The sequence below is a fragment of the Streptomyces sp. NPDC051822 genome (assembly GCF_044452745.1).
Taxonomy (GTDB): domain Bacteria; phylum Actinomycetota; class Actinomycetes; order Streptomycetales; family Streptomycetaceae; genus Streptomyces.
Genome location: NZ_JBITBZ010000010.1, coordinates 113,191 through 223,632, shown reverse-complemented (window position 1 = coordinate 223,632; position 110,442 = coordinate 113,191). Strand labels below are relative to the sequence as shown.

The 110,442-nt window shown below is 72.8% G+C and carries 106 protein-coding genes and 8 pseudogenes (2 of these 114 cut by a window edge); 57 read left to right on the top strand and 57 right to left on the bottom strand.

All coding sequences use genetic code 11. The features are described from left to right. The 3 genes from ACIA8N_RS27805 to ACIA8N_RS27795 all read left to right on the top strand — a co-directional run. Nucleotides 1-1,284: the 3' end of a SpoIIE family protein phosphatase gene (locus ACIA8N_RS27805; protein WP_365786674.1), read on the top strand. The gene continues 1,383 nt to the left of window position 1, outside the view; 1,284 of the gene's 2,667 nt are visible here — the last part of the coding sequence; its start codon lies off the left edge, out of view; the stop codon is at nt 1,282-1,284. A 112-nt stretch (nt 1,285-1,396) separates the two neighbouring features. After that, nucleotides 1,397-1,645 (top strand): type B 50S ribosomal protein L31, encoded by a 249-nt coding sequence (locus tag ACIA8N_RS27800; RefSeq protein ID WP_030212369.1) that lies wholly within the window; start codon nt 1,397-1,399, stop codon nt 1,643-1,645. A 135-nt stretch (nt 1,646-1,780) separates the two neighbouring features. Then, complete coding sequence (locus ACIA8N_RS27795; protein WP_365786676.1) at nt 1,781-2,617, top strand: NAD(P)H-binding protein; 837 nt, start codon at nt 1,781-1,783, stop codon at nt 2,615-2,617. Nucleotides 2,618-2,760: 143 nt separating this feature from the next. On the opposite strand, the gene ACIA8N_RS27790 is transcribed toward ACIA8N_RS27795, so the two are convergent. The 3 genes from ACIA8N_RS27790 to ACIA8N_RS27780 all read right to left on the bottom strand — a co-directional run bounded on the left by ACIA8N_RS27790 (nt 2,761) and on the right by ACIA8N_RS27780 (nt 4,247). Continuing rightward, on the bottom strand, nt 2,761-3,258 hold the full coding sequence (locus tag ACIA8N_RS27790) for a peptidylprolyl isomerase (RefSeq protein ID WP_030552335.1): 498 nt from the start codon (nt 3,256-3,258) through the stop codon (nt 2,761-2,763). Nucleotides 3,259-3,385: 127 nt separating this feature from the next. Continuing rightward, nucleotides 3,386-3,604, bottom strand: coding sequence for a hypothetical protein (locus ACIA8N_RS27785; protein ID WP_365786678.1), 219 nt, complete (start codon nt 3,602-3,604; stop codon nt 3,386-3,388). A 7-nt stretch (nt 3,605-3,611) separates the two neighbouring features. Continuing rightward, nucleotides 3,612-4,247, bottom strand: coding sequence for a DUF6629 family protein (locus ACIA8N_RS27780; RefSeq protein WP_365786681.1), 636 nt, complete (start codon nt 4,245-4,247; stop codon nt 3,612-3,614). A gap of 99 nt (nt 4,248-4,346) precedes the next feature. Here ACIA8N_RS27780 and ACIA8N_RS27775 point away from each other — a divergent pair, with 99 nt between their 5' ends. Next, nucleotides 4,347-4,868, top strand: coding sequence for a hypothetical protein (locus ACIA8N_RS27775; RefSeq protein WP_365786683.1), 522 nt, complete (start codon nt 4,347-4,349; stop codon nt 4,866-4,868). Nucleotides 4,869-4,941: 73 nt separating this feature from the next. On the opposite strand, the gene ACIA8N_RS27770 is transcribed toward ACIA8N_RS27775, so the two are convergent. From ACIA8N_RS27770 to ACIA8N_RS27760, 3 genes are all read right to left on the bottom strand, one after another. Then, the gene (locus ACIA8N_RS27770) at nt 4,942-5,436 is read right to left on the bottom strand and encodes an NUDIX hydrolase (RefSeq protein WP_365786685.1); all 495 of its coding nucleotides are present in this window, start codon (nt 5,434-5,436) and stop codon (nt 4,942-4,944) included. A 112-nt stretch (nt 5,437-5,548) separates the two neighbouring features. Next, on the bottom strand, nt 5,549-6,232 hold the full coding sequence (locus tag ACIA8N_RS27765; protein ID WP_365786687.1) for a response regulator transcription factor: 684 nt from the start codon (nt 6,230-6,232) through the stop codon (nt 5,549-5,551). Beyond that, a complete protein-coding gene (locus tag ACIA8N_RS27760; protein ID WP_365786689.1) occupies nt 6,229-7,542 on the bottom strand; it encodes a sensor histidine kinase in 1,314 nt (437 codons plus the stop codon). Before ACIA8N_RS27760 ends, ACIA8N_RS27765 begins: the two co-directional genes overlap by 4 nt. 134 nt (nt 7,543-7,676) lie before the next feature. On the opposite strand from ACIA8N_RS27760, the gene ACIA8N_RS27755 reads away from it, so the two are divergent. Beyond that, entirely contained in the window at nt 7,677-8,585 is a 909-nt protein-coding gene (locus ACIA8N_RS27755; protein WP_365786691.1) for an ATP-binding cassette domain-containing protein, read from the top strand. Continuing rightward, on the top strand, nt 8,582-9,406 hold the full coding sequence (locus ACIA8N_RS27750; RefSeq protein WP_365786693.1) for an ABC transporter permease: 825 nt from the start codon (nt 8,582-8,584) through the stop codon (nt 9,404-9,406). The genes ACIA8N_RS27755 and ACIA8N_RS27750 overlap by 4 nt, the downstream gene beginning before the upstream one ends. A gap of 2 nt (nt 9,407-9,408) precedes the next feature. On the opposite strand, the gene ACIA8N_RS27745 is transcribed toward ACIA8N_RS27750, so the two are convergent. Continuing rightward, on the bottom strand, nt 9,409-10,281 hold the full coding sequence (locus ACIA8N_RS27745; RefSeq protein WP_365786695.1) for a YhjD/YihY/BrkB family envelope integrity protein: 873 nt from the start codon (nt 10,279-10,281) through the stop codon (nt 9,409-9,411). Between the two features lie 118 nt (nt 10,282-10,399). Next, nucleotides 10,400-10,867 carry a helix-turn-helix domain-containing protein gene (locus ACIA8N_RS27740; RefSeq protein ID WP_365786697.1) on the bottom strand — a complete coding sequence of 156 codons (468 nt, stop codon included), beginning with the start codon at nt 10,865-10,867 and terminating at the stop codon, nt 10,400-10,402. 112 nt (nt 10,868-10,979) lie between these two features. Between ACIA8N_RS27740 and ACIA8N_RS27735 the strand changes: the two genes are divergently transcribed. Then, nucleotides 10,980-11,495: a PaaI family thioesterase gene (locus tag ACIA8N_RS27735; RefSeq protein ID WP_365786699.1), complete on the top strand. Its 516-nt coding sequence runs from the start codon at nt 10,980-10,982 to the stop codon at nt 11,493-11,495. A gap of 13 nt (nt 11,496-11,508) precedes the next feature. Here ACIA8N_RS27735 and ACIA8N_RS27730 read toward each other — a convergent pair whose 3' ends face one another. Beyond that, nucleotides 11,509-11,874, bottom strand: coding sequence for a luciferase family protein (locus ACIA8N_RS27730; RefSeq protein WP_365786701.1), 366 nt, complete (start codon nt 11,872-11,874; stop codon nt 11,509-11,511). Nucleotides 11,875-12,010: 136 nt separating this feature from the next. Beyond that, entirely contained in the window at nt 12,011-13,189 is a 1,179-nt protein-coding gene (locus ACIA8N_RS27725; RefSeq protein ID WP_365786703.1) for a PP2C family protein-serine/threonine phosphatase, read from the bottom strand. A 179-nt stretch (nt 13,190-13,368) separates the two neighbouring features. Here ACIA8N_RS27725 and ACIA8N_RS27720 point away from each other — a divergent pair, with 179 nt between their 5' ends. From ACIA8N_RS27720 to ACIA8N_RS27705, 4 genes are all read left to right on the top strand, one after another. Beyond that, the gene (locus ACIA8N_RS27720; protein ID WP_365786705.1) at nt 13,369-14,238 is read left to right on the top strand and encodes a MoxR family ATPase; all 870 of its coding nucleotides are present in this window, start codon (nt 13,369-13,371) and stop codon (nt 14,236-14,238) included. Then, on the top strand, nt 14,235-15,623 hold the full coding sequence (locus tag ACIA8N_RS27715) for a VWA domain-containing protein (RefSeq protein WP_365786707.1): 1,389 nt from the start codon (nt 14,235-14,237) through the stop codon (nt 15,621-15,623). Before ACIA8N_RS27720 ends, ACIA8N_RS27715 begins: the two co-directional genes overlap by 4 nt. Nucleotides 15,624-15,663: 40 nt before the next feature. Beyond that, the gene (locus ACIA8N_RS27710; protein WP_365786709.1) at nt 15,664-15,873 is read left to right on the top strand and encodes a DNA-binding protein; all 210 of its coding nucleotides are present in this window, start codon (nt 15,664-15,666) and stop codon (nt 15,871-15,873) included. A gap of 102 nt (nt 15,874-15,975) precedes the next feature. Beyond that, a complete protein-coding gene (locus ACIA8N_RS27705; RefSeq protein WP_365786711.1) occupies nt 15,976-16,560 on the top strand; it encodes a nucleosidase in 585 nt (194 codons plus the stop codon). 20 nt (nt 16,561-16,580) lie between these two features. Here the strand turns inward: ACIA8N_RS27705 and ACIA8N_RS27700 are convergent, their stop codons facing one another. From ACIA8N_RS27700 to ACIA8N_RS27680, 5 genes are all read right to left on the bottom strand, one after another. Further along, complete coding sequence (locus ACIA8N_RS27700) at nt 16,581-17,753, bottom strand: alpha/beta hydrolase (protein ID WP_365786713.1); 1,173 nt, start codon at nt 17,751-17,753, stop codon at nt 16,581-16,583. A 168-nt stretch (nt 17,754-17,921) separates the two neighbouring features. Next, a complete protein-coding gene (locus tag ACIA8N_RS27695; RefSeq protein WP_365786715.1) occupies nt 17,922-19,832 on the bottom strand; it encodes a CocE/NonD family hydrolase C-terminal non-catalytic domain-containing protein in 1,911 nt (636 codons plus the stop codon). A 140-nt stretch (nt 19,833-19,972) separates the two neighbouring features. Further along, the gene (locus tag ACIA8N_RS27690; RefSeq protein ID WP_365786717.1) at nt 19,973-21,115 is read right to left on the bottom strand and encodes a PP2C family protein-serine/threonine phosphatase; all 1,143 of its coding nucleotides are present in this window, start codon (nt 21,113-21,115) and stop codon (nt 19,973-19,975) included. Between the two features lies 1 nt (nt 21,116). After that, complete coding sequence (locus ACIA8N_RS27685; protein WP_399416807.1) at nt 21,117-22,604, bottom strand: MFS transporter; 1,488 nt, start codon at nt 22,602-22,604, stop codon at nt 21,117-21,119. Then, entirely contained in the window at nt 22,601-23,236 is a 636-nt protein-coding gene (locus ACIA8N_RS27680; RefSeq protein WP_365783873.1) for a TetR/AcrR family transcriptional regulator, read from the bottom strand. Before ACIA8N_RS27680 ends, ACIA8N_RS27685 begins: the two co-directional genes overlap by 4 nt. Nucleotides 23,237-23,533: 297 nt before the next feature. Here ACIA8N_RS27680 and ACIA8N_RS27675 point away from each other — a divergent pair, with 297 nt between their 5' ends. The 5 genes from ACIA8N_RS27675 to ACIA8N_RS27655 all read left to right on the top strand — a co-directional run bounded on the left by ACIA8N_RS27675 (nt 23,534) and on the right by ACIA8N_RS27655 (nt 28,296). Further along, the gene (locus ACIA8N_RS27675) at nt 23,534-24,118 is read left to right on the top strand and encodes a TMEM165/GDT1 family protein (RefSeq protein WP_365783875.1); all 585 of its coding nucleotides are present in this window, start codon (nt 23,534-23,536) and stop codon (nt 24,116-24,118) included. A 115-nt stretch (nt 24,119-24,233) separates the two neighbouring features. Further along, the gene (locus ACIA8N_RS27670) at nt 24,234-24,851 is read left to right on the top strand and encodes a TetR/AcrR family transcriptional regulator (RefSeq protein ID WP_365783877.1); all 618 of its coding nucleotides are present in this window, start codon (nt 24,234-24,236) and stop codon (nt 24,849-24,851) included. Continuing rightward, entirely contained in the window at nt 24,835-26,484 is a 1,650-nt protein-coding gene (locus ACIA8N_RS27665) for an acyl-CoA dehydrogenase family protein (protein ID WP_365783879.1), read from the top strand. The genes ACIA8N_RS27670 and ACIA8N_RS27665 overlap by 17 nt, the downstream gene beginning before the upstream one ends. Nucleotides 26,485-26,605: 121 nt before the next feature. Further along, nucleotides 26,606-27,901 carry an amidohydrolase gene (locus ACIA8N_RS27660; RefSeq protein ID WP_365783881.1) on the top strand — a complete coding sequence of 432 codons (1,296 nt, stop codon included), beginning with the start codon at nt 26,606-26,608 and terminating at the stop codon, nt 27,899-27,901. A gap of 74 nt (nt 27,902-27,975) precedes the next feature. Further along, complete coding sequence (locus ACIA8N_RS27655; RefSeq protein ID WP_365783883.1) at nt 27,976-28,296, top strand: cupin; 321 nt, start codon at nt 27,976-27,978, stop codon at nt 28,294-28,296. Between the two features lie 10 nt (nt 28,297-28,306). Here ACIA8N_RS27655 and ACIA8N_RS27650 read toward each other — a convergent pair whose 3' ends face one another. Beyond that, nucleotides 28,307-28,810, bottom strand: a complete 504-nt coding sequence (locus tag ACIA8N_RS27650) for a tetratricopeptide repeat protein (protein WP_365783885.1) — start codon at nt 28,808-28,810, stop codon at nt 28,307-28,309. 168 nt (nt 28,811-28,978) lie between these two features. Here ACIA8N_RS27650 and ACIA8N_RS27645 point away from each other — a divergent pair, with 168 nt between their 5' ends. Further along, nucleotides 28,979-30,646, top strand: a complete 1,668-nt coding sequence (locus ACIA8N_RS27645) for a PHB depolymerase family esterase (RefSeq protein ID WP_365783887.1) — start codon at nt 28,979-28,981, stop codon at nt 30,644-30,646. Between the two features lie 44 nt (nt 30,647-30,690). Here ACIA8N_RS27645 and ACIA8N_RS27640 read toward each other — a convergent pair. After that, nucleotides 30,691-31,168, bottom strand: a pseudogene (locus tag ACIA8N_RS27640) (cache domain-containing protein); the annotation flags it as partial. Between ACIA8N_RS27640 and ACIA8N_RS27635 the strand changes: the two are divergent. Together ACIA8N_RS27635 and ACIA8N_RS27630 are read left to right on the top strand one after the other, a co-directional pair. Further along, nucleotides 31,167-31,316, top strand: a pseudogene (locus tag ACIA8N_RS27635) (spermidine/putrescine ABC transporter substrate-binding protein); the annotation flags it as partial. The pseudogenes ACIA8N_RS27640 and ACIA8N_RS27635 overlap by 2 nt on opposite strands. Nucleotides 31,317-31,382: 66 nt before the next feature. Beyond that, nucleotides 31,383-31,960, top strand: a pseudogene (locus ACIA8N_RS27630) (ABC transporter permease); the annotation flags it as partial. Between the two features lie 15 nt (nt 31,961-31,975). Here the strand turns inward: ACIA8N_RS27630 and ACIA8N_RS27625 are convergent. From ACIA8N_RS27625 to ACIA8N_RS27615, 3 genes are all read right to left on the bottom strand, one after another. Beyond that, nucleotides 31,976-32,320: a CU044_2847 family protein gene (locus tag ACIA8N_RS27625; RefSeq protein WP_365783889.1), complete on the bottom strand. Its 345-nt coding sequence runs from the start codon at nt 32,318-32,320 to the stop codon at nt 31,976-31,978. 121 nt (nt 32,321-32,441) lie between these two features. Further along, entirely contained in the window at nt 32,442-33,797 is a 1,356-nt protein-coding gene (locus tag ACIA8N_RS27620) for an Ig-like domain-containing protein (RefSeq protein WP_365783891.1), read from the bottom strand. A gap of 135 nt (nt 33,798-33,932) precedes the next feature. Beyond that, nucleotides 33,933-34,418: an SRPBCC family protein gene (locus ACIA8N_RS27615; RefSeq protein WP_365783893.1), complete on the bottom strand. Its 486-nt coding sequence runs from the start codon at nt 34,416-34,418 to the stop codon at nt 33,933-33,935. A 119-nt stretch (nt 34,419-34,537) separates the two neighbouring features. Between ACIA8N_RS27615 and ACIA8N_RS27610 the strand changes: the two genes are divergently transcribed. The 6 genes from ACIA8N_RS27610 to ACIA8N_RS27585 all read left to right on the top strand — a co-directional run bounded on the left by ACIA8N_RS27610 (nt 34,538) and on the right by ACIA8N_RS27585 (nt 39,059). Continuing rightward, the gene (locus ACIA8N_RS27610; protein WP_365783895.1) at nt 34,538-35,182 is read left to right on the top strand and encodes a PadR family transcriptional regulator; all 645 of its coding nucleotides are present in this window, start codon (nt 34,538-34,540) and stop codon (nt 35,180-35,182) included. 103 nt (nt 35,183-35,285) lie between these two features. Then, entirely contained in the window at nt 35,286-35,735 is a 450-nt protein-coding gene (locus ACIA8N_RS27605) for a peroxiredoxin (RefSeq protein ID WP_365783897.1), read from the top strand. 219 nt (nt 35,736-35,954) lie between these two features. Beyond that, nucleotides 35,955-36,353, top strand: a complete 399-nt coding sequence (locus ACIA8N_RS27600; protein WP_365783900.1) for an SHOCT domain-containing protein — start codon at nt 35,955-35,957, stop codon at nt 36,351-36,353. Between the two features lie 37 nt (nt 36,354-36,390). Then, nucleotides 36,391-37,323 carry a hypothetical protein gene (locus ACIA8N_RS27595; RefSeq protein ID WP_365783902.1) on the top strand — a complete coding sequence of 311 codons (933 nt, stop codon included), beginning with the start codon at nt 36,391-36,393 and terminating at the stop codon, nt 37,321-37,323. 36 nt (nt 37,324-37,359) lie between these two features. Beyond that, nucleotides 37,360-37,803, top strand: coding sequence for an Rrf2 family transcriptional regulator (locus ACIA8N_RS27590; protein ID WP_365783905.1), 444 nt, complete (start codon nt 37,360-37,362; stop codon nt 37,801-37,803). Nucleotides 37,804-37,871: 68 nt separating this feature from the next. Then, nucleotides 37,872-39,059, top strand: coding sequence for a globin domain-containing protein (locus ACIA8N_RS27585; RefSeq protein ID WP_365783907.1), 1,188 nt, complete (start codon nt 37,872-37,874; stop codon nt 39,057-39,059). A gap of 74 nt (nt 39,060-39,133) precedes the next feature. On the opposite strand, the gene ACIA8N_RS27580 is transcribed toward ACIA8N_RS27585, so the two are convergent. From ACIA8N_RS27580 to ACIA8N_RS27525, 12 genes are all read right to left on the bottom strand, one after another. Next, nucleotides 39,134-39,505, bottom strand: a complete 372-nt coding sequence (locus ACIA8N_RS27580) for a peptidase inhibitor family I36 protein (protein ID WP_365783909.1) — start codon at nt 39,503-39,505, stop codon at nt 39,134-39,136. Further along, nucleotides 39,502-40,215: a hypothetical protein gene (locus tag ACIA8N_RS27575; protein WP_365783911.1), complete on the bottom strand. Its 714-nt coding sequence runs from the start codon at nt 40,213-40,215 to the stop codon at nt 39,502-39,504. Before ACIA8N_RS27575 ends, ACIA8N_RS27580 begins: the two co-directional genes overlap by 4 nt. 417 nt (nt 40,216-40,632) lie before the next feature. Beyond that, on the bottom strand, nt 40,633-41,418 hold the full coding sequence (locus ACIA8N_RS27570) for a polysaccharide deacetylase family protein (RefSeq protein WP_365783913.1): 786 nt from the start codon (nt 41,416-41,418) through the stop codon (nt 40,633-40,635). A gap of 195 nt (nt 41,419-41,613) precedes the next feature. After that, complete coding sequence (locus ACIA8N_RS27565) at nt 41,614-42,066, bottom strand: hypothetical protein (protein WP_365783915.1); 453 nt, start codon at nt 42,064-42,066, stop codon at nt 41,614-41,616. Nucleotides 42,067-42,119: 53 nt separating this feature from the next. Beyond that, complete coding sequence (locus ACIA8N_RS27560) at nt 42,120-43,667, bottom strand: ATP-dependent DNA ligase (RefSeq protein WP_365783917.1); 1,548 nt, start codon at nt 43,665-43,667, stop codon at nt 42,120-42,122. A gap of 107 nt (nt 43,668-43,774) precedes the next feature. Next, nucleotides 43,775-44,782, bottom strand: coding sequence for a DUF6397 family protein (locus ACIA8N_RS27555; RefSeq protein ID WP_365783919.1), 1,008 nt, complete (start codon nt 44,780-44,782; stop codon nt 43,775-43,777). Between the two features lie 210 nt (nt 44,783-44,992). Further along, complete coding sequence (locus ACIA8N_RS27550) at nt 44,993-45,406, bottom strand: roadblock/LC7 domain-containing protein (protein ID WP_365783921.1); 414 nt, start codon at nt 45,404-45,406, stop codon at nt 44,993-44,995. Nucleotides 45,407-45,609: 203 nt separating this feature from the next. After that, entirely contained in the window at nt 45,610-46,239 is a 630-nt protein-coding gene (locus ACIA8N_RS27545) for an ATP/GTP-binding protein (RefSeq protein WP_365783923.1), read from the bottom strand. Next, on the bottom strand, nt 46,220-46,636 hold the full coding sequence (locus ACIA8N_RS27540; RefSeq protein ID WP_365783925.1) for a DUF742 domain-containing protein: 417 nt from the start codon (nt 46,634-46,636) through the stop codon (nt 46,220-46,222). Before ACIA8N_RS27540 ends, ACIA8N_RS27545 begins: the two co-directional genes overlap by 20 nt. Before the next feature lie 13 nt (nt 46,637-46,649). Beyond that, nucleotides 46,650-47,084: a roadblock/LC7 domain-containing protein gene (locus ACIA8N_RS27535; protein ID WP_365783927.1), complete on the bottom strand. Its 435-nt coding sequence runs from the start codon at nt 47,082-47,084 to the stop codon at nt 46,650-46,652. Continuing rightward, on the bottom strand, nt 47,081-50,239 hold the full coding sequence (locus ACIA8N_RS27530; protein ID WP_365783929.1) for a nitrate- and nitrite sensing domain-containing protein: 3,159 nt from the start codon (nt 50,237-50,239) through the stop codon (nt 47,081-47,083). The genes ACIA8N_RS27535 and ACIA8N_RS27530 overlap by 4 nt, the downstream gene beginning before the upstream one ends. Before the next feature lie 59 nt (nt 50,240-50,298). After that, nucleotides 50,299-51,135: an MHYT domain-containing protein gene (locus ACIA8N_RS27525; RefSeq protein ID WP_365783931.1), complete on the bottom strand. Its 837-nt coding sequence runs from the start codon at nt 51,133-51,135 to the stop codon at nt 50,299-50,301. 151 nt (nt 51,136-51,286) lie between these two features. On the opposite strand from ACIA8N_RS27525, the gene ACIA8N_RS27520 reads away from it, so the two are divergent. The 4 genes from ACIA8N_RS27520 (at nt 51,287) to ACIA8N_RS27505 (ending at nt 55,240) form a co-directional block, all read left to right on the top strand. After that, the gene (locus tag ACIA8N_RS27520; protein ID WP_365783933.1) at nt 51,287-51,949 is read left to right on the top strand and encodes a methyltransferase domain-containing protein; all 663 of its coding nucleotides are present in this window, start codon (nt 51,287-51,289) and stop codon (nt 51,947-51,949) included. A gap of 199 nt (nt 51,950-52,148) precedes the next feature. Continuing rightward, nucleotides 52,149-52,484, top strand: coding sequence for a hypothetical protein (locus tag ACIA8N_RS27515; protein WP_365783935.1), 336 nt, complete (start codon nt 52,149-52,151; stop codon nt 52,482-52,484). A gap of 362 nt (nt 52,485-52,846) precedes the next feature. After that, the gene (locus tag ACIA8N_RS27510; RefSeq protein WP_365783937.1) at nt 52,847-53,710 is read left to right on the top strand and encodes a hypothetical protein; all 864 of its coding nucleotides are present in this window, start codon (nt 52,847-52,849) and stop codon (nt 53,708-53,710) included. 153 nt (nt 53,711-53,863) lie between these two features. Next, nucleotides 53,864-55,240: a tannase/feruloyl esterase family alpha/beta hydrolase gene (locus ACIA8N_RS27505; RefSeq protein WP_365783939.1), complete on the top strand. Its 1,377-nt coding sequence runs from the start codon at nt 53,864-53,866 to the stop codon at nt 55,238-55,240. A gap of 31 nt (nt 55,241-55,271) precedes the next feature. Here ACIA8N_RS27505 and ACIA8N_RS27500 read toward each other — a convergent pair whose 3' ends face one another. Beyond that, complete coding sequence (locus tag ACIA8N_RS27500) at nt 55,272-55,826, bottom strand: MOSC domain-containing protein (protein WP_365783941.1); 555 nt, start codon at nt 55,824-55,826, stop codon at nt 55,272-55,274. 87 nt (nt 55,827-55,913) lie between these two features. Then, on the bottom strand, nt 55,914-57,002 hold the full coding sequence (locus ACIA8N_RS27495) for an acyl-CoA desaturase (RefSeq protein ID WP_365783943.1): 1,089 nt from the start codon (nt 57,000-57,002) through the stop codon (nt 55,914-55,916). Between the two features lie 262 nt (nt 57,003-57,264). Between ACIA8N_RS27495 and ACIA8N_RS27490 the strand changes: the two genes are divergently transcribed. Together ACIA8N_RS27490 and ACIA8N_RS27485 are read left to right on the top strand one after the other, a co-directional pair. Then, nucleotides 57,265-60,273, top strand: coding sequence for an SNF2-related protein (locus tag ACIA8N_RS27490; RefSeq protein ID WP_399416806.1), 3,009 nt, complete (start codon nt 57,265-57,267; stop codon nt 60,271-60,273). Beyond that, complete coding sequence (locus ACIA8N_RS27485; protein WP_365783948.1) at nt 60,270-61,748, top strand: SWF or SNF family helicase; 1,479 nt, start codon at nt 60,270-60,272, stop codon at nt 61,746-61,748. Before ACIA8N_RS27490 ends, ACIA8N_RS27485 begins: the two co-directional genes overlap by 4 nt. On the opposite strand, the gene ACIA8N_RS27480 is transcribed toward ACIA8N_RS27485, so the two are convergent. Together ACIA8N_RS27480 and ACIA8N_RS27475 are read right to left on the bottom strand one after the other, a co-directional pair. Continuing rightward, nucleotides 61,729-62,709 (bottom strand): hypothetical protein, encoded by a 981-nt coding sequence (locus tag ACIA8N_RS27480; RefSeq protein ID WP_365783950.1) that lies wholly within the window; start codon nt 62,707-62,709, stop codon nt 61,729-61,731. The genes ACIA8N_RS27485 and ACIA8N_RS27480 overlap by 20 nt on opposite strands. 134 nt (nt 62,710-62,843) lie before the next feature. Beyond that, nucleotides 62,844-63,698 carry a tetrahydrofolate dehydrogenase/cyclohydrolase catalytic domain-containing protein gene (locus ACIA8N_RS27475; RefSeq protein ID WP_365783951.1) on the bottom strand — a complete coding sequence of 285 codons (855 nt, stop codon included), beginning with the start codon at nt 63,696-63,698 and terminating at the stop codon, nt 62,844-62,846. 228 nt (nt 63,699-63,926) lie between these two features. On the opposite strand from ACIA8N_RS27475, the gene ACIA8N_RS27470 reads away from it, so the two are divergent. Continuing rightward, nucleotides 63,927-65,234, top strand: a complete 1,308-nt coding sequence (locus ACIA8N_RS27470) for a GAF domain-containing protein (protein WP_399416805.1) — start codon at nt 63,927-63,929, stop codon at nt 65,232-65,234. A 43-nt stretch (nt 65,235-65,277) separates the two neighbouring features. Next, on the top strand, nt 65,278-66,801 hold the full coding sequence (locus ACIA8N_RS27465) for an aldehyde dehydrogenase family protein (RefSeq protein ID WP_365783953.1): 1,524 nt from the start codon (nt 65,278-65,280) through the stop codon (nt 66,799-66,801). 244 nt (nt 66,802-67,045) lie between these two features. Here ACIA8N_RS27465 and ACIA8N_RS27460 read toward each other — a convergent pair. Further along, nucleotides 67,046-67,183 (bottom strand): annotated as a pseudogene (locus ACIA8N_RS27460) (ISAzo13 family transposase); the annotation flags it as partial. Beyond that, nucleotides 67,168-67,326, bottom strand: a pseudogene (locus ACIA8N_RS27455) (ISAzo13 family transposase); the annotation flags it as partial. The pseudogenes ACIA8N_RS27460 and ACIA8N_RS27455, both read right to left, overlap by 16 nt. 333 nt (nt 67,327-67,659) lie before the next feature. Between ACIA8N_RS27455 and ACIA8N_RS27450 the strand changes: the two are divergent. Then, nucleotides 67,660-68,004, top strand: coding sequence for a YkvA family protein (locus ACIA8N_RS27450; RefSeq protein WP_365783955.1), 345 nt, complete (start codon nt 67,660-67,662; stop codon nt 68,002-68,004). Nucleotides 68,005-68,016: 12 nt separating this feature from the next. On the opposite strand, the gene ACIA8N_RS27445 is transcribed toward ACIA8N_RS27450, so the two are convergent. The 7 genes from ACIA8N_RS27445 to ACIA8N_RS27415 all read right to left on the bottom strand — a co-directional run bounded on the left by ACIA8N_RS27445 (nt 68,017) and on the right by ACIA8N_RS27415 (nt 74,043). Continuing rightward, nucleotides 68,017-68,823, bottom strand: coding sequence for a phosphatase PAP2 family protein (locus tag ACIA8N_RS27445; protein WP_365783957.1), 807 nt, complete (start codon nt 68,821-68,823; stop codon nt 68,017-68,019). A gap of 48 nt (nt 68,824-68,871) precedes the next feature. Then, complete coding sequence (locus tag ACIA8N_RS27440; RefSeq protein WP_365783959.1) at nt 68,872-69,849, bottom strand: YihY/virulence factor BrkB family protein; 978 nt, start codon at nt 69,847-69,849, stop codon at nt 68,872-68,874. Next, nucleotides 69,815-71,659 (bottom strand): diacylglycerol kinase family protein, encoded by a 1,845-nt coding sequence (locus ACIA8N_RS27435; protein WP_365783961.1) that lies wholly within the window; start codon nt 71,657-71,659, stop codon nt 69,815-69,817. The genes ACIA8N_RS27440 and ACIA8N_RS27435 overlap by 35 nt, the downstream gene beginning before the upstream one ends. A 216-nt stretch (nt 71,660-71,875) precedes the next feature. Beyond that, on the bottom strand, nt 71,876-72,115 hold the full coding sequence (locus tag ACIA8N_RS27430; RefSeq protein WP_365783963.1) for a hypothetical protein: 240 nt from the start codon (nt 72,113-72,115) through the stop codon (nt 71,876-71,878). Between the two features lie 861 nt (nt 72,116-72,976). Further along, nucleotides 72,977-73,201 (bottom strand): hypothetical protein, encoded by a 225-nt coding sequence (locus tag ACIA8N_RS27425; protein ID WP_365783965.1) that lies wholly within the window; start codon nt 73,199-73,201, stop codon nt 72,977-72,979. A gap of 34 nt (nt 73,202-73,235) precedes the next feature. Continuing rightward, entirely contained in the window at nt 73,236-73,739 is a 504-nt protein-coding gene (locus ACIA8N_RS27420) for a hemerythrin domain-containing protein (RefSeq protein ID WP_365783967.1), read from the bottom strand. Nucleotides 73,740-73,800: 61 nt separating this feature from the next. Further along, nucleotides 73,801-74,043 (bottom strand): DUF6479 family protein, encoded by a 243-nt coding sequence (locus ACIA8N_RS27415; RefSeq protein WP_365783969.1) that lies wholly within the window; start codon nt 74,041-74,043, stop codon nt 73,801-73,803. A 298-nt stretch (nt 74,044-74,341) separates the two neighbouring features. On the opposite strand from ACIA8N_RS27415, the gene ACIA8N_RS27410 reads away from it, so the two are divergent. Continuing rightward, nucleotides 74,342-74,677, top strand: a complete 336-nt coding sequence (locus ACIA8N_RS27410; RefSeq protein ID WP_365783971.1) for a cation:proton antiporter — start codon at nt 74,342-74,344, stop codon at nt 74,675-74,677. Between the two features lie 178 nt (nt 74,678-74,855). Here ACIA8N_RS27410 and ACIA8N_RS27405 read toward each other — a convergent pair whose 3' ends face one another. The 5 genes from ACIA8N_RS27405 to ACIA8N_RS27385 all read right to left on the bottom strand — a co-directional run bounded on the left by ACIA8N_RS27405 (nt 74,856) and on the right by ACIA8N_RS27385 (nt 82,109). Then, nucleotides 74,856-75,815: an ABC transporter substrate-binding protein gene (locus ACIA8N_RS27405; RefSeq protein WP_365783973.1), complete on the bottom strand. Its 960-nt coding sequence runs from the start codon at nt 75,813-75,815 to the stop codon at nt 74,856-74,858. Between the two features lies 1 nt (nt 75,816). Next, nucleotides 75,817-77,790, bottom strand: coding sequence for an ABC transporter permease subunit (locus ACIA8N_RS27400; RefSeq protein WP_365783976.1), 1,974 nt, complete (start codon nt 77,788-77,790; stop codon nt 75,817-75,819). Nucleotides 77,791-77,995: 205 nt separating this feature from the next. Next, nucleotides 77,996-79,081, bottom strand: a complete 1,086-nt coding sequence (locus ACIA8N_RS27395) for a glycine betaine/L-proline ABC transporter ATP-binding protein (RefSeq protein WP_365783978.1) — start codon at nt 79,079-79,081, stop codon at nt 77,996-77,998. Further along, complete coding sequence (locus ACIA8N_RS27390; protein ID WP_365783980.1) at nt 79,078-80,604, bottom strand: GMC oxidoreductase; 1,527 nt, start codon at nt 80,602-80,604, stop codon at nt 79,078-79,080. Before ACIA8N_RS27390 ends, ACIA8N_RS27395 begins: the two co-directional genes overlap by 4 nt. Beyond that, nucleotides 80,601-82,109 (bottom strand): aldehyde dehydrogenase family protein, encoded by a 1,509-nt coding sequence (locus ACIA8N_RS27385; RefSeq protein ID WP_365783982.1) that lies wholly within the window; start codon nt 82,107-82,109, stop codon nt 80,601-80,603. The genes ACIA8N_RS27390 and ACIA8N_RS27385 overlap by 4 nt, the downstream gene beginning before the upstream one ends. A gap of 450 nt (nt 82,110-82,559) precedes the next feature. On the opposite strand from ACIA8N_RS27385, the gene ACIA8N_RS27380 reads away from it, so the two are divergent. Next, the gene (locus ACIA8N_RS27380) at nt 82,560-82,781 is read left to right on the top strand and encodes a hypothetical protein (RefSeq protein ID WP_365783984.1); all 222 of its coding nucleotides are present in this window, start codon (nt 82,560-82,562) and stop codon (nt 82,779-82,781) included. A gap of 360 nt (nt 82,782-83,141) precedes the next feature. Here the strand turns inward: ACIA8N_RS27380 and ACIA8N_RS27375 are convergent, their stop codons facing one another. Next, nucleotides 83,142-84,200 carry a hypothetical protein gene (locus tag ACIA8N_RS27375; protein ID WP_365783985.1) on the bottom strand — a complete coding sequence of 353 codons (1,059 nt, stop codon included), beginning with the start codon at nt 84,198-84,200 and terminating at the stop codon, nt 83,142-83,144. 327 nt (nt 84,201-84,527) lie between these two features. Between ACIA8N_RS27375 and ACIA8N_RS27370 the strand changes: the two are divergent. The 4 genes and pseudogenes from ACIA8N_RS27370 to ACIA8N_RS27355 all read left to right on the top strand — a co-directional run. After that, nucleotides 84,528-85,276, top strand: a pseudogene (locus tag ACIA8N_RS27370) (IS110 family transposase); the annotation flags it as partial. 241 nt (nt 85,277-85,517) lie between these two features. Continuing rightward, nucleotides 85,518-86,006: a 2Fe-2S iron-sulfur cluster-binding protein gene (locus tag ACIA8N_RS27365; RefSeq protein ID WP_365784037.1), complete on the top strand. Its 489-nt coding sequence runs from the start codon at nt 85,518-85,520 to the stop codon at nt 86,004-86,006. Further along, nucleotides 86,003-86,986: a xanthine dehydrogenase family protein subunit M gene (locus ACIA8N_RS27360; RefSeq protein WP_365783986.1), complete on the top strand. Its 984-nt coding sequence runs from the start codon at nt 86,003-86,005 to the stop codon at nt 86,984-86,986. The genes ACIA8N_RS27365 and ACIA8N_RS27360 overlap by 4 nt, the downstream gene beginning before the upstream one ends. A 16-nt stretch (nt 86,987-87,002) precedes the next feature. Beyond that, nucleotides 87,003-89,120: a xanthine dehydrogenase family protein molybdopterin-binding subunit gene (locus tag ACIA8N_RS27355; RefSeq protein ID WP_365783988.1), complete on the top strand. Its 2,118-nt coding sequence runs from the start codon at nt 87,003-87,005 to the stop codon at nt 89,118-89,120. Nucleotides 89,121-89,821: 701 nt separating this feature from the next. Here ACIA8N_RS27355 and ACIA8N_RS27350 read toward each other — a convergent pair. The 6 genes and pseudogenes from ACIA8N_RS27350 to ACIA8N_RS27325 form a co-directional block, all read right to left on the bottom strand. Then, the gene (locus tag ACIA8N_RS27350) at nt 89,822-90,088 is read right to left on the bottom strand and encodes a DUF4235 domain-containing protein (RefSeq protein WP_365783990.1); all 267 of its coding nucleotides are present in this window, start codon (nt 90,086-90,088) and stop codon (nt 89,822-89,824) included. Then, entirely contained in the window at nt 90,085-90,573 is a 489-nt protein-coding gene (locus ACIA8N_RS27345; protein ID WP_365783992.1) for a DUF3618 domain-containing protein, read from the bottom strand. Before ACIA8N_RS27345 ends, ACIA8N_RS27350 begins: the two co-directional genes overlap by 4 nt. After that, on the bottom strand, nt 90,570-90,992 hold the full coding sequence (locus ACIA8N_RS27340) for a phage holin family protein (RefSeq protein ID WP_365783994.1): 423 nt from the start codon (nt 90,990-90,992) through the stop codon (nt 90,570-90,572). Before ACIA8N_RS27340 ends, ACIA8N_RS27345 begins: the two co-directional genes overlap by 4 nt. Nucleotides 90,993-91,076: 84 nt before the next feature. Continuing rightward, complete coding sequence (locus ACIA8N_RS27335) at nt 91,077-91,265, bottom strand: hypothetical protein (protein WP_365784043.1); 189 nt, start codon at nt 91,263-91,265, stop codon at nt 91,077-91,079. A 20-nt stretch (nt 91,266-91,285) separates the two neighbouring features. Continuing rightward, nucleotides 91,286-91,459: pseudogene (locus ACIA8N_RS27330) on the bottom strand (phosphatase PAP2 family protein); the annotation flags it as partial. A gap of 121 nt (nt 91,460-91,580) precedes the next feature. After that, nucleotides 91,581-92,627 carry a YihY/virulence factor BrkB family protein gene (locus tag ACIA8N_RS27325; protein ID WP_365784039.1) on the bottom strand — a complete coding sequence of 349 codons (1,047 nt, stop codon included), beginning with the start codon at nt 92,625-92,627 and terminating at the stop codon, nt 91,581-91,583. 369 nt (nt 92,628-92,996) lie between these two features. On the opposite strand from ACIA8N_RS27325, the gene ACIA8N_RS27320 reads away from it, so the two are divergent. The 17 genes and pseudogenes from ACIA8N_RS27320 to ACIA8N_RS27240 form a co-directional block, all read left to right on the top strand. Beyond that, entirely contained in the window at nt 92,997-93,797 is an 801-nt protein-coding gene (locus ACIA8N_RS27320; protein ID WP_365783996.1) for an NAD(P)H-binding protein, read from the top strand. 79 nt (nt 93,798-93,876) lie between these two features. Then, a complete protein-coding gene (locus ACIA8N_RS27315; protein ID WP_365783998.1) occupies nt 93,877-94,695 on the top strand; it encodes an SDR family oxidoreductase in 819 nt (272 codons plus the stop codon). A 168-nt stretch (nt 94,696-94,863) separates the two neighbouring features. Continuing rightward, nucleotides 94,864-96,558 carry a GMC family oxidoreductase gene (locus ACIA8N_RS27310; protein WP_365784000.1) on the top strand — a complete coding sequence of 565 codons (1,695 nt, stop codon included), beginning with the start codon at nt 94,864-94,866 and terminating at the stop codon, nt 96,556-96,558. Further along, nucleotides 96,555-98,102 (top strand): patatin-like phospholipase family protein, encoded by a 1,548-nt coding sequence (locus tag ACIA8N_RS27305; RefSeq protein ID WP_365784002.1) that lies wholly within the window; start codon nt 96,555-96,557, stop codon nt 98,100-98,102. Before ACIA8N_RS27310 ends, ACIA8N_RS27305 begins: the two co-directional genes overlap by 4 nt. A gap of 16 nt (nt 98,103-98,118) precedes the next feature. Next, a complete protein-coding gene (locus ACIA8N_RS27300; protein WP_365784004.1) occupies nt 98,119-100,023 on the top strand; it encodes a hypothetical protein in 1,905 nt (634 codons plus the stop codon). Nucleotides 100,024-100,261: 238 nt separating this feature from the next. Then, nucleotides 100,262-100,888: a 2OG-Fe(II) oxygenase gene (locus ACIA8N_RS27295; protein ID WP_365784006.1), complete on the top strand. Its 627-nt coding sequence runs from the start codon at nt 100,262-100,264 to the stop codon at nt 100,886-100,888. Continuing rightward, nucleotides 100,885-101,625, top strand: a complete 741-nt coding sequence (locus ACIA8N_RS27290; RefSeq protein ID WP_365784008.1) for a hypothetical protein — start codon at nt 100,885-100,887, stop codon at nt 101,623-101,625. Before ACIA8N_RS27295 ends, ACIA8N_RS27290 begins: the two co-directional genes overlap by 4 nt. 59 nt (nt 101,626-101,684) lie before the next feature. Beyond that, a complete protein-coding gene (locus tag ACIA8N_RS27285) occupies nt 101,685-102,542 on the top strand; it encodes a glycosyltransferase (protein WP_365784010.1) in 858 nt (285 codons plus the stop codon). A 163-nt stretch (nt 102,543-102,705) separates the two neighbouring features. After that, a complete protein-coding gene (locus ACIA8N_RS27280) occupies nt 102,706-103,083 on the top strand; it encodes an FKBP-type peptidyl-prolyl cis-trans isomerase (protein WP_365784012.1) in 378 nt (125 codons plus the stop codon). A 25-nt stretch (nt 103,084-103,108) separates the two neighbouring features. Beyond that, on the top strand, nt 103,109-103,960 hold the full coding sequence (locus tag ACIA8N_RS27275; protein WP_365784014.1) for an MFS transporter: 852 nt from the start codon (nt 103,109-103,111) through the stop codon (nt 103,958-103,960). Between the two features lie 118 nt (nt 103,961-104,078). Beyond that, nucleotides 104,079-104,455, top strand: a pseudogene (locus tag ACIA8N_RS27270) (AMP-binding protein); the annotation flags it as partial. Nucleotides 104,456-104,482: 27 nt separating this feature from the next. Further along, nucleotides 104,483-104,926, top strand: coding sequence for an acyl-CoA synthetase (locus ACIA8N_RS27265; RefSeq protein ID WP_399416811.1), 444 nt, complete (start codon nt 104,483-104,485; stop codon nt 104,924-104,926). 304 nt (nt 104,927-105,230) lie between these two features. After that, the gene (locus ACIA8N_RS27260) at nt 105,231-105,380 is read left to right on the top strand and encodes a hypothetical protein (RefSeq protein WP_365784016.1); all 150 of its coding nucleotides are present in this window, start codon (nt 105,231-105,233) and stop codon (nt 105,378-105,380) included. 754 nt (nt 105,381-106,134) lie between these two features. After that, nucleotides 106,135-106,548, top strand: coding sequence for a hypothetical protein (locus tag ACIA8N_RS27255; RefSeq protein WP_365784018.1), 414 nt, complete (start codon nt 106,135-106,137; stop codon nt 106,546-106,548). 18 nt (nt 106,549-106,566) lie between these two features. Then, nucleotides 106,567-108,090: a gluconokinase, GntK/IdnK-type gene (locus ACIA8N_RS27250; RefSeq protein WP_365784020.1), complete on the top strand. Its 1,524-nt coding sequence runs from the start codon at nt 106,567-106,569 to the stop codon at nt 108,088-108,090. A gap of 32 nt (nt 108,091-108,122) precedes the next feature. After that, complete coding sequence (locus ACIA8N_RS27245) at nt 108,123-109,037, top strand: cyclase family protein (RefSeq protein WP_365784041.1); 915 nt, start codon at nt 108,123-108,125, stop codon at nt 109,035-109,037. A gap of 129 nt (nt 109,038-109,166) precedes the next feature. Then, nucleotides 109,167-110,442 carry the 5' portion of a GMC family oxidoreductase gene (locus ACIA8N_RS27240; protein WP_365784023.1) on the top strand. The gene runs 329 nt beyond the window's last position, so only the first 1,276 of its 1,605 coding nucleotides appear in the window; it begins with the start codon at nt 109,167-109,169; the stop codon falls past the right edge of the window.

The window sequence follows — 110,442 nt, the reverse complement described above, 5'->3', positions numbered from 1 at the left end:
GACACGCTCTCCCTGCGCGGTGACCGGATGCCGTCGCCGTACCGGCCCGTCGCCCTGGCCATCGCGCTCTCCGAGGCGGTGACGGCGCGCCAGGTGTCGGCGGTGGTGACGGAGGAGCTGCTTCCGGCGTTCGGCGGGCGCCAGTTGGCCATCTACCTGCTCAGTGACCGGCGCCTGTACCTGGCCTGGGAGACGGGTTTCCCGCCGGGCTTCCTCGAACCCTTCGACGGTGTGGGTCTGGAGGCCCGGGTGCCGGGGGTGGAGACGCTGACGACGGGCAGGCCGCTGTTCTTCGAGTCCATGGAACAGCTGGGCCAGGCCTATCCGGACCTTCCGCTGGACGCGCATTCGGGGGCACGGGCGTTCCTCCCGCTGATCGCCTCGGGCCGGCTGGTGGGCACCTGCATCCTGGGCTTCGACCGGCCGCGCGGATTCAGCGCGGAGGATCGGACCGTGCTCACCGCGCTCGCGGGTCTCATCGCGCAGGCCTTGGAGCGGGCGCGGCGGTACGACTCGGAGTCGGCGGTCGCCCGGGGGCTGCAGGACGCGCTGCTCCCGCACCGGTTGCCGGTGCGGGAGGGGGTGGACACGGTGGGCCGCTATCTGCCGGGTACGGAGGGCATGGACGTGGGCGGCGACTGGTACGACGTGATCGAGGCCGGGCAGGGGCGCCTCGCACTCGTGATCGGCGACGTGCAGGGGCACGGGGTGGCCGCCGCGGCCACGATGGGGCAGCTGCGCAGCGCGGTACGGGCGTTCGCGCTGGGCGGTCACCGGCCACAGGACGTCATGCGCGGGACCAACCGGCTGCTCATCGACCTTGATCCGGGGCAGTTCGCGAGCTGTTGCTACGTACTCCTCGACCCGGACACCGGTGAGATGCGGGCGGTACGGGCCGGGCATCCGCAGCCGCTGCTGCGGCGGCCGGACGGGTCGACCGAGGTGCTGGAGCTGGCGGGCGGGGTGGTGCTCGGGGTCGACGACCGGGCCTCGTATCCGGTGACACGGCTGCGGCTCGCCGCGGGTGCGGTACTCGCGCTCTTCACGGACGGGCTGGTGGAGCGTCCCGGCCGGGACATCGACGAGGGGATCGAGCGGCTGCGCAGGGCTCTCGCCGCGACCGGTTCGCTGCCGCTCACGGAGGCCGCCGACCGGCTGATCCGGGAGGCGCGGCAGGCCACGGCCCGCCCGGACGACATCGCGCTCCTGCTCGCGTCACGCGTGCCAGAGCATGGCCAGGGCCTCTCGGCCCTGTCCGGCGGCTCAGGGCCGGACAGGCCCTGAGCGTCACCCGGTCGGGCCCGTGGCGCTGGTCGGCCGCCGTACGCGCGGGGAGGCTGGGGGTGCCGTGCCGATCAGGCCGGTCCATGTCAGGGCGGTAGCCCGAGGAGGACACGTGCAGCAGGACAAGCAGCCCGAGTACGGCCCGGTGGTCTTCCGCGACCGCACGGCCGGTTACGCCTTTCTGACCCGGTCCACCGCGACCAGCGACCGGACCATCGAGTGGGACGACGGCGAGACGTACCCGGTGATCGACGTCGAGATCTCCTCGGAGAGCCACCCGTTCTACACGGGCAAGGCCCGGACGGTGGACACCGAGGGAAGGATCGCCAAGTTCGAGCGGCGTTTCGGCGAGACCGGCTGAGCGTCCGGGTCCGGTCGCTCGCAGAAGGTCGCCGGTGAAACTGGCCAGAAGATGGCCAGTTCACCTTCCAGGATGAGGTCACGAAGACGGCGGAGCGCACCCGCTCCGCCGAGGACTCCCTGGAGGGGGACTGCTGTGATCGTGGTGACCGGAGCGACCGGAAACGTCGGACGACCGCTGGTGGAGCTGCTGGCCTCGGCCGGTGAGACCGTGACGGCGGTGAGCCGCCGCCCGGCCGCGGTGCTGCCGACGGGGGTGAGGCACCGGCAGGGTGATCTGGCCGATGTGGCGGGCCTCAAGGGGCTCTTCGAGGGCGCGGAGGCGGTGTATCTGCTCGTCGCGGGCCTCGGGGACGAGCTGGACCCGGAGGAGATCGTGGCGGCGGCGGTGGCGGCCGGCGTGCGGCGGATCGCGCTCCAGTCCTCGCAGCTGGTGGGGACGCGGACCGATTCCGTGTCGCACGAGATCCTGCGCGGGTTCGAGACGGCGGTTAGGGGGTCGGGGCTCGACTGGACGGTCCTGCGGCCCGGCGGTTTCGCCTCGAACGCCTTCCTCTGGGCCGAACAGGTGCGTTCCGCCCGTACGGTGGCGGCCCCGTTCGCCGATGTGGCGCTGCCGGTCGTGGACCCGCTGGACATCGCGGAGGTGGCGGCGCGGGCGCTGCGCGACCCGGCGCACACTGGGCGGACGTATGTGCTGACCGGTCCGGTGGCGGTGTCGCCGCGCGAGCAGGTGGCGGCCCTCGCCGGGGCGGTGGGCGATTCCATCGGCTTCGTGGCGCAGAGCGCGGCAGAGGCCCGGTCGCGGCTGGTGCGGTTCCTGCCTGCGGACGCCGTCGACGGGATGCTGTCCGTGATGGGCGCGCCGCGTGCGGAGGAGCGGCGGGTGAGCCCGGATGTGGAGCGCGTCCTCGGCCGGGCGCCGCGCCCGTTCTCCGCGTGGGCGGAGCGCAACGCGCCCGCCTTCAGTTGAGAGGTGGTCACCTTCGGGTGAGGTCGGCGCGCCCGGGAACCGCCGACGGGGCGGGTCGCACGTCACGTGGACGGCGTTCCCCGCCCCGGCCGGGGTGGTCGAGTGAGGGCGCGGGGCGCCCTCCGCTCAGCTCGGGAAGGCGATCAGGCCTTCACGACGCCGGACTCGGAGACCTTGATGGTGGCGCTGGTGGCGCCGGAACGGGAGCCGAGGCCCTCGATCTGCTTGACCAGGTCCTGGCCCTCGACGACCTCGCCGAAGACGACGTGCTTGCCGTCGAGCCAGTCGGTGACGATCGTGGTGATGAAGAACTGCGAGCCGTTGCTGTTCGGGCCGGCGTTGGCCATCGAGAGCAGGAACGGGCGGTCGTGCTTCAGCTTGAAGTTCTCGTCGGCGAACTTCTCGCCGTAGATGCTCTTGCCGCCGGTGCCGTTGCCGCGGGTGAAGTCGCCGCCCTGCAGCATGAACTGCGGGATGACGCGGTGGAACGGGGAGCCGGCGTAGCCGAAGCCGTGCTCACCGGTGCAGAGCTCACGGAAGTTCTGCGCCGTCTTCGGGACGACGTCGTCGAACAGCTTGAACGTGATCCGCCCGGCGGGCTCGTCGTTGATGGTGATGTCGAAGTAAACGTTGTCGCTCATGGGGACATCCTTTCATTAGTCGCACTCGATGCGCGCACGGGCCGCCTCCTCCCGTGTCACGGCATGCCGGTGCCCCGCCGCCCGTCGGGGGCGCGGGGCACTGGTGGTGGCGGTCCGGGACGGTGAGTCAGAGCAGTCCGCCGGCCGCGGGGGGCGCCGGGAGGGTGCCCTCGGCGCCCTGGACGGTGTCCTGGAGGACGGCCCCGACGCCCTGGTCCTCCTGGAGGAGGCCGGTGGCGCCGCCCAGCGGGCTCTCGGCGGCGTTCGCCTGCGGCGGCGGGGTGATGAGGGCGGTGACGACGCCTGCGGCGAGGGAGGCGATGGCGAGCATGCTGCGCTTCTTCATGCCCTGGTCAACTGCTGAGCGGCCCGGGGGTTACGGCCGGCCGGCGCCGGATCCAGACGAGGAGGGTCAGGGAGGCGACGGCGGCCAGGGCGCACCAGGTGGAGAGGAACTCGGTGCTCCATACGAGCGCGCAGACGACTGCTCCGGCCCCGGTGAGGAGGCCCAGGAGCCGGAGGAGCCGGTCACGCGCGAGGAGCAGCGCGCCGACCGTGGCGAGGAGATACAGGGCGAGGAGGAGGGGCGTGTACGGCAGGTCGACGGCGTAGCCGAGGGTGTGGCCGCGCACCTCGGCCGTGACGGGGCGGACGGCGAGGTGGTACGCGAGGAAGCCGGCGGTCGCGGTTCCGGCGGCGAGCGGGGCCAGCAGGCGCGTCCGGTCGGCGGGGCGGGCCGCGGTGAGGACGCCGGCCGGTACCCAGAGCGGCAGCAGGGGCAGGGCGATCACGGCCCAGGCGAGGGTGGCTGATCCGGTCCCGCCGTCGGCGCGCCAGACGGCGGCTTCGACGATCTGGTGGGCGCCGAGCAGCAGAGGCAGGGCGGCGAGCGGTGCGTCCCCCGGGCGGCGTACGGAGGCGAGGGAGGCCACACCGACGGCGGCGATCCCGAGGCCCGCCCAGAGGTCGGCCGTCGCACTCCAGCACATAACGCCCTTTTACCTCATATCAGGTGGAACCATATTGTTTTGGTGGATGTCTCTGCCAATGACACCACTGTCCCCGAAGCAGGAGAAATGGGGGACGTCATGCATCACCGTCACAGCCTCGCGGCCTTCGCCGCGGGAATCCTCTTGACCGCGGGGATCGGCGCCACGATCCCGGCGGGCGCCGCGAACGCCCCGTCCCGCACCTCGTCGGCCCAGGCCACGGCCCTGGTCGTCAACGCCCGCTGGGGCGGCCACGCCACCTTCGACCGGCTGGTCATCGACGTACGGGGCGCCATGCCCCCGGTCACCGTGCATCAGGTCGGCGCGCTGCACTACGACGGCTCGGGACAGAAGGTCCCGCTGGCGGGGAAGTACTTCCTGGAGATCCGGCTATCCCCCGCGGCCGCACACGACGACGCCGGAAGGTCCGTCTACCAGGGACCCCGGCTGCTGAAGACCTATCTGCCCGCGCTCAAGGGAGTCGCGCTGACCGGCGACTTCGAGGGGGTGGTCACCATCGGAGCCGCCTTCGACACCAAGCCCGCCCACAAGACCTTCCGGCTGCACTCCCCGGAGCGCTTCGTAGTCGACATCGCCCACCCGGTGGGCTGCCGGGCCTGACATCCCGGGGGCGGGGCGGGGCCATCCGCACCCGGCGGCCCCGCCTTCTCGTGCTCCCCCGTACGTCAGTTCGTCACGCGCCGGTCTCCAGGTACACCGGGACACCGGTCCTGCGGGCCCGGTCGACGGCCGCGAGGCGGCTGAACTCCGCCGGGTCCATCTCCCGCTCCCACTCCTCCAGGGTCCGCAGGCTGTACTCGCTGTGCTCCTCGGGGTCGAGGACGACGGCGGCGATCTGCTCGTCCGTGAGCTCACCGCCGTCGAAGACGAAGCCGATGTGGTTGGCGGGCCACTCCTCGCCCCGGTCGGTGACGAAGTGCGTGCCGAGGAGCCTCGGTTCGCCGGCGAAGCTCAGGCCGGTCTCCTCGCGGCACTCGCGCACCGCCGTCTCCCAGGGCGTCTCCCCCGGATCCATGTTGCCGCCGGGCCACTGCCACAGCTCGGTGCGGTAGGTGGCACGCAGCTGGAACGGGCGGCCCGCGGTGTCGGTGAAGTAGAGGCAGGCGTACGCCGTCGCTCTCGGCAGGGTCGCGACGTACTCGACGGGCGGCAGCCAGATGTTCGCCATGGGCGGTTCTCTCTCGACGGACCGATGGGTCACCTTCATCCAAGCGGTCCGGGCGCCGCCGCCCGGCCGCTCGGGAGTCGATCACCGGATCGTGTGAGTGCGCGGGTCCCGGTCAGGCCGCGGAGACCAGGCCCGCCTCGTACGCGATGATCACCAGCTGCACCCGGTCGCGGGCGCCCAGTTTGGCCAGGAGCCGGGTCACATAGGTCTTGGCCGTGGCGACGCTGATGTGGAGTGCGGCGGCGACCTCCGTGTTGGAGAGGCCACGCCCGACGAGGGTGAGCACCTCGCGCTCACGGTCGGTGATGCCCTCGGCCCGGCGCCGGGGCGCCGTGGCGGACGCGGTCCTCGGTCGGTCGGTGAACTCCTTGATGAGGCGCCGGGTGACGCTGGGGGCGATGAGGGCGTCGCCGGAGGCCACGACGCGGACGGCGGCCAGGATGTCGTCCAGGCCCATGTCCTTCACCAGGAACCCGGACGCGCCGGCGTGCAGCGCCCCGTACACGTGGTCGTCGTCGTCGAAGGTGGTGAGCACGACCACCCGGGCGCCGCTGGGGCCTTCGGTGATGAGTCGCGTCGCCTCGATGCCGTCGGTACCGGGCATGCGCAGATCCATGACGACGACGTCGGCGCCGCTCTCCTCCACGAGGCGGACGGCCTCGGCGCCGTTCGCCGCCTCGCCCGCGACGACGAGGTCGGGCGTGTCGGCCATGACCATCCGGAGCGCGGTGCGCACCAGGGGCTGGTCGTCGGCGAGGACGACCCGGACGGGGCGGTCGGTGGTGGTCTCGCTCATCGGGTGGTGACTCCTGAGGGAAGGGGAATGCGGGCGGTGACGCGGAAGCCGCCGCCCGGGCGCGGTCCGGCGGCGAAGTCGCCGTGGAGCAGGGTCACGCGCTCGCGCATCCCGGTGAGGCCGTGGCCCGACCCGCCCGCGGCGGGGTTCCGGTCCCGGCCGGGGGCGACGCCCCGGTCCTCGACGGTGACGACGAGGGCCTCGGGGTCCCGCTGGTCGACGGTGACCGTGCAGGAGTCGGCGCCCGAGTGCCGTACGACGTTGGTGACGGACTCCTGGACGACACGGAAGGCGGAGAGGTCGATGTCCGGCGGCAGGGGGCGGGGCGCCCCCACCCGGTGGACGGCGACGCGGACTCCGGCGGACGCGGTGGCCTCCGCGAGCCGGTCGAGCACGGCGAGGCCGGGCAGTTCGGGGAGGCCGGGCAGTTCGGGCAGTTCGGGGAGGCCGGGCAGTTCGGGCAGTTCGGGGAGGCCGGGCGGTTCCGGGAGGCCTGCGCCGTCGGCGGGACGTGCTCCGGGGCGGCCCGGCTCTTCGGTGCGCAGCGCGCCGAGCATCCGGCGCAGCCCCGCCAGGGTCTCGCGGCTCGCCGTCTCGATCTCGCTGAGCGCCTGTCGGACCTGTTCCGGCTGGGTGTCCATGACGCGCCGGGCGGCGCCGGCCTGGAGGGCGACGATGCCGATGGTGTGGGCGACGGTGTCGTGCATCTCCCGGGCGATGCGGAGACGTTCGGCGGTGACCGCCTGCTCGGCGACCTGGGCGCGGCTCCGTTCCGCGTACGTCCGGCTCTGGTGCTCCGACCGGCCGAGGAGCCAGACGACGACGGCGGTGAGGCCCACCGCGAGCGCGCCGGTGGTGCCCACGCTCCAGCCCGCGAGCAGGCGTACCGCCAGGTGGCCGACGAGGACTCCGAGGGCGGCGAGCAGCGCGCGGCCGGCCTCGCGGGGCGGCCGGGCGGCGGCGATGACATACAGGGCGACGTCGACGGCGAGGTACTGGGCGAAGGGGATGGCGGTGACGCCGAGCGGGGTGGAGCCGACGACCGCGGCGGAGAGGAGGAACCACAGGGCGGCGGTCGGACGGCGGGTCAGGAGCAGGGAGCCACGCAGGGCGAGGGCGGTGGCGAGGGCCAGCATCGTGAGGCCGTCCCAACGGAGGAACACCACGCCGCGGAACACGTCCGCCTGCTCCTGGCCGGGCAACCGCACGCGCAGGAGGCCGGTGAAGAGGAGGCCCGCGCTCCAGGCGAGGGCGGCCCATCCTCCCGGAGTGACCTTCTTGAGGAGCTGCGCTGACGGGGTGGCGGACATGCGGTGATCGTAAAGGCCGGGTCTCGCCGGGGTCATCGGACCAGGGTTGTACGACCTGGGGTGACAGGGCCCGGCGCCGATTGTCCGTCCTGGTCCGATGCCCGCCGCCGGGTCGGGGCGGCACGGTGGTGCCCATGATCGAAGCAAGGGAACTCACCAGGCGATACGGCTCCAAGACGGCCGTCGACTCGCTCAGCTTCACGGTCCGGCCGGGCGTCGTGACCGGCTTCCTCGGGCCGAACGGGGCGGGCAAGAGCACGACGCTGCGGATGATCCTCGGGCTGCACACGCCGACGAGCGGCTCCGTCACGGTCGACGGCCGGCGGTTCCGGGACCGGCCGCGCGGCCTGCGGCACGTCGGCGCGCTGCTCGACGCGGGCGACGTACAGGGCGGTCGGACCGCCCGGGCACATCTCGCGGTCCTGGCGCGGAGCAACCGCATCCCCCTCCCCCGGGTCGACGAGGTCCTGGCCGAGGTCGGTCTCGCGGCGGCGGCCGGACGGCGGGTCGGCGGCTACTCCCTCGGCATGCGGCAGCGGCTCGGGATCGCGGGCGCGCTGCTCGGCGACCCGCCCGTGCTCCTGTTCGACGAGCCGCTCAACGGCCTCGATCCGGAGGGGGTGAAGTGGGTGCGGGGACTGTTCCGGCGCCTCGCGGCCGAGGGCCGCACGGTGTTCGTCTCCAGTCATCTGATGAGCGAGATGGAGCACACCGCCGACGAACTCGTCGTCATCGGCCGCGGCACGCTGATCGCGGCGGAGAGCCTCACGGACTTCGCGGCGCGCGGGGCCCGGCTGAGCGTGACCGTCGGCACCGCCGACCGGGCGCTTCTCACGGCGCTGCTGCTCTCGGAGGGCGCGGAGGTCCGGGAGGAGTCCGGTCTGCTGACGGTGACGGGCCTCTCCGCCGCCCGGATCGGCGTACTCGCCCTGGAACACCGGCTGCCGCTCGACCAGCTGACCACGCGTACCGCCTCGTTGGAGGAGGCGTTCATGGAACTGACCGCCGACAGTGTCGAATACCCGGCAGGAGACGCCCGATGACCGCCCTCACCGTGCGGGAGCCCCACGCCCGCTTCCTGGACCTGATCGCGTCGGAGTGGCTGAAGCTGTGGTCGCTGCGCTCGACGGGCTGGTCACTGCTCCTCGGCACCCTGGCCGTGGTCGCCTTCAACCTCGGCACCGCCTGGGACCACTACCGCTACTGGTTCCAGTACGACGCGGAGGGCAGGGTCGGGTTCGTGCGGAACGGGATGGCGCTGGGGGACGCGTTCACGGGGAACGCGTCGATGGTGCTGATCCTGTGCGCCGCCGCGATGGGGGCGGTGGCGGTGGTCGGCGAGTACGGCAGCGGTCTCGTCCGTACGACGTTCGCGGCGGTGCCGGCGCGGGGCTCGCTGATGGCGGCGAAGCTGCTGGTCGTGGCGGGCGTGCAGAGCGGGTTCGGGGCGGTCGTCGCGGGACTCTCGTTCTGGTCGACGCAGGCGGTGCTCGCCGAGCGGGGCGCGGGGCTGCCGCTCACCCACCCCGGGGCGCTGCGGGTCGTCGTGGCGTCCGCGCTGCTCGCTCCGGTCTGCGCGCTGACCGGAGCGGCGCTCGGCGCGCTGCTGCGGCACAGCGCGGTCTCGGTCGTCGGTTCGGTCGTACTGCTCCTGCTGCTGCCGTCGGTCCTCGGCGACCGGCGTCACCTCACCGCGGTCCTCGCCCACGCGACACCGCTGCACGCGTGGCAGCGCCTGGTGGCCGTGGGACCGGTCGAGGGGCCGTACCCGTGGACGGCGGGAGGCGCCTGGCTGGTGTACGCGCTGTGGGCGCTGGGCGCGGCGGCCGTGACGGTACTGGCGGTACGGCGCCGGGACCAGTGACCTCAGGAGGCGCCGCCGACTCCTCTCCGGGCGAGGCGGCGGGCGAGGAGGTGCTCGTGGACGAGGCGACCGACGAGGGCGCCGCCGTACACGACGAAGCCGACGCCGACGAGCCAGGACTGCAGGACGAGGACGGTGCCGAACTGGCCGTACGTCACCGCGTTCGAGGCGATGAGCGGGGAGAACACGAACTGGGAGAAGATCCGCAGCCCCAGCAGGCCGAGCGCGGTGAGGGCGGCCCCGGGAGCGAGGGCGCGCCAGCGGATGCGGCCGCAGAGCAGGAAGCGCTGGGACCACCAGAAGAAGAAGAAAGTGCCGACGAGGTCGACGAGGGCGACGAAGGCGGTCATCACGGCCGGGGAGTCGGCGGGTGCGGGGTTGGCGACGAAGAGGAGGAGGGCGGTGACGAGGACCGCGAGCCAGACGACGTGCCGCCACATGGTGTGCCAGCGGGCGGTGGGGAGGTCCCAGACCCGCTCGTACCCGGTCTGTACGGCGGATCCGAAGGTGACGCCGAACGCGGCGAGGGCGGCGAGACCGAAGGCGGTGGTGCGTTGCAGCGCCTGTCCAGGCTGGCCGAAGAGCCGCTCGACCTCCTCCTGCGAGACCTCGGAGACGCCGAGGCCCTGGACGAGCCAGCGCGCGAAGCCCTGGCCGCTCGCGAGGTCGGCCGCGGCGACGACGATGAGGAGCGGGACGAGGGTGAGCAGGCTGAGCGCCGCGAAGCCCATGGCACGGTGCATCAGTTCCATGGCCCGGCCGCGGTTCCAGGCGAGCCCGAATGGCGAGGCGACGGCGCGGGCGTGGAGGCGCTGGATCCAGTGGCCGTGTTCGGTCGGGGGACCGTCGTGCGGCGGACCGGGTGTGGAGGGCATGTCTCGTGACGTACCCGGCGGGACGGCGGGACACCTCAGGGGTGCGGCCGAACGGGTGCCGGGCGGTCGGAGCGGACCGTCAGAGGGGACGGTCAGAGCGGTCGGGCAGAGCGGTCGGTCAGAGCGGTCGGGCTCCCGGGCCGGGGCGGGCGGTGACGTCACGGGCCGTGAGCGTGGCCCGTTCGTCGCCCTCGCACTGGACGACGACCCGGACGGGGGCTCCGCAGTCGGTGTGCCGGACGTCGAGGACCGGGCCTTCGGGAACCCCGGCGTGGGTGTCGCCCCACTGCTTGAGGGCGAGGAGTACGGGCCACAGGTCGACGCCCTTGGGGGTGAGCCGGTACTCGTACCGGGTCCTGGCACCGGGTTCGCGGTACGGCTCGGCGCGCAGGACCCCGGCCGCGACCAGTTTGCGGAGGCGGTCGGCGAGCACCGCCTCGGAGAGCCCGAGGTGCCTGCGGAACTCGTCGTAGCGGCGGACGCCGTTGAAGGCGTCCCGCACGATCAGCAGGGTCCACTTCTCGCCCACGAGGTCGAGGGTGCGGCGGACCGAGCAGTTCTCCGTGTCCGTCTCCAGCCACTTCATCGTCACACTCTAGCCACCTGACTGCGTCGTTGACAGTCAGCTGACGCGGAAGCTAGCTTCACCACACAGAGCCAGCTGGGAGTCAGCCGGCCGCGGCGGGCGGAGAGTGGTCATGGGGCGGTCACGCACGGTCGAATGGGAGGACGCCGGGGCCACCGCGCGCGCCGCCGCGACGATGGCGGGTCTCGACTTCCTGCGGGAGATGGTGGCCGGGCGCCTGCCCGGTCCGCCGATCGCCGCGCTCCTCGGCTTCGGCCTGGAGGAGGTCGAGGACGGGCGGGCGGTGTTCGTCTTCGAACCGGGCGAGGAGCACTACAACCCCATCGGCAGCGTGCACGGCGGGGTGTTCGCGACCCTGCTCGACTCGGCGGCCGGCTGCGCGGTCCACTCGACGCTCCCCCTGGGCACGGCGTACACCTCGCTCGACCTGTCGACCCGCTTCCTCCGGCCGCTCACCGCCGGCACGGGCAAGGTACGGGCGATCGGCACCGTGCTGTCACGGGGACGCAGGACCGCGCTCGCGGAGGCGGGTCTGTACGACGCGGAGGACCGGCTGCTCGCCCACGCGACCAGCACGTGCATGCTGTTCCCCGTCCCGGCGGCGGGTTCCGGGGGCACGCGCGCGTAGCGCCCGGCTCGGCTCAGCGGATCCCGGAGACCGGGCGGGTGCGGGTGCAGCCGTCCGGGGCCACGTCCGGCACCCCGTTGGCCTGGAGGGCGGCGCTCACGAGGGTGGCGAGCAGGTCGATGTCCGACCCGATGTCGAGCCGGACCGTCACCCAGCCCGAACCGGCCCGGAGCCGGACCGCGGTCGACCCGAGGAGGGCCGGGCGCAGTTTCGCGATCATGGCGCGGGTGAGGTGGACGTCGGCCTCGTGCTCGCCGTGGAAGTGGACGATCTCCTGCGTCGCGGTGCCCAGTCCGAGCTCGGCGCCGCAATGGGCGCGGCCGGGGGTCAGCGAGGGCCAGCTCATCAGACGTTCACTGGCATGCCAGGCCGTGTTCATACGAGGAGCGTGCCGGGCCCCGGGGCCGCGCACAAGCGTCCTGCGGGAAGAATCCCGCTCAGGCGTGAAACACGGCCCTGCCAGGGCTGATGTGACCGTACGTCACGGCGGTCCGTGGGGCGGACGTGACTCGGTGTCACTGTGGTGCGCGGGCGCGGATGCGGGCCGCGAGGACGGCCACGTCGTCCTCGGCCCCGTGCGCGCCGAGGCGTCGGAGGACCTCTTCGACGACCTGGCCGGGACCGGAGTCCGCGGGGAGCCGGAGGGCCGCGAGACGGCCGAGGGACATGTCGATGTCCTCGCCGCGCCGCTCGACGAGGCCGTCGGTGAAGATCAGCAGGGTGTCGCCCGGGGTGAGCGGGCGGGTGGTCGGTTCGTAGCCGCCGACGCCGGTGCCGAGCGGCGGACCCACCGGGAGGTCGACGAGCTCCGCCGAGCCGTCCGCGCCGAACACGACGGGCGGCAGGTGCCCGGCGCTGGCGAAGGTCGCGGCGCCGCGGGCGGGGTCGACCCGGACGAGCAGGCAGGTGGCCGGGCGGCGGGCTTCGTCCTCGGCGACCACGGAGTCGAGGTGGCGCAGCACCCGGTGCGGTGGCAGGTCGGTGGCGGCGACCTCGCGGAGGGCGGTGCGGTAGGCGTTCATGTCGACGGCCGCGTCCAGGCCGTGCCCCATGACGTCGCCGACGACGAGGAGGCTGCGGCCGAAGTGGAGCCGTACCGTCTCGAACCAGTCGCCGCCCACGAGGGCGCGGGGCCCGGCCGGGAGGTAGCCGCCGGCGATCTCCAGGTTGGGGTGCGGGCGGCCCGGCTCGGCGACTAGGGCGCGCTGGAGGTGGAGCGCGGTGTCCTCGGTGGCCGCGAGGCGCCGGGCGTGGGCGAGGTGCCGGGCGGCGAGCCGTGCGGTGTGGCGGAGGAGGGCCGCCTCGTCGCCGGTGAAGGGCTCGCCGCCGGTACGGCTGACGGTGACCGCCCCGAGGGGCGCCTCGTCGTGGACGGCGAGAGGAAGGGAGAGCGTGTGGGCGGCGGTGGGAGCGGGCAGGGGGCGATCGTCAGCGGCGGCTCCGCCGCCCGGCGCGGCGACCGGCTCGGGTCCGGACGTCGTCGGTTCCGCGTGCGCGGCGCGGCGGAGCGGGGCGCCGGGCTCGGTCGCCAGGTCGACGGCCGTGGCGGCGTGCAGGTGGCGGGCGGCGAAGGCCGCCAGTTCGCGGCAGGTGTTCGTCTCGTCGAGCGTGGTGCCTATCTCGCCGATCGCCTGTTCCAGGGCTCGCACCCTGTTCAGGAGGGCCTCGGCCCGTTCCGTGTCCCGTTCCGCCACGACACCTCCACCGCCGCGCGGTCCCCGGGTGGCGTACCCGGTTCCCCCATTGCACCAGCGGGTGGCGACCCGCGCGCGGTACGGACCTCGCACGGGCGGTTGTGCGGCGGTGCCCGATCTGATCAAGTACAGCAGAGGCTACTGGCCAGTACGAGATCTCGCTCCCCGGGGGGACCGCCATGACGACCGGATTCTTCAGCTCCGTCGACGATGTCGCCGAACGGCTCGCCGCGACCGGCTATCTGGCGTCGCCCGCCGTCGCCACCACCGTCTTCCTCGCCGACCGCCTCGGCAAGCCGCTGCTCGTGGAGGGCCCGGCCGGCGTCGGCAAGACGGAGCTCGCCAAGGCCGTGACCGAGGTGACGGGCGCGAGCCTGGTGCGGCTGCAGTGCTACGAGGGCGTCGACGAGTCCCGGGCGCTGTACGAGTGGAACCACGCCAAGCAGCTGCTGCGGATCACGGCCGGGCGGGGCGAGTCCTGGGACGAGACGCGGACGGACATCTTCGGCGAGGAGTTCCTGCTCCCCCGGCCGCTGCTCACCGCGATCCGGTCCGAAGGGCCGACGGTGCTCCTGATCGACGAGACCGACAAGGCCGACGTGGAGGTGGAGGGCCTGCTCCTGGAGGTCCTCGGCGACTTCCAGATCACGGTCCCCGAGCTCGGCACGATCACGGCGACGCGGCGCCCGTTCACCGTCCTCACCTCGAACGCGAGCCGTGAACTCTCCGAGGCGCTGCGCCGCCGCTGCCTCTTCCTGCACATCGGCTTCCCCGAGGAGGAGCTGGAGCGCCGGATCGTCACCCTGAAGGTTCCCGGGCTCGACGCCGCGCTCGCCGCCTCCGTGGTGCGGGTCGTCGGCGCGCTGCGGGCGATGGACCTGCGGAAGGCGCCGTCCGTCTCGGAGACGATCGACTGGGCCGGTACCCTGCTCGCGCTCGGCGCGGACCGACTGGACGAGCGGGTCGTACGGGAGACCCTGGGCGTCCTCCTGAAGCACCAGGAGGACATCGTGAAGGCCGCCGCCAAGCTCGATCTGGACGCGGTGTGAGCACGGCGCAGCCGGCCGGGGCGGGGGCGGTCGCACGGCTCACCGGTCTGGTGGGGGCGCTGCGCGATCACGGGTTCGGGATCGGGACGGGCGAGAGCGTCGACGCGGCGCACGCGCTCGAAGCTGTCGGCTTCACGGACCGGGCGCGGGTACGGGAGGCGCTGGCGGCGACCCTGCTGCACGGGGAGACACAGCGGCCGGTCTTCGACCGGGTCTTCGACCTGTACTTCCCGCTCGGGCACTCCGGACCCGCGGAGCCGCACGGACACACCCCCGCCGATCTGGCCGCGCTGCGCGAGCGGCTCACCCGGGCCCTGACCGCCGGTGACGACGCCGCCCTCGACCTGCTGGCGGCCGAGGCGGTGGGCGGTTTCGGCGGCTACGGCTCCGGACCCGGGTCGGACGGCTGGTCCTCGTACCAGACGCTCTCCCGGCTGCGCCCCGAGACGCTGCTCGCCCGGGTGCGGGAGCGCCACCGGGCGGCGTCCCAGTCGGAGGACGCGGAGTTCACCGACCGGCTCCTCGACGACGAGATCCGGCGGCGGATCGAAGCCTTCCGCGAGCGGGTGCGGACCGAGGCCCGGCGGCGCGTCGCGGAGCGGCAGGGCCGCGACCGGGTCGCACGCCGTGCGGTCGCGGGGACGGCGGACACCGTGGACTTCCTCCTCGCCGGGCGGGCGCAGCTGCACGAGCTGCGGCGGACGGTACGGCCGCTGGCGCGGAAGCTGGCCACCCGGCTCGCGGCCCGGCGGCGCCGGGCGGCACGCGGGGAGATCGATCTGCGGCGGACGCTGCGGCGCTCGCTGTCGACCGGGGGCGTGCCGGTGCGTCCGGTCTTTCGGCGGCGTCCTCCGCGGCGGCCCGAGCTGGTGCTGCTGTGTGACGTGTCCGGGTCGGTGGCCGGTTTCGCGCAGTTCACGATGTTGCTGGTGCAGGCCTTGCACGACCAGTTCAGCCGGGTGCGGGTGTTCGCCTTCGTCAACCGGGTGGACGAGGTGACGGGTCTGATCGCCCGGGGTCCGGCGGACCCGGCGGGTCTCGGCGACCGCATCCTCGCGGAGGCGGAGCTGACCGGGTGGCACGGGCAGAGCGACTACGGGACGGCGCTCGGAGAGTTCGCCGAGCGGTACGCGGAGGCCGTCGGCCCGCGCACGGTGGTCTTCGTCCTCGGGGACGCCCGCACCAACGGCTCTGACCCGAACCTCACGGCCCTTGAGCGGATCGCGGGCCGGGCGCGGCGGGTCCACTGGCTCAACCCCGAGCAGCCCTCGCTGTGGGGCACGGGCGACTCGGTGGCCCCGGCGTACGCCGGTCTCGTCGACATGCGCCCCTGCCGGAACGCCCGCCAGCTGGGGGCGCTGGTCGGCCGTCTGCTTCCGGTCTGACGGCGGGCGGATCCGTACGCCGCCGTGGCACGATCGCTCCATGGCCACCGGATCCGATCGCCCAGAGACCGACTTCCCCCGCGCCGTCGGCGCGCCCGCGACGCGCGCCCTGGCCGCGGCCGGGTACACCCGGCTCGACCAGCTCGCGGGGGTGCCGGCCGCGGAACTGGCCGCCCTGCACGGCGTGGGGCCGAAGGCGCTGCGGGTGCTCGGCGAGGCGCTCGCGGAGCGCGGTCTGTCGCTGGGGTGAGGCCCGTCGCCGACGGGTCGGGGCGTGCCGGCCCGGGGCCCGGGCGTACCGACCCTCGTCCCGGTTGTACGGCGGGCGGGCGCTCGAACTAGCGTGGCCCCCATGGAACTCTTGGGAGACATCTCGGCCGACCGTCCGCTGCTCGTCCTCGCCGTCAAGGAGGAGGCGCAGTTCCTGGACACGGACCTGCCCGTGCTGCTGACCGGCATGGGCAAGGTGAACGCGGCGACCGCGCTCGCGACCGTCCTCGGCCGGGGCCCGCGGCCGGCCGGGATCGTGAACCTGGGGACGGCCGGGGCGCTGCGGCCCGGCTGGACCGGGACGCACGTGGTCGGGACCGTGCTGCAGCACGACCTCGACGGCGAGCTGCTCGCGACGCTGACCGGCGAGACGTACGGGGCTCCGCTCGCGCTGCCGGACGGCGGCGAGGTGGTCCTGGCCACCGGGGACGCGTTCATCTCGGACGAGGCCGCCCGCGCGCGGCTCGCGGAGCGGGCGCCGCTCGTCGACATGGAGGGGTACGCGCTCGCGGCGGCCGCGGAACTCGCCGGGGTGCCCCTGCGCATCGTGAAGCACGTCAGCGACGAGGCCGGTGACGGTGCCGCGCGCACCTGGCGTGAATCGGTCGCCGAGTGCGCGCGGGCGCTTGCCGACTGGGCCGAGGCGAACACCCCGTACCGCTCCTGAGGCGCTTCGGCCCCGGTCGGTCAGGGGTGCTGGAAGTGGACCTCGGGGTTCGCCGCTGACGGGCCGTCGAGCACGGGACGCGGGAGCTTTCGCAGGTGCTGGTCGAAGAAGGCGGCGACGTACGTCCGGGTGACGGCGACGGCCCGGTCGGTGGGCAGCTCGGGTTGCGGCAGGCCGAAGTGGCGTGTGATCACGGGGGCGTCGGAGAAGGTGAAGTGCTCGGATCCGGCCACCGTGATCCAGCGCTTCCATCCGTCGAGGGCGGGCCACGTGCGGTCCCAGGTGGTGTCGGTCCCGCCGGGCAGATGTGTGGCGTCGTGTGTCCCGAGCATCAGGAACGGGCGACCCCGCAGGCCCTCCGCCGGAAGCTCCTCCCAGAAGGCCCCGTCCATGTTGACCCCGGCGTCGACGCGCGGATCGGCCGCCATCGCGGTGGCCGCGCTCGCCCCGCCGATGGAGTGACCCGCCATGCCGATCCGCCCCGCGTCGATCATGTCGGCGTACCGCCGGACCGGGCGGGGGCCGGTGAGCCGGTCCAGGACGTGGCGGACGTCGGCGGCGCGGGTCGTGGTGACCACGCCGGGGTGCACACCGCCCTCGTCGAGGGCGGTGCAGGCGACACAGGTGAGGGTGCGGCCGCCGGGAACGCTGATTCCGTACGACTCGTAGGCATGGTCGACGGAGGCGACGACGTAGCCGCGGGAGGCGAGGTCCTCGGCGAGGTGGGTGAGCGTCCATCGGGAGACCCCGAAGCCCGGCGAGAGAAGCACCAGGGGGTGACGGCCCGGCGCCGGGCGGGCGTCGGTCCTGCTGTGGGTGCGCGTCCGGGCGAGCACGTCACCGGAGACGCCGGGGCCGAGCTGCTCGGCGAGCAGCCGCGCCTCCTCGGCCGTGGCGTACGGGGCGGGGCGTCCTCCGCCGGGGCGCGCGGCCGGGTAGTGGAGGGTGACCATCAGTTGGCGGCCGTCCGCACTCGGGACCCAGGGGTCGGCGCGGGAGCGGTCGACGAGCGGCAGGACGGTCCGGCCGAGGGCGTACGGCCCGGTGGGCGCGGGCAGCACGACCCGGGTGACGGCCGGGACCGCGGCCGTGGCGGGGTCCGCCGTGGCGGGGCCCGCCGTGGCGAGGGTGGCGGGTAACGCGAGGGAACAGGCGAGGAGGGCGGCCGCTGCCGCCCCGCTGAGTCGGTTCATGGGGGCAGGCTAGGCAGGGCGGAGGGAGAGGCGCGTCCTGCTGGGGGCTCATGTCGGGTCAGACCAGCGGCTGACGCGGGGCGGTGTGTCCGCGTCCGGGGCGGCCCGGGACGGGCGGGTGCGCGCCCGAACGAACCGCGCACCCGCCCGCCGTACCGCTTCCGCCGGTCAGCCGAGCGGCAGTTCCAGGAAGGAGGGGTCCCCCTCCGGGGAGCCGATGCCGGTCTGCGTCCAGGTGACCGAGGCGTCTCCGTACAGCGGGTCCTTGCTGTCGACGACGAGCATCAGCCGGTGGCCGGAGGCGATGTCGTACGCCGCCGCCTGGAGCCTCCAGGTGACGGTGGTGTCCTGATCGGGGATCAGGCCGTACACGTTGAGCGGCTCGTGGCTGATGATCCGGGCCGTGTCGTCCTCGGCGACGTCCAGGAGATGGGCGTACAGGCTCGCGGAGGTGGCGGTGGAGCGGACCGTGAGGCGCAGCCGGGGGATGCCGCGGACCCGGCGGCCCGCGGCCTCCTCGCCCTTGGACGGAACCAGCGGTTCGGTCGTCCACGCGACCGCGTGCCGGCGGTCGATCTTGCGGGTGTCGTAGATCTTGGGGTTGCCCGCCCACTCCGCCTGGCCGGTCTTCATGATCGCGTCCATGGCGGTGGCCTCGGTGTCGACGCCGGCGAGGAACGCGCGCCGCCAGCCGGTCTCCTCCGCCCCCGGCGCTCCCCCGGCCGCCGGAAGGAGGCGGCCGTCGGTGCCGCCCGCGCCGTCGCCGGTGAGGCCGAACACCTCGACGCCGCGGGTGACCTCGCTCCAGCCGGGGCTGGTCTCCCGGAAGGCGGGCGTGACGATCCGCTTCTCGCCGGTCGGCTCGCCGGTCACGGGGTCCAGGACCGGTTCCGTCACGTAGGTGAACATCACCTGGTTGCAGACCTGCGGCCAGTCCTCCACCCCGTTGGCTTCACCCTTGAGGTGGTGGTCGAGCCAGGCGTACGCCTCCGCCATCGGGATGTTCACCTCGCCGGGTGTGGCGGGCGGGCCGATGAGCGCGGGGCCCTCGGGCGCGGCGTGGTCGCCGATCCAGAGGTTGAGCCGCTTGGGCACGTCCAGGCCGTTGAACGTCTCCAGGGTCTGGTTGACCGCGAAGAGGCTCTCGTGCCAGGTGTTGGAGAAGAAGGTGGGCGTGCCCTTGCCGTTGGTCAGGTCGAGGTACGACTCGGGGGCGCGCAGCCGGCCCCACGCGACGACGCCGTCCAGGTTCCGGTCGGCCTGGAAGTCGGCGAGGATCCGCTGGTTGTCCTCGTCGAACTTGGTCTCCACCGTCCCGCCGGTGAGGGCGAGGAGCGCCTTGACGGCCGCGAGGTGGCGGGTGTTGTTGTCGTAGAGGCTGGTCGCGAGGTTGCCCCAGGTGCTGAGGGCGACGACGGCGGCGACCCGTTCGTCGTGGGCGGCGACGAGCTGGCTGATGCCGGAACCGTAGGACTCCCCCATGAAGCCGATGACGGTCGTGTCGAAGTGGTCCTCGGCGAAGTCGAGGACGGCGGAGCCGTCGGCCCAGTCGTGGGGCCCGGCGACGTCGACGAAGCCGCTGGAGGTGGACGGCAGGCCGGGGATGCCGAGACCTCGGGGGGTGTAGGCGAGGACGTCGTAGCCCTTGTGAGCGAGGACGAGGTAGGACCAGAGGAACAGGGGCCAGCCGAAGGGCGTCCAGCCGGCCGGGACGACGACGAGGGGGTGCGGGCCCGGGGCGAGCTGCCGGAGGCTGAAGGCGGAGAGCCGGACGTCCGGTGCGGCCCCTTCGATGCGGTGGTACGCGGGGAGGGCCAGGCCTCGTACCTCCTGGACGAACGCGGCGAGTTCGGCGGGGAGCAGCGCCTCGGCGGCATCGGTGTCCACCGGCGTGGCGAGGAGCGCGTTGGCGAGCGTCTGGCCGAGCCTGACGGCGCCGGGGTCCACCGTTCCGTCGGCGGCCCAGAGGCCGCGCCCGGTGATCCGGGAGGTCTCGGCGGCGGTCAGGCCCGCCGTGACGTCCTGGAAGCCGGGGAAGTGTTCCGACGAGCCGGTGGTGAAGGGGTTCTCCTGGGGCACGTGCACCCGTTCCTCTCGACTGGACTGGTGGCTGTCCGCCTGGCGGACGGTCGCAAGCCTCACGTATGCGGGGTTGAGCGAACAGAGCGCACGAACGGCGCACGTGTCGCTCAACCGGTCGGGAACGACACAAGCCGCCCTTAAGTCGATGTTTGAGGACGATCGGGACGGGTCAGTGGGCCTCGGGGGGGGAAGACAACGAGCAGGGCGGCGACGTCGTCGTCGAGGCCGTCCGCGCCGTAGTCGGCGAGGTCCTCGTGCAGGAGCGCCGGCAGTTCCCCGGCCGGTCGCGCCGCCCACCCGCGCAGCCGTGGTTCGAGCGGGTAGAAGGTGCCGGCCCTGTCGCGCGTCTCGCTGACGCCGTCGGTGTAGAGGAGCAGGCGGTCCCCCGGGTGGAAGGGGACCTGCTCGATGCGGTGCCTCGACTCGGCGAGGCCCGCGAGATTGACCGGAAGCGAGGGGTCGGCGAAGTGGACGGGGGCGACGTCGGCGCCGTGCTGGATCAGCGGGGCGGGGTGGCCGCAGCTGAGGAACCGTGCGACGTCCTCGCCGTCGGGGAGCTCCACGAGGACGACGGTGGCGAAGCGTTCGGCGGCGTCGGAGTCGGGGTCCCAGGCGCCGTAGCGGGCGAGCCCCTCTTCGAGCCGGTCGGCGAGTGCGGCCAGACCGGGGGCGTCGTTGACGGCGGCGCGGAAGGAGCCGAGCAGGACGGAGGCCGTCTCGACGGCGCCGAGGCCTTTGCCCTGGACGTCGCCGAGCATGATCCGCACCGCGCCGGGGACCCGTACCGCCTCGTAGAAGTCGCCGCCGATCCTGGCCTTGGCTGCCGCCGCCACGTACAGCAGGTGCAGGTCGAAGCGGCCGAGGCGGGCGGGGAGCGGACGCAGCACGACGCGCTGCACCACCTCGGCGACGGCGGTGAGTTCCCGCAGGTCCCGTTCATAGCGGGTGCGGACCCGGCTGGCCCAGGCCGCCGCGGCGGTGACGGCCGCGATCACGATCTCGCTTTCGAGAAACGCGGACGCGTGCGGCTCGCCGCGGTTGAGGGTGAGCAGGACGCGCGCGGCCATGGCGAGCAGCCCGATGCCGATCGTCCCGCCCACGCTCCAGGTGACGGCGGCGAGCGCGGGTGCGGCGACGAGGAGCCGGTCGAAGCGCTCCCGGTCGGGGGTGAGCACATCCGCGAGGAGCGTCAGGGCCAGGACCAGGAGGGGCAGCGCGCGACCGATGTTGAACTGCGTGCGTGTCGCTGTGCCGGGACGGCCCCGGTGACCGTCGGGCATCTCATGATCGTACGCAGGCCCGGCGTCCGGACCGTGGCGACGTCGGCCCCCGGCGTGTCCTCCTTCGGTCCGCGTCGGAGCCCGGCAGCGCGAGCGCGGCCGGGAGGGCCAGGGCCGCGATCACGGCGAGCGCGGGGAGGGCGGCGCCCTCGACAGGAACGAATCCGCCGCGCGGGACGAGGGCGAGCAGGAGGGTCGCGACGGCGACGCCGAGCGCGGGCCCGATGTTCATCGCGGTCTGCTGGAGGCCGCCGGCGACTCCGGCGTGGGCCTCGGGGGCGCGGTGCACGACGACCGAGGTCGCCGTGACCATCAGGACGACGAACCCGGCGCCGAGCAGGGCGGCGGCGGCTCCGACGGAGACCGCGCCGGCCGTCGCGTCGAGCCGGGCAAGCAGCAGCACGCCGAGGGTGAGCAGGGCGGCGCCCGCGGTCGCCGTACGCCGGGGGCCGAACCGCCGCTGGAGCGGCGGGCAGAGGGGCGCACCGAGCACCATCAGGACGGCGAGCGGCAGAACGCGCAGCGCGCAGTCCAGCGGGTCGAGCCCCTGGACGTCCTGGAGGAAGTACGTCGCCACGAAGAGCGAGCCGAAGAGCGCCGCCGAGGCGGCGAGGAGGACGGCGAGGCCCGCGACGACGGGCACGCTCCGGAGCAGCTCCGGCGGCAGCAGCGGGCGCGCGGCCCGGCGCTCGTGCCGGGCGAGGGCCAGCCCGGCGACGGCGGCCCCGGCGCAGACGAGCACGCCGGCCGCCGCGCCCCCCGGCCGGGCCGCTCCGACGAGCCCGTGGACGAGCAGGCCGAGCGCGACGGCGAGAAGCAGGGCGCCGACGGGGTCGAGTGCGGCGAGGCCGGAGCCGGAGGGCAGGGGCGCGACCGCGGAGTGCGCGGCTCGTCGCGCGGCTGGTTCGGTCGTCGGTCGCGCGGTTCGTTGCGAGGATCGTTCCCCAGTGACGATGGCGAGGAGGCCGATCGCGAGGGTCGGCGGTACGCCCAGGAGGAAGACCGCGCGCCAGCCGTACGCGGAGACCAGCGCGCCGCCGACCAGTGGTCCGGCCGCCGCCGCGAGGCCGATGGCGGCGGTGCGTACGGCGATCGGGGTCCCGAGCCGGTCCGGCGGGAAGGCCGTGCGGAGCATGCCGAGGGTGGCGGGCTGGAGGAGCGCCCCGCACACCCCCTGGAGCACGCGCAGCGCGATCACCGCGCCGATGCCGGGGGCCAGGGCGATGCCGGTGGAGGCGGCGGCGAAGCCGAGGGCGCCGATCGCGAAGACCCGCCGGTGGCCGTAGCGGTCGCCGATCCGGCCGGCGAAGACCAGGAGGCTCGCGACGGCCACGAGATATCCGGTGCTGGTCCACTGGACCTGGTCGATGCCCGCGTGCAGATCGCGCTGGAGGGCGGGCTGGGCGACGGTGAGGACGGTGCCGTCCAGGGCGACGACGGCGGCGCCGACGACGCTGCACGCGAGGACGGGAGCGCGGCGCGCGGTCACGGGGCCGGTTCCAGGGGGCCGAGGTGGGCGTCGAGGGCGGCGGCGAGCAGCGGGGCGGGATCGTCGCCGCCGGTGGCGAGCCGGAGGCTGCCCCAGTGCCACAGCTGGGCGATGCCGTGGAGGTTGGCCCAGAGCGCTCCCGCGACGAGGACGGGGTCGGCGCCCGGGCGGGCGAGGGCGACGAGACCGGTGAGGCGGGCGAAGAGGGGCAGGCTCGTCTCGCGCAGTCCCAGGCGGCCGCTCTCCAACAGGTCGTGGCGGAACATCAGCTCGTACATGCCGCGCCGGGACCCGGCGTAGTCGAGGTAGACGCGGGCGAGGAGCGCGATCCGTTCGCGCGGCGCGGCGGTCTCCGGGTCCTCGGCCGCGACGCGGGCGGCGAGTTCGGCGAAGCCCTGGCGGGCGATGGCCGACAGGAGGTCGAGGTGGGTCGGGAAGTGGCGCCGGGGTGCTCCGTGGGAGACGCCGGCGCGGCGGGCGATCTCGCGCAGGGAGAGCGCCTGGGCTCCTTCGGCGTCCACGAGTTCGACGCCGGCCCGGACGAGACGACCGCGCAGTCCGCCGTCGCTGCTGTCGGCGGCGCCGTCGGGGTCGCTGTGTGCCGCTCGGGATTCTTCGGTCTCATCACGCATAGACACTGTCTACCAGGAGGCCGTAGACAGTGTCTACCTACCCTCGCGCCCTGGTCAGGTACACTGGGGGCAGCGAAGGGGAGTAGCCCCGCAAACCGGTCGTCGACATACTGGAGCCCTCGGGTTCCCGGTGACCGGGTCCGCGTGCGACGCGGACGGGCGAGACCTTCGGCCAGGCATCAACCGCGTCCGCGCCTCCGTGGGCGTGGTCCGTCATGCCGGGCCGAGTGGTCCTCCCGTCGCCCGCCGAGGCGCCGTGCCGAGTCCACGGGCCCGGACCGAGCAGAGAGCCCCGGTATGCACCTCGACCCTTTGGCGATCCTCACCGCCTTCGGGCTGATCTTCCTAGCCGAGCTTCCCGACAAGACGATGTTCGCGTCCCTCGCCATGGGCACGCGCATGCGTCCTCTCTACGTCTGGATCGGCACCTCGACCGCCTTCCTCGCCCATGTCGCCATCGCCGTGGGAGCCGGCAGCCTGCTCGGGCTGCTCCCCGGTTGGTCCGTGAAGCTGGTCTCCGCCCTCCTGTTCGGCTTCGGCGCCTTCATGCTGCTGCGCGGCGGGGGTGACGACGACGAGGCCGACGCGGGCGGCCGGACGGTCACCGGCTTCCTGCCCGTCTTCTCGACCGCCTTCATGGCCGTCTTCATCAGCGAGTGGGGTGACCTCACCCAGATCACCACCGCCAACCTGGCCGCCACGAACGGCACCTGGTCGACGGCGATCGGCTCCCTCGCCGCCCTGATGAGCGTCTCCGCCCTCGCCCTGGTCGCGGGCCGCTTCATCGCCAAGCGCGTACCGCTCAAGACCGTGCAGCGCATCGGCGGGGTCTGCATGGCGGGTCTCGCCGTCTGGTCCCTGACCGAGGTCTTCACCGGCTGACACCGGTCGCCCGTCCCGAACGGCGGACGCCCCCACCCGAGAGGTGGGGGCGTCCGCCGTTCGGGCTCCGTCACCCCTCTTGATGAAGGAGTGAATCGCTGCTTCACTCCTTTGCATGCCCTACCGACGCACCCCGGCCGTCCAGGCCCGGCTCGATGCCCAGCGCGCCTCCGTCGTCGACGCGGCACGGGAGCTGCTCGCCGAACAGGGCTACGCCGGCTGCACGGTGGCGGCCGTCGCGGCCCGCGCCGGCATCGCGACCGGCAGCGTGTACCGCCACTTCCCCAGCAAGGCCGAGCTCTCCGTGGAGCTCTTCAGGGCCGTGGTGGGCCGGGAGGTCGCGGCCGTCTCCGAGGCGGCCGGCCACCCCGGGCACCGTTCGGCCGCCGAGCGGGTCGTCGCCGTCGTCGAGACCTTCGCGCAGCGGGCCCTGAAGTCGCCGCGTCTCGCCTACGCGCTGCTCGCGGAACCGGTCGACCCGGCCGTGGACGCCGAGCGGCTCGTCTTCAGGCGCGCCTTCCGGGACGTGTTCGCCGCACGCGTCGAGGAGGGCGTGCGCTCCGGCGAGCTACCGCCGCAGGACCCGGTCCTGACGGCCTCGGCGCTCGTCGGCGCGGGCGCCGAGGCGCTCGTCGGCCCGCTGGCGGAGGGGTCCGTCGGGCCCGGCACCGTACCCGCACTCGTCACCTTCACCCTGCGAGCACTGGGAGTTCCCGATGCCGACCACACATGAGGTCACCAACCAGGTACCGCCCCTGACCGGTTACGACGTCTCCGCCGACCCCGCCCTGCTGGAGTCGCTGCGCCGGGAGGGCGCCGGCTGGGCCGAGACCGAGGTCCGCGCGCTGGGAGTACGGGCCGGCGGCGCGGAGGCCCAGGAGTGGGGGCGGCTCGCCGAGCGCCACTCCCCCGTCCTGCACACCCACGACCGGTACGGGCACCGGATCGACGAGGTCGAGTTCCACCCGCACTGGCACGCGCTGATGGACGTGGCCGTCCGGCACGGGCTCCACGGCGCGCCCTGGCGCGACGAGCGGCCCGGCGCGCACGTGGCCCGCGCGGCGAAGGTGTTCGTCTGGGGGCAGGCCGACGCGGGGCACCTGTGCCCGGTCTCCATGACGTACGCGGCGGTCCCGGCGCTGCGCGCCCAGCCGGAGCTGGCGGAGGAGTACGAACCACTCCTTGCCTCCTCCTCGTACGACTTCGGTCTGCGGGTGCCGACGGAGAAGCGCGGGATCATCGCCGGGATGTCCATGACCGAGAAGCAGGGCGGTTCCGACGTCCGGGCGAACACCACCAGGGCCGTCCCGGCGGGCGAGCCCGGCCTGTACGCGCTGACCGGTCACAAGTGGTTCACCTCGGCGCCGATGTCGGACGTGTTCCTGACCCTCGCCCAGGCGCCGGGGGGCCTGTCCTGCTTCCTGGTGCCCCGGGTCCTCCCGGACGGCAGCCGCAACGCGATCCGCCTCCAGCGGCTCAAGGACAAGCTGGGCAACAGGTCCAACGCCTCCTCCGAGATCGAGTACGACGGTGCCCTCGGCCGGCTGGTCGGCGAGGAGGGACGCGGGGTCGCCACCATCATCCGGATGGTCAACATGACTCGGCTCGACTGTGCCATCAGCTCGGCGTCCGGCATGCGGCTCGGGCTCGTCCAGGCGGTGCACCACGCCACGCACCGCGAGGCGTTCGGGGCGCGGCTCGTCGACCAGCCGCTGATGCGGAACGTGCTCGCCGACCTGGCCGTGGAGGCGGAGGCGGCCACCGTCGCGGCGCTGCGGCTCGCCGGTGCGGTGGACCGCGCGACGCGCGGCGACGCGGAGGAGGAGCAGCTTCGGCGGCTCGGTCTCGCGGTCACCAAGTACTGGGTGTGCAAGCGGGCGCCCGCGCACGCGGCCGAGGCCCTGGAGTGCCTGGGCGGCAACGGATACGTCGAGGACTCGGGCATGCCGAGGCTCTTCCGGGAGTCCCCGCTGCCCTCGATCTGGGAGGGCTCGGGGAACGTCGCCGCCCTGGACGTGCTGCGGGCCATGGCACGTCAGCCGCAGGCGGTGGAGGCGTACTTCGCGGAGGTCGACCGCGGCGCGGGCGCCGACCGGCGTCTGGACGCGGCGGTCGCGGACCTCCGCAAGGACCTCGCGGGGCTCGGGGACCCGGACGCGGTGGCGTACGGGGCGCGGCGGCTCGTCGAGCGGCTGGCGCTGGTGCTACAGGGATCACTGCTCGTACGGCACGGGCACCCCGCCGTCGCGGACGCGTTCTGCGCCTCGCGCCTCGACGGCGACCGGGGCCTCGCCTTCGGCACGCTGCCGGCGGGCGTGGACACGGCGGCGATCATCGAGCGGAGCGGGCCTGGGGTCGTCGGCTAGGTAATGCCGCTCGGCCGGCTTGAGGGGCGCCTCGCCGAGTGACGGATTCCGGCTCCGGATGCGAGCCTGGGGGAGCACGTGTTCCGTGAGCACGGCTCCGGCCGGGACAAAGGGGAATCCGTTGGGCGGCGAGGCGATCCACGACGAACTGGACCGGCGGGCGGCCGGGGTGGCGGATCAGGTGGTGGCCTGGCGCCGGCATCTGCACCGGCACCCGGAGCTGTCCAACCGCGAGGTGAACACGGCGCGCCTGGTGGCGGACCGGCTGCGGGCCCTTGGTCTCGACGAGGTCCGTACGGGCATCGCCGGGCACGGCGTCGTGGGGGTCCTGCGCGGGGCGGTGGCGGGCGAGCGGGTCGTGGCGCTGCGGGCTGACATGGACGCGCTGCCGGTGAAGGACCTGTGCGGGACGGAGTTCGCGGCCGAGACGGTCGACTCGGACTATCCGGGCGGCCCGTTCCCCGTCTCGCACGCCTGCGGCCACGACTGTCACACGGCGGCGCTGCTCGGGGCGGCGACGGTGCTCGCGGGCGTCCGCGACCGGCTGCCGGGCACGGTGCTCTTCGTCTTCCAGCCGGCAGAGGAGGGCCCTCCGGTGACCGAGGAGGGCGGGGCCCGGGCGATGGTCGAGGCCGGCGCCTTCGCCGACCCCGTGCCCACGATGGCCTTCGGGCTGCACGTGACACCCCATCCCAAGGGCTACGTGGGCTACCGGGTCGGCAACCAGTACGGCGCCTCCACCCTCGTCCGCATCGTCGTCACCGGCAAGCAGACCCACGGCTCCACGCCGTGGGAGGGCGTCGACCCGATGCCCGCGGTGGGCGCGGTCCTCACGGGCATCGGCCAGCTGTACCGGCAGGTCTCGGCCTTCGATCCGATCACGGTCTCGATCGGGCACGTCGAGGACGTCGGCCGCTTCAACATCGTGGGGCAGACGGTGACGCTGTGGGGCACCGTCCGCTGTGCCGTGGAGTCCGACATGGCGCGCGTCAAGGACCACCTGACGAAGCTCGCGGAGCACTCGGCGGCGGCGTACGGGGCGACCGCCGCGGTGGAGTACCTGCAGTCCGTCCCTCCCGTGCACAACAGCGGGCCCTGGGTCGAGGCGGGGCTCCCCACCTTCCGCCGGGTGGTGGGCGAGGAGCGCGTGGTGGAGACGGGCGGGACGCTCGGGTACGACGACGTCTCCGAGTTCGTGAGCAGGTTCGGCGGCCTGTACGTGATGCTCGGCGTCCAGGACGCGACCCTGGACGCGTCCGGGCGGCCGGTGCCCGTGCCGGGCGGCCGCGGTCTGGTGACGAACCACAATCCGCACTTCTACGCGGACGATGACACCCTCGTCACGGGTGTCCGGCTGCACGCGCACGTGGCGTACGACCATCTGGCGGGGGCCCTCGTGCCCCAGGCCGCCCGCTGACCTGTCTTCGAGTTGCGAGCCGGACGCCACACGGGAGGCTGGTGGTATCCGCCCGCGCACCCGCAGGGAGAGACATGCAGCTGGATCTCACCGCCCTCGCCGACGAGCACCTGGCAGCGGCCCGTACGGCGCCGCACGGCCGCAGCGCCCATCTCGTGGTGCACGACGGGGTGCTCCGGCAGACCGTCATCGCCCTGACGTCGGGCACGTCCCTCGACGAGCACAACGCCCCGCCGGCCGCGAGCCTCCAGGTGCTGCGGGGCCGGGTGAACCTGACGGCGGCCGGGTGGGCGGAGGAGCTCGCGCCCGGCACGCTGCGGATGCTCCCCAAGGAGCGGCACGGGCTGAGTGCCCTGGAGGACGCGGTGGTGCTCCTGACGGCGGTGAACGACTGAGGGCCCCGCGTCACTCGGTGGCGTCGAGGTCCTCCGCGTAGTGCTCGATGGCCGGGCGGTACGCGCGTACGGACTCGTCCTCGCTGGTGGCGGCGAGCAGCCGGAGCAGCAGACGTACCGACTCGTGGTGGCGGCCCGTGTTGTACAGGGCCATCGCGAGGAAGGCCCGCAGGGAGCCGTCCTCCGGGAACTCCTCGACGGCGCCGGTCAGGAGGCTGACGGCCTCGTCGTGGCGTCCGAGAACCCGATAGGTGCTGCCGAGCCCGAGGAGCGCCCCGCACCGGTCGTCGGACGTGAGACCGGTGCCCGCGAGGGCACGTTCGTAGTACGGAACGGCCTCCTTCTCCAGGCCGAGGACGTCGTGCGCCCAGGCCGTCTGGTAGGCGACCTCCGCGTCGTCCGGGTGCCGGGCGGCGAGGGCGACGAGCCGCTCGAGGGCCTCCTCCTTACGGCCCTGTTCGCGCAGCGCGACGGCCTCGGCCAGCAGGCCGTTCTTCTCCTCGTGGTGCTCCATGGGGCCATCCTCGCAGTTCGCCGCCGTGACCCGGCGGCGGCTGCCAGGTGACGGGCCGCCATACCGGGCGGGCCTGTTTGTGGCGTCCTCGCCCATGGAGGACGGTCCCGTACCACCCGTAGCGTCCCGGCCGACCCTCCGTCAGGAACGAGCCGCCCGGGAGCCCCCATGCGTTCACCCAGTGCATCCCGTCCATCCCTTCTGCCCCGACCCGCCAGTCCAGTCCGTCGTGCCCGTCCCGCCCGTCTCAGCGGGCCGCGCCGGTTCGCCGCGCTGCTGCTGTGCGCCGCCGCGGCCCTGTTCCCGACCGCGGTCCCGGCCGGGGCCGCCGCTCCCCCGCCCGTGCCGGGCACGCTCCAGGCGTACGACATCGACTCCGTGTTCAGTGCGGGCGTGTCGTCCGGCGGCTACATGGCCACCCAGCTGCACGTGGCGTACTCGGGCACGTTCGAGGGCTCCGCCGTGTTCGCCTCCGGGCCGTACGACTGCGCCCGCGGGCAGCTCGCCACGGCGCTCAACGCCTGTATGGACACGACACAGAGCCTCCAGCTCGCCGCCTTGGAGCAGACGACCCGCGACCGGTCGGCGCAGGGGCAGGTCGACCCGGTGGCCAACCTGGCCGGTGACCCGGTGTACGTCTTCGGCGGCTCGGGCGACTCGACGGTGAAACGGCCCGTGGTGGACGCGCTCGCCGACTACTACGGCCGCTTCGGCGCCCGGGTCCAGTACAACCGGTCGACCGCGGCGGGGCACGCCTGGATCACTCCGCTCGGCCCCAACTCCTGCACCGTGACGCAGAGTCCCTATCTGAACGACTGCGGGATCGACGCGGAGGAAGCGCTCCTCGGCCACCTCTTCGGGTCGGTCACGGCGCCCGGGTCCGGCACGGGCGGCTCGCTGATCCGCTTCGACCAGAACCTGTACGCGCCGGGTGGTTCGGCGGCGGCGCTCTCGATGGGCGGGGAGGGCTTCGCGTACGTGCCGGCGTCCTGCGCCGCGGGGGCGCGCTGCCGGCTGCTCGTGGCACTGCACGGCTGCAAACAGGGGTACGCGTACCAGGGGTTCGGGACGCGGTTCGTCGAGAACGCGTACCTCAACGAGTACGCCGACACGAACGACATGATCGTGCTGTATCCGCAGGCGGCCCCGACCACGACCCTGGAGAACCCGAACGGCTGCTGGAACTGGTGGGGCTACCTCGGTGACACGGCGTACGCGCGGCACGGCGGCAAGCAGATCGAGGCGGTCATGGGCATGGTGCGGGCCCTGGGCGGCGGCACCGGGACGCCGCCGCCCACGTCCGGTCGTACGGTCCTGTCCAGTACGGACGCCCAGGACGGGTACGTGAAGGCGGCGGCGGACGGCTCCGGGGCGGCCGTCGGCACCCTGGAGGACCTGTCCGGGCTCGCGCTCGGCCGGGGCACGGACGGCAAGGTGAACCGGTCCCTCGTCTCCTTCGACACCTCCGGGATCCCGGCCGGCAAGGAGATCACCCGGGCCTGGCTCACCGTCACCCGGTCGAGCGGCTCCGGCGATCCCTGGGCGTCCCCCGCGGGCAACCGGCTCCTGGCGGACCTGCGCACGGGCTGTTTCGGGGGATGCGCGGTGGAGCCCGGTGACTGGTCGGCGGCGGCCTCGGTGGCGGGCGCGGCACGGATCGACGCGTTCTCGTCCGGGAGCGCGGTGTCGACCGGTCTTTCGGCGGAGGCGCTCGCGGCGCTGAACCGGGGCGGGGTGACGCAGTTCAGGCTCGGTTTCGCGTCGGCGCCCGCCGCGACGGCGTACCTGTTCGTGAACCGGGACACGCCGGTGACGCTCACGGTCGAGTACCGGTAGGAGGGATGGGTCGGGGCGGGGCCCGTGACGGGCCCGCCCCGCTCTCAGCTCCCGGCGGTGACCAGGACGAGCGGGGTGCCCGCGCAGGGCAGCAGGCGCAGCCCGTCGGCGTGCCGCCCCGCCGGCGGTCCCGCGAGGACGGCGCCGAAATCGGTCCCCTTCGTGAGGGATCCGACGAGGTGGGCCGGGTCGGTGGAGGCGGCGACCCGGCCGCGCGCGTTGACGAGCCGGGACGGTGCGGGCAGTCGCTGGAGCGCGGGGAGCACGGCCGCCCCCGAAGTGGCGGAGGTAGACGTCGGCGGCGGCCACCCCCACGAAGCGGCCGTCGAGGGTGACCGGCTCGGAGGGCGTGAGGCCGTACTCGTCGGAGCAGAGGTAGTCGACGTATGGCCCGGCGACGGCGCGGCTGCCGGTCTCGCGGGGCAGGGTGTACCAGTCCCAGTGGGTGTAGTCGGAGTACGCGGAGTGCTCGGGGTCCAGGTCGAGCAGGAGCGGCCTGACGGCTCCGCCGGGTCCGCACTGCGCCGTCTTCCACGCCACCGACGAGACGTACTGGAAGCAGGTCCACTTCTCGACGACGCCGATCGAACAGTGCCTCGACGGCCGCGAGGACGCGCGCTGCGTGCCGTACGCCAAGTGGGTCCAGGCCTGGACCGAGATCAAGGGCTGACCCGTCCATGACCACGCTCGCCCCCGGACGCGCGCCCCAGCCGCCCGAACCACCCGGCCCGTCAGGGTCGCCTTCGCGGTGCAGCGGTACGCCTTCTTCGGACGTGAGGCGGTCTCCTTCGCGGTGGTGCTGCCGATCGCACTGCCCGGGATCGTCACCGGCATCGCGCTGAACTCCGCCTTCGGCACGGTCCTCGAACCGCTCGGCGTGGGCCTCGGCATGTTCACCGTGGTCGTGGGCCACGCGACCTTCTGCATCGTGGTGGTCTTCAACAACGTGGTGGCCCGGCTCCGGAGGCTGCCCGGCTCCGGAGGCTGCCCGGCTCCTGCGAGGAGGCGGCGATGGACCTGGGTGCGCACACCTTCCGCACCATCTGCAACATCACCTTCCCGCTGCTGCGGTCGGCGCTCCTCGCGGGCGGACTGCTCGCGTCCGCGCTGTCCTTCGACGAGATCGTGGTGACGACGTTCACAGCGGGCCCCGGTGTGCAGACCCTGCCCGTGTGGATCTTCAACAACATGACCCGGCCTCAGCAGGCCCCGGTCGTCAACGTGGTGGCCGCGGCGCTCGTCCTGCTCTCGGTGGTGCCGATCTACGCCGCTCAGCGCCTGTCCTCGGACACGACGGGCGGCGGGCGGGTGTGACGGTGTCCGTCCCGCTCAGCGGGACCGGTTCTCCCATTCGAGCGTGACGCGCAGGCTCGCGTTCGCGCTCCCCTGGACGACCAGCGCGGTGAGCTTGCCGGCGTCCAGGCCGAGCTGGCAGCCGAACTCGACGGTCGCGCGGTCCGGGGCCGCGCGGTGGAGGGCGTCCCCGATCTGCCCGGCGAAGGAGGCGAGCGCCTCGGTCACCGCGGAGAGGTCGGGCAGGCGCCCGCCGAGCCCTTCAAGCCCATCGAGTCCTTCGAGCCCGTCGAGTCCTTCGAGATCCGGGTCGGGGCCGAGGCGTCGTGCCTCCACGAAGAGGGTCGCGTCCCCGACGTCGACCCGGGTGATGTCCGTCATCGAAGCTCCCGAAGGTCGGTGTGGGGGCGGACAGGTCGTCAGTATCACCGAGCGGCACGGCGCCGGGCCGCGCGCCGCGCCCGGGGTGGCGCGGGCCGCGTGCGGAAGTGTGGGAGCACGCTCAGAGTACGGGCCTCAGGGCGGCCGCGGCGGGGCTCGGGAGGTGTCCGCCGGTGGTGCGCGCGGAGAGAGCGCTTCCGCGCAGCCACTCGGGCCAGCTGAGGTTCCAGTCGCCGAAGCCGTTGCCGAAGGTGGGCATGCGCTCGCCGTACCCCTTGATCACCCGGACGAGGTCCCCCTCGCGGACGGTGCGGAACAGCCAGGCGGCGTCCTCCGTGCTCATGCCGGTGCAGCCGTGGCTGACGTCCGCGCTGCCCTGCGCGTCGAGCGACCAGGGGGCGGCGTGCAGGTACTCGCCGCTCCACGTCACCCGGGTGGCCCAGCGCACCTTCAGGTCGTAGTAGTCGCGGCTGCCGCGGGCGATGCCGATGGAGTCGCCGCGCATGCGGACGAGCGCCTCCTTGCCCAGGACGACCTTGGTGCCGCCCCGCGTGCGGAAGCCGGCCTTGCCGGTGGTGACCGGCAGGGTGCGCAGGACGCGCCCGTCACGGAACACCGTCATCTGGTGGGCGGAGACGTCGGTCACCGCCTCGATCCGGGACCCGGTGGTGAAGGTGAGCGGCCGGGAGCGGCCACCGTGGAGGGCGTCGGTGATCCGTGCCCCTTCGAAGGCGCTGCGGACCCGGACTGTGGTGCGGGCCGGCCAGTAGTCGCGCGGCCGGTAGTGGAGGGTGTCGGAGTCGACCCAGTGCCAGGCACCCTCGACCTGCGGTTCCGTACGCACGACGAGGCCGCGCTCGACGGCCCGGCGGGCCTCGGGGGCGCCTGCCGGCACGGCGTGGCTGAGCTCCGCGGTGACCGGTTGGCCGACGCCGTAGGTGCCGCCACCCTTCTGCCCGAAAGCGACGGTGAGCCGTTCGCCGGCCGGGGCCGCTTCGGTGCGGAAGTCGATGCGGGCGAGGAGGTGCCGCGACCCCTCGGTCCCGGTCCGTTCGACGACGAGGCGGGCGGTGTAGCGGGCTCCCGCCGGGAGCGGCGCCGCGCTGGTCCACCGGGTGCCGTCGGCGCTGGGCGCGCCGGCGAGGCGGCGGCCGCGCTGGTCGGTGACGGTGACGTCGGCCAGTACTCCGGGGGTCCGCAGCGCGAGTTCGACCGGGCCCGAGGCGTCGGAGCCGAGCGTGACCGGGTGCCCGGTGAGGACGGTTCCGCCGGTGAGCACGAGGGTGCGGCGGGGTGCGGAGCACAGGCCGCCGACGGCTCCGCAGCCGTCCACGGAGACGACGGCGCCGGCATCCGGGGCCGCGGTGGCGGCACGTCGGTCGAAGCCGGCGGCCGACTGGGCCGCCGTACTGACGAGAACGGCTCCGACGGCCAGGGACAGCACCCTCCGGCCTTGTGCGGATCTGCGTGACGACACGTCGGGCAGCCTCCCCTTCCGGACGACGACGCCGGCGGGGGATGCCGACCGCAGCATCAAAACGGATGAAAGGAGGAAAAAATGATCAAGGCGGTGGGCGTTGCGGCGGAGTGGCGGGCGAGACACTCGAATGGGTCAGCGGGGCGGTTCGGGAAGCTCCTCGCCCGTCTCCAGCAAGGACTTCAGGCTGGAGATGAGCGCGGGCCAGCCTTCGCCGATCAGCCCCTTCATCATGCCGTCGGCTTCGAGCTCGCCGTGCGTGACGGTGAGTTTGACCGTGTCGCCGGAGGGTTCGATCGCGAACGTCACGCGAGACCGGGGCTCCCGGACGAGTCGCCGGTAGACGTCCTCGTCGAGATGGACGGCGTCCGCCCAGGCCGGAGTGAAGGTGTGCCAGGTGTACGAGAGGAGGCGGCCGGGATCGGCGGCGAGGACCACCTGCTCGGGATCGGCGGTTCTGCGCCCGCCCTCGTCCCAGACCATGGGCGCGCCCGGGGTCCACTCCGTCTCGAAGGCCACGCCCCAGTACCGGCGGGTGAAGACCGGGTCGGTGAGTGCCTTCCAGAGCTCGTCGGGGGTGGTCCGGATGTAGGTGGTGTAGACGAACGTGTCACTGTCCATCGCGCTGCCCCTCGGGTCTGCCGTCCCCTCTCTCCCAGCTTAGGGCCTCCGTCCGACCGGGGGGTCGCTGGTTGATTAGGTGCGGAAGAAACTAATCAACGTGCTGCTAGCGTGTCCGGATGTCGCTCAAGCACGCCGTCCTCGCAGCTCTCCTGGAGGGCGAGGCATCCGGATACGACCTTGCCAAGATCTTCGACGTGTCCGTCGCCAACTTCTGGGCCGCCACCCCGCAGCAGCTCTACCGCGAGCTGGACCGGCTCGCGGAGGCCGGCCTCATCACCGCGCGCGTGGTGGAGCAGGAACGGCGCCCCAACAAGCGGATGTTCAGCCTCACGGAGCCGGGGCTCCGGGACCTCACCGCCTACACGTCGTCGCCGCCACGCCCCAGCGCCGTCCGTGACGAGCTGATGGTCCAGGTGCAGGCCTGCGACGAGGGGGACACGGCGGCCGTACGCGGCTTCGTGGCCCAGCGGATGGAGACGGCCCGGGCGAAGCTGGCCCGCTACGACCGGCTGCGGGAGTGGATGCTCGCCGGCCGGGACGAGGCGAGCTATCTCGACGAGGCCGAACGGGTCGGCCCGTATCTCACGCTGATGCGCGGCCGGTTCTTCGAGGAGGAGAACCTCCGATGGGGCGAGCGGACCCTCGCCGTGCTCGACCGCCGCGCCCTGGCGCGAAGCCAGGCCACGGAGGAGTCGGGGGCGGGGACGAGGACGAAGCAGGGTGCCGCGGCCGGCCCGGCTGGGGGACCCGCCGGGGAGTGACGGGGCGACGAGTGACGACGTGCCCTACCGTGCGGTAACGTCGCCGGTCCGCCGCGCCGGACGCGCCGGTCGCGGATCAGGGACGGATCGGGGACGGATCTCTATGAACGTCGGTGACCTCGTCGAGGACTTCAGCCTTCCGGACGAGACGGGCACCCCTCGGTCCCTGACCGGCCTGCTCACGGAGGGACCGGTCGTCCTCTTCTTCTACCCGGCGGCACTCACGCCTGGCTGCACCGCGGAGGCCTGCCACTTCCGGGACCTCGCGGCCGAGTTCCGCGCCGTCGGCGCGCTGCCCGTCGGAATCAGCACGGACGGGGTGGAGCGGCAGCAGGAGTTCGCCGAGCGGCACTCGCTCGGCTACCCGCTGCTCTCCGACCCGGACGGCGCCGTGCGCGACCGGTTCGGGGTGAAGCGCGGTTTCTCCCTCGCGCCGACGAAGCGGGTGACGTTCGTGATCGGCCAGGACCGGCGGATACGCGAGGTCGTCCGCAGCGAACTGCGCATGAGCGCCCACGCCGACCGCGCCCTCGCCGCCCTGCGCACCGCCTGAGTCGCCTCGCGACGGCGCGTCCGGAGCGTCGGCTCCGTGCGCGATCCCGCCCTCCATCGCGCCGTCCAGCCCTCCTCGCGCCGTCCCGCCCCGCATCGCCGCACGGCGACGGACGGCCCGCACGTGGAGCGTTCACGACATGCGGGGACGGGCCGGTCGGGTGAGACTCGCTGCAACGCCCGGCCTCTCCCGGCCTGCGCGGGAACGGAGTGTGCAGGAATGGACGACTACCCCCTCCTCAACCTCTTCTGGACGATGCTGTGGTTCTTCCTCTGGATCATGTGGCTGTTCCTGCTGTTCAAGGTGGTCACCGACATCTTCCGGGACCACTCCCTCAACGGGTGGGCCAAGGCAGGCTGGCTGATCTTCTGCATCGTGCTGCCGTACCTCGGCGTGCTGGTCTACGTCATCGCCCGGGGCAAGAGCATGGGCGAGCGTGATGTGAAGCAGGCCAGGGAGAGCGAGGCCGCTTTCCAGGAGTACATCCGCAAGACCGCCGGATCCCAGGCCGGCGCCGGCGGCGGCGCCGACGAACTGGCCCGGCTGGCGGACCTGAAGGAGAAGGGCGCCCTCACGCCCGAGGAGTTCGAGAAGGCGAAGGCCAAGGTCCTGGCCTGAGACACCGGAGGCGGACGAGAAGGAAGCACACGCGGTCGTGCGGAAGAAGGCGCGAGAGGCACCGGCCGCCGGACTCGCGGGCTCCCTGTGGCGGGAGGTCCTCGCGGAGCCCGGCAGACTTCCGGAGTCGCTCGCGTCCTTCGCTCTGCGCCATCTGGGCCCGGGCGCAGGAACCACCGTCGCCCGTCTGCGGGCGGCTCACCCCGAGGCCGACGCGGCCGCCCTCAGAACCCTGGTCGTGACCCGTGGACGCAGGGCCGTGGTGTCCGAGGGGGCCTTCGTCGGCGGCCCGTTCCTCTTCCTCGTCCCGTTCGCCTTCTGCGGCGCACTCCTCTCCCAGGCAGGCACCGTGCTCGAACTCGCCGCCGCCGAAGGGCGGGACACCACGGACCCGGAGCGGGCCGCCGAACTGCTCGTCCTCCAAGGCGTGTACGGGGACACCACGGCGGCCCGCGCAGCGCTGGAGGCGCCCGGAAGCGGGCCGCGAGGCCCGAACAGACCGGGCCGCCCGGCCGTGCTCCGGGACCTGACCTCGCGGATGGCACGCCTCCTGGGACTGATCACGGCCGATGACGGCGCCGGCCGACTGGTCCGCGCCGGCCGGTGGGCGCTCCTCGTCGTGGTGCTCCTGGTCGGCCTCGTGGCACCGCTGGTCTGGCTGCCCTACATGGCCGTCTCGTACCGGCGTGCCACGACGCAGCTGCTCGACCGGGCCATCGTCTTCTACGTCGGATCCCCCGACCCGCGCTCCCCGCGCGGTGTCCGGATCGACCCCGCCACGGCGATGGCGGGGCTGCGCGCACTCGGCTCCCTCCTGCTGCCCGTGGCGGCCGTGCTCCTGGTGATCGTCACGGACACCCGGATCGCGGGCGGGCGGTGGCCGCTCGTGGGGATCCTCCTGGTGGCCGGCTGCCTGGTCACGGGCGGTGGGTGGCTTTGGCGGCACTGGAGACGGCACCGGGCCCCCTAATGCGCATGCCGGATGCCGCTTTGATACGGTCACGGCGTGAGGCTGACGAAGTTCACCGACCTGGCGCTCCGTGCCGTGATGCGCCTGGCGGTCACCGCTCCCGAGGAGTCCGTCACCACCCGCGAGGTGGCGGAGTCGATGGACGTGCCCCACGCCCATATGGCGAAGGTGGTCACCCGGCTCCAGCACCTCGGCGTGATCGAGGCGCGGCGCGGCCGCGGCGGCGGGCTGGCCCTGACGGAACGGGGTCGGCGCTCCTCCGTGGGCTGGCTGGCCCGCACCCTGGAGGGCGAGGAGGAGGTCGTCGCCTGCGAGGGCGATCCGCCGTGCCCGCTGCGCACCGCCTGCCGGTTGCGAGGGGCGCTGCGCGAGGCGCAGGAGGCGTTCTACCGCGCACTCGACCCCCTGACCGTGGCCGATCTGGTGGACTCCCCGACCGGTCCCCTGCTACTCACGCTCAGTCCGCGCCCCACCCCTTGAGCCGTACGCGCCCCAGCGGCGCATACACCCCTTAAACAGGTAGATGATCTACCAGATTGTGAGTCGTCATGCTGTCCGAGCAGGCCGTCCCGGTCGTCCGCGCCACTCTGCCCGCCGTCGGTGGCGCGCTCGACGAGATCACCGAGCGGTTCTACGGGCGTCTCTTCGCCGCCCATCCCGAGCTGCTGCGCGACCTGTTCAACCGGGGCAACCAGGCCAACGGCGAGCAGCGGCAGGCGCTCGCGGGTTCCATAGCCGCCTTCGCCTCCGCCCTGCTCGAGAGGCCGGACGCCCGTCCGGACGTGATGCTGTCCCGGATCGCGCACAAGCACGCCTCACTCGGCGTGACGGCCGCGCAGTACAAGACCGTGCACGAACACCTCTTCGCCGCGATCGTCGAGGTCCTCGGCGACGCGGTGACCGCGGAGGTCGCACAGGCCTGGGACGAGGTGTACTGGCTCATGGCCAACGCGCTGATCGCCGTCGAGGCCCGCCTCTACCAGGAGGCCGGCGTCGCCGAGGGGCAGGTCTGGCGGTCGATGGAGATCGCCGAGCGTCACGAGGAGACGACCGACACGGTCTCCTTCCTGCTGCGTCACGCCGACGGGACCCGCACGGGCCCGTTCCGGCCGGGCCAGTACGTGAGCGTCCAGGTCACCCTGCCCGACGGCGCCCGGCAGATCCGCCAGTACAGCCTGTCCGCCGCTCCCGCCCGCCCCGGGTGGCGCATCACCGTGAAGCGGGTGGACGGCGACCCGGCCGGCGAGGTCTCCTCCTGGCTGCACGCCCACGCGGGCCCGGGAGACACGATGAAGGTCTCCGCCCCCTTCGGCGACCTGGTCCTCCCCGAGGGCGAGAGCCCCCTGCTGCTCGCCTCCGCCGGGATCGGCAGCACCCCGATGCTCGCGATGCTCGACCACCTCGTGGCGACCGGCTCCACCCGGCCGGTCGTGGTCGTGCACGCCGACCGCTCTCCCGCGTCCCACGCGCACGCCGCCGAGCTGCGACGTCTTGTGGACACGCTGCCGCAGGGATCCCTGCACCTCTGGTACGAGGAGCCGGGCGACGCGTCCGCCCGCCCCGGCCGTGCGGACGTCACCGCGCTCGACCTGCCGGACGGCGTGACCGCCTACCTGTGCGGGCCCCTGCCCTTCCTGCGCTCGGTCCGCGGTGACCTCATCGGCCGGGGCGTCGCCGCCGCCGGCATCCACTACGAGGTGTTCGGTCCCGACCTGTGGCTGGGCGCCGAGAGCTGACCCGGCACGCACGTCCGCGGGCCTCCCCCGCCCCTTGACGTCACAGACGCGGCGGGGCGGGGCGGGGGAGCCGGTCAGCAGCCGGTCGACCAGATGTGGGAGTCACCGCGGTCGTTGGCGGCGCCGTTGTAACCGACCTCCTGACCCGGGGCGAGACAGATGGTCATGCTGCCGCCCTGCCAGGCGCTCTCGTAGACCTTGACGTGGTCCTTGATGCCGGGGCCCGAGATGCCGTGGTTGGCCCAGGAGGAGTCGGTGTCGGAGATCCAGCTCTCCCACCAGCCGTCGTCTCCGCTCCAGTTGGCACGCTGGCCGCCGAAGTTGGAGTCCTGCCAGACGCAGAACTCGCCGCTGGGGCATTCGGCGGCCCCGGCGGAGGTGGCGAGCGCGAGACCTGCGGTGGCGGCGAACAGCGCCGCGGCGGCGGTGACGAGAAGTCGCTTCACGAGAGTGTGGGGCCTTTCTGCGGGTGGATGGACGCGGGCAGTTCGGCTGCCCGCCGCAGCGCGCGGTCGCGCAGCTGTCGGTATGCGGTGAGCTCGTCGCGCCGCAGGGTGCGGACGGCGACCAGCTCGGCGGCCTCTAGCCGCGCGCGGACCTCGTCGAGCCCGCTCTCCCGGCCACAGCGGGTCGCGACGGCCGGATCGGGACGGTCGGGGCGGGGGCGGCCGGACGGGGTCACGCACCGGGTCCAGCGGCCGAGTGCCGCGCGGTGGGCGGGGTCGGCGCGCACGCGGGCCTGGGCCTCGGCGCGGAGGTTGTCGACGATGACCTGGGCCCGGAACCAGCGGCGCTGATCGCCGTAGAGCCGTTGGCGGGCGGTGGCGAGGCAGCCGTCCTGGTGGGCGGTGACGGTGGCGCCCGTGGCGAGGGTGACGGAGAGTTCCCGGGGACCGGCCCCGAACAGCGCCGCACGGAGGGTCCGGTCCTCGTCCGGCGCGCGGGGCCTTGATGCCAGCGAGAGGCCCTGGCCACTCAGGCAGTCGACGACGAGCTGGTGCTCGGCGCCTTTGAGCAACGCGTCCTGGGCCGCCGTACCGGAGGGGACTCCGGGAGTTCCGGGCTCTCCCGGCCCGACGGCGGTGCAGCCCGAGAGCAGCAGTGCGGCGGCGGCCGCCAGGACGGTGTGACGGATGTGCGCGGCGCTGCACAGCATGGCGGTCCCCCTTGGATCGTTCCTGGTCGGAGCTTCGGCGAGTGGTCGACTCGGCGGCTCGGAATGATCACTGCCCGAGGGGAGCGCCGCCATGCCGGAGGTCACTCGAACGGGTCGAACGCGCCGGGGCACGCGCCCCTCATGCGCTGCCGACGTGCCGCGCGAAGCGGGCCGGGAGAGCCCCAGGGAAGGGGAATCGGGACCGGGAATCGGGACCGGGAACGACAAAGCCCCGGTTGGACGGGGGATTCCAACCGGGGCCGATCGCCGTGACGCGAAGGGCGGTCACCTCTGGCGGGGGACCAGGGGACCGGGCCCCTTCGCAGTCACATACGTATGAACGATAAACCTTTCCCGAATGTTCCGAGCGTCCCACATAGGCGATGTGAGACACATCACCCGATTTCGGCAGGTCGGTCAGTCCTTCTCGGGGCGATAGACGGAGCCGGGTTCGGCCTGGCCGGGGGCGAGGAGCTCCGGCACCGTCACGAAGGTGAAGCCCCGCCGCTTCAGCTCGTCGATGATCGACGGGACGGCGGGGACGGTTCCGTCGTAGATGTCGTGGAGCAGGATGATCCCGTCGCCGTGCGCCTGCTCGAGCACCCGCTGACGTATGAGGGCCGAGTCGGTGGTGGAGTAGTCCTTGGCGGTGATGCTCCACAGGATCTGGGCGAGCCCCAGCTCCCGGCTGACGTCGGACACCATGTCGTCGGTGCGTCCCTGCGGCGGGCGCATGAGGGTGGGCTTCCGCCCGGTGATCTTCTCGATGGCCTCCTGGGTCCGGGACAGCTCGTCACGGACCTCCGCCTCGTCGAGATCGGTCAGGATCTGGTGCGTCCAGGTGTGGTTGGCGACCTCGTGCCCCTCGGCGGCTATGCGCGCGACCACCTGCGGGTAGCGGTCGACGTGCTTCTTGCCCAGCAGGAAGAAGGTCGCGGGGACCTGCTTCTCCTTCAGGATGTCGAGGAGCCGGGGAGTGTCCTTGCCCGGTCCCGCGTCGAAGGTCAGCGCGATGCACTTGACCTCGGCGCAGTCGACGCGGCGGGCCGTGGTGCCCGCCTTGCCGTCCGTTCCGCCCTCTTCCCGTGCGTCCTGCGGTGTCACGGTGTCGACTCCGCAGCCGCCGAGCGTCAGCATCAGCGATGCGGCGGCGAGCAGGACGGCGGCCGTCCCCCCGCGTCGGCCCGACCTGGATCGGAACATGGTGGAACCTGCCTTCCCCGGTGGTGTCTTCGGTCCGGCCGGATTCCGCCTGGTCAGGGCGGCATTCACGGCCGATCGAGCACTCTACACACGGTGTATACCGGGGGTGTCGGCAGGGTCCTCCCTCGCGTGGAGGCACACGTCGACCCCGGACGGCGCCCGTCCGCTCCGTCCGGGGAGTCCGCCGCCCGCCGCTCAGCGGGGGGCGAGCAGCAGCCTGGCCTCCGTCTCCTGGTCACCGGAGACGGCCTGCAGGGACTGGATGTCGAAGCCGGCGGCGAGCACCTTCTCGACCTCGTCGACGGCGTGGTAGCCGCCGGTGAGCGTGACGCCGACCGGGGACGTCAGGCTGGGTGGACGCACCTCCTGGTGCCGTCCGCCCGCCGTGTCGAACGTGGCCGTCCAGACGGTGGGAGAAGGCCCGGTGGCCGTCTGCGGGGTCGGGGCCTGGTCCTCCACCTGGTAGACGCCGTCGAGGACGTCGAAGACGGCCTGGGCGTCCTCCCGGCAGCAGTCGCTCAGCTGCACGGTGACGTCGGTGTCGATGTGCAAGTCGTACACGTCGCTCATCTCCTCGCGGCCCGCCCGTCGCTCGTGGCGCCTGTCGGCGAGGCGCCCGCGCTCTCCGCGCCGGCGCCGCCGTGCCACCTCTCCAGCATCCCTCGCCGGACGTCGTCGCGCGAGACCCGCCCCTCCCGCCCTCACCGACGGCCGATGATCTCCTCCACCGTGTCGGCCTCCGAGGCCGGCTTGTCGGGTCGGTGGCGCACGACACGGGCGAAGCGGAGGGTGACACCGGCCGGGTAGCGCGTCGAGGTCTGGAGGCCGTCGTAGGCGATCTCGACGACCAGCTCGGGCCGCACCCGTACGGTGAAGCCGTCGTCCTCCACGGCGAGTTCCGCCAGCCGCTCGGTCTGCCAGCGCAGCATCTCGTCGGTCAGCCCCTTGAAGGTCTTGCCGAGCATGACGAACCCCCCGTCCGCCGTGCGGGCCCCGAGGTGCAGGTTGGAGAGGAGTCCGGTCCTGCGCCCGTGGCCCCGTTCGACGGCGAGGACGACGAGGTCGACGGTGTGGACGGGCTTCACCTTGAGCCAGGTACGTCCCCTGCGGCCCGCCACGTAGGGCGCGTCCAGCGCCTTCACCAGAACGCCCTCGTGTCCACGGACCAGTGTGTCCGTGAAGAACCGCTCGGCCTCCCCGGTCTGCGCCGGGTCCTCCGGGTCGGTGACGACGACCCGGCGGACCCGCTGGGACTCCGGCAGCAGCCGGGAGAGGACCTCGTGCCGTTCGCGGCCGGGCCGGTCGATCATGCCCACTCCGTCGACCGCGAGGACGTCGAAGAAGACGGGCGTGAGGGGCAGGATGGCCCGCGCCCCGGCCACGTCGGTGCGGGAGCCGACCCGGGCCGCGATGGTCTGGAAGGACACGGGACGCCCGGTCCCGGGGTCGAGGGCGATCACCTCGCCGTCCAGGATGAACGCGTCGGCGGACACGGCGAGGGCGGTCGCGACGACTTCGGGAAGACGGTCGGTGATGTCGTCCAGGGAACGGGTGTGGACACGGACGTCCTCGCCGCGCCGATGGACCTGCACCCGGATGCCGTCGAGCTTCTCCTCGACGACGCAGGGCCCGAGAGCGCCGATCGCCTCGACCACGGAGGCGGCGGTGTGCGCCAGCATGGGCTGCACGGGCGTGCCGACCCGCAGGGTGAACCGGTCCAGGGCGGTGGCGCCCTCGGCGAGCACCGCCTGGGCGACCGGGGGCAGCGCGCCTTCGAGCATCACGGCACGCCGCAGCTCGGCGGCGGGCACGGTGGCGGCCTGGGCCACGCCCTCCAGGGCGATGGCGTCCAGGGCTCCCTGCCGTACCTCCCCGGTGAGCAGCCGCAGCAGGAGATGCTGTTCGTCGGGGGTGGCGGCCGCGAACAGGGCGCGGACGAGGCGGGTCCGTTCCGCACGGGAGCCGGCTCCGGACACCGCCGCCAACTCCGTCATCAGCTCGTCGACCTGCCGGAGCGTGAGTTGCGGCCGTTCCACGGGTGGCACGGCGGGCGGAACCACGCCCTTCAGGACGCTCCACCCGACGCCGATCCGTCCCTGTGGGAGTCTCCCCGACAGGTAGGCGATGACGAGGGGGCTCTCCTCCGGCGCGGCCTCCGCGAACAGCTCGGCCAGGAGGCCGATCTTGCGCGAGCGCGCGGAGGCGGCGGAGACCTGCCGGGACACCTCCGCGACACGGGCGAGCAGCATGAACTCATCCTCCCCACACCCCGCCGCCCCCGCACCCCGACGCTCCTCCTTCCGCCGCGACGGCCCTTCGCCCCGACCGGGCCCGCGACGGGCCCTGGGCGTCGGCGTCAGGGCCAGGACACCGGGCGCCTCCGTCCCTTGGCACGCCCGGTGGCCTCCGCCCGCCGTCGGCGGAACCGGTCGAGCAGCCGGGTGCGAGCCGGACGGCCCGCCGGACGGTCCGACACCACCGGTCGCCCGGCGGGTGCCGGTACGGCCGGCACGGGCACCATGGCCGGTACGGGCACCATGGCCGGTACGGGCGATCGCGGCTCCACGGGGATCCCGGAGCCGGCGCACCCTTCGGCCGGGACGCCCGGTGAGACCGCACCGGCCTCGCCGGGATACGGAGCCGACTCCTCGGCGCGTGCCTCGTCCACGGCCAGGGCCAGGCTCATCCGGTGCCAGAGGATCTCGTCCGGGTCGTCGGCCCGCGTGAGCCGCTCGGCGATCTCACGCGCCGCCGGCCGCGCCGGCATCCCCGGAGGTCGCGGCGGACGCAAGCGGTCGAGGTGGGAACGCTCGTAAGGGTCGTCGACCACCTCGGCCACCTGGACGGGATCCAGGAGCGAGGCGATGGCCGCCGCCCGCGCCCAAGGGTCGGCCGCGGCTCGGAGCAACAGGCTCAGCCGCCGGGCCCGCCAGTTCCTCGGCCGGCGGTCCTCGTGCGCGGCGACGCGCTCCCGTACGTCGAGGGGCAGCCGTCCGGTGAGCAGGAAAGGGCAGGTGAGGCCGAACTCGGCGACCTCCTCGGCGAGATACATCCACACCACCGCCCGGTAGCGGTTCACGGAGAACCGCACCGGACTGAGGTGGCCCGTCCGGGCCAGTTTGGTGAACCGGTCCGGCGTGATCTCCAGGAGTGCGGCAGCCTCCTTGGTGCCGACCGCGCGCACCCGATCGCGCAGGCCGTCGGGGAAGTCCGGCCCCGCCCTGAGGCGGTCGAGCTCGCGCCGCTCGACCCGCCGTCGGTCGCCCTCTCCCACCGGCACCGTCCTCACCAGGCCGAGCTGGACCGCGAGCCGGAACTCCTCACGCCCCAGCTCCAGTTCCTGTGCGGCCCGAGCCGGCGTCACCGTGCGCGCTCCTTCGTCCACCGTCATCCCGTGGCCCTCCCCCGTACGTTCGTGTCTCTCGTGTCGCGGGTCCTTCCGACCCACGACCAGAAACGTAACGCAGAGTGACGATACTCGCACGACCTGTGGACAACTCTCTGTGGATGACGCCTGCGGCGCACCTCGCAACGCATGGCCCATGGCCTTCGCCGGAGACGACGACCGCAGGGCTCAGAGCAGGCCGCCCCCCGAATGTCCCGGCTGGCGCGCCGCCACTCCCAGGTGCTCGCCCACGCGGTTGACGAGCAGCGTCATCTCGTACGCCACCTGGCCGACGTCCGCCTCCGCCGCGCTCAGGACGCACAGGCAGCTTCCTTCGCCAGCCGCCGTCACGAAGAGCAACGCCTCGTCGAACTCCACCATCGTCTGTCGCGCCCTGCCCGCCCGGAAGTGCCGGCCCGAGCCTCGGGCGAGGCTGTGCAGGCCCGACGAGACGGCGGCCAGGTGCTCGGCGTCCTCACGCGCGAGGCCGCTGCTCGCGCCGGTCACCAGCCCGTCGTTCGACAGCACCAGCGCGTGCCGTATGAATCCGACCCGCTGGGTCAGGTCGTCGAGAAGCCAGTCAAGTCCCTTGTCCAATGCCATCAGTGGTCCTCCCCCTGGTTGGTGCGTCCCTTCGGCGCCGGATGGCCGTGGTCCGGATGGCCGTGGTGCCGGTGCCGAGTGGTCCGCCGTATCGCAGCAAGCCTTACGCACTGTCGTGAACAGGGCAAGCACTGCGCCGCGCCCGCGCGTGCCGCACCAGGACCGGTGCGGACGACCGGTCAGCCGGTCAGCCGGTCAGCCGGTCAGCCGACGGTGTCCAGGAGACGGGCGGTGTGCATGCGCCCCGCGTACTCGACCAGACGGATCAGTACCTCCTTCCCCGAGTCGCGGTCGCGCGCGTCGCAGAGGACGACGGGCGTGCCGCGGTCCAGGTCGAGCGCGCGGGAGACCTCGGCCGCGCCGTACGCGCGCGCGCCCGTGAAGCAGTTGACGGCGACCACGAAGGGGATCTTCCGGTGCTCGAAGTAGTCGACCGCAGGGAAGCAGTCCTCGAGGCGCCGCGTGTCGGCGAGGACGACGGCTCCCAGCGCCCCCTGTGACAGTTCGTCCCACAGGAACCAGAACCGGTCCTGGCCGGGCGTCCCGAAGAGATACAGGGAGAGCCCGGAGCGGATCGTGATGCGGCCGAAGTCCATGGCGACGGTCGTGGTGGTCTTCTGGTCGACTCCCCCGGTGTCGTCGACGAACTCACCGGCACGGCTGAGCTGTTCCTCGGTGCGCAGCGGCCTGATCTCGCTGACCGCGCCGACGAGGGTGGTCTTGCCCACGCCGAATCCACCGGCGACCAGTATCTTCAGGGCGAGGGCGGTGCTGTCCACGCCGTCGTCCGCGCTGTCGTCCGCGCCGCTGCTCTCAGAGCGCTCGTAGGCCATCGATTACTTCCCTCAGGATTCTTTCGTCGGGGAGCTGTGCGGGCGGTACGGGCCGGCTGACGCGCACGAAGCCCGATTCGAGGAGGTCACCGAGGAGGACCCGGACGACGCCGACGGGCAGGTCGGCGTCGGCGGAGAGTTCGGCCACCGACTGGGTCTCGGCCCGGCACAGGGCGAGCAGGGAGCGGTGCTCGGGGCCGAGGAGGGACTCCTCGGCCGGCCCGGGCGGGTCGTCATCGACGACGACGAGGGCGATGAGGTCGAACCTGACGTTGCTGGGCCCCGGCTTGGTCCGTCCGCCGGTCATCGCGTACGGGCGTACCAGCGGTCCGGCGTCGGCGTCGTACCACTGGCTGCCCGGCGCGGACGGGCCCTCGTCGGTGCTGTCCTCGTTCATGGGTCTCTCCGGGTCAGCCGACGGCCGGCGGGGTCACCGTGAGCCGCGGCGGGGTGTGCAGGTGCTCGCCGACACGTTTGACGAGCCGGGCCATCTCGTAGGCGATCAGGCCGATGTCGGCGCTGACGGAGCTGAGGACGGCGAGACAGGATCCGTCGCCCGCCGCGGCGACGAAGAGGAAACCGTCGTCCATCTCGACCATGGTCTGGCGGACGCCACCCGTGTGGAACTGGCGTCCCGCGCCCTTGGCGAGGCTGTTGAAGCCGGAGGCGATGGCGGCCAGGTGCTCGGCGTCCTCCCGGCTGAGTCCGCTCGAGGACCCGACGGCGAGGCCGTCGTTGGAGAGCACCACGGTGTGGCGGACCTCCCGGACGCGCGTGACGAGGTCGTCGAGGAGCCAGTCGAGCTCGCCGGACCGGCGGTGGGAGATCCTCTCGTGTTCGATCATGCGTGGTCTCCTTCGGTACGGGGGTCGTCGAGGGGGGTGGTGCGGTGGCCGGTGTGGTGGCCCGTGCCACGGCCGGCTTCCGCGTGGGGGTCCGTACGCGGGTCCGCGCGGGGGTCCGTACGCGGATCCGTACGGGGCCGGGTGGCGGGCTCCGCGCCCGGGTCGCCTTCGAAGCCGGCGCCGAGCGGGCGCCTGCTGCCGGGGGCGGCGCCCCCGCCCCGCTGCCAGCCGTCCCGGTAGGCCGCCATGCGGTCCCGTACCTGCTCCGGGGTGCGGGCTTCCGTGCCGGGCGCGGTCGGTACGAACACCGGCGCCGGGGCGGGTGCCTCGCGCAGCTGCGGCACGAGGCTCGCCTGCCGTACGCGCCGGGGCAGCTCGGTCTCGTGGTCGCCGTGTCCGGCGGGACCGTCGGCCCTGCCGGCGGGCTTCTCGCGCGTCGGCGGCGGGACGGAGGGGCCCCGGCGGCGCAGCTCGGTGACCCCCGCGGGCGGAGGCCCGGCCTCCGGTGGAGCGGGGAGCGAGGGGACGGCGGTCGGGCGCTGCGGGCGGGAGGAGTACGGGGCGGCCGGCGGTACCGGAGGCCGTTCGCCACCCGCCCCCTGGGACAGGGTGACGGGCCGCTCCCCGGGCGCGGGCCGCGGGGCGGCCCTGCGGGGCTCCGGAACGGCCCCGGCGGGCGGGCCGCCGGTGAACGCCGGGCCGGTGGGCGCGGGCGGGCCGGCCTGTCGCTGGGAACGGGGCGGCTGGGGGCGGCCGAAGCGCCGGGCCTCCGCGCGGTGCGCCTCCTCGTGTTCGCGTGCGGCGCGCGAGTCCTCCGTACGGCGCTCGGCGGTGGCGGGGGCCCCCGCGCCGGCGGTGGCCGCGCGGGGATCACGCGCGCGGGGGGTTCCGGCGGGCGGGGTGTCGGGGCCGTGACCGGTGGCCGGTGCGCCGCGGCCCGTCGGCAGCGCACCCTGGAGCAGGTCGGTCGGGAGGAGGACTACGGCCGTCGTGCCGCCGTACGGGGAGGTCCGAAGCTGGACCTTGATGTCGTGGCGGGAGGAGAGCCTGCTGACCACGAAGAGGCCGAGCCTGTCGCTGTCGAAGAGGTCGAGGGCCTCGGACTGGGCGATGCGGGCGTTGGCCTCGGCGAGGGTCTCCTTGCCCATGCCGAGTCCCCGGTCCTCGATCTCCAGGGCGTATCCGTTGCCGACGGGTTCTCCGCTGACACGGACCTTGGTGTGGGGCGGGGAGAACTGGGCGGCGTTCTCGATGAGTTCCGCCAGGAGATGGGTGAGGTCGGCGACGGCGCCGCCGACGACGGCCGTCTCGGGGAGCCTGCGCATCTCCACGCGCGCGTAGTCCTCGATCTCGGAGACGGCGGCGCGGACGACGTTGGTGAGGGGGACGGGCATGCGCCAGGCACGGCCGGGGGCGGCGCCCGACAGGATGATGAGGCTCTCGGCGTGGCGGCGCATCCGGGTGGTGAGGTGGTCGAGCCGGAAGAGGTCGCCGAGCTCGTTGGGGTCGTCGGCGCGCCGCTCCATGCTGTCCAGGAGGTTGAGCTGGCGGTGGACGAGGACCTGGCTGCGGCGGGCGAGGTTGACGAAGACGCCGGAGATGCCGCTGGCGAGTTCGGCGCGTTCGACGGCGGCGGAGAGGGCAGCGCGATGGACGATCGTGAGGGCTTCGCCGACCTGTCCGACCTCGTCCTGGGAGGCGGGTCCCGGCGGGGCCTCGGCCTCGACGTCGATCTCCTCGCCGGCGCGCAGCCGGCGCATGGCGGCGGGAAGTTTGCCGCGTGCGATGCCGAGGGCGGTGTTGCGCAGGCTGACCAGCTCGACGACGAGTCCGCGGCCGATCCGGACGGAGATGACGAGGGAGGCCGCGACGGCCGCGAGGCCGAGGACCACCGCCGCGCCGCCCGCGCTGAGCACTCCGCCGGCGAAGGGGTCGGCGCGGTCGGCCGCCGCGGTGCGCGCGTCGGTCTCGATCGTACCGAGTCCGTTCCGTACGGCGGCGAGCGTGCCGTCCCAGTCCGCGGAGGTGACGGCCTGTGCGGCGGCACGGCCCGGGCTCGCGGCGCTGACCCGGTCCTCCGCCCGGGTGAGGCGGGCGTGGTCACCGCCGGCGGCGAGCCGGGTCCACGCCGCGCGTTCGGCGGCGGGCAGGTCGGCGGTCGCCGCAGCGGTGAGGGTACGGCGGGTCTCGACGGCGCCGGAGAAGGCGCGGAGCCGGCTCTCGGTGAACCGGCCGTCGAGGTGGGCGGAGGTGAGGAGGGCGTCCTCACGGGCCAGCATCTCGCCCGCCCGGCCGAGTTCCAGCAGCACGCGCGCGTCGGACCCCTGCTGGGAGTCCTGGATGCCGGTGAGGGCACCGGCGACGGCGAAGGCCGCGGAGACCGCGGCGGTGTACTCCTCGTACACCTGGTCCCAGTCGGCCCGCCCCTCGGTGGCGGCGGTACGGAGCCGGGTGAGGCCCTCGACCTTGCCGACGAGCGTGCCCACCCGCGCGCCGACGTCTCCGGGCAGGTCACCGGTGTCGCCGACGGTGTGCGTGTCGTCCAGGCGGAGGCGGTCGACGGCCTCGTCCGTGCCGCGTACGCGGTCCTTGAGTTCGGCGGCCCGGGTGGCACCCGGGGCGGCGACCTGCCGTACGGCGGCGCGCCGTTCGGCCTGGAGGGCGGCGAGGACCGCCGTCACGGGCTCACGGATCTCGGCGTCGACGCGCTGGAGCTGGCGCAGCCGGGCGACGTCCTGGGCGGTGGTGACGGTGGCGAAACCCCACAGCGCGAGGAGGGAGACGACCGGGACCATCAGGAGCGAGACGATCTTGGCGCGGACGGTACGGGGGCGCAGCCCGTGGAGCCCGGTTCGCCCGGGGCGGCCGCGACCGGCGGCGGGGTCGCGGGGCATCGACGACGCCTCGGCGGCTGCCGGTGCTCGGACGGTCGGTTCCTCCGCCTGTCCGGCGGCCTGTCCTGCCGTCTGCCCGGGGGGCTGCCCGGCGGTCCGTCCTGTCGTCTGCCCTGCCGTCTGCCCGGCGGTCGGTCCGGTGGCGGGATAGGGCTCCCCCGGCTCCTCGGCGGGCGGCCCTGCGTGGGCTCGCCGGCCGCGCGCGCCGGCCGACGGCGGCGCCGTCGCCTCGGCGTCATTGGTCTTGCGGGGAGTTCGCATGGCCTCCTCGTTCCGGCTGCGACTGGCTCTGGTGCGGTGGATCAAGCGGGGGAAGAGGGTCAGTTCGAATGCGCACGGGCGGTCGTCTGCGGGGTGCGGAAGCCCGGGGGTGCGACATCCACCGCGCGTTCGTCCGGCTCGGTGAGACGGCCGGCGTGGGCATACGCGGCCCGCTCCTTGGCCGTCGGGGAGAGGGCGACGAAGGCCGAGGTGATGAAGAGGTAGGAGCCGAGGCCGACGGCGAGGGGGAAGATGAACTGCATGACCGTGGCGCCCGGAAGGGGCGCTGCCGAGGGGACCACCTCCACACGCACCGCGAACATGCCCGTGTAGTGCATGCTGCTGACGGCCGCGCCCATCACGAGCGAGGCGACGGCCACGGCCACGGGTGAGTGGATGTTGAGGGCCGCCCACAGGGCGGCGGTGGCCGCGACGACGGCGATCAGGACCGACAGGCCGACGAGTACGGGGTCGTAGCGGACCTCGCCGTGGAGCCGGAGGGCGGCCATGCCCATGTAGTGCATGCTCGCCACGCCGACGCCCGTGGTCAGCCCCCCGATCAGGAGCGAGCGGAGCCGGTCGCGGCCGTAGCCGACGGCGAACACGCCGACGCCGACGACGGCCATGGCGATGACGAGGCTGAGGATGGTGAGCGGTACGTCGTAGCGGATGTCGGTGCCGGTGACTCCGAAGCCGAGCATCGCCACGAAGTGCATCGTCCAGATTCCGGTGCCGATCGCGGAGGCCGCGGTGAGCAGCCAGTTCCGCCGTGATCGACCGGTCGCGTCGAGCGCGCGCACCGTGCAGCGCAGCCCGAGGGCGGCGCCGACGCAGGCCATCGCGTACGACAGTGCAGGTGTCAGCCAGCCGAAGGTGGCGTGGTCCAGGTGTCCCATGGCTCAGGGACGCTAGTGCGCATCAGGGGGCGCACAAGGGGCGCATTTCGAAAGCTGATGGAATATGACAGGGAGATGGTCCCGAACGATCGGGCCGGGCTCGAACGTGCACACAGAACGTTCACCCCTCCGGGTACGGAATCATGAGCTCATGAGCGATGACCCCTCACACGTCCGAGAGTTCTTCGGCTCCCGCGCCGCCGACTGGGACACCAGGTTCCCCGATGACGGGCCCGCGTACGCGGCGGCCGTGGGCGAACTCGGCCTGCGGCCGGGCGACGCGGTCCTGGACGCCGGCTGCGGGACCGGGCGGGCCCTGCCGCCGCTCCGGGCGGCCGTCGGCCCCTCCGGCACCGTGCTCGGCGTCGACGTCACCCCGGAGATGCTCGAACAGGCCGTCCGCGCAGGGCGCGGCGGACCGGGCGGACCGGGTGGACCGGGTGGACCGGGGGCATCCGGCGACGCGAAGGCCGCGGACCGCACCGCGACGCTGCTGCTCGCCGATGTCGGCCGGCTGCCGGTGCGGGACGGCGTGCTCGACGCCGTCTTCGGGGCGGGGCTGATCTCACACCTCGCGGACCCGGTCGCCGGCCTGCGTGAACTCGCCCGTGTCGTACGCCCCGGGGGCCGGCTCGCACTGTTCCACCCGATCGGCCGGGTCGCCCTCGCGGCCCGCCACGGCCGGCAGCTCACGCCGGACGATCTCCGCGCCGAGCCCCGGCTCCGCCCCGTACTCGCCGAAGCGGGCTGGCGGCTCGTCCGTTACGTCGACGAGGACACGCGCTTTCTGGCCCTGGCCGTCCGACCGGTCTGAGGGGCACGACCGCACACGCCCATGCGGAGGACGAACGAACCCGGACACTCCGCCGGCGGACCCAGCCGGTGCAGCCGGGCCTGATCGACGCGCCGGGCGCGCCCTCTCGGCGATCGGCGCCAACGAGCCCTTCTGTCAGGGGACTTCACTGTCTACGGTGGATGTACCGGGTAGTCGTACCCGGGAAAGGCGGTGCGGCGTGGCACGTGTACGGGAAAGACTGCGCAGGCTCCTCCCCTCCGCCCGGCGGGCGCCCGCGGCGGCCACGCCTGCCCCACCGCGCCCCCGGCAGGGGCACAACCTCTTCGAGGCGGCGGCGGAGTACGTGGCCGCGTGCGCCGAGGACGACCCGGCCAGGGCGGAGGAGGCGGCGGGCCGGGTCTCCCCCGGGATGCTGTCGTTCGGCGTCAACGAACTGGCCTGCCGGGCCCTCCTCACCCTCGCCCGGGAACGCGGCGAGTCACCGGGCGCAGTGGCGCGCTCGCTCCTCGGCCTGCGGGAGGAACGCGCGGGACGCACGGTGGACGACGCCTAGCGGGCCCAGGCGCGCGGACACGTAGGACACTTTGGACCCGCAGGACGCGCAGACCCACGACCAGCGGGTCTGCGCGTATCAGTCGCCGGTGGGGGCAGGATGCCCCTTGGCCAGCAGCTCCCCGTACCCGAGCGCCAGCACGGGAAGCCCGACGACGCAGCACAGGCCCGTGCCCACCAGTACGAACCACGCCTGGTTCGGGCTGAACGTCTGCTGTGCGCGGGCACCACGGTCGCGGCGCCGACGACGGTGGCCATCCGGCAGTGTCGCCCCCACGGCGACGCAGGTCACGGCTCCCGGCTCTGGACAGGCGCGGCTCCTCAGCGGTTAAGGTGCGCCGACGACCAGATGGGGAGGCCTGCGTGGCTGGGACGGACCCGATCGCCGCGGCCGAGGCCGCCGGCGACGCCGACGCGCTGTTCGTGCTGACCGCGGCACTGCTGACGCCCGCGCGCTTCCCCAGCGTGCTCGGTGACGACTATCCGGCGGCCTGCGCGGCTCTCGGTCTTCAGGCGTACGCCGAGGGGTACGGGCTCGTGTTCGGCCAGGACGGGCTCGGGGCGCGCTGGACGGTCGTCGTCGACGACGTGTCGCTCGTCGCGGTGGCGATCTCCTCCTGGGACTGCGGCATGGCGTATGACCTCTCGCCCCACGAGAGCAGCGTGGTGGCGGGGCTGCCGGGCTGGCCACTGGACGTGGCGACGCGCGCCCCCGGTGTGCCGGCACCACACGATCCGGAGCCGGAGGAGGGCGACCCCGCCCCGCTGGTCCCGCCCTCGGGCGATGACTGGGGGCCGGCACAGCGCCGGCTCGGAGCCGACGAGGTGGCACTTCAGTGGGCGGCCTGGCGGGACCAGGTGAGCGACGGTTCCACAGCCGCACCCGCCGGGACCGCTGCCGCCCCGGCGGCCGGCGGCACCGACGGGCCGGCCGCGGCCCCGGGCGCCGCCGACCCGTACGACGGCGTACGCAGGGCGCTCGACGAGCTCCACGGCTATCTGGAGGAGCCGCCGCCGGTCGGGCGGGTGCGGTCGGTGGTCGCCGCCGAAGGAGGGGTACGGACGCTCCGCGCGGACGGTCCCGGCTGGTCGCTGGTGGCCAGGGCGGACGACATGGCCTTCGTACTCCTCGACGAGCTGCCGCGCGAGGTGCTGCCGGTGGCCCGCGGGGCACGGCTGCCCGCGCTCCTCGAAGCGCTCGACGCGATGGCGGTACGGCCTTCCTGAGCCCCTGCCCCGACCCGGAAGCCGGGGCCGCGGTACCCATGGGCCCCATGAGACGGGTGCCCGAGGTGTGGTCCGGAGATATGGCCCGGTGGTGAGGGTGCGCCGCAGGATGTGGCGCCACACCCCTTTCCGCCGTCCCTTTCGGAGGCCACCATGCGCCTGTCCCCAGGCGTCTCCCTGTTCACCGTGTTCCTGACGGGGGCCACCCTCCTCGCTCCGGCGAGCCCCGCCGGGGCGCAGGAGCGGTCCGCCGCGCACTGCGCACGGCAGGACCGGCTCCACGTACCCGGTGCCGAGCACCAGCGGTCCGCCTGCCTGGAGGATCTGACGACCGCAGGGCTCGCCGGTACGCCGTACACGGACATGGCGGACCAGGCCGGTCTCGCCGCCAAGGGGACCCGTAACCCCTCCGGCGTGCCCGGTGTCCAGATCGACGGCTACTTCCCCGACGACTCTCGCCTCAACGCCACCCACGGCTGGGCGCACGACGCGCAGTTCGTCATCCGGCTGCCCGACCGCTGGAACGGCGGGCTCGTCGTCACCGGCGCGCCGGGCACCCGCCGCCAGTACTCGACGGACGCGCTGATCTCCGACGAGGTCCTGGCCCGCGGTTTCGCCTACGCCGCCACCGACAAGGGCAACACGGGGCCGGACTTCTTCACCGACGGACGCGGGCCGGGCGACGCGGTCGCCGAATGGAACCGCCGGGTGACCGAGCTGACGCGCGCCGCCCGGAAGACCGTGCGGCAGCGGTACGGCCGGGCCCCGGAGCACACCTACATGACCGGGATCTCCAACGGCGGCTATCTCACGCGCTGGCAGCTGGAGAACCGGCCCGAGCTGTACGACGGCGGGGTCGACTGGGAGGGCGTCCTGTGGACCACCGGCGGTCCCAACCTGCTGACGAGCCTGCCGGTCACGGTGGCCAGGTCACTCGGGCGGGCCACCGACGAGGACGTGGTCGGGGCGGGCTTCGCGCCGGAGTCGCGCTTCCTGTGGCCGTACCACGAGAAGGCGTACTGGGGGCTGACGCAGAAGATCTTCCGGGCCGAGTTCGATCCCTCGTACGATCCGGCCTGCCCCGGCACGACGGCCGGCGGGACGGTGGAGCAGATCTTCGCGCCCTGCGCGTCGGACGCCTCCTACGACTACGCCGTCCGGCCGGCGTCCGTCCACCGCGCGGTCGCGAAGGTGGCGCTCACCGGACGCATCGGCAAGCCCCTCCTGACGCTCCACGGCGACCTGGACACCCTGCTGCCGATCTCCACCGGCTCCGACGTGTACGCGCGGATGATCGACGGGAGGGGCAGGGGCGCCCTGCACCGGTACTACACGGTGCAGGACGGGACACACACCGACGGCCTGTACGACACCTATCCGGACCGGCTGCGTCCGATCCTGCCGTGCTACCGCTCCGCGTTCGAGGCGCTGACGCGCTGGGTCGAGGACGGTACGCCGCCGCCCGCCGACCGTACGATCACACGGCCCGCCGGAGGTGACGTGGTCGACTCCTGCGCTCTGGAGGAGTGACCACCGACAGTGCGGGAGGGGCGTGCGCGGCTCAGACCATTTCCAGCGGGCGGTGCGGCCCCTCGGGCAGCTCGACGCGGACCGGGTCGCCGGGCCGCACCTCCCCGCCGGTGAGGACGATGCTCATGATCCCGGCCTTGCGCACGACCTCGCCGTTCTCGTCACGTCCGAGGACCTGCTTGAGCAGTCCGTGCCGGAAGCCGTCGATCTGGGCGCAGGGGTTGCGCAGTCCGGTGACCTCGACGACGGCTTCGGAGCCGAGGTGGAGGCGGGTGCCGGTGGGCAGGCCGAGGAGGTCGATCCCCCGGGTCGTGACGTTCTCGCCGAGGTCGCCGGGAGCGACCTCGAAGCCGGCGCCGGCGACGTCGTCGAAGAGTTCGGCGTGGATGAGGTGGACCTGACGCAGGTTGGGCTGGTTCGGGTCGCGGGCGACCCGGGAGCGGTGCTTGACCGTGACGCCCGCGTGGACGTCACCCTCCACGCCGAGCCCGGCGAGGAGGGTGATGCCCTCCCGGTTGGGCTTGGTGAACGAGTACGTGCCGTTGCTGCTGACTGTGGTGATCGTGCCGTCGCTGCCGTCGCTCATGTCGAGGAGCTCCCCTTCTCCGCTCTCCGGTGGCCGCGTCTCCGACCGCCGGACCGATGACCACACCGCGCGTGATCATCTCCGAGATTACTCGGCCCACTCGGAGCGCAGCGGCGCGCCCACCTCGTGCAGGTGGCCCAGAGCCTGCCGGTACGAGTCCAGGAAGCCGGTCTCCGTGTACGGCACGCCCAGGGCGGCGCAGTGGGCCCGTACCGCGGGCTGGGCGAGGCGCAGGTTCGGTCGCGGCATGCTCGGGAAGAGGTGGTGCTCGACCTGGTAGTTGAGCCCGCCGAGGAACCAGTCGGTCAGGGTGCCGCCGCGGATGTTGCGCGAGGTGAGGACCTGGCGCCGCAGATGTCCCCAGGTGTCGCCGTCCGCGTGCTCGTCCGGCCGCTCCATGCCCTTGTGGTTGGGGGCGAAGGCCATGCCGAGGTGCACGCCGAACAGCATCTGGTGGACGAGGGCGAAGACCAGGGCCTGGACGGGGCTGAGGAGGGTGAGCAGCAGCGCCGTGTAGCCGGCGAAGTGGGCGATGAGCAGCGCGCCTTCGACGAGCCGCTCGCGCCGGGTGCGGCAGGGGCCGTCCTTCGCGAGGAGCGCCTGGACGCCGTACACCTTGAGGGCGATGCCCTCCAGGGTCGTCAGGGGGAAGAACAGCCAGGCCTGGTGACGGGTGAGGAACCCGCGAAGGCCCTTGCGGCCGGCGGTCTGGTGCTCGGCGAAGACGAGGATGTCGGCCGCGACGTCCGGGTCCTTGTCGAGGTGGTTGGGGTGGGCGTGGTGGCGGTTGTGCTTGTCGTTCCACCACTCCCGGCTCATGCCGAGGAGGAGGTTGGCGTGGACGAGCTGGACGATCCGGCTGATCCTCCGGTCGGCGGTGATCTGGGCATGGCCCGCGTCGTGGCCGACGAAGGCGACCCGGGCGGAGAGCAGCGCGAGGGGTACGGCGAGGGGCAGCGCCCACCAGGAGGGTCCGATCAGGGCGATCCCGGTCACGACGGCGGCGATGCCGAGGAGGTTCACGAGGATGCCGCGGACGTACCAGCCGGGGCGGTGTTCGAGGAGGCCCTGTTCCCTCACCGTCCGCAGGAGCGGGGTGAACTCGCTACCGCCTCTGGCACGGGCGGGCGCCGCGTCGGGGGCGGCGGCCGGGGGCAGGACGGTGGCCTGGGACATGGGCGGGCTCCGGTTTCTGTCGGTCGGGATCCGGTGGTGTTCGATCGGTGAGCGCCTGTTGAGAACGTACGGATTCGTGATCGTCCGGGGCCATGGCGTCACCACCCGTCCCCGGTGGGGGGTGCGCCGGGGGCCGGGGGTGGGGCAGCCCCCACCCTCGGCCTGCTGTGGCGTGGATCACGCATGACTGATGCGTCCTCAGGCGGTTCGGCGAGGTATCCTCGGCCGCTCAGTCGCCAGGTAGTCAAATTTGAGGAATGCGTTGTCGCCGTCGTACGGACCCGATGATTCCGCTCGCGAAACCGCTCACGAACTCGTCCGCCACTCCGCGGTCTTCCTCCCCGCCGATCCGCCGCGCGCGAGCCGGATCGCCTTCTGGTCGCCGGACGGCGAGCCCCTCCCTGACCTCGCCGGCTCTGCTCCCGGCCTCCGCCCGACCGGTGCCGAGATCACGGTCGTGGACGGCGCCGACCTCCGCCCCGTGACCGTCCCCGCCCTCACCCTGTCCGTACGGGACGGCCTGCCCCTGCTCGCCCGGGCCCGCTTCTCCGACGCCGCGTCCCCCTCGACCGCCTTCTGGGGTGCCGCGTCGCTCCTCGCCCTGGACCTCGTCGCGCGGGGCCTGCTGCTGCCCGGCCTCGCCTCCGGCGACCTCGACGCGTGGCGAGCCGGCCCGCTCGGCCCCGGAGAGCTGGCGGAACTGCGTACGCTCGCCGCCTCGATGCCTCCCATCGCCCACGCCGTACCGCTCTCGCCGGAACGGCCGCTGCTGCTTCCGCGGCCCGAGTCGCTGCTCCGCGCCTTCGTCGACGCCGTCGCGGACACCCTGCCCCGTACGCCGGCGGCTCCACTCGCCGCCGGCGGGCCCGCCTTCTCGGCCGACGAACCGCAGAGGATCCCCGCGGCGCGGCCGTGGGCCGCCGACGTGGCCGCCGTGCACGACGCGGGCATCCGTCTTTCGCTCCGGCTCGAACTCCCCGGCTTCCGTGCCGAGGCGCAGGAGGCGCCCGCGTTCCGCGCGGTACTGCAACTGCACGCCGTCGCCGACCCCACGCTGGTCGCGGACGCGGCGGAAGTGTGGGCGGCCTCCGGACGGACCGGGGACGCCTTCGGCCCCCGGGCCAGGATGGACGCCCTGCTCGCCCTGCGGCGCGGGGCACGTGCCTGGCCCCCGCTGGCCCCGCTCCTGACGGCGGCGGTACCCGACACCGTCGAACTCGCCGACGAGGAGGTCGCGGAGCTCCTCGGCACGGCGGGCCGTGCCCTCGCCTCGGCGGGCGTCCAGGTCCACTGGCCGCGCGAGCTCGCCGACCGGCTCACCGCCCAGGCCGTGATCGGCCCGGCGGACGGGGAGACCGGCGGCGGCCGACCCGCCGACGGACCGACGGGAACCCGATCCGCTGACGGACCGACGGGAACCCGGCCCGGCGACCGCCCCGAGGACGCTGAGGGCTTCGAGGGCCCCGCGGACGCCGAGGCCGGGGGTTCCGCCTCCGGCCTGCCCTCGTTCCTCTCCGCCGACGCGCTGCTCGGCTTCAACTGGCGCTTCGCCGTGGGCGACCAGGAGCTGACCAGGGCCGAACTCGACCGGCTCGCCGAAGCCGGACGGCCTCTCGTACGCCTGCGGGACCGCTGGGTACTCGTCGACCCGGCCGAGGTACGCCGGGCCCGCTCCCAGCAGGACCGCAAGATCACCCCCGTGGACGCCCTCTCCGCCGTCCTCACCGGCACCACCGAGGTCGACGGCCGGCTCGTCGAGGTGGCGGCGTCCGGTTGGCTCGAGCGTCTGCGGGAACGCCTCGCCGAACCCGAGGGAAGCCGGCCGGAGGTGTCCCAGCCCGCCGCGCTCGCCGCGACCCTGCGCGACTACCAGCTGCGCGGACTCGACTGGCTGCACCGGATGACCTCCCTCGGTCTCGGTGGCTGCCTCGCCGACGACATGGGGCTCGGAAAGACGATCACGGTCATCGCCCTGCACCTGCACCGTCAGTCCGACCCGGCGTCCGCGGGGCCGACGCTCGTGGTCTGCCCGACCTCCCTCATGGGCAACTGGCAGCGCGAGATCGAGAAGTTCGCCCCGGGTACGCCGGTGCGCCGCTTCCACGGCGCCACCCGGGACCTGGAGGACATGCCCGACGGCGGTTTCGTCCTCACCACATACGGCACGATGCGCCTGGACGCGGCGCGACTCGCCGCACGGACCTGGGGACTCGTCGTCGCCGACGAGGCGCAGCACGTCAAGAACCCGTACTCGGCGACCGCCCGGCAGCTGCGGACCATCGGGGCACGCGCGCGCGTGGCACTGTCGGGCACGCCCGTGGAGAACAACCTCTCCGAACTGTGGGCGATCCTCGACTGGACCACGCCGGGTCTCCTCGGCAGCCTGGGCGCGTTCCGGACCCGGTTCGCCGCCGCCGTGGAGGGCGGCAGGGACCCGGCCGCCGCCGCGCGGCTCGCCGCGCTCGTCCGCCCGTTCCTGCTGCGCCGCCGCAAGTCGGACCCCGGCATCGCGCCCGAGCTGCCACCGAAGACGGAGACGGACAGGGCGGTCTCCCTCACTCCGGAACAGGCCGGTCTGTACGAGGCGGTGGTACGGGAGACCCTGGCGGCGATCTCCGAGGCCGACGGCATGGCACGGCGCGGCCTGGTGGTGAAGCTGCTGACGGGCCTCAAGCAGATCTGCAACCACCCGGCCCAGTACCTCAAGGAAGAGGCGCCGAGGATCGTGGGCCGTTCGGGGAAGCTGGAGCTGCTCGACGAGCTGCTCGACACCATCCTCGCCGAGGGCGCCGCCACCCTGGTCTTCACGCAGTACGTGGGGATGGCCAGGATCCTGGAGACGCATCTCGCGGCGAGGGGCGTACGGACGCAGTTCCTGCACGGAGGGACGCCGGTCGCCCAGCGCGAGGCGATGGTCGCCCGCTTCCAGAGCGGTGAGGTGCCCGTCTTCCTGCTCTCCCTCAAGGCGGCAGGCACGGGTCTCAACCTCACCCGGGCGGAACACGTCGTGCACTACGACCGCTGGTGGAACCCGGCCGTGGAGGCCCAGGCCACCGACCGCGCGTACCGGATCGGGCAGGACCGGCCGGTGCAGGTCCACCGGCTGATCGCCGAGGGGACGATCGAGGACCGGATCGCGAGCATGCTCGACCGCAAGCGGGAGCTGGCGGACACGGTGCTCGGGACCGGCGGGGACACCCCGCAGGAGCTGACCGAACTGACCGATGCGGAGCTGGCGGAGCTGGTACGACTGCGAGGGGACGGACGATGAGCGGGTACGGATACGGGGACGACGAGCGGACGTTCGCGGCGCTGCCGCCCGCGCAGGGCGGGGCCTTCACCCGGACCTGGTGGGGCCGGGCGTGGCTGAAGGCCCTGGAGGACACCGCGCTCGACGGCCAGCAGCTGAAGGCGGGACGCCGGCACGCGCGGGCGGGGGCGGTCGGTGCCGTGTCGGTACGGCCCGGGCGCATCACTGCGGTGGTCAAGGACCGCGACGGCACGGCCCACCGCAGCGACGTACTGGTGCGGGAGTTCTCCGAGGAGGAGTGGGAGCGGCTTCTCGACCTCGCCGTGGACAGCGCCGGGCACATCGCGGCGCTCCTCGACCGCGAGATGCCGCCGCACCTGGTGGAGGACGCGGCGGCGGCCGGGCTCGACCTGCTGCCGGGGATCGGCGACCTCGATCCGGAGTGCGGATGCGAGGCGTGGGACCACTGTCCGCACACGGCGGCGCTCTGCTACCAGGTGGCGCGGCTGATAGACGAGGACCCCTTCGTCCTGCTGCTCATGCGGGGGCGCGGCGAGCGCACCCTCCTCGACCAGCTGCAGTCGCGCAGCGCCTCCCGGGCCGGGCGCGTCGACCGGGGAGCCGACGATCCGTCCGGCGCTGCCGTCCCCGAGGGCGGGGACGGCATGGACGGTGTGTCGGCCGAGGAGGCGTACGCGGAGGGATTCCTGCTGCCGCCGCTGCCCGCGCCTCCGGCCGTCCCGGACGGTCCCGGCCGCTCGCCGTCCCTGGACACGGAGACGGAACCGGCTCCGGGCATCGACCCGGTGGCGCTGGAGTTCCTCGCGTCGGACGCGGCGGTCCGCGCGCACCGGATGCTCGTCGCCGTCCTCGGGGCGAGCGGCGAACGGCTGCCGGCATCGCAGGAGTCCCAGAAGTCTCGGGAGTCCCAGGAATCGCACGTGTTGCCCGCATCGCATGAATCGCCGCTGACGCTCGCTCAGGATGCCGTGCGGCTCGCCGCGGACTCCCCCGCGCCCTGGATCGCGGCGCGGCTCGCCTCCGGTTCCGGCCGGACGCGGGCGGAGATGGACCTGGCCACGCGCGCGTGGCGGTTCGGAGGTGCCGCCGCCCTCGCCGTACTGGAGGAGGAGTGGGCGCCGGATGCCGAGGCGCTCGCCCGGGCGTCGGCCCGGCTCCTGGAGGCCTGGGAGGACGACGAGCGGCCGGTGCTGCGGCGGGCCGGCGGCGCGCGGTGGACAGCGGTGGGCGCGGAGGCGCAGCTACGGCTCGGGAAGGGCGGACATTGGTGGCCCTACCTGAAGTCCGGCGCCCGCTGGTCTCCCGCCGGCCCGGCGGACCGCGATCCGGCGACGGCCCTCGCCACGGCCCTCGCGGCCGAGGCGGCGGGGACGGCGGGAACGGGTGGTGCCGGTGTCGCTCAAGGCGGTGCTGCTGGAGTCGGTTCCGATGAAGGCGGTTCTACTGGAGGCGGTTCTACTGGAGGCGGTCGCTGATCTCGCCGCCGGTGGCGGAGGAGGCGGCCAGGCTGCAGGCGACGGTGTCCGAGCCGAAGAGGTAGCTGGTCCGGTACGGGTACTGGACGAAGGTGGTCCAGCGCGTGCCGGCCGGTTGCCGGGCGGCCTTGCGGCGCAGCGGTTCACGGCACAGCAGCGTGGCCGCGTCGAGGATCGCCGAGTCGGTGGCGTAGACGCCGGTCAGTCGGAGCCGGGCGACGAGTTCGGCGTTGTGCGGCGTGTCGCAGCGGCGCGGGAGGGCGGTTCCCGGCGCGTCGCGGTCGATGTCGAAGCAGTCGCCGACGCGCAGCGCCTCGAAGGAGACGGGCCGCCTGGAGTCCCCGTCGCCGGTCGCGGGGGCGGACGACCGCGGCGAGGGGGCGGTGGTCCCGGGGCGGGGGGCGGTCGGGGACACGCTTCCTTCGGGCCCTGTGGAGACGGGCGGGTCCTCGGTGCGCGTCGGCGTGCCGCCGCCCGCGGTCGCGCCGGGTGTCGGCGTGTCGTCCGCGCCGGGGGCGGCTGTCCCGCTCTCACTCCCGCGCGGCTCGGCCGACGTTCCGTCCGGCGCCGGGGTGCCGACGGGCGACGGCGCGTCGGTCTGACCGCCGCCGGGTCGGCCGTCGGGGTCAGGACTGCCGCCGCCGGCCACCAGGAAGGCAGTCGCCGCGAAGGCGGCCACGAGCGGCGGGACGAGCGGCACGCCGAACCAGCGGGCGCGCCGTGGTTCGACGGGCCCGGGTCGCGGCGCACCGAGCCGGACGAGACGCGGCGACCACCCGGACTCGGGGCGTGTCCCCACAGAACTCTCCCAGGGCGACACGCCGTGCGGGACGGACGGACCGTCCGCGACGGACGCGCCGGGCTCGGCGCTCGGGGCGGGCGCGGCGGACTGTCCGTGCGGGCCGGGTACGTCCGGCCGGCGGTCCGGCGGCGGGGTGGAGGTCGGCGGATGTGGCGGCACGTGGTCCAGGTTCGCCTTTCGGCGGGACCGGGACCACCCCTTTTCGAAGGTTGAGCGCGGCCAGTACAGAACCGTGACCATCTCAGGCCACGCCCCCTCCCGCCACTTGGCCCGCCACCACACCACCGGCCGGCCTACAGACCGAGCTGACGCTCCGCGCCCTGGACCGTCTGGGCCAGGAGCACGGCGATGGTCATGGGGCCGACGCCACCGGGCACCGGGGTGATGAGGGAGGCGCGCTCGGCGGCCGAGGCGAAGTCGACGTCGCCGATGTTGCCCGGGTTGTATCCGGCGTCGACGACGACGGCGCCCGGCTTGATGTCCGCGCCCTTGATGAACGCGGGCTTGCCGACGGCGGCCACGAGGATGTCGGCCTCGCGTATGACGGAGGAGAGGTCCTCGGTGCGGGAGTGGCAGTAGGTGACGGTGGCGTCGCGGCCGAGGAGGAGCAGTCCTGCGGGCTTGCCGAGGATCGCGCTGCGGCCGACGACGACGGCGCGCCTGCCACTGAGTTCGACGTCGTACGCGTCGAGGAGGCGCATGATGCCGCCGGGCGTGCAGGAGACGAAGCCGGGCAGGCCGAAGCCCATGGCGGCGAAGGAGGCCGTCGTGACGCCGTCGACGTCCTTCTCGGGAGCGATGGCCTCGAAGGCGGCGCGCTCGTCGATGTGCGGGCCGACCGGGTGCTGGAGGAGGATGCCGTGGACCCCGGGGTCCTCGGAGAGGGCCGTGATAGCGGCGACGAGCTCCTCGGTCGTCGTGGCCGCCGGCAGCTCGACGTGCCTGGAGCGGATTCCGGCCTTGGCGCAGCGGTTCTGCTTCATCTTCACGTACGTCACGGAGGCCGGGTCCGCGCCGACCAGGACGGTCGCGAGACACGGGGTGACGCCGGTGCGGCGGGTGATCTCGGCGGCGCGGGCGGCGGTCTCCTCGACCGTGCGGCGGGCGAGGGCCGTGCCGTCCATGAGGGCGGCGGTGCTGGTGGACATGGCGACTCCTGGGCATCGTCTCTGACGGGTGGTTCGCCCAGGCGCACGGCATCGGTGCGGTCGCGCCGGTGAGGCGCGCTCCCGCCGGGCCGCTCCCCGGTGGTGATCCACCTCGAGCGCCAGTCACGGCCCGGGCCCACTGTACGTGAGGGGTGGGGGGCCGGTCTCGGACAGGGTGCGGATGCCCGGCCGTCGGGGCGCTTGTCGGCGGCCCGCGCGCGCATCACGATGAGCGCGCAGTGTGCGAAGGGCCGGGACGACCTCGACGGGGAGGCCGAGTTGAGCGACGCGTGGGTGACCGGGCGGGCGGAGGCGGCGACGGAACCGGGTCCCGGTGGTCCGGGGAGGGAGGTCCGGCCGCTGGTCGCCGCCTCATGGCGGCGTTCCGCACGCGCGCGCGTGAGCCCGGAGGGGGCGGCGCGGGTCGAGCTGGAGGAGGACGACCTCGCCGCGTACCGGGACGGCCATCCGCTGGCGGCGGCGATGCCGGTGATCAGGGAGCTGATGGGGGCCTACGCGACGGACGGGGAGCACCTCCTGGCGGTGTGCGACGCCGCCGGGCGGATGCTGTGGGTCGAGGGCCACCCGGCCACGCTGCGCAAGGCGCGGGGGATGAACTTCGTGGCCGGGGCGCGCTGGTCGGAGGCGGCGGCCGGGACGAACGCTCCCGGGACCGCCCTCGCCGTCGGCCGGCCGGTGCAGGTCGTCGCCTCCGAACACTTCCGGCACCCGGTACGCGCATGGACCTGTGCCGCCGCCCCCGTGCACGATCCGCGCACCGGGCGGGTGCTCGGCGCGGTCGACATCACGGGCGGGCACGGGCTCGCGCACCCGCACAGCCTGGGGTTCGTACAGGCGGTCGCGCGGGCCGCCGAGTCCCAGCTGGCACTTCTCGGGCCCGCCCCCGAGCCGGACCGGCTCGGTCTCTCGGCGCTCGGCAGGGACGAGGCGGTGCTGTCGGCGGGAGGCCGGCGGCTCCGGCTGAGCCGGCGGCACAGCGAGATCCTCGTGCTGCTCGCGCACCGCCCCGAAGGGGTCGGCGGCCAGGAACTCCTCACGCTCCTGTACGAGGACGAGTCGGTCACTCCGGTGACGCTGCGCGCGGAGCTGTCCCGGCTCCGGGCGCTGCTCGGTCCTGACCTGCTGCGTTCGCGCCCGTACCGGCTGACGGGCGTGGTGGAGGCGGACTTCGCGGCGGTCGACCGGCGGCTTGCCTCCGGGGCCGTCTCGGCTGCGGCCGGCGCCTACGCGGGCCCGCTGCTTCCCGCGTCGCTCGCGCCCGGGGTCGTACGGCTCAGGGAACGCCTCGCGGACCGGCTGCGGGCGGCACTGGTGGACCGGGGCGATCCGGGGCTGCTCGCCGACTGGGCGTACAGCACGTGGGGCGAGGACGACGTGATGGTCTGGCGGGCGCTGTGCGCGGCGGTACCGGCGTCCGGTCTCCCGCCCGTACGCGCCCGGCTCGACTCCCTGGAGGCGGAACTGTCCGCCAGTGCAACGGCCTTGCAACGTCCGGGACCGCACACTCGCCGGTGAGCGCCGGCCAGGGACGGCCGGCGCGCTCCAGGGAGGCCATGCCATGACCCGTTACGTCGCACCCGGCACCGAGGGCGCGCTCATGTCGTACAAGGCCCGTTACGACCACTGGATCGGGGGCGAGTACGTCGCTCCGGCGCGCGGCCGGTACTTCGAGAACCCCAGCCCGGTCGACGGCCGCCCCTTCACGGAGGTGGCCCGCGGCAGCGCCGAGGACGTGGAGCGCGCCCTGGACGCGGCGCACGCGGCGGCCCCGGCATGGGGACGGACGGCGCCGGCCGAGCGGGCGGCCGTCCTGCTGAGGATCGCGGACCGGATGGAGAGCAACCTGGAGGCGCTGGCGGTCGCGGAGAGCTGGGACAACGGCAAGCCCGTGCGGGAGACGCTCGCCGCGGACATCCCGCTCGCGATCGACCACTTCCGCTACTTCGCGGGGGCGCTGCGGGCCCAGGAGGGCTCCCTGAGCGAAATCGACGACGACACCGTCGCGTACCACTTCCACGAACCGCTCGGCGTCGTCGCGCAGATCATCCCGTGGAACTTCCCGATCCTGATGGCGGTGTGGAAGCTGGCGCCTGCGCTGGCGGCCGGCAACGCCGTCATCCTCAAGCCGGCCGAACAGACCCCGGCCTCCGTGCACTTCTGGCTGAGCCTGGTCGCGGACCTGCTGCCGGCGGGCGTCCTGAACGTCGTCAACGGCTTCGGTGAGGAGGCCGGCAAGCCCCTCGCCTCCTCCCCGCGCGTCGCGAAGATCGCCTTCACCGGCGAGACGGCGACGGGCCGGCTGATCATGGGGTACGCCTCGGAGCACCTCAAGCCGGTCACCCTGGAGCTCGGCGGCAAGTCGCCGAACATCTTCTTCGACGACGTGTGGGCGGCGGACGACGACTTCCGCGACAAGGCCCTGGAGGGCTTCACGATGTTCGCCCTCAACCAGGGCGAGGTCTGCACGTGTCCTTCGCGGGCCCTCGTCCAGCGTGGCCATTACGGCGAGTTCCTGGAGGCCGCGGTCACGCGTACGGAACTGATCGTCCCCGGCCACCCCCTGGACACCGACACGATGATCGGCGCCCAGGCCTCGGCCGACCAGCTCCGGAAGATCGCCTCCTACCTGGAGATCGGCCAGAAGGAGGGCGCGAAGATCCTGACGGGCGGCCAGATCGTCGAGCACGGCGGAGAACTGGCGGGAGGCTACTACGTGCAGCCCACCGTCTTCGAGGGAGACAACCGGATGCGGATCTTCCAGGAGGAGATCTTCGGCCCGGTGGTGGCGGTCACCTCGTTCACGGACTTCGACGACGCGATCCGCACCGCCAACGACACCCTCTACGGCCTGGGCGCCGGCGTCTGGACCCGCGACACGAACACCGCGTACCGCGCGGGCCGCGCCATCCAGGCGGGCCGCGTCTGGACCAACTGCTACCACGCGTACCCGGCCCACGCGGCCTTCGGCGGCTACAAGCAGTCGGGCATCGGCCGCGAGACCCACCGCATGATGCTGGACCACTACCAGCAGACGAAGAACTTGCTGGTCAGCTACTCGCCGAAGAAGCTCGGCTTCTTCTAGGGGCACGAAATGAGGCGCCTGACCTGGGCTTTTGCCCGTCAGGCGCCTCTCGGCAGCCTCATCCATCGCAGCAGCCGACTTGCGTCGGGACTCCCGTTCCATCCCACCCGCATCCCGCTCCTGACCAGCTGTTCCGGTCTATTTCCGGTCCAAGCTCGGTCCACCGGCGGGAGTCCCGCCTCGGTGGATGCGGTCCCGTTCCTCCATCGACTGCTCGATGAGGCGATTGGCCTGCTCCCGGACAGAACAGTCGGTGCTCGATCTTGTTCCACTTCGAGGTGCCCGGCGGCATGTGGCAGACCGTGATCTCCAGGCCGGTCTCGGCGGCCAGGGCGGCAAGTTCGGTCTTCCAGGCGCGGGTGCGGGGCTGACTTGGGCCGCCTGGGCGACCGCCCGGATCCCGCCGTGTCCCAGGATCCGGGCCTCAGCCCCCATCAGCAGACGGCGCTGCCGCTCGTCCAGATATGGGAACAACACTGCGAACCTCAAGCCGAGTTGATCACGGACCTCGGCAAATATGCACATACCACACCAACGAGTTGAACCGCGGGAAGCAACACCTTGATTCTCTGCGAGCCCTAAGTGGCAGAAGGTTGTATCTGGGAAGGTCGGGGCGGTTGTGCGGCTTGTCCGGTCATGCGGCGAGGGAGGGGTTGCGCAGGTGGGCGCCGGCCTGGACCGCGTGGCGGAGTCCGTCGCCGCGCCGGCGGCGCTCCCGGCGGATCCTGTGGTGCTTCAGGTGGGCGAAGGCGTGCCCGGCGCGGGTCCGGCCCGTCGGTGGGGAAGCCTCGCCGACAGGAGCGCATGCCGCTGTCCGTGTCGCGGCGCGGCCGGGGCATTACGGGGTAGGAGAGCGGCATGGACAGCACCCTCTGGCTCGTCGTGGCTGTGGTTCTCGTGCTCGTGGTGGCGAGTGCCGCGGCCGTTCTGCTCGTGCGTGTGTTCCGCGCCCGCAAGATGCTCCTGGACGCCGGTGTCCCGTTGCAGTCCAACGCCCTGTTCTGGGCGGCTGTGGTCTACACGATCTCACCGATCGACCTCGTACCGGACCCTGTCTATCTGGACGACATCGGTGTACTGCTGGTCGCTTTGCGGGCACTGCACGCGGCAGCTGCCAGGAGCGGGGCGAATCTCGAAAAGCGGGCCGCCGCATCGGAGAAGACCTCGGCCGACGGGTCGGCGGGGGTACCGCGGTCGCAGTGAGGCCGGCCCGCGTCATCGGAAGTCGGGGCGGCCCACCGGCTCCGGGGAGTCCGTCACTATCTCGGGCTCCAGGCCCTCGGTGGGGACGGTGCGGGAGCGGCCGATGTCACCGCGCCACGCCTCGAAGGCGAGCGTGGTGGCGGTCACCACCGCCAGTCCCAGCAGCCAGCCCCCGACCACGTCGCTCACCCAGTGCACTCCGAGCGCGACCCGTGTGTAGCTCACACCGAGCACCGACACCGCCGCCAGGGTCCACGGCAGCGGCCGCCAGGCACGCGGGACCAGGGGGAGCAGGACCAGCAGCAGGACGGCACAGGAGGTGGTGGCCGTCATGGCGTGGCCGGAGGGGAAGGAGAAGCCGGGCGCGTGGGCGACGGGATCCGGCAGGTGCGGTCGGGCACGCTGGACCACGTTCTTGACCAGCAGCCCCGCCAGCCCGCCGGCCGTCGTGGTGACGGCCGCCCAGGCGGCGAGACGGAACGCCCGCCGCCGCAGGAGCCACACCACCACTCCGGCCACCAGGAGCCGCATGGTCAGCGGCCCCCATGCGACGTGGGTGAGGAAGTCGAGCACGCGTACCCAGGCCGGACTGCCGAGTGCGGAACGGTGCAGCCGCTCGGCCACGTCCTGGTCGAGTCGGTGCAGCGGGGCCCAGTGCGACTCCACCAGCACCAGAGCGAGGGAGAACGGGACGGCTGCCAGGGCGGTGAGGGCCGCGCCCGCCACCAACCGCACGCCGAAACGGGTGTCGGCCCGGCTCCGACCGATCACGAGCCGTCCGAGACGGTGCCGCCAGGTCCGGGTGGAACGCTCGGTCATGGTCGGTACGGTTCCTTTCCGTCGGGGAGTTCGGGAGAGCCGGTCGGCTCAGACCCCGGGATCCTCGGTGATCGGCGTCGCCACCCCCGCCCGTGCGGCCTCCAGCTGGGCAGCGAAGGAAAGGCCCAGAAACAGCGCGATCGAGGTGAGGTACGACCACAACAGCAGCGCCACGAACGCGCTCAGTGGCCCGTACACGGTGGTGAAGGAGCCCTCGGAGCCGACGTACAGGCTCAGTGCCCACGTCGCGCCCAGCCACAGCAGCAGATGGACGGTGGCGCCGAAGGCGAGCCAGGTGTAGCCCGGCTGGGCGCGCCGGGGCGAGCGGCGGAAGACGGCACTGGTGGCGATCACCGCCAACAGGATCCCCACGGGCCAGCGCAGCACGTCCCACGCTCGGGACGTGGCCGGCTCCAGGTGGTAGACCTCGATCAGGGCCCGGTTCAGGTCGGATCCGAGGACGGTGACGCAGAAACTCAGTCCGAGGGGCACCCCGGCCAGTACCGCCATCACCAGCCCACGGGCGTACTTGTGGAGGAACGGCCGGTCGCGCTCCACTCCGTATATGCGGTTCGCGCCGCGCTCCACCTGGCACATGCCCGTGGTGACGTTCGCGACGGAGAACAGCAGGCCGAGCCAGAGGGCGGCCGCGCCGCCCTCCCCGGCGTGCTGCCGGCTCTCCCTGAGGGCGTCGTCCACCACCTCCTGGCTCGGACCGCTGATCCGGCGGATCGTCAGCTCGGCGATCCGCCCGATGTCCTCGGTGTGCAGCACCCCGGACAGCCCGATGACGGCGATGCCCAGCGGAAGGATCGCCAGGACGGTCTGCAGGGCGAGAGCCCGGGAGTGGCTGAACCCGTCGGAGTAACGGAACCGTACGAAAGAGTCCCGTACGAGGGCCCAGCCTCCGTATCGGCGGAGCGCGGCCCAGGCCTCCTCCCCTGACAGGACGTCCCCCCGCAGACGGAGTTCGGCCTCCACGGCCTCGACCTCACTGCGCTGCGGTACGCGCGTCGCGGTGCCCATGGCCCCCTCCTTCTCCTCCGGCCCGTGCCGGGACGTCCGACCGCGCCGGGGTGCCTGCTCGCGTCGGGGTGTCTTTCGGCGCCGGGGGAACTGCTCCCGCCGCGGCGTCTGCTCCCGCCAGAGCGCCTACCCGTGTCGGGATGCCTGCCCCTGCCGGGGCGTCTGCCTCCGCCGGGGTCGGCAGGCACACCCGCAGCGCCCCCGGCTCGACCTCCGCGGTGAGCCGGGTGCCCGCGGGGAGGACGTCGCCGTCGAGCTCGCGCGGCTGGGGCCGGGCGAAGCGGAGGTCGATCCGGGCTGCGCCGAAGTACTCCAGTGAGCCGTGCGCGAGGGACCGTGTCCCCGCGGTCCCCTCGCCGGGCGCGCGCCGCCGCCGTCCTCCCGGTGCACGCGAGGCGAGGTATCCGGCGGCGGCGAGCCAGCCGGTCACCCCTCGCGGGTCGAGCAGGACGACCTCCAGCCTGCCGCTGTCCGGCCGGGCGTCCGGCAGCAGAGGCAGCCCGCCCTGAAGGGTCCCGACGTTGCCGATGACGACCATGCGGGCTCGCCGCTCCAACGGGGCGCCCCCGTCCAGCCGTATGGACAGTCGCATCCGGGCGTCTCCCAGGTGCCGCACGGCCGAGACCACGTACGCGGCCCAGCCCAGCCTCTCCTTGAGCCGCGCCGAGGCGTCCCGGACCATGGCGGCGTCGAACCCGGCACCTGCCATGACCGCGAAGCGGGTGGGCGCGATCCCGTCGCCCCGTATCCGTCCCACGTCGAGTCCGACGGCCTGCCCGCGGAGTGCCTCCCGCAGAGCGGCCACGGGGTCGGTCGGCAGCCGTAGGTTGCGGGCGAGGAGGTTCCCGGTGCCGCAGGGGACGATCGCCAGGGGGGTCCCGGTCCCGGCCACCACGTCCGCGCAGGCGCGTACGGTGCCGTCTCCGCCACAGACGACGACCAGCTCGGGATGCCTCCCGCCGAGGCACGAGGCCAGGGCGCCGGACGGGTCCCCGGCCGTCGTCTCCGTCCACCGCTGCTCCGCGTAACCGTGATCGCGCAGCAGGGCCCGTACCCGGGCCGCGGCCCCGTCGCCGCACGCGCGCGGATGGCGCACCACCACGGCCCGCCGCGTGCTGTGCGCGGACGGGGCCGGGGCGGGCGGCGCCTCTTCCGCGGGGCGGGGTAACAGGGCGGCCGCCACGAAAGCCAGCGTGCAGGCGCCGTTCAGCAGTCCCGCCACCACGTCGGAGGTGTGGTGCATGCCGCGGTACACCCGGGAGAACGCCACGAACAGCGGAATCGCAAGGAGCAGCCCTGTCACGAGGTGGCGCCGAACGCCGTGCAGGCGCCGGGACGCGAGGACGGCCAGCCCCCCGAAGAGGGCGACGGAGGCTCCGACGTGGCCGGAAGGGAAGCTGGACGTCGGGGGCGCCGGGTCCAGATGGGGCACGTCGGGGCGTTCGCGGTTCACGATGAGAGTGACGAGCAGGAAGACGGCGGACTGCGCGGCCACCGCCACGGCGAGGAACGCCGCTTCCCGCCATCGGGGCGCGTGGGGCACCAGGAGCAGAACGGCCGTGCACATGAGGGTGAGGACGATCACGCTCTCCGTGCCTGCCACGAGGGACGCCCCGTCGGTGAGCGCGGTGGCGAAAGGGGTACGACGGGCGGCGAGGGCGCGGTCGACGCCGTCCTCCGCCGACAACGGCCAGCGGTGTGCGAGGGGGCCGGTCACCAGCAGCCCCAGCGCGACGACCACGGCCGTCTGCACGGGTAGCCACAGGAGCGGACGGCCCGGTCTGGCTCCCACCTCGTGTGAGTTCGTCATTGAGGCCGTGTTACCTGTCGGGCTTGGGTCATGCGCCCTCCGGACCGTTCCGGCCGTGACCGGGGCGCCACGCCGTCGTGGGCGGAGGGCACAGCCGAAGCCGTTCCCCCTCGGTGTCCGACCGTCGCAGTCGCTCTCTCTCCACATCCGTCAGGTCTGCCGCCTCCTTCGACGACCCTGTCACGGGGCGGCCACACGGCACCGTCTGGGCGGTGCCTAATCGGTCTGCTCCCGGGGTGCCGGAGTGCCCGGGCCGGCAGCCGGACGGTGCTCGCTCTGTTCGCCGGGGTCTTTCTGCCGCTCTCCGTCCTCGCCGGCTTCGGCGGTCCGGGGGCGCTCGCCTCCGGTGCCCCGGACGTCCGGTGCGTCCGGTCCCGGCGCGGGCAGGTCCGGTGTGACGGCGTCGCGCGTCGCCGGGACGGGGTCGGGAAGCTCTGGCTCAGGGGTGCTGTGCATCAGGGTCTCCTCGCTCGATCCTCCATGGGTTACCACCGCGGCTGCCCCTCTCCGCGATCCTCATCCCTTCACGGGAGGCCATGCGTCGTCCGTCGGCGCGGCACGCGGCCGCCAGGGCGTCGGTTGGGCCTGGACGGCCGAGCGTACGGAGGGCGAGAAGACGGCTGAGGCTCGGCCGGGCGGAGTGAACGCAGTCGACGACGGCCGGAGGGAACCCTCAGGATGAGGAAAAGCGCGGTCGTCAGCGTGCATCCGCCGACGGCCGACCGCGCTGGCTGTTCGTCCCGCGGCACGCCGAGAGCGCCTGGCCGGCGGACGTCGCCGACCAGGACCGTCCCCTCGGCCCGCGCGGGCTGCGCGACGCCCCGGCAGCCGGGCTTCCTGGCGGAGAGCGGCGTACTCCCCGACCTCGCCCCACGCTCTCCGGCGAGGCGCTCCTGACGGTCCCGGTGGTTCCCCGCGGAGCCCGCGACCCGTCCTGAGCGGGCCGCAGCGCGTTCACGGCCCGCTTCGAGCCGTCCCCGCCGAGCCGGTCGTCCTTGAAGGAGGCGAAGGTGTACTCGGCTTCGGTCTCCCCCATGAGCAGCAGCTTCTGGAGTGCTTCCACGCCCGTCCGCTCGTGGTCCTCGACGACGGGGCAGCGCGGATCCTCGTACACGTGAGCCGTCGAACGGACCGCAGGATTCCCGGCCACGATCGTCGTGCCGTCCGGGGCCGGCCGTTCCGCCAGCCGCTCGGCGGACGCGTAGCGGTACGTCTCGAAGCCCCTCGCCCCCCCTTCAGCGGGGCGTCACGACGCCCCTGGAACCCGAGGCCCCGGCGGGCTTCTTCGTGTCACGCGCCCCACCAGGGCGCGGCGGGTCAACGGCGCTCCTCGGTCTGTTCCTCCCGGCCCACTCCGGGACGCCGACGCTTGTCGCGGTGGCCGTCGGCGCCCTCCAGGCCGGTGTCGCCCGCGCGGGCCGTCACGGCCTCCTCCGCTTCCTTCCGCGCCTTCCGGTCGCCGCTCTCGCCCATGGCGTGTGCCGGAGTGGTACGGGCCGGGCGGTGCCGCCGATCGCGCTCGTGCTCGCGCGCATTCACCATGTGCTCCTTCCGTCATGGTCCGCAGAGCGAGGCATCATCCGTGGACGATCTTGCGCACGTTCTCCAGGCTGCCGCAGTCCGACGCGAGTCGCTTCGCGCGCTCCTCCTGGAACGCCCTGCCGAGCTCGGCCCGGCGCTCGTCGGAGACGCTCTCCCTGGCACCGTTGAGGATCGTCCGCTCCTCCTCGTCCACGTGGTGACTGACCGCTTCCACCAGCTCCTCCAGGCGGGCGTCCCACTCCTCGGAGCCCACGTCCTCCACCTCGAGCAGCTTCAGAAGGGCTTCGTTGCCCTCGGCATGCTCCTCCTCGCCGTGCTCCACTTCGTCGTTGTCGACGCCCTTGTAGCGCTTGAGCGCTCCGTAGACCTCGGCCTCCTCGGCCTCGCCATGTGCGATGAGCAGTGCCGCGAACTCCTTCAACGCGGCAGCGCGATCGGCCTCGACGCTCCGCATCTTCCGGAAGAGGTCCTCCATGGTCCGGTGGTCCTTCAGGATGACAGCGACGACGTCCTGGTCTTCCTTGGTACGGGCCTTCACAGTCGTCCTCCTCGTTCGTGTGCGTGTGATGTCCCGGGCCGCGCCGGCGACGCGCCGACGCTCAGGACCGGGGGCGCCGCTCATCGGCCGGCCGGTCCTCCGGGGATGTCCAGGAGTTCCGCTTCGCCTCGGCCGTCGGCGGTTGAGCGGCCGCGGCGGACCCCCGTCTGCGGGCCACACGCCGGGAGCCCCACCAGAAGGCGGCGGTCAGCACGACGGCGATCACCACTCCGACCAGGATCAGCAGGAGTGCGGGGGACCCCTCCGCGGCCGACTCGGAGGCGAATACGGTCGGGATGCGCATGGAGCGGCCTTCCTGTCGACAATGGATCAAAGCGTCCGGTTTCCTCGGGTACCCCTCCACCGGGGAATCAGTCCCCCTGCCCCGAAGACGTTGACAGCCGCCGCGATCCAGGGGCTGTTGCGCCGGTCCTGGGCGAGGGGCTGGACGCTGCCTGGCGCCGCGCGGCTCGCGGTGCTGAGCGCGCCCATCGCCGCGTACACCCTGTCCGCGGCCCTGGGCGGCAACGGATTCGTCGCCTCGTTCGTCGCCGGCGTCTGCATCGCGCCGGCGATGCGGCGACTCCGAGGACACCGTGAAGATGACCGACGACCTGGTCACCTTGCTGACACTCGCCCTGTGGTTTCTCTTCGGCCAGTTGATCAATGACGAATTCTGGGACGGCTTCCACCTCTCCGTCGTCCTCTACGCCCTCCTCGCCGTCACCCTGGTGCGCGTGGTGCCCGTGATGCTCGCGCTGATCGGTACGGATCTGCCGCTGTCCGACAGGCTGTTCCTGGGATGGATGGGGCCCAGAGGAGTGGCCTCGGTGGTCCTCGGCCTCCTCGCCGCGATCGAACTGCCTGCGGCCGGTGGCGGTGACTTCATCAGCCGGGTGATGGGTGTTTCACGGTCAGCATCGTGTCGCAAGGTCTGAGCGCCGAGCCCATCGGCCGCCGCTACGCCCGCGGTCGGCGCACCTCACCGGAGCCTCGGGGCGTGGGACGAGGGCGGAGCGGGCGCGGCGGACGACCAGCGGCGGCGACGCGGGCGGAGGCTCATGCTGTGGGGAAGCGCGGCGGACCGGCGGGCGTGCCCGGTCCGCCGCGGACGCGTCAGGAAGGAAGCCACGCCCGCCAGGTGGCTTCGTTCCCCTTCACCCAGCGGCCCGCCGCCTCCTCCGGTGACAGTTTCTCCTCCGCGATCATGAGAGCGACGTCGTTCTGCATGTCGGTCGTCCACCGGAACTTCTTCAGGAAGGCGGCGGCGTCGCCTCCGCCGTCCGCGAAGCGGGCGTTGAGGAACTTCTGCAGCGGGGTGTGCGGGTAGGCGCAGGTCACCTTCTCCGGTTCGGCGTCGCAGCCCTCCTTGTACCCGGGCAGCCTCACCTCCGTCATCGGGACCTTCTCGAACAGCCACTGGGGCTTGTACCAGTAGCTGAGGAACGGCTTCTTCTCCTTGGCGAACTGCTTGATCTGCGTGATCTGCGCCGCCTCCGAACCCGCGAACACGACCTGGTAGTCGAGGTCCAGGTTGTCCACGAGCGCCTTGTCGTTCGTGACGTAGGACGGGGAGCCGTCGAGGAGCTGGCCCTTGCCGCCGCTCTCCGCGGTACGGAACTCGTCGGCGTACTTGTTCAGGTTCTTCCACTCGGTGACGTCCGGGTGCTTCTCGGCGAAGTACGTCGGCACGAACCAGCCGATGTGGCCGGTCACCCCGAGGTTCCCGCCCCGGGTGATCGTCCCCTTCCCGTCGATGTACCGCTTCTCCTGGTCCGGGTGACCCCAGTCCTCCAGGATGGCGTCCACCCGGCCCTGGCTGAGGGCGTCCCAGGCGGGTACCTCGTCGATCTGGACGGTGTCCACCCGGTAGCCGAGCTCGTGCTCCAGCAGGTACCGCGCGACGGCGACGTTGGCCTGCGCGCCCACCCACGACTGCACGGACAGGGTCACCGTGCGGGAGTCCTTCGCGTCGGCGTACGGGGAGGCCTGACGGGTCATGTCGGCGGCGCCGCAACCGGTGAGGGCCGTCAGGGCGACGGCGGCCGCGAGTGCGGCGAGGCGTGTGCGAGGCATCTCAGGCCCCCTTTCCGGCGAGGTCGCGGCGTTCCGTCGGCTGGGTGACACGGTCGAGCGTCAGACCGAGGCAGACGATCGCCGCCCCGGCCACCAGACCGGTCGCCAGGTCGCCCTGGGCGAGGCCGAAGACCGCGTCGTATCCGAGTGCGCCGCCGCCCACCAGGCCGCCGATGACGACGACGGCGAGGACCAGCACCACACCCTGGTTGACGGCGAGCAGCAGCGCGGGCCGTGCCAGCGGCAGCTGGACCTGGAACAACTGCTGCCGACCGGTCGCGCCCAGCGAGCGCGAGGCTTCGAGAGCGGCCGGGTCCACCGCGCGCACCCCCTGGGCCGTGATGCGGACGACCGCGGGCAGTGCGTAGACCACGGCGGCCGCGACCGCCGGGGCACGGCCCACACCGAACAGGGCGACGACGGGGATCAGATAGACGAACTGCGGCATCGTCTGGAAGACGTCGAGCACGGGACGCAGTACGCGTCCGAGGCGCGTGCTGCGGGCCGCGGCGACGCCGAGGGCGACGCCGAGCACCAGCGTCACGGCGACGGCGGCCAGGACCTGGGACAGCGTGTCGAGCGCCGGGTCCCAGACACCGAGCACACCGATCGCGGCCATCGCGAGAACGGCGGTCGCGGCGGTGCGCCAGGTGCCGATGAGCAGGGCGAGCGCGCCGACGGTGAGCAGCACCGCCCACCACGGCAGCCACTGCAGGCTGTCGCGCAGGGGGTTGAGGGCCCATGCGGTGAACCGGGCGGCCCAGTCGGCGGTGCCTCCGACGAGGGGCACACCGGAGTAGAGGTGGGCGGTCATCCAGTCGACCGCTCCGTTGACACGTGGGGCGATGTCCGCCGTCCACCCGTCCGGCCAGGAGAGCCGACCGGACAGGCGACCCGCCGCGGCGGCGACGGCGGTCACCCCGAGGGCGACGGCCCAGCGGAGTCCGGCCCGGTGGGCCGGAGCCGCGCCGATGCGCTCCCCCGCCGCGGCGATGACCCGGTCCAGGACGACGGCGAGCAGCACGATCGGCACGCCGGCGGCGAGCGCGGCACCGACGTCGACGGCGGCCAGCGCCTGGTAGACGCGGTCGCCGAGACCGCCCGCGCCGATGACGGACGCGATCACGGCCATGCCGAGGGCCATCATGATCGACTGGCTGACGCCGAGTAGCAGCTCCTTGCGGGCCAGGGGCAGCCGGGCCGTCAGCAGCCGCTGCCTGCCGGTGGCGCCGAGTGAGGCGACGGCCTCCATGACACCGGCGTCCGCGCCGCGCAGCCCGAGCGCGGTGAGACGGGCCATGGGAGGGGCGGCGTAGACGACGGTGGCGAGGACGGCCGCGGGCACGCCGATCCCGAAGACCAGGACGACGGGCAGGAGGTAGGCGAAGGCCGGCAGCACCTGCATGGTGTCGAGGACCGGGCGCAGGAACCGGTGCGTACGGTCGGACAGGCCGGCGGCCAGCCCGAGGAGGCCTCCGAGCAGCACGGACGCGGCGACGGCGACGAGCATCAGGGCGAGCGTCTGCAGGGTGGGGACCCACATGCCGAGCAGTCCGCACGTGGCGAAGGCGGCGACGGAGGTCAGTGCGAGCCGGACGCCGGCGACGCGCCAGGCCACCAGACCCGCGGCGGCGGTGACGCCTGCCCAGCCGAGGGCGAGCAGGACGAGGTAGACCGCGCGGACGGAGACGACCACGACGTTGCTGACGTGGCCCAGGAAGTAGAGGAACAGCGGGTGGCCGTCGCGGTTGTCGATGATCCAGTCGCTGGTGCGGTCGAGCGGGCCGGACAGATCGACGGCGAGCGACGCCGGCCAGCTGCCGCCGCCGAGGAGCAGGGAACCGAGGATGAGCGCGGCAACCGTACCGGCGCCGATCAGCCGGCCGCGGTGGCACACGAACGCGCGCAGCGCACCGGGCGCCGTGTCGGGGGTGGATGGACGGCGGGGAGAGGCAGGGGTGACCGTGGCGGTCATCGGCCCCACCCGCCCGCGTCGCGCGTCAGCTCCACGGGGCGGGCGAAGACGTCCGTCCTGCCGTGGACCGGGCCGGCGGTGGGGCGGCCGGCGTCATGGACCGGTCGCGGGCCGACGAGGGACGCCCGGACGTGTCCGGTGCGGCATGCTCCCGCAGCGGCGCGGGTCGTGCCGCCCGGCGGCGGCCAGGTCGTATGGGCGTACATCAGGCCACCGCCTTCCCCGTCGTGGCCGGGACCCCGGCGACGGCACCGAGGAGCCCCACGTGGTCGACCACCCCGAGGCACCGGCCGTCCTCGACGATCCGCGCGTTCGCCCCCGTACGGGCGACGGCCTCGATGGCCTCGTGGACGGTGGCGCTCGGGGCGAGCTCGGGACCGGCCTCGTACTCGTCGGCGAGCGCGGGCCGCATCGCCGAACGGACGGTGAGCACCTGTTCGCGCGGCACGTCCCGGACGAAGTCCCTGACGTAGTCGTCGGCGGGCGTGCCCACGATCTCCTCGGGCGTCCCGAGCTGCACGATGCGGCCGTCGCGCATCAGCGCGATGCGGTCGCCGAGCTTCAGCGCCTCGCTCAGATCGTGCGTGATGAAGACCATCGTGCGTCCCTCCTCCCGGTGCAGGCGTACGACCTCCTCCTGCATGTCCCGGCGGATGAGTGGGTCCAGGGCGCTGAACGGCTCGTCGAACAGCAGGACTTCGGGGTCGACGGCGAGCGCGCGGGCCAGTCCGACCCGCTGCTGCTGGCCGCCCGACAGCTGGCTCGGCCTGCGGTGCTCCATGCCGTCCAGGCCGACCTTGCTGACGAGTTCCGCCGCCCGCTCGCGCCGTTCACCGCGCCCGACACCCTGGATCTCAAGACCGTAGGCGACGTTGTCGAGCACCGTCCGGTGCGGCAGCAGCCCGAAGTGCTGGAAGACCATCGCCGCCCGGTGTCGGCGCAGCTCGCGGAGCCGGCCGGTGTCCATGGACAGCACGTCCTCGCCGTCGATGGTGATCGTGCCCGAGGTCGGCTCGATGAGCCGGGTCAGGCACCGTACGAGCGTCGACTTGCCCGAGCCGGAGAGACCCATGACGACGAAGACCTCGCCCTTGCGGACGTCGAAGGAGACGTCGCGAACGGCGGCGGTGCAGCCGGTGCGCTCGCGCAGCTCGGTGGCGCCGAGGGCACCGAGCTGCTTGTCGGCGGGCACGCGGTCGGCCTTCGGACCGAAGACCTTCCACAGATCGCGTACGGAGAAGACGGACTCCGTCGAATTCCGCGGAGGTGTGGTGGTGTGCGGCGTCCTCATCGGGTCGTACCTCCCAGCAGGTCGGCGCATTTCTCGCCGACCATGAGTACGCCGATCATCGGGTTGACGGCGGTCATGGTCGGGAAGACGGACGCGTCGGCGATCCGGATGCCGTCGAGGCCCCGGATCCTCAGATCGGGTGCGACGACGGCGAGTTCGTCGTCGGCGGCCCCCATCCGGCAGGTTCCGGCCGGGTGGTAGACGGTGTGCGCGACATGGCGGGCGTACGCGCTGAGTTCCTCGTCGGAGGTGACCTCCGGCCCCGGGCACACCTCACGCTTCAGCCAGCCTGCCAGCGGTTCGCTCGCGGCGATCTGCCGGGCGATCCGGATCCCTTCCACGAGGGTCCGGCCGTCGTAATCGTCCTCGTCGGTGAAGTACCGGAAGTCGAGCGCGGGCTTGTCCTCGGGGTCGGCGCTCGTCAGGTAGAGCCGGCCGCGACTGCGTGGCTTGGGGACGTTGGGGGTCATCGACACGCCGTGCGCGGGTCGTTGGTAGCCCAGGCGCTCGGGGTTGTCGGTGAAGGGGATCTGGTAGAAGTGGAACATCAGGTCCGGCCCCTCCGCCTCCGGGTCCCGGCGGACGAACAGCCCGGCGTCGGAGTCCATGGCGGAGTTCTCCGGGATCGGACCGTGTGTCTCCCACACGATGACCGACTCGGGGTGGTCGAGCAGGTTCTCCCCGACGCCCGGCAGGTCGTGCACGACGGGTATGCCGAGCTTCTCCAGGTCGGCACGCGGCCCGATGCCGGAGTGCAGCAGCAGGCGGGGGGTGTCCACGGCACCCGCGCACACCAGGATCTCGCGCCGGGCGCGCACGACGTGCTCCGCGCCTTCCTTGGTGCGGAGGTGCACACCGGTGGCGCGCGTACCCTCGATCTCCAGGCGGAACGCCCAGGTCTCCAGGGCGATGTGCAGGTTCGGCCGGTCCAGGAACGGGTGGAGATAAGCGACGGAGGCGGACGACCGCTTGTTGTTCTCCGGGTGGTAGGCGAGGTCGAAGAAGCCGACGCCTTCTTGGAAGGGCCGCTTGTTGAAGCCCTCGACGCGCGGAACGCCGAGCGCGGTCTCCGCCGCGTCGACGAAGTCCCGGGCGATCGCGTTCCTGTCGGCCTCGTCGACGGGGACGATGTTGTTGCGCAGCCGGGCGAAGTAGGGATCCATGGCTGCCGCGTCCCAGCCCTCGGCACCCGCCTCGGCCCACTCGTCCCAGTCGGAGGGAAGGGGCTTGAACGCGATGAGGGTGTTGTGCGAGGAGCACCCGCCCAGCACCCGCGCACGGCTGTGCCGGATGTACGAGTTGCCCCGGGGCTGCTCGGTGGTGGGATAGTCGTAGTCCAGCTCGCCGCCGAGCAGGCCCATCCAGCGGCGCAGGGTGAGGACGTCGTCGCGGCCGACGTCGCTGGGGCCGCCCTCGATGACGGCGACACTGACGTCCGGGTCCTCGGTCAGCCGGGAGGCGATCACCGAGCCCGCTGTGCCGCCGCCGACGACGACGTAGTCGTACACGTGCTGATCGTTCACGCCTGGTCCTTCTGTGTCTCGCCCGCGAACCAGCGCACGGGGCGCGGAGCGAGGTTCTGGTAGATGTGCTTGGCCTCGCGGTATTCGGCGAGGCCACCGGGTCCCAGTTCCCGGCCGATGCCGGACTTGCCGAAGCCGCCCCATTCCGCCTGCGGCAGGTAGGGGTGGAAGTCGTTGATCCAGACGGTGCCGTGGCGCAGCCGGGCCGCGACGCGTCGGGCACGGTCTTCGTCGGCGCTCCACACCGCTCCGGCGAGGCCGTACTCGGTGTCGTTGGCGAGGGTGACGGCCTCCTGCTCGGTACGGAAGGTCTCCACGGTGAGGACGGGGCCGAAGACCTCCTCGCGGACGACCCGCATGCGGCGGTGACACCGGTCGAGGACCGTGGGCCGGTAGAAGTAGCCGGGACCCGCCGGCTTCTCCCCGCCCGCCCGCAGGACCGCGCCCTCGCCGAGGGCGGAGGCCACGTACTCCTCGGTCCGCGCCAGTTGGGCCGCGGAGACCAGAGGACCGCACTCGACGCCCTCGTCGGTGCCGCGTCCCAGCCGGATCAGGGTGGCCCGCCGGACGAGTTCGGCGACGAAACGCTCGCGCAGCGACTCCTCGACGATGAGGCGGGAGCCCGCGGAGCAGACCTGACCACTGTGGATGAAGGCGGCGTTCAGTGCCTGGTCGACGGCGGTGTCGAAGCCCTCGGGCGTCGCACAGGCGTCGGCGAAGACGACGTTGGGGTTCTTGCCGCCCAGTTCCAGGGCGACCTTCTTCACGCTGTCGGCAGCCGCCCTGGCGACCTTCGTGCCGCTGGCGATACCGCCCGTGAACGAGACGAGGTCGACATCGGGGTGCTCGGCGAGCCGGGCGCCGACGGTGCCGCCGGGCCCGGTGACGATGTTGGCCGCGCCAAGCGGCAGCCCGGCCTCCAGGAGCAATTCGATCAGTACGACGGTGGTCAGCGGGGTGATCTCACTGGGCTTGATCACGAACGTGTTGCCGGCGGCGAGGGCGGGCGCGATCTTCCAGCTGGCCTGGAGCAGCGGGTAGTTCCACGGCGTGATCAGGGCGCAGACCCCGACCGGCTCGTACACCACGACACTGCGGATCTCCTCCGAACCGGCGTCGACGACGCGTCCGCCGTTCTCGTTCGCCACGAGGTCGGCGAAGTACAGGAAGGCATCGCGGACACAGTCGACGTCGACGCGGCCCTCCTCCAGCGTCTTGCCCGCGTCCTGGCTCTCCAGAGCACCGATCCGCTCGCGATCGCGCTCGAGGAGGGCGGCGACCCGCCGCAGCAGGGCGGCCCGCTCGGCGACCGGCGTACGCGGCCAGGCGCCGTCGTCGAACGCGGCTCGTGCCGCGGCCACGGCGTCGTCGGTGTCCTGGACACCGCCCTCCGCCACCATCGCGAAGGCGGTCGCGTCGACGGGATCGATGATCTCGCGCGTGGCGCCGGAGAGGGCTGCGCGCCACTCTCCGCCGACATGGATGGTCTGTTGTACTGCGATCACGTCGTGCACGGCCCTTCGTTCCTTTGAGTCCCCCTGCCGGTAGTACCGGCGGTTCGGCCGCCTGCCCTGGGTCTCGAGAACCATGCGCAATGCCTTACGGAGAGTGTCCTGCCTCACGCTCAAGAGATGAGTAAGCAGTACATATAGGACACGCCGTTGCGAGCGGGGGCGGACACGGTCATCGGAGAGCATCAGACGGCTCCGCACCCTCGACGCCGGCGCCCCGGCAAGGCGGAGCACTGCTCGTGGACCGGCCACGGCAGCGGACGCCACCGCCGGACCCCGGGCCCCTGGCGACCGGGACGTGCGGCTCCTGGACCTCCCAGCAGGCGTTCCCGCGTCCGCCCACCGCCGCCTCGCGGAATCTTCACGTGCGCAGCGCGCATCGCGCGCCATCCGGGGAAGCCGGACTGAAAAAGGACAACCGGGACAGGCCGAGGAGGCGAGACCATGACCGCCGTCGCCATATTGTTGATGCCCACGCTGGCGCTGTTGCTCTACGCGATGGACCGTCTCGAGGACCGGATGAGGGACGGGGAACCGGTGGAGACGCCGTCGAAGCAGGCCCGACACGCCCGGCCCCGGCATCTGCGTCTCGTACCGGACCCTCCCCCGGTCGCGGAGGTTCCCGAGCACGGCGAGCACCCGGGCACCCCGGCCGACGCGGCCTGAGGACCTCACGTCCGCGGTGCGGGGCGACCGTTCGGCTCTGACCGGCGCTCTCTCGCATCACGCCGTGCGCAGGACAGGTCCGACGCGGGTGCCCCTCGGGGCATAGTCGACTCGCCGCTACCGCGGGCGGCTGGTTCCAGCAGCGATCGCCCCCGCACCACGCGGCAGGTCAGCCGGCCTCGGCCGGAGCCACCGTACGACCGCCCCCTCCCCGATCGCGTGATGCCGAAAGACACGGTGCGACTCCCTGCTCCTCCCGCTGCTACCCCACTCCTGACCGGCTCTTCCCGTCCGCCCCGATCCAGGCGAGCGCCGGGAACAGGGGCGCCCCGCCACGGCGGTGCGCGCTTGGGAAGGCGGTCAGCCGGTCGGCAGGCCCAGCCCGTAGTAGGTGACGTGGTAGCCGTCCACGTATCCCGCCTCGCCGCCGATGATCAGGTCGGTGGGATCGCTCGCGCCCGCCGCCCTGGCCGTGGCCACAAGCATCTCGGCGAGTGCGCGGCCCTTCGGCTCGCCGGGGCCGCCCGCGTCCACACGCCACACCGGATCGTCGTCGCCGAAGGCCGACGCCGTGTGCGGGAATTCGGCGACCGTGCCCCAGCCGAGTGCGGCCGGATCGACGTCGTCCGGGGCGAAGCAGGCGATCGAGAGCCGGTCGCCGCACACCACGTCGAAAAGAAGGGGCGCGCTTTGGCCGTTGCGCCCGTAGAACGGCATCCCGATCCGGACCCCCAGGGCGGTGGTCTCGGCAGGCAGCGCTCCCAGGAACTCTCCCAGCGAGCGGGTGACGGTCTCCCAGCTACGGGCGGTCCACCCGCCCGGGAAACCGAGGCCGACGTTGGCCTGATCACGGTTGCTGCCGAAAAAGCCGCTGATCGCGTGCTCCTCGCCAACGCCTTGACGCCAGAACCAGTTCTCCGCGGGGTCGGTGGGCTGCAGGACCAGCTCCGGCCCCGACTTCCCGGCACGCAGTTCGAGCGTGTCGGGCCTGCCGCGCCAGCGCAGGAAGGGAGCGCCCCAGAGCGGCTCGCTGTCGTAGAACGGGCCCATGTCACCGTGTGAGCCCATGATGGACGGCTTGCCCAGTACGGCGGTCACTTCCTCCTTCGCCGCGAGGAAGGCCGCCGCCTGCGCTGCGGCGTCCGGCGCGGGATCCGCCACCGGGACCGCGAGCTCCACGTACGACTCGCCGTCGACGTAACGCTTCTCGTAATCGCCGACCGGGCGCAAGCGGGCATCGCCCGAGGACCGACCAGTGACCAACACAGGAGCGTCCGACGTGCCGCCCCAGGCCCACGCCAGCTCGGCCGCCAGAGCCCTCACACCCTCCGGCGTCCAGCCGTCGGTGTCCGCCGCGACGAGTCGCCGGGCGAGCTCCCCGATGGATTCCTGTGCCGTGCTTCCCTGTTGTGCGTTCATCAGGCCATCGTGCCGTATCCCGGGCCGGATCCCTGTGGGGTGCGCACCGGCAGCCAGCGGTTCCCCCCGTTGTGTTTTTCGCGGTCCTGCAATGGGGCCGCCGGCCTCCGGGCCCGGTATGACTGTGTCCCCTCTGTCGCACGGACGACCTGGGGGTGGTGTCGCCGGGCCTGTGGGGTGCCGTCGGAGACGCTGATGAGAGACCCGGCCACCGCCCGGTCCGGCGCAATGCCGGGCAGTTCGCGGGCGGCAGGTCTGCATAACGTGGATGCGCGAGCACGGTGCCACCGCCATGGCCGGGACGGTCAACGCCCTGGAGAGGGTGCGATGTTCGACATCGAAGGCGTGGGCGTCTTCCTCGGGATGGACGTCGGCAAGACGGCTCACCACGGTCACGGGCTCACGCCGGCCGGGAAGAAGGTCTTCGACAAGCCGATGCCTAACAGTGAACCCAAGCTGCGGGCCGTGTTCGACAAGCTCAAGGCCAAGTTCGGCGCCGTTCTGGTGATCGTGGACCAGTCCGCGTCCATCGGCGCTCTGCCGCTGACCGTCGCCCGCGACGCGGGCTGCGAGGTCGCCTACCTGCCCGGACTCGCGATGCGGCGGATCGCTGATCTGTATCCGGGCGAGGCGAGAACGGACGCGAAGGACGCGGCGGTGATCGTGGACGCGGCCCGGACGATGCCTCACACGCTGCGTTCGCTGGAGCTGACCGACGAGATCACTGCCGAGCTCACGGTGCTGACCGGCTTCGACCAGGACCTCGCGACCGAGTCCACCCGCACCAGCAACCGGATACGCGGCCTGCTCACGCAGTTCCACCCCAGCCTCGAGCGCGTCCTGGGTCCCGGCTGGACCACCCGGCCGTCACCTGGCTCGTCGAACGCTACGGATCCCCGGCCGCTCTGCGGAAAGCCGGCCGCCGCAGGCTCGTCGAACTCATCCGCCCGAAGGCCCCGTGCATGGCCGCCCGGCTGATCGACGACGTCTTCGACGCCCTCGACGAACAGGCCGTCGTGGTCCAGGGAACCGAGACCCTCGCCATCGTGATCCCGCCCCTCGGCACCGACACCGCACATTTCCGACGCTGACGTTCCGGCGACAGGCCGTCCTCTGCGCCGTTCGGCGGACAGTCGTGACTCGCGGCGAAGAAGGCGGGGAAGGGGGGAAGAAGACGACGGCCAGCAAGTGACCCCAACCGCCTTCGGAGGAGCGAGCACCGTGGACGATGCCGGAGCGACCAGCGAGAGCAGGACATTCCGCGAAGGCGGGACGGAGGGAAGGCACTCCGACCCCACGTCGTACGTCTCGCTCCGGATCAACGGGACGACGCACAGGCTGCGGCTCGACAACCGCACGACCCTCCTGGACACCCTGCGCGAGCACCTGGACCTCACCGGAGCGAAGAAGGGCTGCGACCACGGCCAATGCGGCGCCTGCACCGTGCTCGTCGGCGGCCGGCGGATCAACAGCTGCCTGCTGCTCGCCGTCACCTGTGACGAGCCCGTCACCACCGTCGAAGGCCTCGCCGGACACGACCGCCTCCACCCCCTTCAGGAGGCGTTCGTCTCCCGTGACGCCCTGCAGTGCGGCTACTGCACACCGGGCCAGATCTGCTCGGCCGTGGCCATGCTGGACGAGGCCGCCGCCGGGCACCCCTCGCACGTCACGCCGCCGGACCGGCCGGGCAGCGGCGACCCCGAGGTCCTGACGCCGGAGGAGATCCGTGAGCGGATGAGCGGCAACATCTGCCGCTGCGGCGCCTACGCGAACATCGTGGACGCCATCCAGGAGGTCGCCTCGTGAAGCCCTTCGGATACCTCCGCGCCCACGGTGCCGACGAGGCGCTCGCCGCGTACGCGGCGCACCCCGGCGCCCGCTACATCGCCGGCGGAACCAACCTCGTCGACCTCATGAAGCTGGGAGTGGCCGACCCGTCGTTCCTCGTCGACATCAGCCGACTGCCGCTGGACGGCATCGACGAGACCCCGGACGGCGGCTTGCGCATCGGCGCGACCGTCCGCAACAGCGACCTGGCCGCGCATCCGCTCGTACGGACCCGCTACACCGCACTGTCGCAGGCGCTCCTCGCAGGAGCCTCCGCACAATTGCGCAATGCCGCCACCACCGGCGGCAACCTGCTCCAGCGCACCCGCTGCCCGTACTTCCAGGACGCCTCGAAGCCCTGCAACAAGCGTGCGCCGGGCACGGGCTGCCCCGCCCGCGAGGGCGTCCACCGGGACCTGGCGGTGCTCGGCCATTCCGCACGGTGCGTCGCCACCCATCCCTCGGACATGGCGGTCGCGCTCGCCGCCCTCGACGCCCGCGTGCACCTCCTCGGCCTCGACGGCGAGCGCACCGTACCCCTCACCGAGTTCCACCGGCTGCCCGGTGACACGCCGGAGCACGACACCGTCGTCCGGCCCGGTGAACTCGTCACGGCGGTGACGCTCCCGCCGCCCGCCGGAACGCACAGCGCCTACCGGAAAGCCCGCGACCGCGCGTCGTACGCCTTCGCGCTCGTCTCCGTCGCCGCGACGCTCACCGTCGAGGAGGGAGTCGTCCGTCACGCCGCTCTCGCCTTCGGCGGGGTCGCGCACGCACCGTGGCGGGCCCGTGCGGCCGAGGAGGTCCTCCGAGGTGCGCCCGCCACGGAAGAGACGTGCGTACGCGCCGCCGACGCCGAGCTCGCCGCGGCCGACCCGTTGCGCGGCAACGCCTTCAAGGTGCCGCTCGCCCGCAGTCTCGCCGTCCGCGTGCTCACCGATCTCGCGTCCCGTCCCTGAGGAGCCGGCCACCGTCATGCCCACGAACCCCCCGCCCCAGGTCCCCCCAACGCCCGACGAAGGCGCCGCCGTGCGTCGTGACGCCAGGGAGAAGGTGACCGGCACGGCGCGCTACGCCGCCGAGCACACCCCGCCCGGCTGCGTCCACGCCGCCCCCGTGCCCGCCACCATCGCACGGGGCAGGGTGACGGCCGTCCATGCCGATGACATCCTGCGACGGCCGGGCGTCCACGCCGTGCTCAGCCACGCGAACGCGCCCCGTCTCGGCGAGGCCGAGGACCCGACGTTGGCCCTGCTCCAGACCGACCGTGTTCCGCACCGGGGCTGGTACGTCGCCCTGGTGGTCGCCGACACCCTGGAGAACGCCCGCGCCGCCGCCGACGACCTGCGGATCGAGTACAGCACCGAGGACCACGACCCCGGCCCGCCCGCCGGCCATCCCGGCCTCTACGCACCCGAGGAGGCCAACGGCGGGCATCCGGCCCTGCGTGAGCGAGGGGACTTCGACGAGGCCTTCGCCACGTCGGCCGTGCGTGTCGACGCCACGTACACCATGACCGCCCAGCACAACCATCCGATGGAGCCGCACGCCTCCACCGCGTGGTGGGAGGACGGCGCACTGACCGTGTACGACTCCAGCCAGGGGGCGACGAAGGTACGAGACGTCCTCGCGCAGCTGTTCCAGATGCCCGGACACCGCGTCACGGTCGTCTCCGCGTACGTCGGCGGCGGCTTCGGCTCCAAGGGCACCCCGCGGCCCCAGGCCGTCCTCGCCTCGATGGCCGCCCTGCACCTCGGACGGCCGGTGAAACTGGTCCTCCCGCGCCGCGAACTCGCCGCCGTCGTCGGCCACCGCGCCCCCACGGTCCAGCGCGTCCGCATCGGCGCGAACGCCGACGGCGTGATCAGTGCCCTCGCCCACGAGGTCGTCACCCAGACCTCCACGGTCAAGGAGTTCGTCGAGCAGGCGGCCGTGCCGGCCCGCATCATGTACACCTCGCCGCACAGCCGGACGAGCCACCAGGTGGTGGCCCTGGACGTCCCGACGCCCTCGTGGATGCGTGCCCCTGGCGAGGCGTCCGGCATGTACGCCCTCGAATCGGCCATGGACGAACTCGCCGTCGCCACGGGCGTCGACCCGGTCGAGCTCCGTCTGCGCAACGAGCCCGACACCGAACCCGACAGCGGCAGACCGTTCAGCAGCAGGGGCCTCACGGAATGCCTGCGGGAGGGCGCGCGGCTCTTCGGCTGGGAGGGCCGCGACCCCCGGCCAGGAGCACGACGGGCCGGCGACCGACTGACCGGCACCGGAGTGGCCGCGTCGACCTACCCGTACCTCCTGAGCCCCTCGTCGGCCTCCGCGCACGCCGCACCGGACGGCACGCACGTCGTACGCCTCGCCGCCACCGACATCGGAACCGGGGCCCGGACCGTCCTGGCCCAGATCGCCGCCGAGGCACTCGACGTCCCCCCGGCCTCGGTACGCGTGGAACTCGGGAGCAGCGCGCTGCCGACCGCCCCTCTGGCGGGCGGCTCATCGGGCACCTCTTCCTGGGGCTGGGCCGTCCACAAAGCCTGCACGGTCCTGGCCGGCATGGCGCGCGCGCACTCCGGCCCCCTTCCGCCCGAGGGCCTCACCGCCCGGGCGGACACCGCCGAGGAGGCCGGCCGGGAATCGCCGTACGCACGGCACGCGTTCGGTGCGCAATTCGCGGAGGTCGATGTGGACACCGTGACGGGGGAGGTACGGGTCCGACGCCTGCTCGGGGTCTTCGCGGCGGGCCGGGTGCTCAGCCGACGCACCGCGCGCTCCCAGTTCATCGGCGGCATGACCATGGGACTGGGCATGGCACTGACGGAGAGCAGCACGCTCGACCCCGCGTTCGGGGACTTCGTGGAACGGGACCTGGCCTCGTACCACGTCCCCGTCTGCGCCGACGTGCCGACGCTCGAAGCCCACTGGCTCGACGAGGAGGATTCCCACCTCAACCCCATGGGCAGCAAGGGGATCGGGGAGATCGGCATCGTGGGGGCGGCGGCCGCGATCGCGAACGCCGTGCACCACGCGACGGGAGTACGGCTGCGGGACCTGCCCCTGACACCGGACCGGGTTCTTCCGCGCCTACGCGGCTGACACGCGGTCGGACATGGTGTTGTGAGGGTTCGCCTGGACGCTGTAAGCGAGAGTTCTTGGTTCTGTCGTCAGATGTCGCGCCCACATCAGGAGTGATGCGAGGGTGACGGCTGCTTCACAGGCCTGGGCGGTCTTGTCGTAGCGGGGCCGGCGATCTGGACGGCGGCCAGGTGCCACTCAATGATGGGCTCGCCAAGGGCACGAACTGTCGGGCACTCACCGAAGGCTCCCGCCGGGACGGCAGTCCAAGGCACACACCAAGCGATCACGCTCCTCACCCGACACGCTCCTCACCCGAGTCGGCGGGCGGCTTGCCGCCGGCTCGAACGGCTCGCCAGACGAGGGAACGCCACCGCCTGCCCCGCCTCCTCGGCCCCATCCTTCGTCCACTCCCCCGGCTTTCCGCACCTGCCGCGACAACACGTTCTTCCGGGCCCGAGAACCTCAAGCCGACCGAGTCGGTTGTCCGTCTGTCCAACGACAGGAACCTGCCCGGTGCGCGGTCCACTCGTCCGCGCGTTCGACAGCCCGCCGCGCCTGGACCGCCGCGCCCCTGGCATGGAGCCGTCCGACTCACCACCAGGAACCACGACTCGTATGAGAGTTCGGCACGCCGGCACGGTAGCCGTGCCCCTGACAGGCACCGTGCCGGGAGCCGATGTCAGCACGCGGCATGCTCGCGGCCATGAACAAGGAGCAGTTCAGCCGGGCCAGGTGCCTGTCAGGCGACGGGTGGTGGTGGCGCCGGCCCGGTCGACGGCGGCCTTGACGACCGCGAAGATCGCGCCCTGCAGGGCGGCGGCGATCAGGACTTCCCGCCAGGTCCGGTGCTCGTCGGTGGCGTCGGGGGCGTCGTCGTCGTGGCCGATCATCTTCCACGCCTGCTTGAACGCCGCACCGGCGATCAGGCCGCTCGTGGCACCCAGCGTCAGGCCGACGGGCTTGTAGGCGATCTTGGATGCTTTCACCGGGACCTCCGGCTGCGGCGCAGGAGCAGGAAGGCGACGAACGCGACGGCCGCGGCGATCAGGGGGGTGCGGTTGGCCTTCGCCATGGTGGCGGCCGACTCGGCCTTCTCGCGGACCGGGTCCGGGGTCTTCTCGGCGGCGAGCTGTCCGGCGCGGGTCGCGGTGTCGCGTACCTGGGCCGCGGCGTGTGCGGCCGTGTCCAGGACCGGATCGGGGGTCTTGTCCTTGACCAGCTGAGCGGCGTGCGCCGCCTTCTCCCGGAGCTGGCCGCCGACCAGGGTGGCCTTCTCGGTGGCCTGCTCCTTGAACTCGGCGGCTTGTTCCTTGAGCTCGGCGGCCTTCTCCTTGGCCTGCGCCTTCACGTCGGCCTTGGCCGCCAGCGCCTCCACGGTCCGGCCGAGCTCGTCGCGGGTGTGCTCGACCCGCTCGCGCAGTTCCTCGGGAGTGAGCGCGGATTCCTTGCCGTTCTTGGAGTGGGTGCTCATCGGTGTGCTGCCTCCTTGATCTCGGCCACGTCGGCCTTGACGCTGTTGATGGCCTGCTCGGGTGCGGGGGTGCCGCCCTTGGCGATCTGCTTTCTCCCCGCCGCGGCCATCACGGCGGCGACGGCTGCCAGGAGGGCGGCGATGATCAGAGCCGAGCCCCAGACCGGCAGGAGCAGGGCGAGGGCTGCGATCATGGCGCCGACCAGCGCCTGCGAGGCCAGGAAGCCGACCAGGCCGGCCCCGCCGAACAGGCCGCCGCCCACACCGAAGCGTCTACCTTTCCGGGTCATCTCCGCCCGGGCAAGCTGCATCTCCTCACGGACCAGCTCCGAAATCTGCTGCGACGCCCGTGATACGAGGTCGCCCACCGATTCCTCGGTACTGCTGCCGTGGTTCGGGTGCCGTCCTACGGCGCTCATCTACTTTTCACCTTCTCCGTATGCTTGGTGCGTTCGGTGCGTTCGGTGCGATGGCTGCACGATGGCCGCCGCCGTTCGTGTCGCCTACCCCGCGAGCAGCCGGTCACGCGACCACGACTCAGGTCGTCCCCAGGCGCGGATGAGCAGGCGGGGCGTCGCCCGTACGAGGGTGGTCGCGGCCATGCCGATGGCGGCGCCGGCCTCGACGTCGGAGGGGTAGTGCCGCCGCTGTGGACCCGCTCGATCGCCGCCAACGTCATCGGCACGGCGCACGCGGCACCCGCCCACGGCCAGGAGGGCGCGACGGCAGCCGTGAACGCGACGGCGGCCGCGGTGTGCCCGGAGGGAAACGAAGAGCTGTCAGGCCGGTCCTCGACATCGTCGTGCGAAATCCACTCCTTCGGCGGCCGACGCCGCTTCACGAGCTGCTGCGCGACCCCGTTGGAGAACAGTTCCGCCGCCGCCATGCTTACGATCCCGACGGCTGCGGCTCTACGACCCCGCCATCCGCCGCATGCCGCCATGGCCACCGCGGCGGCCCACCACACGTCGCGCCCCTTGCCCGCCCGCGGCCCCTTCACGCCGTGATCACTCCAAGCGCCGGCGGTCTTCGTCGCTCCACTTGCGGGTGTCCCGGGGCTCGACGTAGGGCTCCTTGTCCTCCGGGTGCCCGCCGGCGACCGCACGCTGACGGGCCATCTCCGCGTCGAACTCCAGGCCCAGGAGGATCGCCAGATTCGTGATCCACAACCACACGAGAAAGATGATCACTCCGGCGAGGGTGCCGTACGTCTTGTTGTAGGAGCCGAAGTTCGCGACGTAGAGCGCGAAGCCTGCCGAGGCGATCATCCAGATCACCAGCGCCAGGAAACTGCCGGGGGTGACCCACTTGAACCCGCGGCCCTTGGCGTTCGGCGCCGCCCAGTACAGGATCGCGATCATGATCGTGACGAGCAGGACCAGGACCGGCCACTTCGCGTACGACCAGACCGTCAGCGCCGTGTCACCGATGCCGAGGGCGGCGCCCGCCTGCCCGGCCAGGCTTCCGGTGAAGACGACGATCAGCGCGCTGACCACGGCCAGGACCAACAACGTGATCGTCAGCGCCAGCCGCAGCGGCAACACCTTCCACACCGGCCGCCCCTCCGGCATGTCGTAGACGGCGTTCGAGGTCCGGATGAACGCGGCCACGTATCCGGAGGCCGACCACACCGCCACGGCCAGACCCACGATCGCCAGGAGCGAGCCGACACCCGCATTGCCCTGGAGCTGCTGGACCGCGTCGCTGATCACATCGCGGGCCGAGCCGGGCGTCATTTTCTGCAGGTTGTCCAGCACCTGCTTGGTCGTCGACTCGCCCGCGATGCCGAGCAGCGACACGAGCACCAGAAGGGCCGGGAAGAGGGCCAGCACGCCGTAATAGGTCAGAGCCGCGGCCCGGTCGATGAGCTCGTCGTCCTTGAACTCCTTCAGAGTGCCGCGCAGCACCGCCGTCCATGACCGTTTCGGCATGTCGGAGAGCTGATCCGGAGCCCGGTCCTCGACCTCCTCATCGAGACCCACCCTGCCGTGCCCGCCGACGCCCGCAGTGGGCTCGCGATCGTCACCATGATCGGATTTCGGTGTACGTGTCATACCCGGCGGCTTTCCAGTCACGTCCGCCCCATGCACCGCCAGAGCCGGCGGGATGGGCGGGTGGCGTGCGACCCCGACAGCCCGGTCGGCGATCAGGCAGACCGTGCCCGCAAACCCCTTGTTCGATCGACGACTCCAGCAGGCAAGCCCCCGCCTCCGCGAGCAGATCCGCCAACAGGCGACTCGGTATGTCCGCAGGAGTGGGGATGGTCCTGGCGTCGACCCGGCGAAGAAGCGGGTTTCCGCCCGTCAGCGCCTTCGCTCGGGCCGCTCAGAGCAGGCGCTTGCGGGCGCTGTACGTGCCGGTGGGACGCCGCGGTGGGACAGTGGAGCAGGGGACCGCCGTGCTCGATCCCGGAGGTGCTGCCGATGGACACCGTGCTGGTCACGGGTGGTACGGGGCATCTGGGACGGAGTGTGGTCGCGCGGCTGAAGTCGTCGCACCGGGTGCGCGTGCTCGCCCGTTCGCCGGGACCGGATCCCGATGTGGAGTGGATCCGAGGAGACCTCGCTGCCGGCCAGGGGGTCACGGCGGCCGTGTCCGGGGCCCAGGTGGTCGTTCACGCAGCGACGCTCTCCCCCGCCGCCAGGCGCGGTTTCCTCCTGCCCGTCGACTTCTGGCGCAGCCCGCCCGAGGTCGACGTCGACGGGACCCGCCGCCTGCTCGACGCGGCTGTCCGGGCCGACGTGACTCACTTCGCCTATGTGTCCATCGTCGGCGTCGACCGGGCCCGCGTCCCGTACATGCGCGTCAAACACACCGCCGAGGAGCTGGTACGAGCCGGGCAGGTGCCTTGGTCGATCCTCCGAGCCACCCAGTTCCACTGGCTGACCGACCGGATGCTGGGCAAGGCGGCCCGGCTGCCCGTCGTGCCGTTGCCCAGCGATCTGCGGACCCAGCCGGTGGACTCGCGCGACTTCGCGGACTACCTGTTCAGACGCCTCGCCGAAGGTCCCGGCGGGCAGTGTGAGGACTTCGGAGGGCCTGAGGTGCTGACGCTCGGCGAGCTGCTCGCGACGTGGCAGCAGTTCCGCGGCAGGCAGCGACGGGCTCTGCGTATCCCGGTACCGTCCGCGGTCGAGCGGGCGGCCCAGTACCTGACCTGCCCCGACGGCAAGCGGGGAACCGTCACCTGGGCCGAGTGGCTGCGCACCCACCCGCCGGAGTGAGCCACCGGCGTGGGGACGGGGGCACGCCTAAGATCACCGGGTCGGGGACGGCCGGCGAGACACGGGAGAGGCGGCGGACATGGCGGACGAGCGCGTGTACCTGGTGACCGGGGGCGGAACGGGGATCGGGGCCGCCACCGCGCGTTCGCTGGCCCGGGCGGGACACAGGGTGGCGGTGTCCGGGCGCCGCCCCGAGCCCCTGCGGCTGGTCGCCGAGGAGATCGGCGCCCTGCCCGTACCGTCGGACATCGGGGATCCCGCCGCCGTGGCCTCGCTCGTCGAGACGGTGGTCGGCACGTACGGGCGGCTCGACGGTCTGGTGCTCAACGCCGGCATCGGGCGGGGCGGCGGGGTGGGCGAGGTGACCATGGAGGACTGGGACGAGGTCATGCGGACCAACCTCACCGGTCCGTTCCTGCTGCTGCGCGCCGCGCTCCCTCATCTGCTGGACGCCCGCGGCGCCGTGGTCGCGGTGGCCTCGGTGTCCGCCCTGCGCAACGGCGTCGGGAACGCCGCCTACGCCACCTCCAAAGCGGCGCTGCTCCAGCTGTGCCGCTCGCTCGCGGTCGACTACGGGGGCGCGGGGCTGCGCGCCAACACCGTGTGCCCGAGCTGGGTGCGCACCGACATGGCCGACCGGCGGATGAGCCGGTTCGCCGAGGAGGCGGGCCTGGGCGGGGACGGTCTGGAAGCGGCGTACGAGGAGGTGACCCGGGTCCTGCCCGCCGGGCGGCCCGGTGAGCCGCACGAGGTCGCGGAGGCCATCGCCTGGCTGCTGTCACCCGCCGCCTCTTTCGTGAACGGTGCGACACTCACCGTCGACGGCGGCGCGACCGCACTCGACCCGGGCACCCTCGGCTTCGAATTCCGGCTGGAGCCACGCGCGCCCCGGGCCTGACCGACAGTCAGGGCCGCTCGGGAGCGAGCCGCGTCGGTGCTGACCGACGCTTCGACATGCGCTTCACCACACGCGGGTGAACCATGGAAAGAGGTCGCGCGTGCGGCAGCCGCAGACGAGGGAGAAGTCAGGCAGCTGTTCCGGCTCCGATCTCCAGAGGTGGCGAGCGTGGACGTTTTCGATGCCGTCGTCGTCGGTTCGGGTTTCGGCGGGGCCGTGACGGCGTTTCGCCTGGCCGAGGCCGACCTGAGCGTATGCGTCCTCGAAAGAGGGAAGCCGTTTCCGCCCGGGTCGTTTCCCCGGAGCCCCCACGAGGCGGCCAAGAACTTCTGGGACCCGGATTCCCGGTTGTACGGGATGTACGACATGTGGAGCTTCTCGCAGATGGACGCGCTCGTCTCCAGCGGGCTGGGCGGCGGGTCGCTGATCTACGCGAACGTGCTGATCCGCAAGCCGGAGAGCTGGTTCGTGCACGAGTCGTTCGACGGCGGCTACGAGAACTGGCCCGTCACCCGTGACGACCTCGATCCGCACTACGGATCCGTCGAGACCACGCTGGGCGGGCGCGCATACCCCTTCGACGTGGAGCCCTACCGGAGCACGCCCAAGACCCTCGCCATGCGCCGGGCGGCCGAGCGGCTGGGTCTTCCGTGGGAACTTCCGCTGCTGGCCGTCTCCTTCGGGGATCCGCCGGTGCCCGGCGCCCCTCTCGACGGCGGCGAGGACAATCTGCACCACAGCCCGCGCTACGCGTGCAGGCTCGTCGGCGAATGCGACCTGGGCTGCAACTTCGGCAGCAAGAACAGTCTCGACTTCACCTACCTCAGCGCCGCGGACCGGCTCGGGGCCGACATCCGGACCCTCTGCGAGGTCCGCTCGTTCGAACCGGTCCGAGAGGGCTTCCAGGTCTCGTACATCGAGCACCGCGCAGCCGGCGACGAGGATCCGTCGGCTCCTCCCGTACGGCGGACCGTCAGGGCCAGGCGGCTGGTCCTCTCCGCCGGCACGCTCGGCACGACCTATCTGCTGCTGCGGAACCGCAGTGCCTTCCCCGCGCTCAGCCCGGCCCTCGGCACACATTTCTCCGGGAACGGGGACTTCCTGGGGCTGGTGCTCAAAGCCCGGGAGAGGCGTGAGGACCGGTCAGGGGAAGAGGAGGCGGTGCCGCATCTGATGGAGCCGAGTCTCGGGCCGGTCATCACGAGTGCGATGCGGGTGGACCGCAAGGGAACCGGCGAGAGGGACCGGGGGTTCTACATCGAGGACGCAGGGTACCCGCAATTCCTCAACTGGCTCGTCGAGCACAACGTCCTCACGATGTCCGACCGGGTCGCGAGATTCCTGCTGCGCCGAGGGTGGTCGCAGCTGACCGGTACCGCACGCAGCCGTGTGGGGCGACAGCTCGGTGACGCCATGGGCAAGGGGCTGTTCACCGCGACGTCCCTGCCGCTGCTCGGCATGGGAAGGGACGTACCCAACGGCCGGATGTTCCTCCGGGACGGGCATCTGGACCTCGACTGGAGACTGGCCGCGTCCGACCAGTACTTCGACCAGATGAACGCGACCATGGAGCGCGTGTCCCACAGTCTCGGCGGACGCTACGCGGCGAATCCCCTGTGGCTGCTCAACCGCCTCATCACCGTGCATCCCGTGGGCGGCGCTCCGATGGGGCACTCCGCGAGGGAGGGCGTCGTGGACTCCTTCGGCCGTGTGTACCGCTACCCGGGACTGTCGATCGCCGACGGCTCGGTGCTGCCCGGCCCCGTCGGCCCGAACCCCTCGCTCACCATCGCCGCGCTGGCCGACCGGTCGGCCCTTCGCATCGTCGAGGACCACCGGCAGAACTCTGAGAGCCCCTCATGACGACCGGACAGGGCACCACGCCCCGCAGTGGATCCCCGCGCAGGTCCCTCCTCCTGGCCGGCGGCGGGCTGAAGGTGGCCTACCAGGCCGGCGTCCTCCAGGTCCTGCTCGACGAGGCCGAGTTGACCTTCGACCACGCCGACGGCGCCAGTGGGGGCGTGTTCAACCTCGCGATGTACTGCCAGGGGATGTCCGGGCGCGAGATCGCGGACAACTGGCGCACGCTCTCTCCGCTGAAAGGCGTCACCCCGAACTGGCGCGAGTTGCCGAAGGGGCCCTACGCCCGTTCCCTCTTCACCCTGGACGGCTACCGGCGTCGCGTCTTCCCGGACTGGGGCCTGGACTGGGAGCGGATACGGGCCACGGACCGTGAAGCCACCTTCACCCTCTACAACTTCAGCGCCAACGAACTGGAGCCGGTGACCGCCGACCGCATGGACGAGGACCGGTTCTGTGCCGGGGTGGCGCTGCCCATGTGGTTCCCTCCGGTCGTCATCGACGGGCAGACGTACATCGACCCGGTCTATCTGACCGACGCGAACGTCGAGGAGGCGATCCGGCGGGGCTGCGACGAACTGTGGATCATCTGGACGGTCAGCCGAAGGCACCGCTGGCGCGACGGCTTCGTGGCCAACTACTTCCACATCATCGAGACGACGGCCAACGGCCGGCTGCAGGAGTGGCTGCGCCGGATCGAGGCCAGCAACGCCGCCATCCGCGACGGGGAGGAGGGAGAGTTCGGGCGCCCGATCGAGGTCCGGCTGCTGAGTGGCGAGGTCCCCTTGAACTACCTCATCAACTTCAGCCGCGACCGTTTCGCCCAGGCCGTGGAACTCGGAGTCCTGCACGCGCGCCGCTGGTGCACGGACCAGGGGATCCCCTGGAAGCCCGGGGCACCTCCCGGCCGCCCCGACGACCCGACCCGTATGCGCTTCACCGAACGCATGGTCGGCCGTGTCGTCTTCGGGGAGGACGACGCCCGGCAGGCCGCCTCCTCGACGGGCGGCGCCTCCGCTGACATCGCCCTGCACCTGACCGTCGACATCGGGGGAATGGACCGCTTCCTCTCCGGTCCCGAGCACGAGGCCGAGTTGCGCGGAGAGGTCCTCTGCCAGGAGCTGGGCGGGCGCCTTCCGGTCGAGCGCGGAACCTTCCACCTGTTCGTGGAGCACTCCGACCCGCAGCACCTGCGGATGCGCTACCGCCTGTTCTTCAGCGACCGGGCCGGTCACCGGCTCACCCTCAGCGGGTACAAGGACGTCAGCGAGGACTCGCGCAGGGGGATCTGGAAGGACACATCCGTCCTCTACACGCACATCTACCGTGGTCACGTCGACGCCGACGAGGAGTCCGGAGCCCGGTCGGTGGCCGCGGGCAGCGTTCACATCCGCCCCGCCGACTTCCTGAAGCAACTCACCACCTTCCGGGTCGAGGCGCCGACGCTGCGCGGCAGGGTGACCACCATGGGACGGTTCGGGCAGTTCTTCCTCGGCAAGCTGTGGGACGTGTACGCGCAGAACGTCCTGCCCTGGTCCCCGCTGTGACCGAGGAGGAGCCTGAATGGACGCCCGAACGGACGCCGGAATGGACTTCCATGAGCTGCGCAGACGCGCGGACGAGCTCCGATTCATTCCGCAGGAGCCGGTGCGCTGGCTAGCGCCGAAGGAGCTGGCGCGTACGGCGGTCAAGGTCTGCCTGGCCTCTGTCTTCGCCGGCTACTCGGACAAGCGGGAGATCCAGGGCGCGCTGGAGGCCGGTCTCCTGCGGGCGCCGTTGGCCGATCCCGACGCGGAGGAGATCTGGATCGATTTCGTCGCGGACCTCGGCGACGGATTCGAGGCGACGGCGTCGGTGGCGTCCGCCCTGGGGGCTGACCGACTCGCCCTCCACGGGCCCGGCTCGCTCCCCCGTGGGTCGCTGCTCGTCCTCGGCGGGGACCAGGTGTACCCGGTGGCGTCGGCGACCGCCTACGAGGACCGGATGAAAGGGCCCTACCGCGCGGCGCTCCCGTCGGCGCCGGACGAGCCGCTCATGGTCGCGCTGCCGGGCAACCACGACTGGTACGACGGACTCACCGCGTTCCTGCGGATGTTCGCCCAGGAAAGCGAGATCGGCGGCTGGCAGACCCGGCAGACCCGGAGCTACTTCGCCGTGGAACTGCCGCAGCGCTGGTGGCTCGTCGGGCTGGACAGCCAGCTCGGCACCTACTTCGACGATCCGCAGCGGCGCTACTTCGAGACCCACCTCTCGCCGCGGCTGCGTCCGGGTGACAGCGTCATCGTCTGCTCGGCCGAGCCCACCTGGGTGAGGAGCGGCGAGAGGCCCGACGCCTTCAACTCCCTGCACTGGTTCGACCGCAACATCGTCCGGTCCCGCTTCGACCGGACGACCCGGAAACACGAGGAGACGGGCGCCTCGATCCGCTTGTGGCTGACCGGGGACAAGCACCACTACGCCCGCTACGCGGAGCGGCTGCCGGATGACGAAGCCGGGGCAAGGGCCGCGCCCGGTGCCGACGACGGGGCCGGGGCGGGGGCCGACGACGCGCTGCCCCCGGACCCCCGGCGTCGCCAGATGGTGACGTGCGGCCTGGGCGGCGCGTTCCTCTCGTCCACCCACAGGCTCCCGAAGGCCCTGCCCCTGCCGCCGGCCACCTCACGGATGTGGAAGAAGGACCACCCGCCGACGGCGTTCGCCCTCGCCCAGCACACGTACCCGGACCCGGCGGAGTCCCGCTCGCTCGCCCGTGCGATCGCCAAGCCCTGGTCGCGGTACTGGCTCCCGCGGCGCAACCCCGGATTCGCCGTCCTGGCCGGGGCGGTACAGATGGTGCTCGTCCTGATCGCGAGCGGTGCGTTCGCGCTGGCCGAGGGCCGGCACAATCCCGTCGGGGCCCTGCGGAGCGCCGGCGCCGACGACCTGCTCGGCCTGCTCTGCACGAGTGCCGCCCTCTTCGTCCTGCCCTTCGTGATCGGTTGCTGGAGGGGGCTGTTGCGCGAACGGCGCCCCAGGGCGCCGTCCGGTCCGGTCGTGGCCGTGCTGTTCCAGGCGGCGGTCGCCGCCGCGGCCCTGGCCGTCACCGTCGCCATCGCCCGGTCGATCCCGTCCTCCTGGAACGGCTTCGTGTTCCTGGCGATCCTGCTGGTCGTCGCCGCAGTGATGGGCGCTTCCCTCGGCTCCCAGCTCTTCGCCCTGTGGGTGCTGTGGACGAACCGGGGCCTGGTCGCCGAATGGCAGATGTCCGGGCAGTCCATCGAGGACCACAAGGGCTTCCTCCGGATGCACCTCGCACGGGACGGCACGCTCACGCTCTACCCGCTGGCACTCGACGGGACCTGCCGCAACTGGAGGTTGGCCGAGGTCGCGGACAAGGAGGGCGTGTGGAAGCGTCCGGTGCCCGTGCCGGCTCCGACCGTGCGGCTCATCGAGGATCCCGTCGTGATCGCGCGGCACGGTCAGGGGTGACCGCGAGGAGGCACCGGACCGGGCTCGGGTCGCGCCCGGACGGACCGTACTGCGGACAGGGCGGCGTGCCGGCGGGCGATGCCCGAGGGGGCGATCGGGGGCGGGGCGATCGGCGTACGCCTGTGTCGGCGTACCCGTCGGTCGGGCTAGTCCGGCGTGCGGGTCGCGGTGGCCGGCGCTTGTCTGGAGGAGTCTCGTGCCACCCCATGAGACGTACGCGACCGGGAGGCGCCACGACATGCAGCCCCAGTTCAGGACGCAGAACATCGCGTCGGCCGGTGGATTCCTCTCGGTCGCCGAATGCGCCGACCTCATCCGGGCCATGGCGCAGGCGCCGCGGGAGCCGGCCCAGATCGTGCGCGCGGGCGAATCGATCCTGGACGAGTCGCTGCGCCTGTGCTTCGACCACCACTTCCCGGAGGAGTTCAAGCGCCGCATCGGCGAACGCATGACGTCCTATTTCGTCGACCACCGCGCGGAGTTCGACTCGAAAGCGGACTATCTGTACGGCCCGTACTTCATGTCGTACGAAAAGGGCAGCTACTTCCGCGCGCACCGGGACGTGGCCAATCACAAGGACGATCCGCCCCGGCTGGCCGCCCATCGGTGGTCGCTGCTGCTCTACCTCAACGGGCGCGACGGCAGGCAGACCCTGCCGACGTTCGACGGCGGCGCGCTCACCGTCTACGAGACCGACCCCGGCCTGCGCGACCGCCGGGTGGTCGTCGTGCCCGAGCCCGGCATGCTGCTGTTGTTCCGGTCCTCCCTGATGCACGAGGTGGCGACCGTGCGCGACGGCACGCGGTACGCGGTCGCGGGGTGGATGTCCAGTGCAGACTCCCCCGCCCTCGGAGGCCGGCGATGACCCACCACTCCCCCGCGAACGAGTCGGTCCGGATGACGGTGACGAAGGAACCCGACGTCGAGACGCGGACCGCGCTCGCCGCGTTCTGCCGCCGCAACGGGTTTCCCTACCTCTACTCCGAGATCCTCGAACCGCTGTTGTCCCGGGACGGCCTGGTGCTTGCGCTGGCCACGACGGAGCGCCCGTGGCCGCCCAAGGGCATCGGGTCGCAGACCGTCGAGGCCGTGGGCGTCGCCATGATCGGCAGCGAGAACCGGGCCCATCTCACCCCCGTCCTGACGGACCGGCGCAACGCCACCAACATCGGCCTCGTCGGCGCCCTGACGAAGCAGCTCCTTGAGCACCTGCGCGAGGCGAACGTGACGTCGGCCGGATATCTGGTCCGACAGGGCGACCGGGCCCTTGAGCGCGCGCTCGAGCAGGCCGGCTTCAGCGAGGCCGACTTCCAGTCGTCCACCGACTTCGCCGACTACCTGGAATTCTCCGCGGAACCGCAGAAGGTGCTCGACGCGCTCAGCCTGGGCCGGCTGAGGCTCGGCGACCTGCTGGCACTCGGCCTGGACGGCGGCGAGCTCGACCGGCTGAGCTCCTACCACTTCACGCTGAGCGCCGGGCTCACGGCCTACCTGCAGGACTCGATCCGGTACGCGGCCGTGCTGCCGGGCCTCATCGACCTGATCGCCACGTCTCCTCCCGGAGGAGTTCCGCCCGGCACGCCCGGCCCCCCGCTGGAATGACCCGCACGGCGTCCGGAGCGGCGCGGGGACCTCTTGGGCGGCCGGTGACCGTTTCGCTGGTGATCGCGAGCCTCGACGAGGGCACGGAGCTGCACGAGACCCTGAGGTCCGTGTTCGCCGGGTCGGATGTCCCCGACGAGACCATCGTCGTCGACGACGGCGGCACCGACGGCAGTTGTGCCGCCCTGGAGCGGGAGGAGTGGCGCGCGCGAGGGGTCGTGGTACGCCGCATCCCGCGCAGCGGCGTCGCGGCGGCCCGCAACGCGGGCGCCCGGCTCGCCCGGGGCACGCACCTGCTGTTCCTGGACGCGCACTGCCGGCTGGAGCGGGACTGCCTCGGGCGGCTGCGGGCCGCGCTGGCCGCCGGACCCGATGCCGTCCTCGCACCCGCCCTGCGCGACTTCGGCGGCACCGCGCTGGGCTGCGGCGCCCGCCTGATCGACGCCGGCCTGCGGGTGCGCTGGCTGCCGCCGGGGCCGGACGGCGCCCCGTACCCGGTGCCCATCGCGCCGGGCGGCTGCCTGGCGGTGCGGCGGGCGGTGTTCGAGCGGCTGGGCGGCTTCGGAGCCTTTCGCGAGTTGGGGCTCGAGGACGTCGACTTCAGCCTGCGGGCGTGGCGCGCCGGGATCGACGTGCTGGCCGTCCCTTCGGCCCGGTTGGAGCACCGGTTCCGCCCGTACCCGCCCTACCGTCTCAGCTCCGCGAGCCGCGCGTACAACGTGGCACGGGTGGCCCTCGTCCATTTCGACGGCTCGCGCCGCGAGGAGTGCCTGCGCAAGGTGATCGGTACGCCCAGGGCCGCGGAGGTGCTGGTCGAGGCGTTCGCCGGTGACTGGGAGGTACAGCGGGGCGCCGTCGCGGCAGCGAGTGTGCGCTCCGCGGAGGCGTTCTTCGAGAGGTTCGGCGACTGGAGGTGAGGCCTGCCCTGCGTGCGCTGCGCGGCCCGTGGGCGCCCATGGAGCGACCTGCCGGGCCTCGCCCTGGCAGCGTTCTCGGTAGCCTGATCGTCGATGCGTGGAGTGACCACGCGCGCCCGGCTGGTCCGTACGAAGGATTCCGGCGAAGAGTGATGAGGCTGCGATGAGTGAACTGACGAAGCCCGAGATCGAACGGCCGGCGGGTGGCGCTCCCGAGGAGCTGACGATCCGGGACCTCGTCGTCGGGGACGGGCCCGAGGCGAAGCCGGGCAGGGTCGTCCGGGTTCATTACGTCGGGGTCACCTTCGAGTCGGGAGTGGAGTTCGACGCCTCCTGGGACCGGGGCGAGCCGTTCAAGTTCGCCGTGGGCGGTGGCAGGGTCATCAAGGGCTGGGACCGGGGAATCAGGGGGATGAAGGTCGGCGGTCGGCGCGAGATCATCGTTCCCCCGCGCCTCGGCTACGGCAACCAGTCCCCGTCGCCGTCGATCCCGGCGGGTTCCACCCTCGTCTTCGTGGTGGACCTGCTCTCGGTGGTCTGAGGAAGTCCTGGCGGTGTAGGACCTGTTGACAACGGAAACGTGGGTCCCCGCCGCCCATGGCCTCACCTGGGTCATCCAGAACCACGGCTGGCGCTCCGCCCTCTGGGTGGTCGCGGGTGTGGGTGTCGTGTGGGCCGCGGCCTGGTTCGTGTGCGGCGCGGACGGCCGGTACCGCGACGCCGAGGCCGACGCCGGTGCCGGTGCCGGTGCCGCCCAAGCCCCCGCGTCCGCCAAGTCCCGGGCCTGGCCCGCGTACCGGCGCGTCTTCGCCAGCCGTACCTGGATCGGCACCACCCTGGCGTACTTCACCAGCTACTGGTGCGTGGCCCTCATGCTGGTGTGGATGCCGTCCTACCTGAAGAACGGCCTCGGCCACTCCTCCGCGACCGCCGGCACCCTGGTCGCCCTGCCCTGGGCACTCGGCGCTGTGGTCCTGCTCGGTCAGGCCGCGCTGACCGGGTGGCTGATGCGCCGCGGCGTGGGCAGCCGCTGGGCGCGCGGCCGCGTCGGCGCGGGTCTGCTGTTCCTCGGCGCAGTGTGCTGCCTCGCCGTTCCCCTGGCCGACGGCACCGGAGCGAAGACGGCGCTGCTCGTCGTCGGCTGCGGGCTCGGCGGTTCCTTCGCGACCGTCGCGATCACCACCGTCGCCGAACTCGCCCCGGCCGCACGGCGCGGCGGCGCCCTCGGCACGATGAACGCCGTGGTGACGACCACCGGCCTGATCGCCCCGACCCTCGTGGGCCGCATGGTCGACAGCCAGGGCACCTCCGGCTACCAGCACGCCGTCGCTCTGTCCGCCGTCCTGCTCCTGCTCGGCGCCGTCGCCGCCTTCACCCTGATCGATCCGGCGCGCGACGCGGCTCGCACCAGCGCCTGACGCCTCGGCCGCCTGCCCCGCCCCGTACATCAGCCCCGTACTCCCACCGATCCACGCCGACCGGCGCCCGCCGTCCAAGGGCCTGCCGCTATTCCACACCTTCGGCCTGGTCGTGGCGATGAACACCGCCGTCACCGTCGGCGCCCGCCTCACCCTGCTCCCCCGCTTCGAGCCCGCGCACGCGCTGCGGACCATCCAGGAGCGCCGGGTCACCTTGCTCGCGGGTGTGCCGACGATGTACGCGGCCCTGCTCGGCACCCACGCCCAGGAGCCCGACGCCTACGACGTCTCCACCCTGCGCATGTGCGTCTCCGGCGGTGCCTCGCTGCCCGTCGAGGTCCTGCACGGCTTCGAGAAGGCCTTCGACTGCCTGGTCCTCGAGGGCTTCGGCATGTCCGAGACCTCTCCCGTCGCCTCCTTCAACCACCCGGACCGGCGCGCAAGGCCGGAACGGTCGGCACGCCGATCGAAGGCGTCGAGCTGCGGCTCGCGGACGTCGTCGACGGGGTCGGTGAGCTGTGCGTGCGCGGACACAACGTCATGAAGGGGTACTGGGGCCGGCCGGAGGCCACCGCCGAAACGGTGAAGGACGGCTGGCTGCACACGGGCGACCTGGCGCGCGTCGACGAGGACGGCTACTACTCCATCGTCGACCGCAAGAAGGACCTCGTGATCCGCGGGGGCTACAACGTCTACCCCCGGGAGATCGAGGAGGTCCTGTACGAGCACCCGGCCGTCGCCGAGGCCGCCGTGATCGGGCTGCCCGACGACGCGCTCGGCGAAGAGGTCGCCGCCGCCGTCGCGCTGCGTCCCGGCGCCGAGGCGACCCCCGAGGAGCTGCGGGACTTCGTGCGCGGTCAGGTCGCCGCGTACAAGTACCCCCGGGTGGTCTGGATCGTCGACACGCTCCCCAAGGGCGCCACCGGCAAGATCCTCAAGCGCGAGATCGCGGCCACCCGCCCCTGACCGGAGGGGCTTCGCCCAGTGGCCGGCCGCGTCCCCGCCGGCCTCATCACCCTGGACGTCCCCAAGGCCCTGAACCCTCTCCCGGAAACGCCCTGACACAGCCCGACGTGGAACAGCTCACCCATATAGTCCTCCGCCGGCGGAGCGTCGGCCGCGGGACTGGTCCAAGGTCGAGGACCGCCTGGGGACCACCCTGCCGGAGGACCTCAAGGACCCCGTCGACACCTACGGCGGGGGCGTCTTCGACGAGACGATCTGAGTCCTGGAGCGTGACTGCGCCGACCCCGACCACGACCTCCTGGCCGTGGCGGAGGAGCGCGCCGAGGTGCTGGCCCGGCTGTGGCAGATCGGTCCCGAGCCCCGTCCCGAGCAGCTGGAGGCCGACGGAGCGGGGCTGCTCCCCTTCGCGTACGACCACGCCTCCGATCCCGACTACGAGATCCTCGGCGGCTGACAGGCCGGGGCACGGCACGGACGTGTGAGAGCCGTCGTCCGCCCACCGGCCCGCTACCTCTTCCGGGAGCAGGACGGCGACCACCGCCCGTACCGTTCTGGTCTTGTCCCTGCTGTACTTCGAAGTCGACGGCGGCGGGGCCGCCGCCCGTGCCCACCGCCTCCCACCGTCAACGTCCTCCCCTCGAACGAGGCCGTCGCCCGGTGACGAGAGCCGGTCACGTGCGCAGGGGTTCCGCCCAGCCGTTCCGTACGGCGTGGGCACCCAGCTGCCTCCGGGTGTGCTGCTGGTCATCGCGGCCCGTTGTCGACGTCGGCGCGCGACAGCGCGAGCAGGTCCGGGAGAAGGACCGCGGTGGTCTTCGGCCGTCCGACCAGCGCCCTGTAGACGCGCTCGTCATCGGCGATCGACTCTCTTCCGCTTGCTGCAGCGGAGAGTATGCGCAGGCGGCAGAGCGTGAGAAGCCCCTGATGGGAGGGGGTGCGGGGGAGAAGGGCGCCTCATGACGGCAAGTCCTCGCCAGGGCAGACGTCTGCCGGCCGTGAACCTCGCGATTCCGACGGAAGGGCTCCGTACGGACGCGGGTCCGCGATCCGATCGCTCCGGCAGGGCACGTGCCGGACGTCGGGGCGACACCGGGCCGGCCGGGTCCCCTCGTCCTGCCGACGTGCGTCGGCGGACGAGGGGCGTCAGATTGGAGGTGTCCGGTCCACCGGACGAAGACGCCTCGGGGCAGACGACGGAGGAACCTGTCATGACGACCCCCACGAGCGCACCCGGTCGACGGGAAGCCACACACAGCAGCGGCTGGCTGGTGTTCGCCGCCGTCATCATGATCTTCAGCGGTGTCATGACACTGCTCGGAGGCATCTCGGCCATCGCCGAGGACGACGTGTTCCTGGCCACGCGCAACTACGTCTACGAGCTCGACCTCACAGGCTGGGGCTGGATCCATCTCGTCCTGGGCCTCGTGATCGCGCTCACCGGCGCCGCCCTGTTCAGCGGTGCCACGTGGGCCCGGGCCGTGGGCGTCGGGCTGGCCGGTCTCAGCATGATCGCCAACTTCATGTGGCTTCCCTACACGCCGTGGTGGGCGCTGTTGCTCATCGCCATCGACGCGCTCATCATCTGGGGGCTGTGCGTCGCTCCGCGGCCCGCGAGGGACTGACCTGCGGAACCCGGACCCGTGGTGACCGAGGCAGCGGCGGGGGGACCGCGGATGGTGCTCGTCGTCGGCGTGTCCGGATCGGGCAAGTCGACGGTGGGGCGGCTTCTGGCCGAGCGGCTGGGCTGGGAGTACCAGGACGCGGACGCGTTCCACTCCGAGGCCGGCCGCGCCAGGATGGCCGCCGGGCGCCCCCTCACGGACAGCGACCGGGGGCCGTGGCTGGACGCGATCGGGGAGTGGATGGCCCAGGCCCTCGCGGCCGGCCGGCGGGCCGTCGTCGCCTGCTCGGCTCTCAAGCGTGCCTACCGGGACAAGCTGTTGGCAGGACGTCCGGGCGTTCTCCTGGTGTACCTGCACGGCTCACGCGAACTGCTGAAGTCACGGCTCGCCGGGCGGAGAGGGCACTTCTTCCCCGCGAACCTGCTGGACAGCCAACTGGCGGTTCTCCAGGAGCCGGAGCCCGACGAGCACCCGCTGACGGTGGAGATCGACCAGTCCCCGGAGGCCGCCGTCGCAGCGGTGCTGTCGGTGATGCACGGGGAGGCCGCCGCCGGAGGAGCCGCGGCCGGGCGGGACGACGAGCGGGCCGTGCACGCCGTCGCGGGCGCCGGCCCTGCCGCGTCGTCCAGTCCCACGGGCGCCTCATGGCGGTTGGTCCGGGGGGACCAGAGCGCGGTCGTGGTCGGGCTGGGCGGTGCCCTGCGCGACTACGCCGTGCGCGGCCGCCCGGTGCTCGACGGCTTCTCCGCGGGGTCCGCCGTCACAGGCGGGCGCGGGCAGCTGCTCGTCCCCTGGCCGAACCGCGTGGGCGGCGGGCACTACCGCTTCGGCGGCAGGAGCCTGCAGCTCCCCCTGACCGAGGTGGACAAGGGCAACGCGATCCAACGACTGCTTCGCTGGGCCCTGTGGAGGCCGCTCGCCCGCACCGACGACTCGGTGGTGCTCGGCACGACGCTCTGCCCCCAGCCCGGCTACCCGTTCCTCCTCGATGTCCGCGTCACGTACCGGTTGGAACCGGGCGGACTCAGTACCGCCGTGCACGCCACCAACACCGGTACGGAGCCCGCGCCGTACGGAGTGGGGCAGCATCCCTACCTGACGGTCGGCACCGGCCTCGTCGACAGCGCGGTGCTGACCGTTCCCGCCCGGTACTTCCTGCGTGCCGACGACAGTGGACTGCCCCTCGGCCGGGAGTCCGTCGACGGCACTCCGTACGACTTCCGCGTCGCCCGACCGATCGACGATCTGAGACTGGACACCGCGTTCACCGGCCTCGACCGCACCGCCGACGGCCGGGCGACCGCGCGGCTTGCGCATCCCTCCGGACGCCACGGCGTCGACCTCTGGCTCGGAGAGGGCACCCGGTACGTGCAGGTCTACACGGGCGACACTCTGGCCGGGCCCGAACGGCGGCGGGGCGTCGCCGTGGAGCCGATGTCCTGTCCGCCGGACGCCTTCCGCAGCGGCACCGACCTCACCGTCCTGGAACCGGGCGCGGCCCATGTGCTCCGGTGGGGCCTGAGCCCCTGGGGGTACGCGTGACACCGCCCGTCGAGCCGCCGGCGGCGAGCGCCATGACCGCGCGTGACTTCCGGGAGCTCTACGAGCGCCTGCGCGGACGGACGCCGCCGGCGGTGGAGGGCCGGTGCGGGGCACTGCGCCATCTGACTGCCGAGCGGGTGGCAGCGGCCGCCGGGGAGGTCCGCATCGGGCAGACGGTGTCGCTGGCGGCTCCCATCGAGACCGTACGGGGTCCCGACGACCCCGAGCCGGCGGTGCACCGGATGACCGGGCCCCGCCCGGGCGACACCGGCTCGGACGCGCTGCACTTCGCCACGGACCGCTTCGCCATGAACGTGCACGGCGACGCGGACAGCCACCTCGACGCCCTCTGCCATGTCATCTTCCGCGACGAGCTGTACGGAGGCGCGCCCGCGAGCACCGTGACGGCCGAGGGCGCCCGCAGGCTCTCCGTGGACCTGCTCGCCGACGGCATCGTCGGCCGGGGCGTCCTGCTGGACGTCCCGGGGTTGCGCGGCGTGCCCTGGCTGGAACCGGGCGACCATGTGACCCTTGACGACCTGACGGCCGCCGAGGCCGCCCAGGGGGTCCGCGTCGGAGCGGGCGACCTGCTGTTCGTCAGGGTGGGGCATCGCCTCCGGCGCACGGTGCTCGGGCCGTGGGACACGGCCGCGGCACGGGTGGGCCTCCACCCGAGCGCCGTGGAGTTCCTGGCCGAGCGGGAGATCGCGGCCCTGGGAGGAGACGGCAACAACGACACCGCGCCCAGCGCGGTTCCGGACGTCGGATTCCCCGTACACGTCCTGGCCATTCACGCCCTGGGCATCCATCTCATGGACTACCTGCGGTTCGAGGACCTCGTCCCGGCCTGTGCCCAGGCCGGCCGATGGAGCTTCCTGTGTGTGGTGGCTCCCCTGCGCCTGACCGGAGGCACCGGCTCGCCGGTGAACCCGATCGCGGTGCTGTGAACCGGCCCCCGCCCACGGGGCGCCGACCGGGTCGCCGTCCACGGGGAAGGCGGCTACTTTCGAGGAGGGTGGGACCGCTGGAGCCTCTCGCCCAGCGGGGCGCCGGGCGCCTGACAGCAGGTCGGGGCCATGATCCCAAGGACGGTGGTCGCCGTGGGCGACGCCCCTCACTACGACGTCGTCATCATCGGCACCGGTGCCGGCGGCGGAACCCTCGCCCATCGCCTCGCCCCTTCGGGAAAGCGCGTCCTCCTCGTCGAGCGAGGCGGCTACCTGCCGCGGGAGCGGGACAACTGGGACTCGACGGCCGTTTTCGTCAGGGGCAAGTACCGGGCCCCGGAGTTCTGGCTCGACAAGCACGGCACCGAGTTCCCGCCCGAGGTGAACTACTACGTCGGCGGGAACACCAAGTTCTACGGGGCCGCCCTCTTCCGGCTGCGTCCCGAGGACTTCGGCGAACTGCGGCATCACGGCGGCATCTCTCCCGCCTGGCCGATCCGGTACGAGGACCTGGAGCCGTACTACACCGAGGCCGAGCACCTCTACCTCGTCCACGGACGGCATGGCGAGGATCCCGGCGAGGGGCCCGTCAGCGCGCAGTACGCCCATCCGCCCGTGGAACACGAGCCGCGGATCCAGCGGCTGAGCGACGACCTGGAGAAGCGTGGCCTGCACCCGTTCCACCTGCCGATCGGCGTCAACCTGAGCCAGGAGGACGGAGGACGGCCCACCCACTCCAGCGTCTGCATCCGGTGCAACCGGGTCGACGGCTTTCCCTGTCTGGTCCGCGGCAAGTCCGACGCCGAGGTGATCTGTGTCGAACCGGCCCTGGAACACCCGGGCGTCGAGATGGTCACCCACACCCGGGTGGTGCGTCTGGAGACCGACGACGGCGGACGCCGTGTCAGCGCGGTCGTCGGCCGGCTCCCCGACGGCTCGGAGGTCCGGTTCACCGCGGACGTGGTCGTCGTCTCCTGCGGGGCGGTCAACTCCGCCGCACTGCTCCTCGCCTCGGCGAACGACCGTCATCCGCGGGGTCTCGCGAACAGCTCCGACGTGGTCGGCAGGTTCTACATGCGGCACAACAACCTGGCCCTGATGGCGGTGTCCAAGGAGCCCAACGACACGCAGTTCCAGAAGACCCTGGCCCTGCACGACTGGTACCTCGGCGCGGACGACTGGGACTTCCCGCTGGGCGGCATCCAGATGCTGGGCAAGTCGGACGCCGAGCAGATCCACGGCGAGGCGCCGCGGTGGGCCGGGGCGGTGGCACCCGACCTGCCGTTCGAGGTTCTGGCCCATCACGCCGTCGACTTCTGGCTGTGCGGTGAGGACCTGCCGCTGGCGGAGAACCGGGTCACCCTCGACGGCGACGCGCGCATCCGGCTCGCCCTCGACGAGAAGA

Excerpts from the sequence above, each read along its gene's own strand:
- ACIA8N_RS27790 (WP_030552335.1), bottom strand. The coding sequence starts at position 3,258 with ATGAGCGACAACGTTTACTTCGACATCACCATCAACGACGAGCCCGCC.
- ACIA8N_RS27315 (WP_365783998.1), top strand. The coding sequence starts at position 93,877 with ATGGCGGACGAGCGCGTGTACCTGGTGACCGGGGGCGGAACGGGGATC.
- ACIA8N_RS27485 (WP_365783948.1), top strand. The coding sequence starts at position 60,270 with ATGAGCGGGTACGGATACGGGGACGACGAGCGGACGTTCGCGGCGCTG.
- ACIA8N_RS27415 (WP_365783969.1), bottom strand. The coding sequence starts at position 74,043 with ATGCGCATCCCGACCGTATTCGCCTCCGAGTCGGCCGCGGAGGGGTCC.
- ACIA8N_RS27740 (WP_365786697.1), bottom strand. The coding sequence starts at position 10,867 with ATGAAGTGGCTGGAGACGGACACGGAGAACTGCTCGGTCCGCCGCACC.
- ACIA8N_RS27765 (WP_365786687.1), bottom strand. The coding sequence starts at position 6,232 with ATGAGCGAGACCACCACCGACCGCCCCGTCCGGGTCGTCCTCGCCGAC.
- ACIA8N_RS27535 (WP_365783927.1), bottom strand. The coding sequence starts at position 47,084 with ATGATCGAACACGAGAGGATCTCCCACCGCCGGTCCGGCGAGCTCGAC.
- ACIA8N_RS27280 (WP_365784012.1), top strand. The coding sequence starts at position 102,706 with ATGAGTGAACTGACGAAGCCCGAGATCGAACGGCCGGCGGGTGGCGCT.
- ACIA8N_RS27750 (WP_365786693.1), top strand. The coding sequence starts at position 8,582 with ATGACCGCCCTCACCGTGCGGGAGCCCCACGCCCGCTTCCTGGACCTG.
- ACIA8N_RS27445 (WP_365783957.1), bottom strand. The coding sequence starts at position 68,823 with ATGACCGAGCGTTCCACCCGGACCTGGCGGCACCGTCTCGGACGGCTC.
- ACIA8N_RS27400 (WP_365783976.1), bottom strand. The coding sequence starts at position 77,790 with ATGACCGCCACGGTCACCCCTGCCTCTCCCCGCCGTCCATCCACCCCC.
- ACIA8N_RS27775 (WP_365786683.1), top strand. The coding sequence starts at position 4,347 with ATGCATCACCGTCACAGCCTCGCGGCCTTCGCCGCGGGAATCCTCTTG.
- ACIA8N_RS27690 (WP_365786717.1), bottom strand. The coding sequence starts at position 21,115 with ATGCCCGACGGTCACCGGGGCCGTCCCGGCACAGCGACACGCACGCAG.
- ACIA8N_RS27500 (WP_365783941.1), bottom strand. The coding sequence starts at position 55,826 with ATGAGCGACGGCAGCGACGGCACGATCACCACAGTCAGCAGCAACGGC.
- ACIA8N_RS27730 (WP_365786701.1), bottom strand. The coding sequence starts at position 11,874 with ATGAACACGGCCTGGCATGCCAGTGAACGTCTGATGAGCTGGCCCTCG.
- ACIA8N_RS27505 (WP_365783939.1), top strand. The coding sequence starts at position 53,864 with ATGCGCCTGTCCCCAGGCGTCTCCCTGTTCACCGTGTTCCTGACGGGG.
- ACIA8N_RS27575 (WP_365783911.1), bottom strand. The coding sequence starts at position 40,215 with ATGCTGTGCAGCGCCGCGCACATCCGTCACACCGTCCTGGCGGCCGCC.
- ACIA8N_RS27645 (WP_365783887.1), top strand. The coding sequence starts at position 28,979 with ATGCGTTCACCCAGTGCATCCCGTCCATCCCTTCTGCCCCGACCCGCC.
- ACIA8N_RS27650 (WP_365783885.1), bottom strand. The coding sequence starts at position 28,810 with ATGGAGCACCACGAGGAGAAGAACGGCCTGCTGGCCGAGGCCGTCGCG.
- ACIA8N_RS27735 (WP_365786699.1), top strand. The coding sequence starts at position 10,980 with ATGGGGCGGTCACGCACGGTCGAATGGGAGGACGCCGGGGCCACCGCG.
- ACIA8N_RS27570 (WP_365783913.1), bottom strand. The coding sequence starts at position 41,418 with ATGTTCCGATCCAGGTCGGGCCGACGCGGGGGGACGGCCGCCGTCCTG.
- ACIA8N_RS27760 (WP_365786689.1), bottom strand. The coding sequence starts at position 7,542 with ATGTCCGCCACCCCGTCAGCGCAGCTCCTCAAGAAGGTCACTCCGGGA.
- ACIA8N_RS27380 (WP_365783984.1), top strand. The coding sequence starts at position 82,560 with ATGACCGCCGTCGCCATATTGTTGATGCCCACGCTGGCGCTGTTGCTC.
- ACIA8N_RS27550 (WP_365783921.1), bottom strand. The coding sequence starts at position 45,406 with ATGGCATTGGACAAGGGACTTGACTGGCTTCTCGACGACCTGACCCAG.
- ACIA8N_RS27670 (WP_365783877.1), top strand. The coding sequence starts at position 24,234 with ATGCCCTACCGACGCACCCCGGCCGTCCAGGCCCGGCTCGATGCCCAG.
- ACIA8N_RS27325 (WP_365784039.1), bottom strand. The coding sequence starts at position 92,627 with ATGACACGTACACCGAAATCCGATCATGGTGACGATCGCGAGCCCACT.
- ACIA8N_RS27560 (WP_365783917.1), bottom strand. The coding sequence starts at position 43,667 with ATGCTGCTCGCCCGTGTCGCGGAGGTGTCCCGGCAGGTCTCCGCCGCC.
- ACIA8N_RS27255 (WP_365784018.1), top strand. The coding sequence starts at position 106,135 with ATGACGACCCCCACGAGCGCACCCGGTCGACGGGAAGCCACACACAGC.
- ACIA8N_RS27675 (WP_365783875.1), top strand. The coding sequence starts at position 23,534 with ATGCACCTCGACCCTTTGGCGATCCTCACCGCCTTCGGGCTGATCTTC.
- ACIA8N_RS27610 (WP_365783895.1), top strand. The coding sequence starts at position 34,538 with ATGTCGCTCAAGCACGCCGTCCTCGCAGCTCTCCTGGAGGGCGAGGCA.
- ACIA8N_RS27585 (WP_365783907.1), top strand. The coding sequence starts at position 37,872 with ATGCTGTCCGAGCAGGCCGTCCCGGTCGTCCGCGCCACTCTGCCCGCC.
- ACIA8N_RS27700 (WP_365786713.1), bottom strand. The coding sequence starts at position 17,753 with ATGAACCGACTCAGCGGGGCGGCAGCGGCCGCCCTCCTCGCCTGTTCC.
- ACIA8N_RS27710 (WP_365786709.1), top strand. The coding sequence starts at position 15,664 with ATGGCCACCGGATCCGATCGCCCAGAGACCGACTTCCCCCGCGCCGTC.
- ACIA8N_RS27465 (WP_365783953.1), top strand. The coding sequence starts at position 65,278 with ATGACCCGTTACGTCGCACCCGGCACCGAGGGCGCGCTCATGTCGTAC.
- ACIA8N_RS27600 (WP_365783900.1), top strand. The coding sequence starts at position 35,955 with ATGGACGACTACCCCCTCCTCAACCTCTTCTGGACGATGCTGTGGTTC.
- ACIA8N_RS27450 (WP_365783955.1), top strand. The coding sequence starts at position 67,660 with ATGGACAGCACCCTCTGGCTCGTCGTGGCTGTGGTTCTCGTGCTCGTG.
- ACIA8N_RS27405 (WP_365783973.1), bottom strand. The coding sequence starts at position 75,815 with ATGCCTCGCACACGCCTCGCCGCACTCGCGGCCGCCGTCGCCCTGACG.
- ACIA8N_RS27780 (WP_365786681.1), bottom strand. The coding sequence starts at position 4,247 with ATGTGCTGGAGTGCGACGGCCGACCTCTGGGCGGGCCTCGGGATCGCC.
- ACIA8N_RS27375 (WP_365783985.1), bottom strand. The coding sequence starts at position 84,200 with ATGAACGCACAACAGGGAAGCACGGCACAGGAATCCATCGGGGAGCTC.
- ACIA8N_RS27300 (WP_365784004.1), top strand. The coding sequence starts at position 98,119 with ATGGACGCCCGAACGGACGCCGGAATGGACTTCCATGAGCTGCGCAGA.
- ACIA8N_RS27290 (WP_365784008.1), top strand. The coding sequence starts at position 100,885 with ATGACCCACCACTCCCCCGCGAACGAGTCGGTCCGGATGACGGTGACG.
- ACIA8N_RS27305 (WP_365784002.1), top strand. The coding sequence starts at position 96,555 with ATGACGACCGGACAGGGCACCACGCCCCGCAGTGGATCCCCGCGCAGG.
- ACIA8N_RS27525 (WP_365783931.1), bottom strand. The coding sequence starts at position 51,135 with ATGGGACACCTGGACCACGCCACCTTCGGCTGGCTGACACCTGCACTG.
- ACIA8N_RS27425 (WP_365783965.1), bottom strand. The coding sequence starts at position 73,201 with ATGGTGAATGCGCGCGAGCACGAGCGCGATCGGCGGCACCGCCCGGCC.
- ACIA8N_RS27755 (WP_365786691.1), top strand. The coding sequence starts at position 7,677 with ATGATCGAAGCAAGGGAACTCACCAGGCGATACGGCTCCAAGACGGCC.
- ACIA8N_RS27430 (WP_365783963.1), bottom strand. The coding sequence starts at position 72,115 with ATGCACAGCACCCCTGAGCCAGAGCTTCCCGACCCCGTCCCGGCGACG.
- ACIA8N_RS27705 (WP_365786711.1), top strand. The coding sequence starts at position 15,976 with ATGGAACTCTTGGGAGACATCTCGGCCGACCGTCCGCTGCTCGTCCTC.
- ACIA8N_RS27745 (WP_365786695.1), bottom strand. The coding sequence starts at position 10,281 with ATGCCCTCCACACCCGGTCCGCCGCACGACGGTCCCCCGACCGAACAC.
- ACIA8N_RS27295 (WP_365784006.1), top strand. The coding sequence starts at position 100,262 with ATGCAGCCCCAGTTCAGGACGCAGAACATCGCGTCGGCCGGTGGATTC.
- ACIA8N_RS27320 (WP_365783996.1), top strand. The coding sequence starts at position 92,997 with ATGGACACCGTGCTGGTCACGGGTGGTACGGGGCATCTGGGACGGAGT.
- ACIA8N_RS27605 (WP_365783897.1), top strand. The coding sequence starts at position 35,286 with ATGAACGTCGGTGACCTCGTCGAGGACTTCAGCCTTCCGGACGAGACG.
- ACIA8N_RS27770 (WP_365786685.1), bottom strand. The coding sequence starts at position 5,436 with ATGGCGAACATCTGGCTGCCGCCCGTCGAGTACGTCGCGACCCTGCCG.
- ACIA8N_RS27355 (WP_365783988.1), top strand. The coding sequence starts at position 87,003 with ATGCCCACGAACCCCCCGCCCCAGGTCCCCCCAACGCCCGACGAAGGC.
- ACIA8N_RS27540 (WP_365783925.1), bottom strand. The coding sequence starts at position 46,636 with ATGAACGAGGACAGCACCGACGAGGGCCCGTCCGCGCCGGGCAGCCAG.
- ACIA8N_RS27520 (WP_365783933.1), top strand. The coding sequence starts at position 51,287 with ATGAGCGATGACCCCTCACACGTCCGAGAGTTCTTCGGCTCCCGCGCC.
- ACIA8N_RS27680 (WP_365783873.1), bottom strand. The coding sequence starts at position 23,236 with ATGCGTGATGAGACCGAAGAATCCCGAGCGGCACACAGCGACCCCGAC.
- ACIA8N_RS27245 (WP_365784041.1), top strand. The coding sequence starts at position 108,123 with ATGACCGCGCGTGACTTCCGGGAGCTCTACGAGCGCCTGCGCGGACGG.
- ACIA8N_RS27625 (WP_365783889.1), bottom strand. The coding sequence starts at position 32,320 with ATGACGGACATCACCCGGGTCGACGTCGGGGACGCGACCCTCTTCGTG.
- ACIA8N_RS27340 (WP_365783994.1), bottom strand. The coding sequence starts at position 90,992 with ATGAGCGCCGTAGGACGGCACCCGAACCACGGCAGCAGTACCGAGGAA.
- ACIA8N_RS27495 (WP_365783943.1), bottom strand. The coding sequence starts at position 57,002 with ATGTCCCAGGCCACCGTCCTGCCCCCGGCCGCCGCCCCCGACGCGGCG.
- ACIA8N_RS27530 (WP_365783929.1), bottom strand. The coding sequence starts at position 50,239 with ATGCGAACTCCCCGCAAGACCAATGACGCCGAGGCGACGGCGCCGCCG.
- ACIA8N_RS27440 (WP_365783959.1), bottom strand. The coding sequence starts at position 69,849 with ATGGGCACCGCGACGCGCGTACCGCAGCGCAGTGAGGTCGAGGCCGTG.
- ACIA8N_RS27410 (WP_365783971.1), top strand. The coding sequence starts at position 74,342 with ATGACCGACGACCTGGTCACCTTGCTGACACTCGCCCTGTGGTTTCTC.
- ACIA8N_RS27665 (WP_365783879.1), top strand. The coding sequence starts at position 24,835 with ATGCCGACCACACATGAGGTCACCAACCAGGTACCGCCCCTGACCGGT.
- ACIA8N_RS27615 (WP_365783893.1), bottom strand. The coding sequence starts at position 34,418 with ATGGACAGTGACACGTTCGTCTACACCACCTACATCCGGACCACCCCC.
- ACIA8N_RS27545 (WP_365783923.1), bottom strand. The coding sequence starts at position 46,239 with ATGGCCTACGAGCGCTCTGAGAGCAGCGGCGCGGACGACAGCGCGGAC.
- ACIA8N_RS27785 (WP_365786678.1), bottom strand. The coding sequence starts at position 3,604 with ATGAAGAAGCGCAGCATGCTCGCCATCGCCTCCCTCGCCGCAGGCGTC.
- ACIA8N_RS27655 (WP_365783883.1), top strand. The coding sequence starts at position 27,976 with ATGCAGCTGGATCTCACCGCCCTCGCCGACGAGCACCTGGCAGCGGCC.
- ACIA8N_RS27470 (WP_399416805.1), top strand. The coding sequence starts at position 63,927 with ATGAGCGCGCAGTGTGCGAAGGGCCGGGACGACCTCGACGGGGAGGCC.
- ACIA8N_RS27475 (WP_365783951.1), bottom strand. The coding sequence starts at position 63,698 with ATGTCCACCAGCACCGCCGCCCTCATGGACGGCACGGCCCTCGCCCGC.
- ACIA8N_RS27720 (WP_365786705.1), top strand. The coding sequence starts at position 13,369 with ATGACGACCGGATTCTTCAGCTCCGTCGACGATGTCGCCGAACGGCTC.
- ACIA8N_RS27435 (WP_365783961.1), bottom strand. The coding sequence starts at position 71,659 with ATGACGAACTCACACGAGGTGGGAGCCAGACCGGGCCGTCCGCTCCTG.
- ACIA8N_RS27345 (WP_365783992.1), bottom strand. The coding sequence starts at position 90,573 with ATGAGCACCCACTCCAAGAACGGCAAGGAATCCGCGCTCACTCCCGAG.
- ACIA8N_RS27395 (WP_365783978.1), bottom strand. The coding sequence starts at position 79,081 with ATGAGGACGCCGCACACCACCACACCTCCGCGGAATTCGACGGAGTCC.